The sequence below is a fragment of the Bacillus sp. EAC genome (genome assembly GCF_002156875.1).
Taxonomy (GTDB): Bacteria; Bacillota; Bacilli; order Bacillales; family Bacillaceae_G; genus Gottfriedia.
On sequence record NZ_NCSY01000007.1, the window covers coordinates 1 to 115343 of the forward strand.

General features: G+C 32.1%; 111 protein-coding genes, 1 pseudogene and 1 riboswitch (1 of these 113 running past the window's edge). Of the genes and pseudogenes, 97 read left to right on the forward strand and 15 right to left on the reverse strand.

Translation table 11 applies throughout. The features are described from left to right. The first annotated feature begins 257 nt into the window (after window positions 1-257). From B7R65_RS13055 to B7R65_RS13085, 5 genes are all read left to right on the forward strand, one after another. Window positions 258-995, forward strand: coding sequence for a CatA-like O-acetyltransferase (locus B7R65_RS13055; protein ID WP_088043238.1), 738 nt, complete (start codon window positions 258-260; stop codon window positions 993-995). Window positions 996-1311: 316 nt separating this feature from the next. Next, on the forward strand, window positions 1312-1572 hold the full coding sequence (locus B7R65_RS13060) for a hypothetical protein (protein ID WP_088043239.1): 261 nt from the start codon (window positions 1312-1314) through the stop codon (window positions 1570-1572). A gap of 159 nt (window positions 1573-1731) precedes the next feature. Beyond that, on the forward strand, window positions 1732-2115 hold the full coding sequence (locus tag B7R65_RS13065) for a hypothetical protein (protein ID WP_088043240.1): 384 nt from the start codon (window positions 1732-1734) through the stop codon (window positions 2113-2115). A 669-nt stretch (window positions 2116-2784) separates the two neighbouring features. Further along, window positions 2785-3237 (forward strand): hypothetical protein, encoded by a 453-nt coding sequence (locus B7R65_RS13075; protein WP_088043242.1) that lies wholly within the window; start codon window positions 2785-2787, stop codon window positions 3235-3237. 254 nt (window positions 3238-3491) lie between these two features. Beyond that, window positions 3492-4652, forward strand: a complete 1161-nt coding sequence (locus B7R65_RS13085; protein ID WP_088043244.1) for a GerAB/ArcD/ProY family transporter — start codon at window positions 3492-3494, stop codon at window positions 4650-4652. Window positions 4653-4860: 208 nt separating this feature from the next. Here the strand turns inward: B7R65_RS13085 and B7R65_RS21340 are convergent, their stop codons facing one another. After that, complete coding sequence (locus B7R65_RS21340; RefSeq protein ID WP_179194869.1) at window positions 4861-4998, reverse strand: hypothetical protein; 138 nt, start codon at window positions 4996-4998, stop codon at window positions 4861-4863. 890 nt (window positions 4999-5888) lie between these two features. Between B7R65_RS21340 and B7R65_RS21785 the strand changes: the two genes are divergently transcribed. From B7R65_RS21785 to B7R65_RS13110, 4 genes are all read left to right on the forward strand, one after another. Beyond that, window positions 5889-6095: an Imm32 family immunity protein gene (locus tag B7R65_RS21785; protein ID WP_483861140.1), complete on the forward strand. Its 207-nt coding sequence runs from the start codon at window positions 5889-5891 to the stop codon at window positions 6093-6095. A gap of 636 nt (window positions 6096-6731) precedes the next feature. Further along, window positions 6732-7337 carry a hypothetical protein gene (locus B7R65_RS13100; protein ID WP_088043246.1) on the forward strand — a complete coding sequence of 202 codons (606 nt, stop codon included), beginning with the start codon at window positions 6732-6734 and terminating at the stop codon, window positions 7335-7337. Between the two features lie 177 nt (window positions 7338-7514). Further along, on the forward strand, window positions 7515-7877 hold the full coding sequence (locus B7R65_RS13105) for a DUF2750 domain-containing protein (RefSeq protein ID WP_088043247.1): 363 nt from the start codon (window positions 7515-7517) through the stop codon (window positions 7875-7877). Window positions 7878-7970: 93 nt separating this feature from the next. Beyond that, window positions 7971-8432, forward strand: a complete 462-nt coding sequence (locus B7R65_RS13110; protein WP_088043248.1) for a hypothetical protein — start codon at window positions 7971-7973, stop codon at window positions 8430-8432. Between the two features lie 254 nt (window positions 8433-8686). Here the strand turns inward: B7R65_RS13110 and B7R65_RS13115 are convergent, their stop codons facing one another. Continuing rightward, window positions 8687-9709, reverse strand: coding sequence for a LysM peptidoglycan-binding domain-containing protein (locus B7R65_RS13115; RefSeq protein ID WP_256941305.1), 1023 nt, complete (start codon window positions 9707-9709; stop codon window positions 8687-8689). Between the two features lie 441 nt (window positions 9710-10150). On the opposite strand from B7R65_RS13115, the gene B7R65_RS21345 reads away from it, so the two are divergent. The 21 genes and pseudogenes from B7R65_RS21345 (at window position 10151) to B7R65_RS13220 (ending at window position 30650) form a co-directional block, all read left to right on the forward strand. Next, window positions 10151-10309: a hypothetical protein gene (locus B7R65_RS21345; protein ID WP_179194870.1), complete on the forward strand. Its 159-nt coding sequence runs from the start codon at window positions 10151-10153 to the stop codon at window positions 10307-10309. Between the two features lie 137 nt (window positions 10310-10446). Beyond that, window positions 10447-11016, forward strand: coding sequence for a hypothetical protein (locus B7R65_RS13120; protein WP_088043250.1), 570 nt, complete (start codon window positions 10447-10449; stop codon window positions 11014-11016). A gap of 149 nt (window positions 11017-11165) precedes the next feature. Next, window positions 11166-11534 carry an NUDIX hydrolase gene (locus B7R65_RS13125; RefSeq protein ID WP_088043251.1) on the forward strand — a complete coding sequence of 123 codons (369 nt, stop codon included), beginning with the start codon at window positions 11166-11168 and terminating at the stop codon, window positions 11532-11534. A gap of 173 nt (window positions 11535-11707) precedes the next feature. Continuing rightward, window positions 11708-12118, forward strand: a complete 411-nt coding sequence (locus B7R65_RS13130) for a hypothetical protein (RefSeq protein ID WP_088043252.1) — start codon at window positions 11708-11710, stop codon at window positions 12116-12118. 212 nt (window positions 12119-12330) lie between these two features. After that, window positions 12331-12999, forward strand: coding sequence for a DNA alkylation repair protein (locus tag B7R65_RS13135; RefSeq protein WP_088043253.1), 669 nt, complete (start codon window positions 12331-12333; stop codon window positions 12997-12999). Between the two features lie 1548 nt (window positions 13000-14547). Then, window positions 14548-18081, forward strand: a complete 3534-nt coding sequence (locus B7R65_RS21920; protein WP_088043435.1) for a S8 family serine peptidase — start codon at window positions 14548-14550, stop codon at window positions 18079-18081. Window positions 18082-18389: 308 nt separating this feature from the next. After that, a pseudogene (locus B7R65_RS13145) lies at window positions 18390-18751 on the forward strand (YciI family protein). A 648-nt stretch (window positions 18752-19399) separates the two neighbouring features. Next, the gene (locus B7R65_RS13150; protein WP_088043254.1) at window positions 19400-19672 is read left to right on the forward strand and encodes a hypothetical protein; all 273 of its coding nucleotides are present in this window, start codon (window positions 19400-19402) and stop codon (window positions 19670-19672) included. Window positions 19673-19831: 159 nt separating this feature from the next. After that, complete coding sequence (locus B7R65_RS13155) at window positions 19832-20089, forward strand: hypothetical protein (RefSeq protein ID WP_088043255.1); 258 nt, start codon at window positions 19832-19834, stop codon at window positions 20087-20089. 271 nt (window positions 20090-20360) lie between these two features. Next, window positions 20361-20756, forward strand: coding sequence for a hypothetical protein (locus B7R65_RS13160; protein ID WP_088043256.1), 396 nt, complete (start codon window positions 20361-20363; stop codon window positions 20754-20756). Window positions 20757-20972: 216 nt separating this feature from the next. Continuing rightward, window positions 20973-21398, forward strand: coding sequence for a hypothetical protein (locus tag B7R65_RS13165; protein WP_088043257.1), 426 nt, complete (start codon window positions 20973-20975; stop codon window positions 21396-21398). A gap of 143 nt (window positions 21399-21541) precedes the next feature. Continuing rightward, on the forward strand, window positions 21542-22228 hold the full coding sequence (locus B7R65_RS13170) for a hypothetical protein (RefSeq protein WP_088043258.1): 687 nt from the start codon (window positions 21542-21544) through the stop codon (window positions 22226-22228). A gap of 326 nt (window positions 22229-22554) precedes the next feature. Beyond that, the gene (locus tag B7R65_RS13175) at window positions 22555-23832 is read left to right on the forward strand and encodes an MFS transporter (RefSeq protein WP_088043259.1); all 1278 of its coding nucleotides are present in this window, start codon (window positions 22555-22557) and stop codon (window positions 23830-23832) included. 426 nt (window positions 23833-24258) lie between these two features. After that, window positions 24259-24510: a hypothetical protein gene (locus B7R65_RS13180; RefSeq protein WP_088043260.1), complete on the forward strand. Its 252-nt coding sequence runs from the start codon at window positions 24259-24261 to the stop codon at window positions 24508-24510. Between the two features lie 72 nt (window positions 24511-24582). Continuing rightward, window positions 24583-25296: a Dph6-related ATP pyrophosphatase gene (locus B7R65_RS13185; protein WP_218780430.1), complete on the forward strand. Its 714-nt coding sequence runs from the start codon at window positions 24583-24585 to the stop codon at window positions 25294-25296. Window positions 25297-25443: 147 nt separating this feature from the next. Further along, complete coding sequence (locus B7R65_RS13190; RefSeq protein ID WP_088043261.1) at window positions 25444-25713, forward strand: hypothetical protein; 270 nt, start codon at window positions 25444-25446, stop codon at window positions 25711-25713. Between the two features lie 73 nt (window positions 25714-25786). After that, window positions 25787-26350, forward strand: coding sequence for a hypothetical protein (locus B7R65_RS13195; RefSeq protein WP_218780431.1), 564 nt, complete (start codon window positions 25787-25789; stop codon window positions 26348-26350). A 743-nt stretch (window positions 26351-27093) separates the two neighbouring features. Beyond that, window positions 27094-27558: a hypothetical protein gene (locus B7R65_RS13205; protein ID WP_088043264.1), complete on the forward strand. Its 465-nt coding sequence runs from the start codon at window positions 27094-27096 to the stop codon at window positions 27556-27558. 905 nt (window positions 27559-28463) lie between these two features. After that, window positions 28464-29366, forward strand: a complete 903-nt coding sequence (locus B7R65_RS13210; protein ID WP_088043265.1) for a DMT family transporter — start codon at window positions 28464-28466, stop codon at window positions 29364-29366. Between the two features lie 189 nt (window positions 29367-29555). Next, complete coding sequence (locus tag B7R65_RS13215) at window positions 29556-30095, forward strand: hypothetical protein (protein ID WP_088043266.1); 540 nt, start codon at window positions 29556-29558, stop codon at window positions 30093-30095. A 153-nt stretch (window positions 30096-30248) separates the two neighbouring features. Beyond that, complete coding sequence (locus B7R65_RS13220; RefSeq protein WP_088043267.1) at window positions 30249-30650, forward strand: DUF4275 family protein; 402 nt, start codon at window positions 30249-30251, stop codon at window positions 30648-30650. 1097 nt (window positions 30651-31747) lie between these two features. On the opposite strand, the gene B7R65_RS13230 is transcribed toward B7R65_RS13220, so the two are convergent. Further along, window positions 31748-34072: an Ig-like domain-containing protein gene (locus B7R65_RS13230; RefSeq protein ID WP_088043268.1), complete on the reverse strand. Its 2325-nt coding sequence runs from the start codon at window positions 34070-34072 to the stop codon at window positions 31748-31750. Window positions 34073-34869: 797 nt separating this feature from the next. On the opposite strand from B7R65_RS13230, the gene B7R65_RS13235 reads away from it, so the two are divergent. The 3 genes from B7R65_RS13235 (at window position 34870) to B7R65_RS13245 (ending at window position 41430) form a co-directional block, all read left to right on the forward strand. Next, window positions 34870-39054, forward strand: coding sequence for a S8 family serine peptidase (locus B7R65_RS13235; RefSeq protein ID WP_088043269.1), 4185 nt, complete (start codon window positions 34870-34872; stop codon window positions 39052-39054). Window positions 39055-39261: 207 nt separating this feature from the next. Next, entirely contained in the window at window positions 39262-40536 is a 1275-nt protein-coding gene (locus B7R65_RS13240; RefSeq protein ID WP_088043270.1) for a S41 family peptidase, read from the forward strand. A 174-nt stretch (window positions 40537-40710) separates the two neighbouring features. Further along, the gene (locus B7R65_RS13245; RefSeq protein WP_088043271.1) at window positions 40711-41430 is read left to right on the forward strand and encodes an SDR family NAD(P)-dependent oxidoreductase; all 720 of its coding nucleotides are present in this window, start codon (window positions 40711-40713) and stop codon (window positions 41428-41430) included. Window positions 41431-41584: 154 nt separating this feature from the next. On the opposite strand, the gene B7R65_RS13250 is transcribed toward B7R65_RS13245, so the two are convergent. Then, a complete protein-coding gene (locus tag B7R65_RS13250) occupies window positions 41585-42049 on the reverse strand; it encodes a VOC family protein (RefSeq protein ID WP_088043272.1) in 465 nt (154 codons plus the stop codon). 383 nt (window positions 42050-42432) lie between these two features. Here B7R65_RS13250 and B7R65_RS13255 point away from each other — a divergent pair, with 383 nt between their 5' ends. From B7R65_RS13255 to B7R65_RS13280, 6 genes are all read left to right on the forward strand, one after another. Continuing rightward, on the forward strand, window positions 42433-43701 hold the full coding sequence (locus tag B7R65_RS13255; protein WP_088043273.1) for a phytoene desaturase family protein: 1269 nt from the start codon (window positions 42433-42435) through the stop codon (window positions 43699-43701). Window positions 43702-43967: 266 nt separating this feature from the next. Further along, entirely contained in the window at window positions 43968-44225 is a 258-nt protein-coding gene (locus tag B7R65_RS13260) for a hypothetical protein (RefSeq protein WP_088043274.1), read from the forward strand. Window positions 44226-44439: 214 nt separating this feature from the next. After that, window positions 44440-45003, forward strand: coding sequence for a GNAT family N-acetyltransferase (locus B7R65_RS13265; RefSeq protein WP_088043275.1), 564 nt, complete (start codon window positions 44440-44442; stop codon window positions 45001-45003). 487 nt (window positions 45004-45490) lie between these two features. Then, the gene (locus tag B7R65_RS13270) at window positions 45491-45946 is read left to right on the forward strand and encodes a VanZ family protein (RefSeq protein ID WP_256941317.1); all 456 of its coding nucleotides are present in this window, start codon (window positions 45491-45493) and stop codon (window positions 45944-45946) included. Between the two features lie 164 nt (window positions 45947-46110). Next, window positions 46111-46599 (forward strand): hypothetical protein, encoded by a 489-nt coding sequence (locus tag B7R65_RS13275; protein WP_088043277.1) that lies wholly within the window; start codon window positions 46111-46113, stop codon window positions 46597-46599. Between the two features lie 742 nt (window positions 46600-47341). Further along, window positions 47342-47533 carry a hypothetical protein gene (locus B7R65_RS13280; protein WP_088043278.1) on the forward strand — a complete coding sequence of 64 codons (192 nt, stop codon included), beginning with the start codon at window positions 47342-47344 and terminating at the stop codon, window positions 47531-47533. Between the two features lie 339 nt (window positions 47534-47872). Here B7R65_RS13280 and B7R65_RS13285 read toward each other — a convergent pair whose 3' ends face one another. Together B7R65_RS13285 and B7R65_RS13290 are read right to left on the reverse strand one after the other, a co-directional pair. Next, window positions 47873-48304: a hypothetical protein gene (locus B7R65_RS13285; RefSeq protein WP_088043279.1), complete on the reverse strand. Its 432-nt coding sequence runs from the start codon at window positions 48302-48304 to the stop codon at window positions 47873-47875. After that, entirely contained in the window at window positions 48301-48507 is a 207-nt protein-coding gene (locus tag B7R65_RS13290; protein WP_088043280.1) for a helix-turn-helix transcriptional regulator, read from the reverse strand. The genes B7R65_RS13285 and B7R65_RS13290 overlap by 4 nt, the downstream gene beginning before the upstream one ends. Before the next feature lie 281 nt (window positions 48508-48788). On the opposite strand from B7R65_RS13290, the gene B7R65_RS13295 reads away from it, so the two are divergent. Together B7R65_RS13295 and B7R65_RS13305 are read left to right on the forward strand one after the other, a co-directional pair. Next, the gene (locus B7R65_RS13295) at window positions 48789-49139 is read left to right on the forward strand and encodes a hypothetical protein (RefSeq protein ID WP_088043281.1); all 351 of its coding nucleotides are present in this window, start codon (window positions 48789-48791) and stop codon (window positions 49137-49139) included. Between the two features lie 1319 nt (window positions 49140-50458). Further along, window positions 50459-51403 carry a nucleoside hydrolase gene (locus tag B7R65_RS13305; RefSeq protein ID WP_088043282.1) on the forward strand — a complete coding sequence of 315 codons (945 nt, stop codon included), beginning with the start codon at window positions 50459-50461 and terminating at the stop codon, window positions 51401-51403. A 407-nt stretch (window positions 51404-51810) separates the two neighbouring features. On the opposite strand, the gene B7R65_RS13310 is transcribed toward B7R65_RS13305, so the two are convergent. Next, window positions 51811-52416, reverse strand: coding sequence for a hypothetical protein (locus tag B7R65_RS13310; protein WP_088043283.1), 606 nt, complete (start codon window positions 52414-52416; stop codon window positions 51811-51813). Between the two features lie 548 nt (window positions 52417-52964). On the opposite strand from B7R65_RS13310, the gene B7R65_RS13315 reads away from it, so the two are divergent. The 3 genes from B7R65_RS13315 (at window position 52965) to B7R65_RS13325 (ending at window position 55339) form a co-directional block, all read left to right on the forward strand. Further along, complete coding sequence (locus B7R65_RS13315; protein WP_088043284.1) at window positions 52965-53885, forward strand: VanZ family protein; 921 nt, start codon at window positions 52965-52967, stop codon at window positions 53883-53885. Window positions 53886-54483: 598 nt separating this feature from the next. Next, window positions 54484-54798, forward strand: a complete 315-nt coding sequence (locus B7R65_RS13320; RefSeq protein ID WP_088043285.1) for a hypothetical protein — start codon at window positions 54484-54486, stop codon at window positions 54796-54798. A 148-nt stretch (window positions 54799-54946) separates the two neighbouring features. Continuing rightward, complete coding sequence (locus tag B7R65_RS13325) at window positions 54947-55339, forward strand: hypothetical protein (RefSeq protein ID WP_088043286.1); 393 nt, start codon at window positions 54947-54949, stop codon at window positions 55337-55339. Window positions 55340-55461: 122 nt separating this feature from the next. Here B7R65_RS13325 and B7R65_RS13330 read toward each other — a convergent pair whose 3' ends face one another. Then, window positions 55462-57096 (reverse strand): P-loop domain-containing protein, encoded by a 1635-nt coding sequence (locus B7R65_RS13330; protein ID WP_088043287.1) that lies wholly within the window; start codon window positions 57094-57096, stop codon window positions 55462-55464. Between the two features lie 853 nt (window positions 57097-57949). On the opposite strand from B7R65_RS13330, the gene B7R65_RS13340 reads away from it, so the two are divergent. Then, window positions 57950-58354 (forward strand): hypothetical protein, encoded by a 405-nt coding sequence (locus B7R65_RS13340; RefSeq protein ID WP_088043289.1) that lies wholly within the window; start codon window positions 57950-57952, stop codon window positions 58352-58354. Window positions 58355-58623: 269 nt separating this feature from the next. Here the strand turns inward: B7R65_RS13340 and B7R65_RS13345 are convergent, their stop codons facing one another. Next, window positions 58624-59391 (reverse strand): TSUP family transporter, encoded by a 768-nt coding sequence (locus tag B7R65_RS13345; RefSeq protein WP_088043290.1) that lies wholly within the window; start codon window positions 59389-59391, stop codon window positions 58624-58626. Window positions 59392-59826: 435 nt separating this feature from the next. Here B7R65_RS13345 and B7R65_RS13350 point away from each other — a divergent pair, with 435 nt between their 5' ends. The 27 genes from B7R65_RS13350 to B7R65_RS13475 all read left to right on the forward strand — a co-directional run bounded on the left by B7R65_RS13350 (window position 59827) and on the right by B7R65_RS13475 (window position 81933). Further along, window positions 59827-60192 (forward strand): hypothetical protein, encoded by a 366-nt coding sequence (locus tag B7R65_RS13350; protein ID WP_088043291.1) that lies wholly within the window; start codon window positions 59827-59829, stop codon window positions 60190-60192. A gap of 396 nt (window positions 60193-60588) precedes the next feature. After that, window positions 60589-60879, forward strand: a complete 291-nt coding sequence (locus tag B7R65_RS13355) for an SAV0927 family protein (RefSeq protein WP_088043292.1) — start codon at window positions 60589-60591, stop codon at window positions 60877-60879. A gap of 369 nt (window positions 60880-61248) precedes the next feature. Continuing rightward, window positions 61249-61431 (forward strand): hypothetical protein, encoded by a 183-nt coding sequence (locus tag B7R65_RS21525; protein WP_088043293.1) that lies wholly within the window; start codon window positions 61249-61251, stop codon window positions 61429-61431. 163 nt (window positions 61432-61594) lie between these two features. Continuing rightward, entirely contained in the window at window positions 61595-62155 is a 561-nt protein-coding gene (locus B7R65_RS13365) for a GNAT family N-acetyltransferase (protein WP_088043294.1), read from the forward strand. 208 nt (window positions 62156-62363) lie between these two features. Continuing rightward, window positions 62364-63830, forward strand: coding sequence for a spore germination protein (locus tag B7R65_RS13370; RefSeq protein WP_218780432.1), 1467 nt, complete (start codon window positions 62364-62366; stop codon window positions 63828-63830). 351 nt (window positions 63831-64181) lie between these two features. Then, a complete protein-coding gene (locus B7R65_RS13375; protein WP_088043296.1) occupies window positions 64182-64898 on the forward strand; it encodes a class I SAM-dependent methyltransferase in 717 nt (238 codons plus the stop codon). 266 nt (window positions 64899-65164) lie between these two features. Beyond that, entirely contained in the window at window positions 65165-65620 is a 456-nt protein-coding gene (locus B7R65_RS13380; RefSeq protein ID WP_088043297.1) for a helix-turn-helix domain-containing protein, read from the forward strand. A gap of 402 nt (window positions 65621-66022) precedes the next feature. Further along, entirely contained in the window at window positions 66023-66160 is a 138-nt protein-coding gene (locus tag B7R65_RS21350) for a hypothetical protein (RefSeq protein WP_179194872.1), read from the forward strand. 199 nt (window positions 66161-66359) lie between these two features. Beyond that, window positions 66360-66584 carry a hypothetical protein gene (locus tag B7R65_RS21800; RefSeq protein ID WP_088043298.1) on the forward strand — a complete coding sequence of 75 codons (225 nt, stop codon included), beginning with the start codon at window positions 66360-66362 and terminating at the stop codon, window positions 66582-66584. Between the two features lie 184 nt (window positions 66585-66768). Next, entirely contained in the window at window positions 66769-67239 is a 471-nt protein-coding gene (locus B7R65_RS13390) for a DinB family protein (protein WP_179194873.1), read from the forward strand. Window positions 67240-67630: 391 nt separating this feature from the next. Beyond that, window positions 67631-68260 carry a DUF1062 domain-containing protein gene (locus tag B7R65_RS13395; protein WP_218780433.1) on the forward strand — a complete coding sequence of 210 codons (630 nt, stop codon included), beginning with the start codon at window positions 67631-67633 and terminating at the stop codon, window positions 68258-68260. 276 nt (window positions 68261-68536) lie between these two features. Beyond that, window positions 68537-68914 carry a hypothetical protein gene (locus tag B7R65_RS13400; RefSeq protein ID WP_088043301.1) on the forward strand — a complete coding sequence of 126 codons (378 nt, stop codon included), beginning with the start codon at window positions 68537-68539 and terminating at the stop codon, window positions 68912-68914. Window positions 68915-69144: 230 nt separating this feature from the next. Continuing rightward, complete coding sequence (locus B7R65_RS13405) at window positions 69145-69744, forward strand: GNAT family N-acetyltransferase (protein ID WP_088043302.1); 600 nt, start codon at window positions 69145-69147, stop codon at window positions 69742-69744. A 295-nt stretch (window positions 69745-70039) separates the two neighbouring features. After that, window positions 70040-70174, forward strand: a complete 135-nt coding sequence (locus tag B7R65_RS22005) for a hypothetical protein (RefSeq protein ID WP_373419582.1) — start codon at window positions 70040-70042, stop codon at window positions 70172-70174. Window positions 70175-70239: 65 nt separating this feature from the next. Continuing rightward, window positions 70240-70704 (forward strand): DUF805 domain-containing protein, encoded by a 465-nt coding sequence (locus B7R65_RS13415; protein WP_088043303.1) that lies wholly within the window; start codon window positions 70240-70242, stop codon window positions 70702-70704. 219 nt (window positions 70705-70923) lie between these two features. Continuing rightward, complete coding sequence (locus B7R65_RS13420; protein WP_088043304.1) at window positions 70924-71193, forward strand: DUF4190 domain-containing protein; 270 nt, start codon at window positions 70924-70926, stop codon at window positions 71191-71193. 264 nt (window positions 71194-71457) lie between these two features. Further along, window positions 71458-71643 carry a DUF6199 family natural product biosynthesis protein gene (locus B7R65_RS13425; protein ID WP_088043305.1) on the forward strand — a complete coding sequence of 62 codons (186 nt, stop codon included), beginning with the start codon at window positions 71458-71460 and terminating at the stop codon, window positions 71641-71643. A gap of 507 nt (window positions 71644-72150) precedes the next feature. Next, window positions 72151-72435 carry a hypothetical protein gene (locus tag B7R65_RS13430; RefSeq protein WP_088043306.1) on the forward strand — a complete coding sequence of 95 codons (285 nt, stop codon included), beginning with the start codon at window positions 72151-72153 and terminating at the stop codon, window positions 72433-72435. A gap of 239 nt (window positions 72436-72674) precedes the next feature. Next, window positions 72675-72998, forward strand: coding sequence for a hypothetical protein (locus tag B7R65_RS13435; RefSeq protein ID WP_088043307.1), 324 nt, complete (start codon window positions 72675-72677; stop codon window positions 72996-72998). Window positions 72999-73191: 193 nt separating this feature from the next. Continuing rightward, window positions 73192-73446 (forward strand): hypothetical protein, encoded by a 255-nt coding sequence (locus B7R65_RS13440; protein WP_088043308.1) that lies wholly within the window; start codon window positions 73192-73194, stop codon window positions 73444-73446. A gap of 148 nt (window positions 73447-73594) precedes the next feature. Beyond that, window positions 73595-74281 (forward strand): LysR family transcriptional regulator, encoded by a 687-nt coding sequence (locus B7R65_RS13445; protein ID WP_373419586.1) that lies wholly within the window; start codon window positions 73595-73597, stop codon window positions 74279-74281. A gap of 260 nt (window positions 74282-74541) precedes the next feature. Then, window positions 74542-75453, forward strand: coding sequence for a LysR family transcriptional regulator (locus B7R65_RS13450; protein WP_179194876.1), 912 nt, complete (start codon window positions 74542-74544; stop codon window positions 75451-75453). A 242-nt stretch (window positions 75454-75695) separates the two neighbouring features. Then, a complete protein-coding gene (locus tag B7R65_RS13455) occupies window positions 75696-76709 on the forward strand; it encodes a TauD/TfdA family dioxygenase (protein WP_088043310.1) in 1014 nt (337 codons plus the stop codon). A gap of 118 nt (window positions 76710-76827) precedes the next feature. Then, a complete protein-coding gene (locus B7R65_RS13460; RefSeq protein ID WP_088043311.1) occupies window positions 76828-78156 on the forward strand; it encodes an MFS transporter in 1329 nt (442 codons plus the stop codon). 132 nt (window positions 78157-78288) lie between these two features. Then, window positions 78289-79209 (forward strand): alpha/beta hydrolase, encoded by a 921-nt coding sequence (locus B7R65_RS13465; RefSeq protein ID WP_218780434.1) that lies wholly within the window; start codon window positions 78289-78291, stop codon window positions 79207-79209. A gap of 252 nt (window positions 79210-79461) precedes the next feature. Next, entirely contained in the window at window positions 79462-80976 is a 1515-nt protein-coding gene (locus B7R65_RS13470; protein WP_088043312.1) for a long-chain-fatty-acid--CoA ligase, read from the forward strand. Window positions 80977-81399: 423 nt separating this feature from the next. Next, window positions 81400-81933, forward strand: a complete 534-nt coding sequence (locus B7R65_RS13475) for an imm11 family protein (RefSeq protein WP_088043313.1) — start codon at window positions 81400-81402, stop codon at window positions 81931-81933. A 293-nt stretch (window positions 81934-82226) separates the two neighbouring features. Here B7R65_RS13475 and B7R65_RS13480 read toward each other — a convergent pair whose 3' ends face one another. Then, the gene (locus tag B7R65_RS13480) at window positions 82227-83693 is read right to left on the reverse strand and encodes a spore germination protein (RefSeq protein ID WP_088043314.1); all 1467 of its coding nucleotides are present in this window, start codon (window positions 83691-83693) and stop codon (window positions 82227-82229) included. 544 nt (window positions 83694-84237) lie between these two features. Here B7R65_RS13480 and B7R65_RS13485 point away from each other — a divergent pair. The 5 genes from B7R65_RS13485 (at window position 84238) to B7R65_RS13505 (ending at window position 87330) form a co-directional block, all read left to right on the forward strand. Then, a complete protein-coding gene (locus B7R65_RS13485) occupies window positions 84238-84420 on the forward strand; it encodes a hypothetical protein (protein WP_088043315.1) in 183 nt (60 codons plus the stop codon). Continuing rightward, window positions 84410-84916 carry an AAA family ATPase gene (locus tag B7R65_RS13490; RefSeq protein WP_088043316.1) on the forward strand — a complete coding sequence of 169 codons (507 nt, stop codon included), beginning with the start codon at window positions 84410-84412 and terminating at the stop codon, window positions 84914-84916. Before B7R65_RS13485 ends, B7R65_RS13490 begins: the two co-directional genes overlap by 11 nt. Before the next feature lie 252 nt (window positions 84917-85168). Beyond that, window positions 85169-86002, forward strand: coding sequence for a DUF4037 domain-containing protein (locus B7R65_RS13495; RefSeq protein ID WP_088043317.1), 834 nt, complete (start codon window positions 85169-85171; stop codon window positions 86000-86002). A gap of 134 nt (window positions 86003-86136) precedes the next feature. Next, window positions 86137-86793 carry a Type 1 glutamine amidotransferase-like domain-containing protein gene (locus B7R65_RS13500; protein WP_088043318.1) on the forward strand — a complete coding sequence of 219 codons (657 nt, stop codon included), beginning with the start codon at window positions 86137-86139 and terminating at the stop codon, window positions 86791-86793. Between the two features lie 207 nt (window positions 86794-87000). Further along, window positions 87001-87330, forward strand: a complete 330-nt coding sequence (locus B7R65_RS13505) for a hypothetical protein (RefSeq protein WP_088043319.1) — start codon at window positions 87001-87003, stop codon at window positions 87328-87330. On the opposite strand, the gene B7R65_RS13510 is transcribed toward B7R65_RS13505, so the two are convergent. Beyond that, window positions 87323-88165 carry a hypothetical protein gene (locus B7R65_RS13510; RefSeq protein ID WP_088043320.1) on the reverse strand — a complete coding sequence of 281 codons (843 nt, stop codon included), beginning with the start codon at window positions 88163-88165 and terminating at the stop codon, window positions 87323-87325. The two genes, B7R65_RS13505 and B7R65_RS13510, sit on opposite strands and share 8 nt — an antisense overlap. A 455-nt stretch (window positions 88166-88620) precedes the next feature. Here B7R65_RS13510 and B7R65_RS13515 point away from each other — a divergent pair, with 455 nt between their 5' ends. Then, a complete protein-coding gene (locus tag B7R65_RS13515; RefSeq protein ID WP_088043321.1) occupies window positions 88621-88857 on the forward strand; it encodes a hypothetical protein in 237 nt (78 codons plus the stop codon). Window positions 88858-89230: 373 nt separating this feature from the next. On the opposite strand, the gene B7R65_RS13520 is transcribed toward B7R65_RS13515, so the two are convergent. Beyond that, entirely contained in the window at window positions 89231-89707 is a 477-nt protein-coding gene (locus tag B7R65_RS13520; protein WP_088043322.1) for a GyrI-like domain-containing protein, read from the reverse strand. Window positions 89708-89979: 272 nt separating this feature from the next. Beyond that, window positions 89980-90459: a hypothetical protein gene (locus tag B7R65_RS13525; protein ID WP_088043323.1), complete on the reverse strand. Its 480-nt coding sequence runs from the start codon at window positions 90457-90459 to the stop codon at window positions 89980-89982. 215 nt (window positions 90460-90674) lie between these two features. Between B7R65_RS13525 and B7R65_RS13530 the strand changes: the two genes are divergently transcribed. From B7R65_RS13530 to B7R65_RS13560, 9 genes are all read left to right on the forward strand, one after another. Continuing rightward, a complete protein-coding gene (locus tag B7R65_RS13530; protein WP_256941306.1) occupies window positions 90675-91643 on the forward strand; it encodes a helix-turn-helix transcriptional regulator in 969 nt (322 codons plus the stop codon). Between the two features lie 174 nt (window positions 91644-91817). Beyond that, window positions 91818-92066, forward strand: coding sequence for a barstar family protein (locus B7R65_RS13535; protein WP_088043325.1), 249 nt, complete (start codon window positions 91818-91820; stop codon window positions 92064-92066). A gap of 159 nt (window positions 92067-92225) precedes the next feature. After that, window positions 92226-92426, forward strand: a complete 201-nt coding sequence (locus B7R65_RS13540; RefSeq protein WP_218780435.1) for a hypothetical protein — start codon at window positions 92226-92228, stop codon at window positions 92424-92426. An 896-nt stretch (window positions 92427-93322) separates the two neighbouring features. Further along, window positions 93323-102061, forward strand: coding sequence for a S8 family serine peptidase (locus tag B7R65_RS21925; RefSeq protein ID WP_088043327.1), 8739 nt, complete (start codon window positions 93323-93325; stop codon window positions 102059-102061). Window positions 102062-102313: 252 nt separating this feature from the next. Then, window positions 102314-102514, forward strand: coding sequence for a hypothetical protein (locus B7R65_RS21115; protein WP_142288253.1), 201 nt, complete (start codon window positions 102314-102316; stop codon window positions 102512-102514). A 284-nt stretch (window positions 102515-102798) separates the two neighbouring features. Then, complete coding sequence (locus tag B7R65_RS13550; RefSeq protein ID WP_088043328.1) at window positions 102799-103317, forward strand: hypothetical protein; 519 nt, start codon at window positions 102799-102801, stop codon at window positions 103315-103317. 221 nt (window positions 103318-103538) lie between these two features. Next, a complete protein-coding gene (locus B7R65_RS13555) occupies window positions 103539-103739 on the forward strand; it encodes a DUF6019 family protein (protein ID WP_088043329.1) in 201 nt (66 codons plus the stop codon). 533 nt (window positions 103740-104272) lie between these two features. Beyond that, complete coding sequence (locus B7R65_RS21820) at window positions 104273-104449, forward strand: hypothetical protein (protein WP_256941307.1); 177 nt, start codon at window positions 104273-104275, stop codon at window positions 104447-104449. 21 nt (window positions 104450-104470) lie between these two features. After that, complete coding sequence (locus B7R65_RS13560; RefSeq protein ID WP_256941320.1) at window positions 104471-105073, forward strand: VanZ family protein; 603 nt, start codon at window positions 104471-104473, stop codon at window positions 105071-105073. Window positions 105074-106029: 956 nt separating this feature from the next. Here the strand turns inward: B7R65_RS13560 and B7R65_RS13565 are convergent. Further along, window positions 106030-106494, reverse strand: a complete 465-nt coding sequence (locus tag B7R65_RS13565; protein ID WP_088043330.1) for a hypothetical protein — start codon at window positions 106492-106494, stop codon at window positions 106030-106032. A gap of 739 nt (window positions 106495-107233) precedes the next feature. Here B7R65_RS13565 and B7R65_RS13570 point away from each other — a divergent pair. Next, on the forward strand, window positions 107234-107758 hold the full coding sequence (locus B7R65_RS13570; RefSeq protein ID WP_088043331.1) for a hypothetical protein: 525 nt from the start codon (window positions 107234-107236) through the stop codon (window positions 107756-107758). 180 nt (window positions 107759-107938) lie between these two features. Here the strand turns inward: B7R65_RS13570 and B7R65_RS13575 are convergent, their stop codons facing one another. Next, complete coding sequence (locus B7R65_RS13575) at window positions 107939-108397, reverse strand: VOC family protein (RefSeq protein ID WP_088043332.1); 459 nt, start codon at window positions 108395-108397, stop codon at window positions 107939-107941. A gap of 170 nt (window positions 108398-108567) precedes the next feature. Here B7R65_RS13575 and B7R65_RS13580 point away from each other — a divergent pair, with 170 nt between their 5' ends. The 9 genes from B7R65_RS13580 to B7R65_RS13620 form a co-directional block, all read left to right on the forward strand. Beyond that, window positions 108568-109494 (forward strand): helix-turn-helix transcriptional regulator, encoded by a 927-nt coding sequence (locus B7R65_RS13580; RefSeq protein WP_088043333.1) that lies wholly within the window; start codon window positions 108568-108570, stop codon window positions 109492-109494. 271 nt (window positions 109495-109765) lie between these two features. Continuing rightward, the gene (locus B7R65_RS13585; RefSeq protein ID WP_088043334.1) at window positions 109766-110203 is read left to right on the forward strand and encodes a hypothetical protein; all 438 of its coding nucleotides are present in this window, start codon (window positions 109766-109768) and stop codon (window positions 110201-110203) included. 199 nt (window positions 110204-110402) lie between these two features. Further along, window positions 110403-110636, forward strand: a complete 234-nt coding sequence (locus B7R65_RS13590; protein WP_088043335.1) for a hypothetical protein — start codon at window positions 110403-110405, stop codon at window positions 110634-110636. Between the two features lie 169 nt (window positions 110637-110805). Next, window positions 110806-111366: a GNAT family N-acetyltransferase gene (locus B7R65_RS13595; RefSeq protein ID WP_088043336.1), complete on the forward strand. Its 561-nt coding sequence runs from the start codon at window positions 110806-110808 to the stop codon at window positions 111364-111366. 179 nt (window positions 111367-111545) lie between these two features. Continuing rightward, the gene (locus tag B7R65_RS13600) at window positions 111546-112094 is read left to right on the forward strand and encodes a hypothetical protein (protein ID WP_088043337.1); all 549 of its coding nucleotides are present in this window, start codon (window positions 111546-111548) and stop codon (window positions 112092-112094) included. A gap of 329 nt (window positions 112095-112423) precedes the next feature. Further along, window positions 112424-112879 carry a nucleoside deaminase gene (locus tag B7R65_RS13605; protein WP_088043338.1) on the forward strand — a complete coding sequence of 152 codons (456 nt, stop codon included), beginning with the start codon at window positions 112424-112426 and terminating at the stop codon, window positions 112877-112879. 297 nt (window positions 112880-113176) lie between these two features. Beyond that, complete coding sequence (locus tag B7R65_RS13610) at window positions 113177-113671, forward strand: hypothetical protein (protein WP_088043339.1); 495 nt, start codon at window positions 113177-113179, stop codon at window positions 113669-113671. A 132-nt stretch (window positions 113672-113803) separates the two neighbouring features. Then, complete coding sequence (locus B7R65_RS13615; RefSeq protein WP_088043438.1) at window positions 113804-114463, forward strand: response regulator transcription factor; 660 nt, start codon at window positions 113804-113806, stop codon at window positions 114461-114463. A gap of 140 nt (window positions 114464-114603) precedes the next feature. Next, window positions 114604-114703, forward strand: a riboswitch (purine riboswitch). Window positions 114704-114796: 93 nt separating this feature from the next. Continuing rightward, on the forward strand, window positions 114797-115343 hold the beginning of the coding sequence (locus B7R65_RS13620) for an amidohydrolase family protein (RefSeq protein WP_179194884.1). The gene runs 731 nt beyond the window's last position; only the first 547 of its 1278 coding nucleotides appear in the window; its start codon is at window positions 114797-114799; its stop codon lies beyond the right edge, outside the window.

Below are 115343 nucleotides of genomic sequence, written 5' to 3' on the forward strand. Positions count from 1 at the left end.
ATGCTGTATTAGAGGAACACCTATTTTGAAAGTTATGAATACATTGCCAAAAAAAATTGAAAAAACAATTTCTGGACGATACGGTACATATTTTGACGTTAATAAGAATTTTACCTCAAAGTTTAAGAACTTTATAAATTTTATTTTTAAGGAAAAAAATCAAAGGAGATAATAAGTTTTTTTCTCTTCTTATGCAACTAACTGGCGCGTTAGTTCAATAACGTGAGTTGCTACGGCAGCTCATTTTTATTGTGCTTATGTCAGTATTGTCGAAAAAGAAAAGGGAAACGGTTATAAAAATAGAAATTATTTTTATAACAAATTCATTAGATAAAATAATATTTTTACAAGTTAGGAGTGAAGTAATGTCTGAATATCGTGTTGTAGAATTAGAAAAGTGGGAGAGAAAAGAATATTATAATTATTACTTTTCAATAAATGTTACTCATGAACTGACAACGAAAATAGATGTAACTAATGCCGTTGAATATTGCCAAAATAATAATTACAGCTTCTATGCCTATATGATTTTTAATATTACGAAATCTATTAACTCTATCAAAAATTACCGTTATGATCTTATTGAAAATGAATTAGTATGTTGGGATTATCTAGTTCCGGCATTTACTATTTTTGATAAAGAAAAAGAAAAATTTCAATGTATTTGGTTAGATAAATTTGAAAGTATGGCCGAATTTCAATCTGCTTTTAAAGAAGAAGTTGAAAAATACGTTGGTTCCGATAAAATGTTTCCTAAAGTTAATCAACCCTTAAACACCTTTGATATATCATCTATTCCTTGGGTGAGTTTTGATAATTTTTCTTTAAATATCGCTAATTCTTCTTGTTATTTAAAGCCAATATTGACTATTGGAAAGTATTCTGAACAAAACGGGAGATTATCTATACCTATTTCTATTAAATCTCACCACGCTACAGTAGATGGATTCCATGTAGCAAAATTTTTTGAAAAGCTAACAAAGAATATTGATTAAGTATTGGTTATTGATTTAAATGTTGTTTTTTGTATTTTGATTTTCTAAACTTCGCATTAATTTTTAAATTTTAACATTCCTTATGCAACTAACTGGCGCTTTAGTAGAATAGTATGAGTAGCCAATGGCTACTCATTTTTAATTGATTAAAAAGGATTATTCACCTTCAACATTTAATATCTATTTAGAAATACTAAGTTTTAATAATGTAGTAGGAAATTTAAATAGAATAACTGTCTAAACACAGGATTATTTAATTGATCCATTTTTATTTTTTAAGGAGAAGAGTTAATAAAGAAGAGGGGATTTTGTTGTCATGAGGCTAGATTGGTTTATTACGTTTATTTTAATTAGTGCTTATACAAGCTTGCTCTCCGAGATTGTAGCAGATTTTTTCCATTATTCACATATACTTATGTATGGACTATCCGGTATGGTAAGCGGTGGTTTAATTTTTTTAATCATAAAAAATATACCTAGAATATCCGGTAAGATTATAAATTTGAAAATAGCCATAGTAATACTAATGATCAACGGTGGATTATTTGGAGTTATTGGAAAATACTTCGAACTATAAAATATTCTTATGTAACTAACGAGCGTGTTAGTTAAATAAAAAAGCTGCTTAGATGCAGCTTTTTTATTGGTATTTAAATACTATAATTGTCTGATCATATTAGAATTGAAACAATTAAGATATCTATTCGCAATAATATAGTCAGTCAGAACTTGGGGAGTGTTCATCACGATAAAACTAATTTGTAGAACTTGTAAAATAGAGGTTTCTGAAGAGGTAGAGGAATTAAAGAATACTAAATTACTATATAGTAACGGTGACCAAGAGTATATACGTAAAGGTTTTTACATACTTGACTTTACTCCCATTGGTGGTGTTGTATCGGAACTTAACTTAAAAGACTTCTTTATTATTAATATCGAAGATTCAATTAATTCAAAACCTCACATAAATCCCGATAGATTAATTGGATGTTGTGGTTTGAGTGGGGTTTATGGACATAATATTGTATGCATAAATAATCATGAAATTGGTATTAAAGAAGAAGACTGTTCGGGACCACATTATGTAGCGTTAGATCCTGAATTAGTAAAACGTATATAAAATTGTAAGAATAATTTTATATACTTACTTATTGAACTAACTGGCGCGTTAGTTGAAGAACACTTGCTGCTAATGCAGCTTTTTTTATGAAGTAAATGGCACGATGATTAATAAGGAAAGGACATTTCCAATAATATATTGAATAGTTAATATATGACTAGTTAAAGTATAGTAATTATTCAAAGGAGAAAAAATTCAATGAAACAAAATAATACGGAGAAACAATCAAACCAAATTCCAATGCTGTATATGTTTTTTATTATGATCTTGACCGTACGTTTTTTTGAATCATTCCAAGAGGGAATATTGGAAAAGTTATGGTTTGTTGTCCTTATGTTACTCTTAATTTACTTAGCAATTATTTCTCGGAAGACAAAGTTGATAATAACTTTAAATATAATTTCTATTGTATGTTTATTTATTATGGGAGTTGTTTTGTTCGGTTGATGATTACACATGGAGAAACAGTAAATGTAAAGTATTATGATACTAATTCAACTAACGAGAGCGTTAGTTGAACTACAAAAAGAGGATGATCATAATTGATCATCCTCTTTTTTGCTAAATGGCAGGTTTGTTGTAGAAGGAAATAGAATTTTTAAAATGACACAATCTTTTAAACTGGAATGTTATTCTACTACTTATAGTTAGATTTGTACAAATAAGAGGATGGAAAAAGAGGTGGCTGATATAAAGAAATATATTGTTGTAATTCTATTTTGCTTTTTGCTGACAGGGTGCAAAAAATATGATAATAAACGTGAACCGATATCAGTAGAGAAAATAGACTGGCAATACTTTACAATCGAAGGGGAGGGTGATCCTGCTAGCTTTCAACGCATAGTAATAACTTCTGAAGGAAATTCTTTTAGAATAGACAGAGGTTATTTTAATGAGTTTTGTAAATTGATGATGGATAACCCAAACAAAATTAATACAAAATTTGAACAAAATACCCTTAAAATATATTTCCGATTTAATGAAGATAACCCCTTGCTAACAAGGTTGTACTATAAAGTCAATAAGAAATATAATGGCAAAGAATCTATTTTTTATGTAGATAATTCATTGTTACCAGAACTTGAAAAAATAAAAGTAAGACATGTACAGACGGACAAATAAAATTTATGGAGATATTACAAAAATTCAATATTCCTTATCTTGATAAAAATGACTCAATTTACATTTATGGATACGTTAAAAATACCGAAAACCAAACCTATAAATAAGGAGATGAGGATTTGTGTTATTAAACTAACGAGCGTCTTAGTTGAAAATCCTATGGAATGTTTTAACAGCCCTTTTATTGTGCTAACTGGTATTTTAACAAAATACAAAAAAATATTCATAAAATTGGGGATTTTGGTGAAAATATAGTGGATTCAATTAACCCACTAAAAGAAGGTATTGAAATGAATAGGAAATTAAGAATTAGTGGTTTTCAATTTTTTTGTACGATTGTTTTGTTTCAGATTAGTATGACAGGTCTTTTACCTTATGCTATTAATGTCAAGCAAGATGCATGGATTAGTGCGTTAATAGGTCTTTTTTTAGGATGTTTATTATTTTTAGTTTATATTAAACTATTTGAAATTTATCCGGCTATCCATTTTACAAATTATGTTCAACAAATTTTGGGTAAGTTCGCAGGTAAACTTGTAATTATCGCATATATTATCTATTTTATTTACATGGCAGCACGAATTTTAAGAGAATTTGAACAATTATTGGTTATAACACTGTTCGAATCATCCTCACTTATTTCATTAGGGATATTAATGATGTTTTTAATTATGTATGGACTTTTTAAGGGGTTCGAAACTATCGCTCGTACAACTGAAGTCATATTTTTTTTTATAATCCTTATTATTTCAATAATAGTAGCCTTTGAATTTATAGCTAAGATTCACCATATAAATAATTTGAGACCTGTTTTAGAAAATGGATGGAGACCTGTTATTACTGCATCTATTCCTATAGGAATAACATTTCCATTTGGTGAGATGGTTACTTTTTTAATGATAATGCCACATTTAAATAAACAACAAAATGCACTCAAGATAGGAATTCCAGCATTAGTATTCTCAGGACTTATCTTAACGTTTTTTACAATAATAAATATATCAATATTAGGTATTTCCGTATTAGAAAGAACCAATTATCCTCTTTTGGTAGGAGTTAGTTATATTAATATCGCTAATTTTGTTCAACGATTAGATTCTTTTATTGTAATATTTATGATTTGTGGAGGTTTTATAAAAATTACTATCTTTTTCTATTGTGCTGTTTCAGGAACTGCTGAAATATTTAATATAAGAAAAACAAATGATCTAATTTATCCAATAGGTGTAATAATTCTAATATGTTCAATTTTAGTTGCACGAAATCAAATCGAAAGTATTAAAGAAAGGATTGAAATTATTCCTTATATTTTACATATACCACTTCAAATAATAATTCCTATTTGTTTATTAATAATTGCTCTAATACAAAGGAAATTTAAAGAGAAATTACCGTTACCTTTGTTCAATAAGTAATAAAAAAAATCTTCTCTTGAAGATCTTTTTTTATTGCCGATAAGCGTATTTATGAAATCTAAATTCACATACGATTTCATGTGAAAATATGCTAGTTCTTGTTCAACTAACGAGCGCGTCAGTTGAAGTAGAAAACGGAAGGTTTCTCATTAATGAAGGATCTTATTTGTTCCAATTTTTATATATATTTAGTAAAGAACTTTTTTATCTAAGGACTCATAGATGATTTTTTCTTTTTATCCTTTTCTCTTGATTCGCGCAATTGTTTAACTGCTTCCTCAGACAAAATTCCTTTGTCTGAGTATCTTTCAAGTTCTTCGTCATTGAACCATTTATTTTTCTCCATGCTATACCTCGCTTATTGTTAATGTTTTATAGTATCCCCAAAATCATATAAGTATTTCTAGATAAAAAGTCAATTATTGAATGAAATATTCTCAACTAACGAGAGAGTTAGTTGAAGATCAATGAGTCACTGTTGTGGCTCATTTTTTTATTTAAGTAACGGGCAGTTTAATTCAATAAGGATCAGTGGTGAAATAATTGTAAAAACTTACTAATTATTATTAATAAGAATATTGTTATTATTAAATCGAATACCATTAACATCTATGGAGGAACAAATTGAATTATTTAAGAAATTTCAAACAATGGCTTATTAAAGATTACGATAAAAGAGACACCTCTTCTTAAATTTCATAACAATTATAATTCTATTTATCTTTTTTGCCATTAAATATCAGTAGGGGAAGCCTCTTTCGACGATTAGTAGTTTATTTGGTAGTTTCTATTTTATTGCAGATATCATTTGTTTTTTTCTATTTGTAATATTAATTAGAGTGATTGAAGAGGGAATCCGAAAAATAATTGGAAACGGGAAAGAAATCGGATTAGTATATTCCTTTCTTTATATGGGCGTATTAATTACTACGATTATCATTGTTAACCAATATTATTTATAAGGAGCTTATTGAACTAATGAGCGCGTTAGTTGAATATCTTGAGTTGCTCCGGTGACTCTTTTTTTGTTTCACTAAAAGGCAGGATAGTTGAATTGAATATGGTAAAATTATACATAAAATGTAGAGTGAGGTGTTTACTATGTCTGTTTATAATATTAATTTGGAAAACAATTCTGATTAAGAAGAAGTATTTGAAATCGAAGGAGATAATATTGCTCAAGTAACCGTTCTTGATAATAGTGGGAATGATATTACACAAAATTGTAGAGTACAAATTACCCTAAGTAAAAATGCATTGATTGGTTTATGTACTGAGCTAATCCGTTTAGCACATGATTATAAAGATGGTAAACATTTTCATATTGACCCAATAAGTAAAGAATATGTAGTCCAATCAATGGGAGCTATGCTTCATCCTGAGAGTTGTGAACTTATTGTGTGTTGTGGAGATTATGATACATTTAATGATTATACAAAATAAGATGTTTAGTTATGTAACTAACGAGCGCGTTAGTTGAACAGCGAGGGGCTATTTCGGTAGTCCTTTTTTAATTGTGCTTAATGGTATGGAATAAATTGACTAAGAAGGATTCATTAGTAAACACATAGAATAAGTATTTGTATTAGTTGGTAAATTTTTACAAATAAATAATATCTATAGAGAGGTAAATTAATGGGATTTTTCTTTTATTCAAATATGATAAAGAATATAATTGTCACTTTTTTTCAAAATAGTATATGGGTGGTAGGATTTTTTTATATATTGATTAAGACATTTGAAAATGAAACTCTTAAGTACTTTTCGAAATACTTTATTGGTGTTATTTTAGCGTTATTATTCCTTTACTCAGTAACGGTAAGCATATAATTACACTTCTTTATTCATCTAATGCATGGGTTAGTGGAAGATCATGAGTCACAAAGTGGCTCATTTTTTATTGAAGTAAGTAGTTTAATTGAATTAGGATAATTTGTAATTCTCTGATTGCTAGATACTGAACAATTGTAATTGTTGCATTTGATGGATTGATTCAGTATGGAAAAAACGAATAAGTACCTAGATGAAGAAAAGTCTAAAAGGAAAGTAGTATTTTCCTATTCTATGGAGGATTATATAATGAAAAATATAAGAATTATATGGTTATTTGTTACGGTTATCTTAGTATGGTTTGTACTATATTTTTATCAAAATCAAAAATTTTCGGTGAATATTTATTCTAGTAACTTAAGCAAAGAAATAAAACAGAATATCAATTATTCTCATGGTCCTAGAAATCCATTAGTGAAAGAGGTACAAGTATTAAAAGTAGTTACATTAGACGATAGCAATATTGCTTTAGCATTTAGTAAATATGATGGACTTTACGGTAGAACTCGTCTGGTCAAAGGACCAAATGGAAAGTACCAAATAAAAGGTTCTTTATGGAGAGGTAGAATAGATCTTGCTGAAGTGGAAACATTTAAAACAAATAAAGGAAGATATCAAGTGATTATGGGTAATAATGAAAATGGCGATATTGATACAATAGAATTAAGAGCTTATACTTTTAATAGTAGCAATAGAGAATATTCGAATTACACTACGACACTAGGAGTTCCAAAGCAAGATGCCTATTTCATCTATAAAAAAATACCAACTGATAATCATCTTAAAAACTTTATGGGTGATATCGAATTTGTTTGTAAAAATAAACAAGGAAAAGTCATTTTTCCAGTGCAATAACTCATTACTATTAACTAAAAAATATCAAATCTAATAGAATTAACGCATGTGTTAGTTGAAGTTCAAGAGCAGCCGAGACTGCTTTTTTATTTAAGTATTAGGCAAATTAGTTGAAGAAGGTAAGGAATAATTAATGGAGATTTAATAACTTAACTTATATTGAAATTAGGTGATTAAATGAGCCATTCAGCAGCTCAATGGAATGCATTTATTAAAGAAATCATCGGAAATAGAATAGTATTTACAATTAAAGACGAAGGTGGAATTCCAACTTCAACGAATATTGATGGAGAGACATCAATGCCATTTTGGTCATTAAAATCAAGGGCTGAAAAGATTATTGAAAATATTCCTTCCTATAGTAGATTTCAAGTATATGAAATTAGTTTAAATGATATTATTAATAAATGGCTTAAAGGACTTGAGAATGATGGTCTTTTTGTAGGGGTTAATTGGAGTGGTATTAAGGCTAAAGGTTACGATATAAATCCAGCAGAAGTGTTGGATAGAATTCAATATGAACATAATTTATTTGATTGATCTTATTCAACTAACGCATGCTTTAGTTCAACATCAATTAGAAAGCAATGAACTTTTAATATAAATTCAATATGGAATTGTGGAGGAGATATTTTGAAATATCGATTTCAATCAAATAAAACTCTTGATGAACTTAGAAGTACCATTTCAGCAAATATATATAAAGACAGAACATCAGCAGTTGATTCGATATGGGATAAAAATTTCGAGGAAAAAGGGAAGATATTTTACGGGGATGTAAAAAATAATAAATTCTCATTTAAACGTCTATCAATGAATGGTCGTTTATATTCTCTAAGTTTTAATGGAGAAATAATACAAAATGGAACTCGAACCGAAATCATTGGTAGATTTAATTATGATTTTATCTTGAACGGTTTAGTTTATTTTATTTTTCTTTTTGTTTCTGTATTTTTAGGGATTATAAATGGATGGATACAGAAGAATTCTTATGCATTTTTTTTATTTGAAATAAGTGCATTTATTTTGTATATAATACCAAGTGAGTTTAGTAGAAGAAGAGAGAAACATAAATTTATTTATTACTTAATTTAACTCTTATGTAACTAACTGGCGCGTTAGTTCAATAAAAATGCTAAATAATTTTTGTAATAAATGAGTTCATTTATAGTACAAAAAAGGATAGAAATAGCAGATATTATTTCTGCTTTCCTATCCTTGTTTTTACGCATTAAATATGTGACATTAAATAAAAAAACACTAAACTATAAATATTTTTAATCGATTGCTTGACTTTTAATAAATTTTTTTCTCAATAGTGGTCCTAAATTGGTACCGGATTTTTTCAATTATTGATTCAAATGAGTTAATGTCGCACCATATGGAGAGACATCGAAAAATTCGCCGTAACCAAGCACGTTTCCTTTACCATTAGCAATTACCGACTTTCGAGACGTCCACGTTTCTCTCCATTGCGAAGGAACATCAACTGAACGACGTTTCACAATAATTTTCATTTTTACTGTTTCAATTTGGGCTGGTGTTAAGTTAGCTGTTTTAATTTTTTTAAAGTCAGACAGAATGAGATTTTTTGTTTTTTCAGAAATATACCCGCTCTGCACAAAAATATCAAATAGCAAAGCATATCCTCTTTTTGTCCATAGTCCAAACGTTTTATAATACTTTTCTGCTTGGTCATAATAATAATCAGCAGCTTGGATTTGTCTAGCAACGCCTTCTTTGCTTGATCCAATATTAAATAAATACATATTCCAAGGCTCGATCACTTGATACTTATTGGATGGATTTGAAATTGAATTCCCCCAAGCAATTTGTTCAGCTTTGGTTTTGTGCATTACTACATCAACAAAAGTATTGTATGAGGTGAAATCATCACCAAATGCAGATTGAACTACTTGTTTGTGTTTCGTTAACAAATCTATTAAGATTGGTTGAAGTGTGTCACTTCCAAAATTTTCTTGAAGTGCACCAAACGACAAACCAGCCCCATCAAAATTCCCACTTGTCATCCCAAAAGCATCTTCAGTTGTTGAGGAAGTTTCATACCAGGCTGTAACTGATAATGCTATTTTCTTTACTGATTGGCTTGCTGGTAATTTCACTGGTTTGATTGTCGACTTCTTAGTTGGAACCACTAATTTTTGACCAATGTTAATATTGTTCGATTTTAATTTATTTTGTTTTTTCAATTCAGAAACTGATACCTTAAATTTTTTCGAAATAAAATAAAGTGTATCACCTTTTTTCACTTTGTAGACAACCGATGCAGCCTCGATTGGTTTCTCAATTGAGCCGAGTAAAAAAACCAGGGAAAAGCTAATAAGTAAGAGCAATACCCGTTTATTCTTCAATTCTATCATCCTCCTGTTCTAGTTGTTTTATTCTAGTTCAAAGAGTCAGAACTACGATACGATGCTTACATATTCATCATATTGGAAACGTATTCAAAAAACTAGTTGTAAAAATTTCATGTGGACAAATTTGAGTTTGTTTGATGGAGTACTAGTACTAGGATAGGAGAACTTATAATGCTGGTAAGCAAATGAAAAATGAATTGCTTTGGTATATGTAAAATAAAGTCTTTCTAATGAAACTAACGAGAGCTTAAGTTGAATAACGATGGACTGCCTCGGCAGTCCATTTTTATCGTGCTAACTGGCATTTTAGGTTTAGTTTAATAAGTATTGTATAGACTTAAAGAATTAAATTTCTGTTAGAATAGGTTTATCCTAATTTTGATATAAAGTTTACTGGAATCTTTTATCAGATTTAAATTAGCATTGGAGGATTAAATGAACAGTTTTATACCATCATTTATTGCATTAGTTATTATTGGATTAGCTATTTTTAGTTTCATTACATTAATCAAAAACATTAGTAAAAAACGATTTACTAAAATTAAAGAGTTAGAACAAAGAATTAGTGATTTAGAAAAAAATAAATTCAACTAACGCAAGCGTTAGTTAAACAATAAGTAGGAGCTGAATGTTAAGCTCCTACTTTATTATTCTGAGAATTAGTCGAATAAAATTGTAAGCATAAAAAAATTACTGAGTTGTAGTTTATATCATTATATAGGAGTGTAATCATGAGTGAATTTAGTGAGAGCTACCATCTTTTTTCTAATGATCAGAAAGATGGTATTGAACTGTTAAAGCGTTCTTTCGTTCGTGGATTTGTATATCCAGAAAAAAATAATTGGGTTACGATTATTCCAAGTGGAAGGAAATTTCATGTAATTAGAAGATTTATAAAAAATAATAAAGGTGTATTGATACATTTGATAAATGCGGAGGACCATGGTTGGTCTTTATCTATATACGATGGTATAAAAAGGACCTTTCATTTTGAATGCAGTTGGGAAGAAGACATAGAAATTAACCAAGATGAATACCACCGGGAGCGATTAGTTGAATTAATAAATTCCAATCCCCATAAAGTAAAGCCCATAACACCTTTAGATATAACACAGATATTTTATGTTTCAGACTTTGAAGAACTAATTGAGAAAAATCCAGTAACTCAAGTAGCAAATTTACTGCGATTAGAACATTTCGAATGGATTTCCTACGATTACGTTCAAAAAGATTATAAAGAAGACCCACAAGAAATCAAAAACAAAGGTATTCTCATAGTTAATAATTGGATACCTTTTTAATAAACTTTGTATTACTTATTGAACTAACGAGCGCGTTAGTTGTACAACGATAGACTACTTATGTAGTCAATTTTTTAATGCACTAAATGGGAGAATAGTCTCCTAACAATGAGAATTATGTTAGTATTTAACTAAATGGAGGTGCCAAAATGATATCACAAGCACTTATTATACATAAGAGACATATATTAATGGTCAAACAATTTGTTCAAAGAGGAGATATTGTTTGGAACTATCCAGGTGGAGGAATCGAAAAAAATGAAACCCCTGAAGAAGCTTGTATAAGAGAAGTTAAAGAAGAAACAGGATATGATGTAGAAATAAAATCATTACTTTTTAATAAACAAAACAAGTTTACATACATTGCAGAGATAATAGGTGGAGAATTATATCTAGATATGAATAATGAAGACAATAGTGATATCCTTGATGTTGCTTGGATTTCGATCGATGAAAAAGACAAGTTTGATCCATATACAGCGCCACTATTAAAATTGTTTCTTGAAGAGATAAAATAGCTTCTATTTTAGTTTTAACAGAAAGTCAAAAATACCCAGTATCCCACTAACGAGCGCGTTAGTTTAATCTTGTAAAGGCATGTTAATCATTCCTTTTGAAGTTAACTTTGAACGATATTATTGAAAAGGGGAACCTGTTATAAAAAAAAGCATTAATTATTCAATTAGCAATAATGGTTTCACTAGGTTGTGCATTTTGGTTTTTAAAAATAATTGGTTTTTTTGAACCTGTTAATGATATTCGAGAACCAATTTCTGTTAGCAATATAGAGTGGGGATATTTAAGTACTGAGGAAGAACGTATGGATTCGATAACTGTTTATTCACAAGGTCATACATTCGGACTTTCTTCGTTTCAAACAGCTCAATTTTGTAAGTTAATGCAAGAAAATAAAAATAATATTTATAAGAAACAAAACAATTTTTCAATAAAAGTTCAATTTAGATTCAGAGAAGTATATGTAATAAACTCGTTATATAAAATTGATAAGTATAACGGAAAAGAATCTACTTTTTATGTAGATAAATCATTAATTCCAGAATTGAAACAAATATATTATTCTAATTTTGATGACAATCATTAACATCTTTGAAATCCCATTTTATTGATCAATTTATAATTCAAAAAAGTCCTCTTTCTCTAGTCAGATTTGAGGACTTTTGAATTCTAATAATCTGGTGGCACATTGATACATCATATGCAACTAACGAGCGCGTTAGTTGTACAAGACTAACGCAAACATATCCCGTCAAGGACATATTATGAAACAGTGCTTTAATAAAGGAGTTGTATAAAATGAATGAAAATAAAGGTACAGAACTAAAACGATCTTCAAAAGCAGAAAACATTCTACCTCAGATCAATAGTAAAACTAAGCTAGGCGACTTACGAAAAATTGCGAAGGACATTAAAAAAAATCACGAACTAGCTATGGAACTTTGGTCAACCGAAGAGTTTTTGCCCAGACTATTAGCAATCTTAATTATGGACAAAAAACTTCTTTCACAAGATGTGCTAAATAAGCTTGATAAGGATATGCAGACTCACACTTTTGATGAGCGAAATAACTTAATGGATTGGTTAATGGCTAATCAGCTCACCAAAGACAATAAGAAAATTGCATTGATGGAGTCATGGGGAAATAGTCCTTCTGCTCTTCAAAGGCGATCTTTCTGGTATTATCAAGGGCGATTGAGATGGACTGGACAAACACCGCCTGATAACACCGCAGACTTGCTATCTGCATTGGAAGCTAATATTACTCAGGAAGAACCGGAAGTTCAATGGGCTATGAATTTCACCGCAGGTTGGATAGGCGTTTATGATGAAAAGAATCGTGCACGTTGTATTAAACTTGGTGAGAAAACGGGTCTTTACAAAGATGAAATAGTAGCAAAAGGATGTACTCCCAGCTATTTGCCGGAGTTCATTACGATTGAAGTTAACAAACGACATAATAATTAGTTACCTCTGAAAAATTCATTAGGGTTTAATGCAAAAAATAAAGGAATTCAAAGCCTCAATATGAAAATTGTAATAGGCTTGAACCGAAAAATAAAGAAAACAACGCGTTTTGGCAGCTAGCTAGTTAGTGAAATATGCAAGGAAGATGTAAAAGATTAACCCACTATCTCTTTTTGCTCTGTAGGGCGCTTATCTTTTAGAAGAACAACTTTCCAGCTGCGCAGTACAACGATTATATGTAATTAAGAGAAGCTACTTATGTAACTAACGAGAGCGTTTGTAACATAAGAAAAAAGGAACTTCGTTTCATACGAAGTTCCTTTTTTCTTTTTCCAATCGGTCGCTCAGCTAGGGAATCGATTGAAGTATTTATGCACTAAAATCTTGTGGTTTTACTTAAAGGAAGATTAGAAATTACGATTCATTATTGGATATAAATTGTCAAAGCGTTCAGAAAGCAAATAATTGTGTCCCTCATTTTATCTTCGAATAAAATCACCTACATAAATAAAGTAGAATAGCGTCCTATTTCTTTGAAAGAGCTTTATAGCTATGCCTCGATGGAAAACTTAATTAAATTAGTTAAATGGGAATGAAGAGATCAGTATTGAATTTTGAAAATGGCGTATTAAAGGGTATATCATCAGGATTCTATCATTATGAAATTCTATTACTATTTTAGGAGGAAAGTGGGGGATGAGCAATTTATCTATTTTTTATTAAGTAGCTAACTATTAAAGTTACTATACCATTATACAAATTAATTTTTTTTGTCAACAAAAAAACTTAAAAACACAGACTTATATTGATTTTCCTCCTATAATCTACCCTCATTCTTCTTTATTGATAACTGAAATGAATCATTATGATAACGAGAATGTCATTTACTAAAAAAAAATATCACCATATAATAACCTTAACATTTTGAATAGTCTAAAATTTTACGTTTTTATTAATGGTTTAATTCCACTATTCTAAAATGCAATTTATGTTAGAGGTGATGCATAAGAAAACATTAGATTATCTAAAAAATAGAAACAAACAGTAGAAAATACTAAGTTAATGATTCGTTCTGTTGATATTATCAGCCAGTATTTACAGGTTGATCAATATAAAATATGGAGGTTAACAAATGAGAACAAAGATAAAAAACGAATTACTTCATTAGCACACGTTCTAACCTTATTCATTTCTTCTATTTAGTAGTTTGGTTTTTGCCTCAATTGAAAAGTCACTAAATGCAACAAAGAACCCACCCAAGTGAATCACCAGTCCCGCTCTCCCATTCTCAAAAGTCACTACAATTTTAAGGTTGAAACACAGGATAAGGATATTTCCAAAGCTGATGTTACAGCAGAAGGAAAATGGACTTCACTAGAAGAGAAAGTTATAGCAGTTGCTAGTAAGTGTTAACTGCAGTGAAAGCAGGGTCTATACATGTACAATTCAATCTTGGAACTGCTGTTTTAAACGTTGAAGAAATATTACTAAAGATGCACTTGTTTTAAGTCAAATATCAAGATGAGCTAAGTAGGAGGAAAGTGTATGATGAGGAAGAAAAAAGGTTTTTCTTACAAAGTAATTACTACTACAACTTTAGCAGCATTGTTGTTAACGTCAACGGGATTTGCAGAAGAAACAGAAAGTAACACGGTTCCAGCTCCAAGTATTGAGGACATTGTAAAACAAGGTCAAAAAATTTTCTTAGATAAAGAGAAGCATTTAAATGAAGATCAAGTAGATGAACTAGGTTATAAGGATTTAAGTGAAAATGGTAATGTAAAAGCTTATAACCCAAATGAACAAGTTCGGGTAATAGTTGAAGTAGAACAACCAGAATCGATTGATATTTCTCCTAAAGAAAAAAAGAAGCAACAAAAGCAAAAGCAAGATGACATAATAGCAAAAATTTCAAAGCAAAGATCAGCTTCCAAGGTAAAAAATCGTTTCTTTGAAGGCTTTAATGGGTTTAGTGTTGAAACAGAATTTCGTAAGGTTAAAGAAATACAAAATACACCTGGGGTTGCAAATGTACATATTGCAAGAACTTTTGAGCCATCAATGGGTGCAAGCAAAGAATTGGTACAAGCTCAAAATGTATGGCAGCAATATGGTTATAAAGGTGAAGGGTTACTAGTTGGGGTTATAGATTCCGGAATTGATTATACTCATAAAGATATGACACTTACTGAAAAAGGTAAAAAAAAGGAAAAATGGACAGAATCCAATATCCCAAATAAGTTCGCTGAAACTGAAGTAAATGAGAAATGGTACAGTGACAAAGTACCTACAGGTTATGATTGGGCGGATGATGATACTGATGTAATACCTCATGGTCAATTTGGAAGCCCACACGGTACACATGTAGCAGGTACTGTAGGAGCAAATGGTGACGAATCAAATGATGGCGTACAAGGAATTGCGCCGGGAGTGCAACTTTTAGCTGAAAAAGTATTTTCTGATAATGGCGAAGGTGCTTATGAGGATGACATTATCGCTGGTATTGAGCACGCAGTAACTATGGGAGCAGATGTTATTAACATGAGTTTAGGAACTGATGCTGGATTTGTTGGTGAGGACAACGATCCGATTCAGAAGGCAATACACGTAGCAACAGAACATGGCACACTTGTTGTAGTTGCTGGTGGGAACTCTGCTTATAGCACTAAAAATGATCTAATACAATCTTCTTTACAACCTTATGCCGAAAATCCAGATATTGGTACAGTGAGTGAACCAGGTGTAAGTCCATATGCAATTTCTGTTGCTTCATATGAAAATTCGAAAGTACATGTGAGCACACTTGTAGAAGAAAATGGACTTCAGCTTCCATATCAAGATCAAAGTCAGTTTAACTTTAAGCTTTCTAAAGTATTATCTCCATTTGAAAGTTACGAGATGATTTATGTAGGTGAAGGTAGAACTGAAGATTTTAATAATAAAGATGTCACAGGTAAAATTGTTATTGCTAAACCAAATCAAATATATGGATCATACAGTTATATTCAATACGAAGCAAGTAGGAAAGGTGCTAAAGCTGTTATTTTAGTACCGTCGAATACAGATGTTGACTATCCAATTACTGACTTTAGTCCATATTTTACTCCTGCGGCAACAACAGGCAAAGCAATCGGTAATTCGTTAATTTCTAAGTTAACAAGCGGATATATCGTTAAAATGAAATTATCAAAAGGAATTTATATTGATAATCCAAGTAAAGATACAATGTCATATTTCTCATCTTATGGAACACCACATACATTAGACTTTAAACCTGAATTATCAGCACCAGGAGGTAATATTTATTCAACTGTTCCAGGAAATGAGTATGAGATTATGAGTGGAACATCAATGGCGACTCCACATGTAGCAGGTGGATCTGCACTTTTATTACAATCCTTATATGAAAAAGGTTTAGATCATTCAAAGAAAACAGCTTTAAAAGCTAAAATTGCTTTAATGAACACGTCTAAAATTGTACAAGATCCACGGACAAATTCTGAAGTTCCTTACTCACCACGAATTCAAGGGTCTGGTTTGATGCAAATACAAAATGCAATTAAAACACCTGTACTCGTAACAAGAGAAAAAACTCCTCTAGAACAAGCAGGATCAGTTGCATTAAAAGAGATTAATAGTAATAATGTCCAATTTAAATTGAATTTAGATGCACTTCAAAACAATAAAGATAAAGATAAAGAAGAATTTGAATACAGAGTTTATGTAGATGTCCTAACAGACGGCAAAGAAACAAAAGAATTTGACTTAGACAATGATGGTGCATTGGATTCAAAAGAGTATTTAACATTAAAAAATAAGCGAATACAAGGTGCTATAGCTTCAGTGAACGGAGAAAAAGTAACTAACTCACGTGGGAATATAATAAAAATTAAGACAGGGCAAAGTAAGAATCTCGATATTCAAATTGAATTACCATCTAATTTAAAGAAAGGAATTTTTGTTGAGGGATATGTACGACTAGTTCCAACAGGTCAAAACGCAGATTTAGCTGTTCCAATTTCTGTACCATATATGGGCTTCTATGGAAAATGGGATCAACCATATAATATTGACCCTGCGGCATGGGATAAAGATGCTTTCTTGGGTTTCACAGCTCTTTGGAATGATGAACCTGGTTCAGAAGGCAACTTCCCACTAGGTTATGATCCGAAAACTGGAACATTTAAAAAAAGTAGAATGGTTATCTCTCCGAATGCACTCTTTAAAAATGTATTCTCAACTTTTACGGCACTAAGAAACTTACAAAAGACAGAAATGTATGTTGAGAATGAAAATGGTAAAAGGATTCAATATCTTGGTGACTTTAGTGAATATACTGGAAAGCCTTGGAAATTCCGTAAAAATATTATGTCTTATCAAAACTATATGAATGGTGGTTATTTGTGGGATGTAAAAGACCAAAATGGCCAAGTAGTCAAAGATGGAAATTATAAGTATGTAATAAAAACAACACTAGATTATAAGGATGCTAAACCTCAAGTAGTAAAACTACCTATCCAAGTAGATTCTGTTGCTCCAGTTGTTTCGGATATTAAAGTACAACCGAAAGAAGGACAATATGAAATCTCTTTCAAAGCAGTAGACAACGAAAATGGTAGTGGATTTAAAGGTGCAATTATTTGGTATAACGGTCAATATATGCCATTACAGATTGGACAGACCTCAGTCCTTGTGAAAGAAGAACCAAAGAGCCTAGTCGTATTGGGCATTGATTATGCTTTAAATCATGGATATTCAGTGTGGGGAGACCCTTCATATATTAATGAGGGAATGCTAGTTAGCTGGTTTAGTGTATGGCCAAATGAAAATATTTCTGCAAGTACACCTGCGGGAATTAATGCATTTGCTAGTAACAATGTAAATTGGACAATCAATATAAAAGATATAAATGGAAAAGTAATTGATTCTATTGTAGTTGAAAATGAAACTGAAATTCATTTGAACTGGACGCCTGAGTTAGATGTTCCAAATGGTACGTATTTTGTTTCAGCAGACGTTGAAAATAAACAAGGCTTTAAAGTAACTACAACCCCACAAACTGTTAATGTATTACAAAAATAGAATGAAAAAATGCCACTCTCATATTCTATGAGCTGGCATTTTTTTTAGTGATAATATTCTCTTATAAAATTCAATTCTTACTTATTCTATTATCACATAGATTAATAGATCGAATTAATTCAATTAGGCCATTACAGAAACCAGAAAATATGAAAATGGAAGCATTCCTCATTCTAATATTGAAGCTATAAAAGAATGATGAGCCAAGGTATAATGATGATAGCTGCAACAGTAAGAATGGTATCAATGTATAAGGGTTAAAGGAAGGATAAACATTAGAAATCCATAACACAGAGGAGGAGTTACTAATGAAATTTATGATGGTTGTGAAGGCTTCAAAGGATTCTGAAGCAGGGACAATGCCAAGGGAGCAGATGGATCTGATGTTTGCAGCGATGAAGAAATATAATGAAGAACTGAAGAAAGCTGGAGTTCTGGTGTCAGTCGGTGGACTCCATCCAAGCTCCAACGGTATTCGTATTACTTTCCCTGTTCCTGGAGAACCGCCGACCATTACAGAGGAACTTTCGCTGAAGTCAATGAGTTGATTGCAGGTTACTGGTTCATAGATGTGAAATCTCGCGAGGAAGCAATCGAGTGGGCGATGCGCGCACCAGATCCACATGGTCTTGGGGAAGGACAGATTGAGCTTCGCCAAGTATTCGAATAGACCGATAGGCTAATCATTGGATTAACAATGACTTAAAAGAAGTGATTCTAATCATTCATAAAGCTAGGAATTAAAGATTTAAATCAATAAGAATCACGGATGGGGATAAATACTATGATAATATTTGTATAAAATATTGTTGTTTGTGAAGTATTCTACTTCAACTAACGAGCGCGTTAGTTGCATAAAAAACATTTGCAAAGATAAAATTCTGTTAAACTAAGAATTAGAAATACAGCACATCAACTGGTACGACTACAGAAAGGCAGAATTAAAAATTATGTCACGACGATTATTAAGAAATATCATTCTATTTATTCTTATTGTGGGTCTGGGTGGTTGGATGTTCACCCACGATTATAAGATCGGAATCTTTGCCCCACTAGTTTTTACATTAATAAAGTTAATTTGGGATTTTATTGAAGATAGAGTTAAAAAAGAAAAGAAAATATACAACTAAGAGCGCGTGAGTTGAACAGCGAGAGCAGCCTATGGCTGTTCTTTTTTAATTCAAGTAATTGGCATGATGGTTGAATAGGGAAGGTGAAAAAATCTAACAAATGTTTAACAAAATATCACTCTTATCGGTAATTCAATTCGAAAAATCGAATTAAATGAATTAAATATATAACTTTGGGTGGTAATAAAATGACGAAGAAGAAAGATCAAGTTCTTTATTTTATATTAGGAGCATTTTTATTTGGAATTATGCTTTATATGTTCCATAGTTTTATCTGGTCATTCTTCTTTTTATTATTTATAAGTTATTTAATAACCTTAAAGCTTGCAGATGACAGTAGAAGTTTTAGAAGACAAATGTTAAGTGCTTCAATAGGGATTTTCTTCTTTGGATTAATTTCTGTGTTGATAATATTAATTGCAAAAGGTTTTATTATGTATGTAATTGACTTATATAACTAACTGGCGCATTAGTTGAAGATCAAGAACTGTTATTACAGTTCTTTTTTTATTGAAGTAAATGGCAGTTTTGTTCAATATGATATGGTAATTTTTTCAAACAAAAAGCAAGGGATTAGTATGATAAAATTCAACTATTAAAACTATTTAGGGAGAAAAATTGTGATTTTTGAAAACTTATTTTTTGTATTTTTTATGTTAGCATCATTTCATTTTTATAAAAAGTACATATTAATTGGGCATGGAATGAACTATTTTATTGGAGCAAATTCATTTATTGCAGGTTTTGGAATTATAAAAGACAATATTCCCGATGAAAAGAAATGGTTTTTTCATATCGTAACAATAATAATAGGTCTATCGATTTTAGCTTTAGTTGAATTTTTAAGGAAAAAACATAAGAATAAAATCATTAGTTAAGTTTTTTCCACTATTTCTGAAACAACAATCTTACTAAAAGTGTCATAATCAGTATTCCAATTTTGATGGACGTGAAGCAGAAGAAAATATAGAACTAATGTAAGCTTAAGTAACTAACGCATGCGCTAGTTGAAGTTCATCAAAGCTGCTTTTGCAATTTTTAAGTACGTTCAGGTAGTTTGGTAGGATACGGAATTTCGTAATTGATTCAATTGATATAGGAAGTGAAAAAATGTTCATGTATTATTTTATGCTCATACTAGGAGTTTTCATGGTAATAGGGGCATTATTTTTCTTAATAGCTATGTACTTTGATAAAGAGTATCCATTATCAATTTTAGGTAAAAGCCTTGGAAGCTTTTTAGTAGGTGTTTTACTTTTATGGATCACACTACCAAGCCTAAAATATGTTGTGCTTAAGGATTATGATGTTGTCAGTGGAAAATGTGTTATTGAAATAGATTCATCAGGTCGTTCTTCCGATGCGGACATTGAAATGCTCGATACAGATGAAATCTTTACCTTCAGTGATATTCCTGCCCTTGATGCTTATGGAAAGTCAATCCCTTATTATTGTAAGGTGACTGTTACAAAAGATCATATGTTTGAAATTAGTTATAAAATTTATAATCCCAAAACACGAAAGTTAATTTTAACTGGTAAATAGTTTATTTTTCACAAGTTACAAATGAGTTACTTATGTCTTTTACACTAACTAACGAGCGCGTTAGTTGAGCAACAAGAAGGGCTGCTTATGCGGTCTATTTTTTATTGCGCTAATTGGCATTTTATTGTAATAAGTTATTACAATAAATACCACTTTCCAGTATTTTCAAATATAGTTAAAATTATATGTAAATAACATCTAGTGAGGATATGAAACATGGGAATTTTGAATAAAAAAAGTAAGTTGCTAGTATTAATCGGGATTGGAATTATTATATTTAGTTTATTTTTACCCTGGACCTCAATGGGATCAGAAGTGCGAAACTTTTGGGGTTTTGATAGATTTGGCGTGGTTAGTTTAAGTGTTGCAGTCATATCATGGTTTTATGCAAAAAAAGAAAGTTATTTATTTGTATTAGGTTTAACTATTATCGTTTCTACCTTTTCTTTAATTAATTTCGTAAATATGGCAGATACGATGTACATATCAGCACCTGACATTAACTATAGTAAACATGTTGTTAATGGATGTTTTTATTTTCATATTTTCGGATGTTTATTCACATTAATAACATGTATTGTATTAAGTGTTATTAATTTTATAAAAAAGAAAGAAATACAATCTTCAACTGACGCACGTTAGTTGGATTAAATTTAGAGATAGATTATTACAGTAGCTTCTGTTTTAATAACTTTGAAGAAGTAAATCAAAATAAAAATTGAATGATAAAATGTATGATATAAAAATATAAAAATTAATAACTTACTTTCTACTGGAGCATGAAAATGAAAAAAATATTATTTTTTAGTTTGACTTTAATCTTAATACTGTTTGGATGTGAAAAACGTATGAATCAATCATTAGATACTTCTAAATTAAAAAAGTTTGAGCAACCAAATCTTACAAAAGAACAAAGAAAGATGATACCGATCACCTATAAAGCCTCTTCGCTAGAAGAAGGTTTAAATGCTCTTCCTTTTAAATTAAAGATTCCTAAAAATTTGCCTTTTAAAGTTGTACCTAGTGAATCATTACAAATTGATGATTATAATCATAATGGTAGGAAATTAGGCGTACGTTATAGTCTTTCTCAAATTGACAATTCAAAACAATTTGTAATTAATGTTTCAATTTATAATTACAAGCATGAACTTGAATCTGATTTTGAGACTGGTGAAGTTGTAGACCTTGATTCTGAAGTTGATGAGTCTGATGAACTTGTAGAACTTGATACTGATGAACCTGAAGAAATTGTTCAATTAAAAGGTGGGGTTAGTGGTAATTATACTGGTTATTCAACTTTAGGAGTATCATATGAACTTGGTAAATCTCAAGAGGTTGGGGAACTAATAGAAAATACACTTATCTTTGCAAAAGGTGGTATTTATTATGAACTTACCTTTGTTGCAAATTTTGGTAATTCTAAAATAATTAAGCAATACGTCAATAATATTGCAAACCAGATGTTGTAATATTGCAAAATGAAGTGCTTTCTTGGTCTTGAAACTATCTTGTTGAACTAACGAGTGCTTTAGTTAATCATTAAAAGCAGCCATTGGCTGCTTTTTTATTATTATATTTGGCAGTTTAGTTGAAGAAGGAATTGTGGATGTAAACCTTGAATAGTTAGCTTATATACGGATTGCTTAAACAAATAATAGCGTTATTATCTCACTTCTCTTATTCACTAGTAATAAAAAGTGTAATGCTGAAGTAAAATTTTATTACCGTTCAGATTTTTAGTAGATTTTTATGTAAAATAATAATAGATATTCTAGTTTACTAGGAGGAAAAACTCATGAAGAGTTTTACAAAACAAGAGAATAGTTGGATGTTTTATGATTGGGCCAATTCAGCTTATTCTATTATTATTACAACAGCTGTTTTCCCACTGTTTTATAAGTCTGCAGCTACAAAAGCTGGGATGAGTGCTTCAGATTCTACTGCTTACTTAGGTTATACGATTGCCATTTCAACATTCATATTAGCGATGTTAGGACCAATTCTTGGGACGATTGCTGATTATAAGGGATTTAAAAAGAAATTCTTCTCTTTCTTTTTAATACTTGGAGTATCCTTTACAGCACTTCTTGCCTTTATACCAAGTGATAAATGGTTAATATTATTAATTTGTTATACGATTGCAGCTATAGGATCTGCTGGAGCTAATGTTTTCTATGATGCCTTTTTAGTTGATGTCACATCTGAAAAGCGAATGAACAGAATTTCCGCCAGAGGCTTTGGATTAGGCTACATAGGAAGTACCATTCCATTTCTGATTAGCATTGCTGTCATCATTTTAGCTCAAACAGAAATTCTTCCGATTAATACTACAACTGCAAGTCAAATTGCCTTTCTGATTACCGCTGTTTGGTGGGGGCTATTTTCAATCCCTATTTTACGAAATGTTCATCAAAATTACTTTATTGAACCTGAACAAAATCCTATTATGAATAGCTTTAAACGGATCGTAAAAACCTTCAAAAATATTCAACATTATCGAGCGTTGTTTTTATTTTTACTTGCATATTTCTTCTATATTGATGGTGTTGGAACTATAATTACAATGTCTACAGCCTATGGCTCTGACCTTGGAATTAGCTCGACAAACTTATTGATTATCTTATTTGTCACACAAGTTGTAGCTGCCCCCTTTTCAATCCTTTTCGGGAGATTATCAGAAAAGTTTTCCGGTAAAAAAATGCTTTATGTTGGAATCACCGTCTATATTATCATATGTATATATGCATTCTTCTTAAAAACAACTTTAGACTTTTGGATTTTAGCGATGCTTGTAGCAACCTCCCAAGGTGGCATTCAATCGTTAAGCCGTTCATTTTATGCGAAGCTTGTACCAAAAGAAAAATCAAATGAGTTTTTTGGTTTTTACAATATCTTTGGTAAATTTGCATCGATTATGGGACCTTTATTAGTCGGCCTAACTGCACAAATGACAGGACATTCTAATATGGGCGTTTTTAGTTTAATTATTTTATTTGTAATTGGTATGATTATTTTAACTCGTGTTTCTGAACCAAAGGATGATGCATCTGTAGAAACAAGTAAAACCTTTTAATACAAAAAAGTCTCCCTTATAAGCGTTTTACTTATAACGGAGACTTTTTTATGCTTGCTTAATAGTTGGTTCAACAATCATTTTCGTTTCAAAGTCAGATATTTTATTGGAGAAAAATGGATATTGAATAATTGCCACTTTATACAATTAGATCTATGATTTAAGAAGGTAACTAGATTCTAATGTTGAATACTTTGTTATTCAGCAAGGAGGGAATTGTTTGAGGTTGCAAAAAATATTGTTTGTCTCAGATTTAGCCTTTTAAATAATTAATTGTTCATATGTAACTAACGGATGCTTTAGTTGAAGTTTAAGAGTAGCCAATGGCTGCTTTTTTTATGAATAAATTAGTTGGATAGATGAACAAGGAATTAATATATAAATCTAGAAATAAATCATTATATGGTATAGGGATGAGGGAAAGAAATGAATGGTTCAATTGGGGTAAGTTACTCTACTAGTTTATATGAAATTATTGGAACGCTATTAGCAGGAATAATTTTAGGAGTGATATTATTAATCTATGGCAATAAAAAGGGAGTAAGAAAGGTAGGGTTCTTAGGACTTGGTGCATGTGTAGCAAGCAGTTTTATCCTCGGACTGTATGTGCAAATTCCAGTTTTTATAATCTTTTTATTTTTAATTAAAGTCTCTTCTAGAAAACAAATAATTACGTAAGTTTTTGATATAGATTTTTATCCTTATTGTACTAACGAGCGCGTTAGTTGAACAAGGAGAGTAATTGAGTAAATGAATTTGAAGAAGGGAGTGATTACCATCATTAAGAAAAAAGTAGCCTTATCTTTTAGCGGTAAGGATTCAACGTTGGCATTGCATGATCTTTTACATAATAATGAATTTGAAGTAGTTTTACTCATTGCTTCAGTAACGGAAGGTTTGAAACGTACTAGCATTCATGGTGTTAGGGTAGAATTGTTGGATGCCCAGGCAAAATCTATTGGACTTCCACTTCGAAAAATATGGATTCCAGAAAGTTGTTCTAATCAAAAATATCAAGAAATAATGACTGAGGTAAATATAGAGTTAAAAGAGCAAGGGATTGAGGATATTGCCTTTGGAGACTTATTTCTTGAAGATGTGCGTAAGTACCGTGAGGATATGCTAAAACCGTTAGAAATAAATCCTATTTTTCCACTTTGGGGAGAAAATACGACAAACGTTCTTAAACGTTTTTTATCTCTAGGCTATAAAACCATTATTACGTGTGTGGATTTAACAAAATTATCAGAAGGATTTTCCGGTAAAGAAATAAATGAACAATTTATTGACGAACTTCCTTTTGGGGTTGATCCTTGCGGTGAAAATGGGGAGTACCATTCATTTGTTTTTGATGGTCCCATTTTTAATAAGCCAATTCAGTTTCATGTAGGAGAAAAGAAGCTGACAGCTGATGCATATTCAGGAGAAACTAGATTTTGTTTTACAGACTTGGTACCGCTTTAATAATGCTAATTTTATATAATTTATTCAACTAGCGAGCGCATTAGTTGAATATCATGAGCTGCTAAAATGTAGCTTTTTTTCATTTATTGTTACTGATTATAGAGTGATATAAAATTGTATTATTAGATTTCTAGGAGAGCTTTAAATATGAATATATATGTTCTAATAATATGCACATTGATTTTACTATTATTGAGTGGAAATGCTTTTTACGTTACTTTTAAGAAATATGAAGATGATGACGATTATTCTGGGGGGACATCTACAGGAGAGTTTTATGAATTATTATTCGGAATTTTAGAATTTATCTCTGAAAAATTATTTCCAAAAAGATATCATTTCATCATTTTTAAGGTTTTTTCATTTGTATTTGGACTATTTATGTTAGGACTAGCCATATTAATATGGGTACTTTAAATTAAACGCTTATGCAACTAACGTTCAGCGTTAATTGAACAACAAACAGAGGATGATCATTATTCAATCACATATGAAAATTAAACAATTAATGTATTACATGTTACCGATATTTTTAACGATGATTTTATCAATATGTGTAGGAATCCCACAAACACTTGCTTTCTCGATGGGTTGGTTTTTCATGTCAATTTTTACATTTGGCATTCCGATTTTGATTCTTGCTTCGCCATATTTGTTGTACTTCTTCTGTATTGGTAAAATATTCGAGAAATCAAATAAATTATGGATTTGGGCGATGGTCGGAACAACGGTAGTGTTTATCGTCTTTTTGGTTATCTCGGCATATTCATATAAGCCAATTGAAAACAAAATGTATTTTACGAATGATACAATTACAAAACTATCAAACGAGTCGCTTACTCTTTATGAAGAAAGAACTCATATGAAGGGGAAAGTGGGAAAAATAAGTAAAACAAGTGCATTGGAAGGTTGGAACGACGTCGAAGTGAGTGGGTTGGTTGAAGGAAGAGAACTTAAAGTTATTGTGAAATCAACTGTAAAAGAAAAGGGATTAACAATCATTTATCATTATCAGTATAAAAATGGAAAATGGGTCATGGTTAAACAATCCTAAAATAGCCTTAGTTTATAGAAAACTAACTCTTATTGAACTAACGAGCGCGTTAGTTCAATAAGAATAAATGAGCTGATTGATTAATCAGCTCATTTATCACTATTTGGCAGAATAGTTCAATAAGGAAAGTTTAAAAATGTTACAATTAGAAGTAATTAACTACTATGATATGCAGGATGGATTAAATTAGAATGATAAAATTGACAGGTTCTCATATTTTTCGATTTTTATTTTTTTGTGTAATTATATTTTTTATTGTTAATAATTTACTTCTAAAATTATTTTTAATGCTATTTATCATCGTAATACCACTTATTCAATTTAAATATGATAATAAGACCAATCTGAATAAGAAATTATTATGGATAATAGCAAACTTAGATCCTGTAATAATGACTTTAATATTTTTAATCTATCTGGTACAAGAAAAATTCTCAATTAATTATTTTGGATTCATTATTACTGGCTTATTAATTTATTTTACAGGGAAAACAAAGAAGAAAAATTGAATGAAATATGATAAAAAATTAAAGACTTTATTGAACTAACGAGCGCGATAGTTCAACAACGATAGACTGCTTAGACAGTCTTTTTTATTGCTCTAACTTACAGTCTATGAAGTACTAATTGTTTATAAAGAGTATGTGAAAAATTAGTCTACATAATAAACTTATCATAAAGAACCTGTTGTAAGGATCCATGTTATAATGTAGATATTTTACGACAACATGAAGGAGTAACGTATGTACATTTGGAATATAAAAGGTCTTGTTCAAGCTATAAAAGAGGGAAGCCTGTCTAGTAAGTCACAAAAACACCATAAAGCAGTAGGTATTTCTTTATTCACTTTAGCACTATTAGCATCTCCGATATTAATGCTAACTGAATCTTTCAATTACTTAGATATTATTGATATGATTAGTTACTTAGTTATAAATATAGTTGGAATCTATATATCATACATAATTAATAACCGTGGAGATGGGAAAGAATTTGGGTTTCGTTACTTTAGTTTATATCTCCCAACCACACTCCGATTTTTTGTCCTTTTTTTGATTATTACTGTAGTAGGGTATTTAGTTCTCCCGTTTTTTGATCCTGCAATTTCATTAGATGAGACAAACTGGTTCGATCTAGTTTCTTCTGTAGTAACAGAAATTTATTTTAATATTTTAATGGTGAAATATATTAAAAACATAAATGAGTAGTTTTTGTATATTAATTGAACTAATGAGCGCGTTAGTTGTATAACGTGATCGCCTTTTTAGTCGGTTTTTTAATTTACTAATAACAGAATAGGAACATGAAAAGATAATAACTGCTGAATTTAAGTTTAGATAAATTCATGATATGGAAAAACTTAATTTATAAGATTTTAGAAGAGTCAGGTTTTAGTGAACCAGCTGCCCTAAAACAATTAAAAGAGATAGAATCAGAGCTAACTGAGAAGAGATTTGTGTTAAAAACATAAAATAAAGAAAATGACTAGAGGTTTAATAGTAAAATGAAGAGCACAACTAAGAAGTTATTTAAAATAATATTTATTTTCATGATTTTTTATATGTTAATAAGCTCATATTTAATAAATAAAATGTCTTGGCAATATTTTGAGGAGTTTTAAAAAAATGAAAAACATCTAGATTATGATAATACTGGTCATCATCTAGGTTGGTATGGACCTAATGGGCCATTAAAGTATAAATCAAGTGGTATAAGTGATGGTGGAATTTTCATAAAATACGATGTGACTTTTCTTGATGAAAAAGGAAATAAAATTGAATATTCAGCATTTGAAATGTTCGGTATATTCATTGATTTATCAAAAAACTAATAAAATATAAATATACCTATTTAACCTTATACAACTATCGAGCGCGTTAGTTCAACAACATGAGTTTTTTAGGTGACTCTTATTTGTGCAGTAGCAGTTTAATTAAATACATAATACTTGTAACTAATTTCAATCATGACTTATTGAAGGCAATATCATTTAAGTGCAACAATTTACATATTATGGGAATTAAGGATCGAGGAATACGAGTAGAATTTACTTGTTAATTACGTTTTTCTCCCTAAAAAGGGGTTAGAATAGACATGATTTGGAGTGATTGCAATGAATAAAGCAACAAAAGGCTGGATTAATGGTTTCCTAGGAGTACTTATCTTCAGTGGTTCTCTACCTGCGACGCGGTTGGCTGTGGCTGAATTCGATCCGTTGTTCCTAACAGTCTGCCGCGCCGCGATAGCTGGTGTATTGGCAGGAGCTCTTCTTCTAATCTTCCAGCAGAAACGACCTGTCAAAAGCGACATTGTTCCATTATTGGTAGTGGCGTTCGGCGTCGTTATTGGTTTTCCTCTACTGACAGCCTTGGCCCTTCAGTATGTCACGTCCGCACATGCTATTATCTTCATTGGGCTACTGCCACTCTCGACGGCAATTTTTGGCGTACTTCGGGGTGGTGAACGGCACCGACCAGCCTTTTGGATCTTTTCAGTTATAGGCAGTTTCTTGGTGACAGGATTTGCACTAATTCATGGTGGGGAATCATCACCAATCGGTGACGCTTTCATGCTGGCTTCCATCATCGTATGTGGTCTCGGTTATGCAGAAGGTGCTCGACTTTCACGTCGTCTAGGGAACTGGCAGGTGATTTCTTGGGCTCTCGTTCTATCTCTTCCCCTTATGATTCCACTCTCGTTCTATTTAAATCCGGGCTCGTGGAAGGACATCGGCCATCCTGCTCTCTTCAGTCTTGCTTATGTATCCTTATTCAGCATGCTCATTGGCTTTGTGTTCTGGTATCGAGGTCTTGCGCAAGGAGGCATAGCGGCGGTTGGACAGTTACAACTTCTCCAACCTTTCTTTGGACTATTGCTTGCCTCACTGATTCTACACGAGAAAGTTGGTTGGTTACTTGTGGCAGTTAATACCATCGTTGTACTATGCGTGGTAGCAGCTCGCAGATTTGCAAAGGAAAATGTAGTCCCAATTAAAAACGAGATTGAACAAAATTAAAAAACTATTCAATCTCGTTTATCTTTACCCAAATCCGGTCTTATATAACTTACTGGCGCGTTAGTTATATAATACTTTTGGAGCTGATTAATTAATCAGTTCCATTTTTATTCCATTTTAGTTATAAAGGTATTTAGAAACATAAATAGAAATATATTTTATAGGTAATTTGATTGGAGTTGTCTATTTATGAGATATCTTAAATTATTTTTATGTATGATCTTACTACTTACTGGGTGTTCATATAAAACTTTGAATGAAGCTATCCAAAAAAAGTGGAAAGTACCAGTGAAAATTCAATACATCGAGAACAAAAAACAAACAGTTATTTTTACAGATGGAACAACAGACGTACAATATGTTTTTAGTACATTTGAAAAAAAACATGATAGATACATATATTCTACAGATCAAGAAGAAGGTTACACTTTTGACTCTGATGATGGTGTTCCATTCTTAATTAGGACAATTAATAGAGAAAAAGTAGGAAATATAATATGGGGCGCATTAAAAACGAATAAAAAGGTAGTAAGAGTTAATGTAGTATATACCAATAAAAATAATGGTGATGATCAAATTGAAGTACAGATACCAGTAAAAAATAATGTTTTTATTGGGTACCCTACTCGTTCCTTTTTTGACTCTGAAACTTCTTTATATCAAGAGTGGGATCTTTCCGCAATAGCATATGATGAAGATGGTAAAGTAGTCGCAAATATTAATTATTAATCCTTATTGAACTAACGAGCGCGTTAGTTGTATAACAAAAAGGAGCTGATGGAATTATCTGCTCCTTTTTAACTATTAGTCAGTTTAGTTGCATATGAAAAGGATTTCTTAAATAATAAATGTAAACAGAACTCTAATAACGAAGGTGAATAAATGGATTTAGTAACTAAACTTAAAAACAAAAAAATGTTAATAACTGAGATCCCGAAATGGGGTAATTATTTACGTTATAATTGGGAGTTGAATTTTGCAAATAACCTTAGTATTTCTGAGAAAAATAACATTTACTTAGATGCCTACTTATGGCATATATTTAGTTGGGAAAAAGTGAATTGTATTAAAGGGGATCAGGCAAATAATGAGTTTGATAAAATAAAGAAAAAAAGTTGCTATATTTTCTATCAGCACCATAATTATGCAATGATTATTGAGAATGCGAATAAAATTAAAGTAGCAGACTTTATAGATGAAGAGGATGTTTATGTAGTAGATAGTGATTTTAATTGGACATATGTAAAAACACATGGAGAAGATTTTGGTCCTTACTTTAAATAGAAAGTATATATTCTTTAAAAGTTGAATTTATACAACTATCGAATGCATTGGTTCAATAAGATAAAAGGAGTTTTTATGGGAATTCACGATAATCAAATTAGTGGCTACGAGGTGGAATTATCAAACAATAAAATAATTTTTCACACTGTATCGGAATCAAATAGTCAAATTGATGTTTTATAGACAGATGTACTTGCTCATTACTTTGAAACTCAACTACAAGGAAGTATATTATTTAGTATAGATGAGTCGGATATATCCAAATTTTGTGCTGAAAATGAACAGTTATTAGAAAAACAAAAATGCTACGTTTGGCCAATTATGTATGACGATGTAATTGAGTTACAGAACATCTTAATAAAGAATAGATATAAATATTATGAGATTATAGCCTCTTATGGTCTCAGTGGGTGGATATTAGCCAAAAATTACGAAATTACTGAATTAGAAGACTAGTAAAATTAACAGTCGTGTAATTCGAATATATTGAAGTTCATTATAGGAATTTTTTATAACTAACGAGTGCGTTAGTTGAAGATCATGAGTCACAGCTGTGGCTCCTTTTTATTTAAGGATAAAGTTTAGTTGAATAGGGATTTGTGAGTTTCTAGATAAAAATATAATATAACTAGAAGTACACATATGATAAAAATTTATATAGAATAGGTGATTATTTGTACAAATATAGCATTACGAAGTAAAATCCTTCTTTTAGAAATGATAAAGGTGCTTATTTGAAAGAGGATTGGACCGCAATTAGTGATATAGGAAAATATTTCGATGGACAACAATTGACAAATGATAGTTATAAAAATATAGAAGATAATTATATAAAGGATATAATAGAAAGCTTCTCTTTAGAGTTTTTTAAGAATAATATGAAAAAATATCCTAAACTTTATAGACTTTAGTAGTTAAATATATAGGAGTTTTAGCTAATATTTTGGTGCGGTATATAATGACGGGGAATATGACTGAATTTTTCAGAAGAAAAGACTTATCTCATTAATGATTAAAGATAAGTCTTTTCATTTCTTTCAATTTCTTTTGAGTTTATTTAATTATTTACTAGGTTAAAATTCTGTTCGTCTTTTTTTTTAGCTGACTTTTATAATTTTATAACTCTCATTACCTGCTGCATCAACAGCCCATATTCTAAGAGTTGAACCTTTTTTTAATTTTCGGATCTTAATTTTAAATGAACCATTACTTAAGGCTTTACCTTCAGCAATTATTCCTTGATATTCCATCCAGTCCACACGGATTTTCGCATATTTTTCTACCTTGCCTGTAACGTAAGTAGAATTACTTGATACTTTATCAATTTTTTGAATAACTGGTGCAAGTTTATCAGATACTTTTCTTGAAAAAGAAGTACTAGCATCTTTTGTATTAACTACGATTTTGACAATTTTTCCAGGAGATAAACTAGATATAGCGAACTTAAATTCTCCACTCATATTAACTTTTGTTTGTTTTACATATTTATTGTTAATATATAACTTTGCAGAAGCATATGGAACAGAAGAACCAGAAATAAGTGTAGAACGGTTGCTAATTGAATTCACTGTCAATGGAAGAACTACTTTCCCGCTCACCTGTTTACCAATATTACCTGCTAAGTCTTTTGCTTGTATGGAATAATTTGTATTTACTTTTTGTTTTGGAAACTTAATGGTAAACTTACCAGTTGAATCTGCTTTACCTACATAAATTATATCTTTTATATTTAAAGTTAATTTTGCATTTGGTTCAGTTAGACCAGTTACAGAGGTTGAAGCCGAATTAATATCGTTCAACTTTGTAGTTGGTAGAGTTCGGTCAATTACGAATTTAAATTGACTTGTCTGAGATGAACCGCTTGATGATAAAGCTCTTGTTTGTGTAGATGATTGAGATGAATTAATTGTTGCAGTGTATACACCTTCACTAGTTACTTGTGCTTTTCCATTAACACTTATGCTTGTACTTTCTGATTTTAAACTTACATTTAAACTACTTGGCACAACTACATCAACATTTGATTTAAAATAAGCCGTTGACACATCTGCACTATTATCTAATGTATTTTCATCATTTACACTAACCCAACGATAATCTTTATATGTGTAGTTTTCATTTTTACTATTCACACTATAAGTTACTAAATATACACCTTTTGTTTGCGTATCTACATTCCCATTGTACGTAATATCATTCGTTAAATCGCCTTCATAATTTGATATCGCTTGTACATTATACATAGGTTCAAATGTTGAACCAGTTAAAATACTATTAAATTCTCCATCAGTGCCTGTAAAAATTGATTGTATATTGATTTCAGGGACATTTACAAGATCCTTTGGCATGATCCAATTGGTATTATTTGCATTATCAGTAATGTAAATCTGTTTTAATAAATATTTGCCAGGCAGTTGTTCAACTGGAACTTGTACTGTAAATGTGTATTTTCCATCTTTTTTTGTCCATACATCTGGGGTATACAAAGTATGTGGTGACAATTTGTTTCCAAATGCAACGCTTATATCTTTTATCTCCGTTTCTTTATCTTCTGCTTCAACTGTTACTTCAAAAGTATCTCCTGGTTGAACAGACGATTTCGAAATTTCTATCGAATGAAATTTTGGCACGGTGAAATCATTTAATCCACCTGTTATTGTAATCTTTTTATTTTGAAGAAAGGCATAATCTTTATTAAAAAAACGATAAGAAGTATATCTAGTGCCTAAACTTACTTCCTCAACATACCATTCTCCATTTTTTAAATCATCTGGTACAGTTAAAATGGCTTCCCAAGTGGATTCGTTTAGTTTTTTTGTTAGAAGAGTAGTATATCGATTGCCAGTTTCTTTATGAACAAAAGCCACAGTACCTTGTACAATTATATTACTCGGATCATATACATCTAAATTTATTTTTGCATCTTCATTAACAGATACTTTGGGTGTAAGAATTGTTAGTCCTCTTAATTCGGGCTTTACTGGTATTGCAGCTCCATCCTTTACATTAAACGACAAAGCTTTTAATATAGCATCGTCTTCTATATGATAATTCGAATAATTACCTGCATTATCCCTAAAAGTGACAGATTCTATATTCCATTCTCCCTGTAAAAATTCAGAATCTATTTTTCTTTCATATTGAAATTTATTATTTCCTATATAAAAATTAACTCCATTATTCTTTTCACCTGAACTATGTTTCAATTCAATCATGCTACTATGGCCAGTTGTATTAAGCCCTGATTCTAAATCAGGTGCCAATTCAAAAGTAATTTTTAAAACATCGCCAACTTTTAGCTCTTTCGAATTAATAGATACATTGATCAATTTTGGTGGAGTAATATCACTAGCTGCATAGCCAATTAAATTTACTGGCAAAACTAGTAGTAAAACAAGAATCATTGAAATAAGCTTTTTCATCTGCTCAAACTCCTTCTGTTTATATTCTTTGATGATGTACAACTGTATTATTATATAAGATTATTTATTTTCAGTAAATTAGTAAATTTTAATATAAATCTTATTTATACCTTTTACTCTTAAAACATTGTCTAAGATAAGAAACAAGAGAGATTTATTTTATTCATCATGAAAATACGAATTTAAAGAATATATGTTTTATATAGAATGTAGAGAATCATTTGATGAAAAAGCTATTGAATCATATTGAACTAACGAGCGCTTTAGTTGAACAACAAATAGAGGGTGATTATTCGATCACCCTCTAAGAATTTAAAGTTAACACTTAAATATGAAATTGGATTAATCATTATTTCTTCACCTGTTTGATAGGGCAAATGTATCATTCTGAAAATTTTTTAAACGTGAATTTTTATCATTATCTTTATTAATTTAATAGATTTTCCATTTTTTCCCCAAATTCAAGGCTATTTTTCATTTCAAAATACAACAAAACATATAAAAAAAAGATTAAAAGAACCCCAAAAAAACTAATTTTTCTACATTGAATTTGTATAAATGACTATTTATTTCATAAAAAATATAAATATTTAAGTCTTTTGTATTAACGATTATTTCTTAAATTTCCCCAATTTACTCAACACCCATTTTCTTCAATAATAGTATTAACATAGGTAGTTTGTAATTGAATCATGCGAAATTTAATGAGAGCTGAAAACAGTTCGGCACAATTAAATCTAAGTATCGTTATTCATGAACACTTACATATGTAATAAAAAGAGGCATGGAGGGTAAAAATGGTGAAAAAGTCGTACAATCGTAAAATTGTGAAAAGTTTATCTGTAGTTGCACTATCATCTAGTTTTATTTTAGGTTCTCTTGGACATTTTGAACTTACAAAAGCTGCAAGTTATACAAAGGTTGAAGATATTTTAGCAAACTTAACTCCACAACAAAGATCTGCACTTAAGCAATTATCATCCAATGAAGAGACAGGACTTCAAATTTCATCTGATATTGATCAAACTTCAACTAAACAAACATCAGTAATCGTACAGTTTGCAAATCAACCTACAAAAGTTGCTCAAATTGAAGCGAGCCTTCAAGGGAAAAATCTAAGTGAAACTGAAGCAACGAAATTGATTAATCAAGATCATGAAACGTTTAATCAAGATGTTGGACAAGTACTAGTGGATGAGAATAGTAAAAAAGTAGGTTACAAGGTTAATCGCTCATATAAAAATGCGTTTAACGGTGTTTCTATGAGCTTACCTGCTAATCAAATAAAAAATCTATTAAAATCAAAAGCAGTTAAAACTGTTTGGAGCAATGAAACATTTTCAATTGAACCGCCTACTGCAGAAGATAATAATGCATTAAAGGCTGATGAGGAAAAGGTTGGAAACTATACGCCTTATGATGGCTTAGATCGTTTACATACTGAAGGTTTCACTGGTAAAGGAATTAAAGTGGGAATTTTAGATACGGGGATTGATTATCACCACCCAGATTTAAAGGACGCATTTAAAGGTGGATATGATTTCGTTGACAATGATAATGATCCAATGGAAACAACTTATGCTGATTGGAAGAAATCTGGAAAACCAGAAATAAGCAACTCCTCACCTTACTATACAGAACATGGTACACATGTTGCTGGTATTATTGGTGGTCGTGCTAAAGCAGATAATGAGTATAAAATGTTAGGTGCGGCACCTGAGGCCGATATATACTCTTACCGTGTACTTGGACCATATGGTAGTGGAACAACTGATGCCATTATTGCTGGATTGGATCGAGCAGTGAGTGACGGTATGGACGTGATTAATATGTCTTTAGGTAACTCGTTAAATGATCCATTATACGCGACTTCAGTTGCTGTAAATAATGCTGTTTTAAGCGGTGTTATGACTGTTGTTGCAGCTGGTAATAGTGGAGATAAAAATTATACATTAGGTTCACCTGCTGCATCTGCATTAGCTTTAACAGTTGGTGCATCAACAATTTCACTTGATATATATCAATACGAAGGTTTACAAAATGGTGTTAATTACACAGTAAGACAATTAGCAAGAAATTATTCAGATGATCTAACTCAACTAAAGGGAAAAACATTCCAACTAGTTGATGTTGGACTAGCTAGAACAGCAGCTGATTTTAATGGAAAAGATTTAAGTGGAAAAATTGCTTTCATCAAACGTGGTACAAATGCATTAATAGAAAAAATCAAAAATGCAAAAACAAGAGGAGCTGTCGGAGTACTTATGTATAACGATGAAGCAAACCAAGCGGAGGGGGCAATTCAGTCTTTCTTAGGTGAATCAGTTGATGCAGTACCTACATTTTCAGTTTCAAATAGTGAAGGTCAAGCAATCTTAGCATCTATTCAAGCAGGAAATGCAAGCTTCACATTTGGTGATAATTCGAAAATTAAAACAGCTAGTGATGAATTAGCAGGATTCAGTTCAAGAGGGCCTTCTCGTGTGAATTATGATATTAAACCAGAAGTAACTGCACCAGGTGTTGCAATTATGTCAACTGTTCCGTTTTATGTTAACAATAAAACGGTAGATGGAACTCATCCTGAAGATTACAAATATGCGTATGAGCGTTTATCTGGAACGTCAATGGCTACACCTTATGTAGCTGGTGTATCTGCATTATTATTACAGTCGAACAAAGATTTACAACCAGCAGATATCAAATCAATTTTAATGAATACAGCAGATCCGTTATCAAAAAATTATAGCGTGTTTGAAATCGGAAGCGGACGAGTTGATGCGTATGAAGCAATTCATTCAAATGTTGAATTACAGGTAAATGATCAAACACCGACAGTTAATGAAAAAGGTAAACTAAAAACGATTAAAGAATTAACTGGTGGCATTAGCTTCGGCTCATACGGATTCAATGATCAAAATATTACTGATGACCGTACGGTTACATTGAAAAATCGAAGTGAAAAAGCAAAAACATTTAATGTGAATGTTAATTTCCAAACAGGATTAAGGGGTTCATTAGATGCTGCGAAAAATAATGTAACGCTATCTGGACAAACTTCAGTTAAAGTAAATGGAATTAGCTCTAAAAACATTAAATTTAATTTAAATATTCCAAAGACAGCGGAAAAAGGAACATATGAAGGATATATCGTCTTTACGAATGCTGCAGATCCATCAGAAACTTACCAAATTCCATTTGGTGGTCGAGTAGTAAATGAAGGTATTGATACACTTTCGATCCTAAATCCAATGTTTTCTGGAGATACAGCTTGGCCAGAACAATCAGCTCCAGGCATGTCATTTAGTTTTTCAGAAAAATCGCATATGAGAACTATTGACGTTGTAGTTCAAGATGCAACAACTGGTGAAGATGTTGGATACCTTGGAACTTTCGATGGATTTGGAGTAAATGAAAACACAGTTTACGGGATTTCATATGCCTTTACAGGGGCTTATTTCCCATTCACTGGTGATCCAAAAAATCCTATCGCTAATTCAATTGTTATGGCAAAAACAGGTCACTATAAATTAAGACTGATTGGAACAAATGATCAAGGGAAAACATTCTCGAAATCAGCAGATTTTTTCTATGAAAAAGGGGCACCAAAAATGACTTCAACGTTTGATTCATTAGATCAAAAGGTTATTGAATATAAAGATAGTCAATTTGATTCAAATGGACAATTTTTATATGACTTTAATATTAATTTAAATGATCCTGAGACAAATGAATCTAATAAATTTGGAATTCCAGTTGATCAATCAAGTAATAAAATTGTTTCCCAGTACGATAGTCCATACTTTGCACAACCAATAAATACAGATAAAAACGGAAATTACAATGATCAAATCTTAGTTAAAAAGAGAACAACTCCATTAAAGGTTCAATTTTATGGAATGGATGCTGCTAGAAACTTTACTTCAGATGCTACGGCAATGTTAAGGGTCGCTTTTGTTGCTGACAATTATCCATACTATTACTTAAAAGCAAATAAACAAACTGCTTCAACTGGAGATACGATCAATTATTCACTTCGTTCGAATAATATTAAAAACTTAAAAACAGCGAAGATTACAATTCCAGTATTAATGGTAGATAACAAAGCCTTAGCTACAATTAAAAATGTAGTTGTTAGTGATGCAGTTAAGCAATATGGTGATGCAAATGTAAGTGTTACTAACACTAATGATGGAATTACTTCAGCATATACAATTACGTTTAACTATTTAGGAAACAAAACGTTACCTGAAGATCTGCAACTAGTTAACTTCGATTTAGTATCAGTTAACGAATATTGGAGGAACTTCCCTGTAAACTGGTATTCTATGGAATTTACAGGAACAACAATCGATCAATCAGATGCTATCACAAATAACGTTTATACTTATATGGAATCTATGAATTTAAAACAAACTTACTCAAGATTAGAGGGTAATTTGAAATTAGAAGGCACAATTGATCCAACTACTAACCAACCGAATTGGGCTTTAAACCAACAAAATATTGGAGCAAAAGTAACTGTTACTTCTTATGATGGAAATGTTTCAGATGCTTACTTTACCAACAAAAATGGCAGTTATTCTGCAGTAGGACTAAAGCCTGATACAAAGCCTTATACTATAAAAGTTGATGTACCAGGCCACTTCACAATGTATAAGGAATTAGTGTTGTCAGATGAAGTTCAAGGAGAGCAACTTGGAAGAAGACTAGGTTTTAACTTAACCCAAGCGGCAGCTGGAGATACGAATAAAGATAATGTCATTGATATTTTAGATGCATTAAATATCCAAACTTATTGGGGAACAAATAAATCAGGTTCTGATTTGAACTTCGATGGAGTTGTAAATAAAAAGGATATGGACTATGTAGTTAAAAACTACGGTTTACAAAATAGTACTGTTCCAAATCCACCTAAGGCTAAGACGGCGTATAAAGGTGTAACGCTAGATGTTGTTTTAACTCAACTAGGTCTAAAATAAAATATAAATAAAAGAAGCCATTCAATTGGCTTATTGAACTAACGAGCGCGTTAGTTCCGCAACGATGGACTACTTCGGTGGTCTTTTTTTTTGCACTAACTGACAGTAAAGTTCAATAAGAAAAGGGAAATTTTGGGTATAACTAGAATTCCTCTAATAGAAACTTTTTTAGGTTAACAAACGAAAAGAACTACTGAGGTGAGTTAGATGGAATCTATTTTCAAAGAAATTGTACATGTTATGCATCACGATTATTCTGGTTATGAAGACAAAAAAGGTTGGGATAACCCTAATTACTTTCTTCAGAAAATAAAAGAATTAATGGTGAGTAAAAAACTTACCAAAGAACTATTTACTGAGATTGTTAAAGATTATTTATTGGATTTCGAAGATCAGCATATCTACTTTGAACAATATAATTCTACAAATAAAGAACTGAAAGATCGTGGATTTCGAGTACGTCGGTTTGAGAATAAATTATATGTGACTGAAGTTGGTGGCGAAAGTAGAATAAAACGTGGTATGTTCTTCAATTCATTAGGAGGTTATTCGATTCCTGAATTGGCTGAATTCCATAAACGATTGATATGTGAATCATCTGTAGAACGTGAAAATTGGTCCCCAATTCTTTCTTTATACAGCTATGGTGAATTAGTAGACTTAAATGGTAATCTTAGTTTGTTTTCAATGAACTTTTATGAAAAATCTCCCTATACTCCTACTTATACTATTAGGTCATTAAAAGAGAATGTACTACTAATTACAATTACAGATTTTATGGATTCTCAAGCAATTTTAAACATGATAAAAGAAAATCATCAATTACTTGAAATAACTGAACATTGGATTATCGATGTTCGTACTAATTATGGTGGTAGTGATTCAAGTTTTTTTCCGTTGCTTCCACATATCCTGCCAGAAGAAGGAATTGATCTAGCCGATTCAGATGAAAAGATGTATTTCAATTGTACGAATACAAACACTGAGCTCCAATTAGCCGAACTTAATAAATATATAGAAAACACTAACGAAAAACAATCATTATTATTTCTAAATGTCTTTAAGAAAGAATGGGAAAAAAATAAGGGGAAAGGATTTGTAGAATTCAACTTTGATGAGCTCTTCCCAACAAGCATTATCAAAGGGAAAAGGATTCCAAATAATATATTTATATTAACTGATTGTATGTGTGGAAGCTCAGGAGACTCTTTCGTAGAAATTTGCAAGAAGTCTAGAAAAGTAACCGTTATAGGCAGACCTACTAAGGGTTTAAACGATTATACGAACTTGATTAGTATGAAATGGAATAACGAATTTGAGTTAATGTATCCTACTTCACGTCTATCGCGAATTGACAAAGGGCAAGGGATGTCAGGAATAGGTATTAAACCACATATTTATATTCCATGGAGTCCTAATCATTTAGAAGAAGATATAGATTTAAATGCTGCAACTTCAATTATAGCTTCATCGAGCGTGTAAAATATATGATATTTATATTAATCCTTATTCAACTAACGAGAGTGTTAGTTGAAAAGTTTGGACTACTTCGGTAGTCCCTTTTTATTGTACTTATGGCAGTAGAGTTTTATTAGGAAAGGTAAAAAGGACTATTTTAATTTAAAGAGAATATCTAAATATAAGGAAGTGACTAAAATGAAAAATTTTATTATCTTTGGAGCAAGCAAAGGATTGGGTCAGGCATTTGCCAAAGGGTTGCCAGATAAAGGTGATAGTGTATGGATTGTTTCCAGAAGTTGTCCTGAAAGTTTGATTTTTAAAGATGGGGTTAATAGATATTGGATAGAAGCTGACTTATCGAAATCTGATACGAGCAATCGGATTTCGAAAGCATTAGATGGCGTTAGATTAGACGTATTAATATATAATGTTGGCATTTGGGAAAGCAAAGGATTTCGAGAAGGATATGATTTTGAGAATGATGATCCAGAAGAAATTGCAAAAATAATTCAAGTAAACGTAACATCAGTAATTACCTGCATACAAAAGTTATTATTGAATCTTAAAAAATCTGATAACGCAAAGATTATTTTAATTGGATCTACGGCAGGACTAGAAAATAATCAATTAACCCAAATTTCCTTTGTAGCTTCTAAATTTGGGTTACGTGGTATTGGAAATTCTTTAAGAGAACATGTGAAAAAATATGGAATCAGTGTAACCTGCATTAATCCTGGCGAAATTGCAACACAAATTGCATATGAAGAAGGAATTGAGAAAGTTTTATCAACTTACAAAGGTACACAAATTCCCCTTCAGGATATCGTTTCATTAGTTAAATGCATTATTAACCTTTCCAAAGCTTCTTGTGTAAAAGAAGTAAATATTCCAGCAATGTTCGATACAGATGCATAATTTCTTCGTATTCAATAATATTTCATGTACAACTAATACGAGCGTTAGTTGAATTGAGATTAACAGCAAAACTCGGTTCTGAAGAACCGAGTTTTGTTTGTCACCAAATTATATTAATTATTTTGCTGGTAACACGGTGCGTTAAAAACCAAATTTATTCTTCACTTTCCAACTTTTCCCACTCACTTAAATACATGACTTCTTGTACCACATTTTTTTTCTTTTCAGGAAGCAAACAAAGAAACTCTAATGAATTGCCGTCAGGATCGTAAAAATAAAGATTAGCAGTAGGTGTCCATGTTTGTACCATGGGCTCGGTTGGTTCAAGACCAAAAGCTGATCTTGGACTTATACCTTTATTGAGTAGCCATTCTCTTGCATTAATTATATCTTCATAGTTAATCTTGAAAGCAAAGTGACTCTTATGAAATTCTTCCTCAGAAACCTCCCAAACGCCCAGCATTTGTTCTTTCTTATTCTTTTTATCAAACCAAAAAAATGCTACACGGCGCTCCTCGATATAATGTGCTAGCTCTAATCCCAGTTTTTTATAAAATTCTATTGCTACTTCTAAATTTTTTGTTTGAACATGTGTTTCATATAGAGTTCCTGGAAACATTAATAAGTTCCTCCTCAATTTTGAGAAAATTCTTATTATTCATCTCCATTGTAACATATAACAAATTGAGGTGATATTGAATAAATGCCTGAGCATATAATACATAAAAGTAAGAAGACTATCGACTTCACTCGATAATTTTTATAATACGTTCCATGACTTTAAAGAATAACTGGTCAATTTAACTAGAGGATTTCTGATGAGAAAAACTGAATACATAAGCGATTGGAAAGTTAGTTAGAGCAGCATCAATATCATTCCCAAAAGTAAAACAATAGACCATACGGTAGTTTGAAAAGACCATTAACAAAGTATTAGCTCAAAAAACACTTGGAGGAATATATGTTAATGGGTTTACATTAAGGTACATGGAGATGGTGTAAATGACATTAGATAAGAAAAAGTATGATGCATCCGTAATTGGTGGAGGATTGTCAGGTATAACTGCGGCTATTTATCTAGCGAAGGCAGGCAAATCCGTCATTGTTTTTGAAAAAGCAAAAAAACTGGGCGGCATGGCTCAAACAACCAATAAAGATGGTGCCCTATTCAACTTTGGTCCGCATGCTATGTATGAAGGTGGCGGAGCACTCCAAATCCTTAACGAACTCAACTGCATTCCAAAAGGAGGGTATGCTCCCAAAGGTAGATTAATTGGGATTTGGCAAGGGGGCGTGGTCCAAATTCCAACAGATTTGTCTCAAGAAGAAAATATAGAGTGGAATAAACTTATGAGTGGTTTAGGGCAAGTCGATACAGGTTCGATTCAATCGATAAACTTGATGCAATGGGCAAAAAAACATATATTTTATGATCGTGTTCGACTATTTTTTCTAGCAATGTGCAGGCAATGGTCGTATTGTGACAATCCTAGTGTTTTAAGTGCTGGTTTTGTAATCAAGCAAGGACAGCTAGCTGGACAGGGTGTCAAATATATTGATGGAGGCTGGCAAACCGTTGTGGATAATCTGTATGGACTAGCCATGGAAGTTGGTGTAACATTTGCCACTGGATGTAAAGTAAATAAAATTCTGCATAGCTCTGGTACTGTTCGTGGCTTAACGCTATCAGATGGCAATACAGTCTTAACGTCTTCAATTATCATTACTGCAGGTCCAGATGAAGCTTGCCGGCTTGTTGATGGAGCAGATCAAATGTCGCTAGGAAGGTGGAAGAATGAATCTCGTCCCCTATATGCAGCATGTCTAGATGTAGCATTAAATCGTTTGCCAAATTCAGAAAAAGCTTTCGCCCTTGGTTTGGATCAACCATTATATTTTTCGATTCAGTCGCTATCGGCTAAATTAAGTGAAAATGGAGCGCATGTAATTCATGTCATGAAGTATAACCATAATTGGAGTCAGACAGATCCAAAAGAAGACAAGAAGCAATTGACTAATCTACTTGATCTTCTACAGCCTGGATGGGATAAGGAAATTGTCTCTATACGTTTCTTACCTAAAATAATGGTTGCCCATGATTCACGTACGATTCACCACGATGGAGCTGGTTCGGCTCCAGGTGTATTCGTTCCAGAAGTAAATGGGCTTTATGTTGCTGGTGATTGGGTCGGCATAGAAGGGCGACTTGCCGACGCGGCTATGATCAGCGCAAAACTAGCTGCACAGGAGGTTATTAACAATTTAAATTAACTACATGATATCTGTAGGTTCTCAATGAGCATTCAGATGATATCATGAAGTTAAGAAAATGTTTTCATTACATTGGGAATGATTTTTTTTATGTTAAGTCGATTTGTATAGCGACATCTTGTCTAACTAACGCATACGTTAGTTGAAGTAAAAGAGCAGCCATTGGCTGCTTTTTTACTTATGTATTTGGCAGATTAGTTGAGCAAGGAATTCAAGAAAAAATATAGAAGATAATAGTAATTAAATTAATTTAGAGGTGAAATCTAGTGAACTTTTTGATTGCAATCATTGGAACAATTATCTTCCTTTATCTTAAGAAGCCTGCCTTATCGATGATAGCTGGATCATTGGCGGTTCTCCCATTGACACTTTTCGTCTTTTTTTGGATACTTCATAGTATGGGAGTAAAGGGTGCAATCTTTTCTTTCATTTCAACTTATTCACTTACGAGTATCCCATATTTAATTTGGATCCTATTTATCTATTCATGTTGGCTCCTATTAAAAAAAATTGCAATTGGTTAAACAAAAGGAAAGTATAATTATCTTTTTACGTTACTCCTTATTGAAATAACGAGCGCTTGAGTTGAACAATTAGATAGCTGCTTCGGTAGCCATTTTTTTGTACCAACTGGCAGTTTAGTTTTCAATATGGGAAAAGGGATTTCTAATTGATTAATTGAATATATATTTAAGTTTCATTGGGCCATAATTTAAGGTTTTCGAGAGGAGAAATTATATGAATCCTATTTTATTAGATGTTCCTTTACAAATAGAAACAGACAGACTAATTCTTCGAGCACCACTTCAAGCTGGTGAAGGGAAAGTAGTAAACCAAGCTATTAAGGATTCAATTAGTGAGTTAAAGCAATGGTTGCTATTATTCCAATCAATTCCTACTGTTGAAGAAACAGAAATTATCGTGAGAAATGCCCATATAGATTTTTTGAAAAGAGAAAGCTTTCGTTATCTTATCTATCATAAGGGCACTAACGATTTTATTGGAACTGCTAGCCTTCACGGAATTAATTGGAAGATTTCTAAATGTGAAATTGGATACTGGATTAACACACAATTCAGTGGCAATGGATATATGACAGAAGCAGTAAGTGAGTTAACAAACCTTGGGTTTCAACTACTCAAATTTAGAAGAATTGAAATACGATGTGAATCTATTAACACTAAAAGTCGTATGATCCCTGAGAAACTAGGTTTTGAGCTAGAAGGGATATTACGTAATGAAGATCTATCAGCTGATGGTAAAAAACTAACTGACACCTGTATTTATGCAAAGATAAATTAACCTATAATTTAAATTTACTTGTACAACAAACGCATGCGTTTGTTGTACAACATGAGTTGCTTCGGCAGCTTTTTTTTGTTCAAATAAAAGGTAGATTAATGGAATAAGAAAATATAAAATAATTGGATATTTATGGTAAAGTATAATTAGAAACTAATTTACTTTGTGGGAGATTATGTCAAATATATTATTTCCGTTATTAATATTAGCTTTACTTTTAGGCTTGATATTCGTAATAGTTAAGTTAATTAAAAAGTAAAATAAGAGTTATCAACTGCATTTACTTATACAACTAACGCATGTGTTAGTTTAGCAAAAAAATCAGTCTTTTGTACTTTTGATTTAAAGGAGATTCTCTAAAATGGAAAAGGCGATATTTTTCAATGGATGGATATTGTATGGATCTATAATTATAGTATTATTGATATTATTTGTTTTAAGGGTAAAGTTCAAAAAAGATATGGTGTATCTATTCTTTTTCTCTATTATGTCTATCTATTTATGTTATGTTTTAAATTATACTCAATTTCCAATCTATGTATCTAAAACCTACAGGAATTTGATTGGACTACATTTATCGAGACATCTGAATCTAGTTCCTCTTATAAACCTTACGAAGGAGGATTTTGGGACTTCTTTACTTAATGTTTTGATGACAATACCATTTGGTTTTGGACTTCCTTTTATGACAAAAAGTACATTAAAAAAAATAGCCATAGCAGGATTATTTTTAGGGATCGTACTTGAGTCTTTGCAAGGGATTATCGCACTACTTAATGGTTTCACTCTGAGAATTGTTGATATTAATGATCTCATATTTAATTTTACAGGAACGTTAATTGGATATAGTATATTTAAATTATTTTCTTATCTATTTAAGTTATCAATAAAAAAAGCTAATATAGAATTAAACTCACTATTAAAACATATACATGATGCTTGAGAATTGATTGAATTTGATAAACGCCTAGAATGTTTTTACTAACATTCTAAGGCGTTTTTATTTAAATGAATGCGATTATAGGCTAGTTCTTATACAACTAACGAGCGCATTAGTTCAACAACAAATAGAGGATGATCGTATTCAATCATCCTCTATTTTGCTATATGGCAGGATTAGTTCAAGCAAATTGTATAATCATAAAAAGGGGTGATTTTGATTTGGGAAACTTTCCAAATGTTCGAGAAATATTACTCGATGATGTAGTAGATGAAAAAGAGTTTATTAGCATTTTCAATAGCATTTACAAACATGATTGTTTTATTTATACGATAATTCCTGAATCCGAACATGAACTTTTAGAAAAACTATCAAGTAACTTTATTGAATTTAATAAATTATCACTACCTGGAGTTTTTCCTAGAGAAAAAGGGCATTTAGGATATGTAAAAGATAGTCAAAAGAAATTTATTTTCCAATTTTATCTACGCTCTATTTCAATAGATTATCTTGTTTTTTCAGAGACTGATACATCAGAACTTTTAAGTAAAATAAACAATAAGAACGATGACATCTTCAAAATATTTGAAGTTAATAAAATTCCTCATGTAACTATAGGTCCTGATAGTCAATGGCTCAATGTTGTTGAGTATTAAATTCAAATCTTATTGAACTAACGAGCGCATTAGTTGAACAAGGAATCTGAAATATTTTAAAGAATATTAATATAGTTAAAAGATTCAATAAGGGAGAATTGCCATATCAATGGAAAATGAGACGGGTATAACAAAAAGTATGATGGTGTACACTTTTTAGTATTTTTGATTATTTCAATTTTCTGCGATTATTTGAAGTTTGGTAATATTATTTTCCCGATTTTGTTTCTGCTATATTTTATTTTTTCTTTTTATTTCTTAGAAAAATGGACAAAAGGGAAAATTATAAAATACTCTTCGGTTTTTATATTACTTTTTGTTATTGGTAAAGAATCAAGATAATCTTTTAGGTTAATAATTAAAAATCTTATGCAATGAGAGTGTTAGTTGTATATTACAAAAGGCTGTTTTTCAGCCTTTTTATTATGCTAACGGGCTGGATTGTTAAGGATTTCAGTTTTAAATAGGATTATATTATGTTCATGTCGAATAATTTAAAATAGGTAATATTTGGAATTTATTTTAAACGGAGGATTATATTCCATGTTTCTAGGAGACTATATTTTTGCGATAGCAACATACTTAATACCCTTAATTTTTATATCACTTATTGTTTTATATTTCCGAAATGCTAAAAAGGATAGAGAACAAGTTAAGAGAATAGAAGAAGAACTAAAAAAGTTAAATAGTAAGTAATCACCCTATATATTATTAAATGAATGTCTAATATGGAGGTATTACATTGGAAAATGGAACAGGGATAGGATGGTCAAGTGTACTCTTTGAAGTCGTGGGTTTTTGGCTAATAGTATTATTAGTAATCTATTTTCTTCTTAAAGGGCTCCTAAAGGGTAATGTACAAAAGCGAAATGAGAAAATAATAGAACTTGAAAACCGAATAGAACGACTTGAAAAGCATTTAGATAAAGAATAAACATTGGATTTTAATTATTGTTGCTTATGTAACAAACGAGCGCGTTAGTTATATAAATTGAGGAATATTTATGACTCTTTTTTATTAGAGCATACAAGTATTAGTTAAACAAAAATAATAAAAATCTAAGTAAATTTAACAAATTAACCAATTTAAAGGAATATCAAACTTTTTAATTGTATTAGACATATTTGTCCGCGGAGGAAAAGTGAGTGTGAGAAAAACCCTCGGTACCAATTTTTCAGGTCGAAATTGTCCGCCATATACGCTGCCCTTCAAAAAAATGGCTTGAAAAAGGAGCAACCTTGCGATTACTCCTAAAACATTATATGAATTATGTCACATTTCTTTATAGTACTTTAAACGGTAATAACTGTTATATCCCAAGAAAAACATATATGCAAAAACTAATGGTAATAACACTATTAAATCTATATCCATCAAGGCAAATGCTAAAATTAAGGCTCCAAACACAATAACCATCATGTCATATGCTTTCGCTTTTGCTTGATTAGCGATTGCAAAATTACGCTCATCTTTTTTGTCAATCTCTAGCTTCTTTGCCGCGATGGGATTATTCTTCATAGCGAAACGGACCAGTATTTCTCCCATACCGTGACCAAAAATACTACAGCCTAGCCCAAAACAGATATAAGGTAACAAGCGCAGCAAACCTTGTGGATCTTCATTAGTTTTGATGAAGTATAGACCACCTGCTAGTAGAACTAAGGCTACTACGGTAAGATAATAAATCGAATTAGTTTTTTTCATATACTTTCATCCTCCTCATAAATAAAGATTTCTTCGATACTCATACCGAAAAAACGAGCAATCTTGAACGCTAAAAGGATAGATGGGTTATAACGTCCGTTTTCCAGTGAACCTATAGTTTGTCTTGACACTTCAAGAGCCGTCGCTAACTCTTCTTGCTTAATTCCGCATTGCTTGCGGATTTCTTCTAAACGGTTGAGCAACCGTGTTCACCCCTTTTAATATGGAAAGTTAACTTTACATAAATTGAGTTTAACATGCAATTGGAAATGATGTAAAGTACACTTTCCATTTGGGAAATCATCTAAATTCCAAAGGGGATGAAAATGTCATTGGTCTAGGTTCTATTCGGTAATGTATTAAGATATAACTTTATTGAACTATCGAGCGCGTAAGTTGAAGAATTGTTTGCATAATATTATCTTTTGAATTATAAAGTGCTAAAATAACTTAAGTAAGATAACAACTGATTTGAGGAGTAAAAATGAATAAATTACAAAGCGCAGTAATTTTGTCTAAAGTAGATAATTTAGTTTTAACTGAAAAATCTTATGGGATTCACTTGAGTTTTAAGGGAGAAAATCAATTTGATATTGGAACAATGTTTACTGGAGGAGAAAGAAAAAATAAAATTTCAATTGGAACCATTAATGGCTCACAAGCTCAAGAATTTATGAGAGAAAGATATAATTTAAGTGATAGTGATAGTGGAACTTATAAAGTAACCTGGTTTAATTTAAATGAAGACAATGAACTTATGGAATTTGTTGAATTGCTAAAAGTTATTCAAGTATTTAAGAAGATGGGTTTAAGAAAACTTGGAGAGCGACATTAAGTCTCTTTTTTTGTTTGTTTTGTATAGAAATAAATTACAATTTAGTGGATGGTATACAGGAAAAGGGAAAGTAATACTACCAAAAAAAGTTACTAATTTACATGTATCTTGCTCTGTAATATTATTAGTAATGCCACTAATTAAAAGTTTCTTATTCAACTAACGAGCGCTTTAGTTGAATAATAGAAATCTGATTTCATAGGTGGAGAATTGATTGGAAAAGCTTTCTAATGCTTCATGGATAAGATGGTATGAAGATGGAATGTCGTTTGCAACAATACGATAATCACATGAATGGGCATATAGTGTAATATATAATGAGATAGGAAATTTATATGATGGTTACAAAACCAAAGATGAAGAAATTGCATCTTCATTAGTTTTTGAATTAGTCAGAATAAACACACTTACTGGGACGAAGTATATATAATTTCAGATTATGAAAAGGTTAAATTCCTGTAACTCTCCAATTATTATTTGTATACATAATAAATTCATATATTCTTAATCGGTAAAAGGGCTGCAATACCAATTTTTTTTATGTTTATTTTAGAAAAACGACTCATAAGAGTCGTTTTTAAAATTAATTTTTATTATAAAAAAGGTCTGGTTTTCCACAATTTGGGCACTCATATTCATAATGATCTTGAATTACCTTACTACTATTTGAATATTCGTCATTAGTGGAAATGTTTGAATTACAGTTTGGACAATTAATGCTCGTTTTGGGGGATTTGTTTTTTGAATACTCCATATTCATACATCCTTTCTTTGCATTTCTGATAAATCCTTTATATTTTACCCATTAAATTATATTTTCTATTAAATTAATACACTTGATTCAAAAATGATATTCTTCTCTAATGGGAATGTCCTTTTTTATTTATTCTTAAAGCTGATGAATCGGATTAATTATGCTAATAAAATTAGAAATTGCATATTTATTTATTTATTTTATATTGCATGTAATAGTTGAATAACTGCTCCTAGTTATCTTTAAATGAAAAATAAAATAACGTTTGCTATAAGTTGGTGGTTAATCAATCTATTTTTAATTTCTTATTGAACTAACGAGCGCGTTAGTTGAACAAAAAGTGCTGCCATAATTTTTTAATACACTATTGGCAGGATAATTCATTAAGCATTGTGTTAGAATTAGACCGAAAAGAGAGTAATAATAAATGATATTTTATTGCTGGTTATTTTCGTTGTGATAACGATTTTTATACTTTTCAAATAGATAACAACATACCAATATATCAAAGGAATAAATAATAAAAGAAATGTTCCGAAGTTTTGATATAAGGGGAGCTAAGCTAATGGGGAAGAAAGTGTTGTTCTTCGGTGATGTAGGAATTGATGATGCGATCGCTTTGGTTTATGCAAGATTAACAGAAGATATTGATGTAATTGGTATTGTGGCGGATTATGGGAATGTATCTAAAAAAGAAACGACTAGGAATGTTCGGTTTTTACTTAAAAGGTCAGGAAAAGAGTATATTAAAGTCTATGGAGGTGCTGAGAATCCAATGACGGGAGAGTTCCCAACCTTTTACCTTGATATACATGGTCCGTTCGGTTTAGGTCCAATAGACCCAGGTTTAAAGTTTGAGAACTTAGAAAACTTTTGTGAAGTTATCAATTTGATTGAGCAGTATAAGCATGAGCTAATTATTGTGAATACTGGGAGGTTAACCTCGCTAGCCACTCTGTTTATCTTATACGAAGATCTGATGAAAAGTGTGAATTCTTACTATATCATGGGTGGGGCCTTTCTATATCCTGGAAATGTTACACCAATTGCAGAAGCGAACTTTCATGGAGATCCGATAGCAGCTAATATCGTTATGAAGTATGTAAAAGGTGCATATATTTTTCCATTAAATGTAACGCAAAATGCAATAGTTACTCCTTCAATGGTCAATTATATTCATTCTAAAGGGAAAACCGATCTTGTAAAACCACTATTAGATTACTATTATTTCAACTTTTATCAAAAGAAGGTACCTGGCATACAGGGGAGTCCAGTTCATGATGCGGTAACTCTAATGGGAGTCATTCGTAGCGACTTATTTACATTCTATCAATCTGCTGTTGTAATTGATTCAACCGATGTGGCTAGAGGTCAAAGTATTGCTGATTTTCGAGTAACAGATACTCCCGAGAAATTTGATGGGAGACCACAACAACATATCGCAGTAGGCATAGATTATGAAGGGTTTTATAAGGATTTTATGTCAATTATGACTGGGGAGAAATTCTAGATTAAAATTTAATAGAGAATATTATCGAATTATAAGATTCGAACTTTAGCGGTAGCGCGTTAGTTGAACAACGAAAGGCTGCTACGGCAGTTTATTTTTTATTGTGCCAACTGGCAGATTAGTTTATAAGGAATTGCGCTAATTTATATCTTTGTGATTTAAATTATAGTTGAACTTCAACTTCAATTTAAAATTGAATAAAATTTAAAGATATTTTATTTTTTTAGAAAAGGTGGTACCCCTTGGTTAAAGAAGTCCTCTCTATGGATCAAATGATTAATATAATTCAAATTGAATTAACAAAAACTAATTCACCATTTCTTAAGCGGACACTCGATTGATCCGTGAGAAGGGGTTTAACAATGCTAAAACATCTTAGATTAAACCCGTTATCTCATCGCTTTTTTTTATATTTGTTTCAATTGTTTGAGTATGGTTATCCAGATTCTCAGACCTGTCAACCATAGTGTCAAAGCAGAGCCGAAACCGATAAAAGTAGACGTTGCAATTAGAGTTACATTGCTAACAGTGACATTCGTTGGTAATAAGAAAGTAATAACGCCTAAAATACAGAGCACTCCACCTGTACCATAATAAAAATTTTCTCGAAACAATTTAGCTAAAGGAAAAAAATGAATACCGACAATAATAGCCATAATCGGGAAAAAGACTTCAAAATGATTGATTATGTTACAAATCAGACTTGCAATAAAGATCGCAAGACCTTCTAGACCGAAGATCAAACCAAATTTTCGATTTGTTTTTTTCCAATGTTCACTCACTTCCGGTATAAAAGCATTGTTCATGTTACGAGCTTTACCAAAAAGCGATATGGCTCCGATGAGTAAGATTAATGTCACAACAACCGAAAGAACAAGTAACCATTGAGCTCCAAGTCCATGTGAACCAATAATACCAATGGAAGCCCAAAGCGCTCCAAAAAAAGTCATGAACAACACGCCATTTGCAGCTCCAAAGACAGCAGCTTTCGGCAATTTTACTAAATCAGTCATAATTAATCAGGCCCCTAAAATCCAAATTTTTTATCTACTCATATATAATCACCCATTCTCCTATTTAGTCTAGCTTTTTTTAACAAATGCTATGATAAGTGCGTCTGCAAGAGTGATAGCTGGACCTGGCTTAGCAGGATATTGAATCTCCTTATACAACTAACGCATGCTTTAGTTCAATAAGATCCCAAGTCGCTAATGCGGCTTTTTTTCAACTATTTGGCAGGATACTTTAAATAAGTAGTATAAAGTGAGTGGGTATTTTTGGTAAAATAATGTTGACAAATAAGTGTACTGTGTATATAGTACACTTATTGTGTATGTACTAAGTAGTACATACAGAGCTAACTGGCAGGATAGTTCAATAAGCATAGTGTGTTTGGACTGTGCAGTATAATGAGAAAGCATTATTAAACGAGTGGGAGAAATCATTTTGAAAAAAACAAAACAATGGAGTAAAGAAAATAATGATTATATAGGATTTGTTCATCGATGTTAGTAAAATAATATAATAATGGATAAATATATGATTAATAAAAGGAGACATTATGGAAATAAAATTAAGGAAACCCATCTTAGTAGGAACTATTTTTTATACAATTTTAATTATATATTTTCTATTCTTTGCTTTTAATAGATTAGATTATAGGTTAGATTATAGTGAATATGGATACACATTTATGCTAGTTCCAGAATCAGTCCCACTTTCATTCCCTAGACTAGCTTTTTCATGGTTATACGATTTAGGAAATATTGCTGCTTTTATCCCTTTTGGAATACTTATTCCTCTTTTGTATCGTGTGAGTTTTAGGAAATTCATCTCTATGTTTGTCTTGTCAATCCTCTTTCTGGAAACTATACAGCCTTTAACCTATCTGGGGAGTTTTGATGTAGATGATGTGATTTCCAATACATTAGGAGCTACGATAGGATTTTTCGCATATAGGGTTGGATTTTCTTCAAAAATGTCTTATAAAAAGCTAATTGCTTCGGCCCTATCTATTGGTGTTCTTCTAGTTGGAGTAATCGTGATCTCGGAAACTATCAATTATGTTGTAGCGAAAAGAGAAGGCCCGATTCAAGCATTACACGATATCAAAGAAATGAATGGAACCATGCCTATGACTGAAAATCTTCCAAGTTTCACCGTAGCAGGCAAGAAAATAGAACCCAAAATGAACGTGTATAACAGTGAAGGTGATAAAAGCAAATCATACACTTACATCTTGGGGAACAAGAAAGATGTGACGTTCTATTCTTATTATGGCATTCCAGACAAGGGTAATTTCAAGGGAGAAGTTACTATACTGGTAGATGGAAACGTAAAAGCTCAGTACAATAATAAAGGGACAGAATATTTGTGTCTACCATCTTTTGAAAAGAAGGTAAACGAAATTACGATTATCGTTTCCGGGAACGCCAAACTATGGGACGTTGGATTCAGTGAAAAGAAGCGTTGGTGGGAGTAAAGAAAGAATAAACAAGCAACCTATGAAACTATGATAATCGCTAAAAGGCTGTTGAGAAAGTCTCGTGAGCCCTCCTATAATTACTAAATTTACTATCGGCTCTTCAATTAGAAGTGGAACTACTTTCTCCATTTGTAAATCGTTCATCATTGTGAAGTAATTCACTTTAACTAACGAGAGCGTTTGTTTAAAAGAAATAAAAAAATGGAGGTAGTATTTTGGGAGCAGGAACGGGATAAGTTGGTCAACTACGCTATTTGAAGTCATAGGCTTTTGGTTAATATTATTATTAGTAATCTTTTTTTTATTAAAGGTATTCTAAAAGGTAATGCACAATAGCGAAATGATAAATTAATAGATCTTGAAAAGAGAATTGAACTGCTTGTGAAGCAGATTGATAAATAATGAAAAAAATTTTGAAAATATTCCTTAAGCAACTAACGAGAGCGTTAGTTTGAACAAAGATAGACTGCTTCAGCGGTCTTTTTATTTGCAGTAAATGGTAGAATCGTTGAGTAAGTATATTAATAAAAATTCCAGTATTTAACATTTATATTACTTGTTACATGTTATTATAGATAAAAAAGGGGTGGATGTTATGAAAAAAAACATTTTAATATTTATGTTAATATTATCGCTTCTTTCTGTAGTGGGTTGTAATAAAAATAATGACAATAATGTTGAAGGAATTGCATACGCAAGTTTAGAGAGAAGCGAACAGACTGCGCTAAGTGATAAACATGGAGTGGTTAAAAAAGTTGAGTTTATACCTGATAATGCCACTATCTTAGATAAAAACTATAAGAAAGAAAAGTTATATTCAGTTTCTTTTAAATATGATACTGGAGATAAAATAGTTATCTTTATAGATACTAAAAATAACAAAAAAGTCGGAATGTTAATGAGCCAATAAAGTTTAATGCAACTAACGAGAGCGTTAGTATAAGTATGTAAGCTGCTTAATGCAGCTTTTTTTATTGAAGTAAACGGTATATTAATTCAAGGAAAAAGATACTATGTTATAATCTTGAAGATAAATTTAGTTGAATGAGGTTAACATAATGAAAAAAATATTAATTTTGATATTATTAGGGATTATTGGAATAGGATGTTTTTTCCTATTTTCAGGTAACGAAGGGTTTAACATTAAGATTAAAAATCAAACGAACAAAAAACTCTCAGGCCTAATTCTTACTACCCCAAAAGGAGATATTAAAATACCTACACTATTAGAAGGTGAAGTATATAAAATAAATGTAATGCCAAATGGTAAGCGTTCTATAACACTACAATATAAAGATGAAAATGGTAAAACAGAATCAATTGGAGTTATAGGCCAATTAAATAAGGAGTATCATGGAAAGGCTGAAGTAATTTTTGATTCTATCGATGAGAGTGGCTCGATAGATGTAAATAGTTCATACGAGATTAGTAATTATAAATTATTCAACTAACGAGCGCATAAGTTTAACAAAAATAGCAGCCATAGGCTGCTATTTTATTTAATTTATATTTACTACTTTCACTGATTAACTAAACTATTTGATTATCAAGATAATTAATATTTATGTCTTAATTAGTGATGTTCAGATGGCTCAGGTTGAATGAAATTCAAATGTTTCATTCGATTTATGACAGATAATACTTCATTAATTCTAGGTAATTCAAGCCATCTTTCGAAACCAGGAAAAAAGGAAGAAAATACAATATCCACTCCATCTTTCTCCATTTCTTCGAGAGCTTTTTGGATTTGTTCATGAAGAAAGATGGTGCGATCCTGATTTCTTATTGCTATTTTTCGAATTAAAAAGGCAATAGCTGCAAGCTGGGCTTGTGATGTAATATTATAAAGCCCTCGGATATCAACTTGTTCATCACCAATCATCATGTATCCCATGGTTGAAACTATTAGCTTTTCTGTACCACTGCCCTGGGGGTAGCTTGTAAAGTGTTCGGTAGTTATTTTTCTTTCAATCTCCCATTTTGTATGTGGGATACGCTCGCGTGGTTTTTCGTGTTCACCTAAACTTTTTGCTTCCTTGGTGACGATTTTTGGCACAAAATTGTCCATCAGGATGATTTGATCGGCTACAGATAAAAATTCACTACTACCTCCGATAACAAGTATGGAGGATACGCCAATAGCCTCATAAAGCTCTCTGACACGTTCCGTAAAAGGTGTAATGGGTTCACGTTTGATTAATGACCGCATTTTCATGTCTTGAATCATAAAATTGGTTGCACTTCTGTCTTCATCAATAAGGAGCAGCTTACACCCGTAGTTGATTGCCTCCATAATATTCGCGGCTTGAGATGTGGAACCTGAGGCGTAGTCAGTTGAAAACTGTTCAGCCGAACTATTGGGTATCCATTTTATGAAAGGCGTAATATTGATATTTTTGATGGAACGGCCCTCCTCAGCTGATATTTCCATTGCACTTTGAACTGTAATCACAAATTCTCGTCCGTCACCTATAATGTGATTGTAAATCCCCGAATTTAGTGCATCCAGCAATGTACTTTTACCCGAATAACCACCGCCTGTGATGACCGTTACCCCCTGTTTTATTCCCATACCTCGCAAACCACAAATTTCAACTTCAACATCTTCCGGGGATTTAAAAGGCAAGGCACTCTCTAGTGGTCCACTTTTGTCTTTATTTCTTGGCAATATGCTGCCATTTCCAATAAAAGCACAATAACCACTGGATTTTAGCCATTCGCGAATCATATTTTGTTTTTTTTCTAAATCATATGAAGCATTTAATTTGATTAAGTCAAACTTGGTAATAAACTTCTCCACTTCTATTGGAAGCATTTTGCAGAGCATTCGCATAGCTTTAATATTATCCTTGTATGGAAGTTGAACTGTAATCATTATGCATAAATACAATTTTCCCGATATTTCTTCGACAAAGGATGCATTTCGTTGCAACAAAACATTGGTTGGACGGAAACAATAAAAAGCACCATTTTCTTTATCAGAACGTGAACGGTTATATATCAATTCATTTAATGCCTCTGTATGATCAACCCATTCTCTTAATGCAAAATCTGAGAGAACTACTTGATTGATATTTTCATATAAACCGAGACGCTCAAAGGGTATTTTTATGGTGATACATGGTTTATCGAGTGTTAGTTTATGTGTCCTTTCAATATTATAGGCAACCTCATTATTCCAATAGGTTGGGTCGTCTTCATAAATCATACTGTATGTTGATTGTGCGGATTGTAATGAGCGAAAATATTGAGCTAGTCTTTTAATAAAATATCATCCTTTCATATTTGGAAAGCTGTGAATAAGAAAAACTAATTCCGAAGTTAAAAAAATATCCCAAGAAGGGGGACCGTTATCCTTTGGAACAATGTAACGACTAATCGGATATGTCCCTAATCTCCTGTTATAATCCTGCTCAAACATAAGCCAGTACTGTTTGAAATTTTTCGTCGAAAATGAATTCCATCCTAAATAATTCAATTTCAATAAATCTCCCCCTAATTGAGTTCAGATGAGTTTGAAAGAAAAAGATTAAATCCTAATCAATTTTAAAATAAAACCAATAATGTTCCTTTGACTATTTCTTGACTAAAAAAAATGACAGCCACTCTGTAAGTGGCTGTCATAGAATAGTTCGGCAAGGAAGCTTTAACGTTCCTTCTGCCTAAATATAAAAAGCCCTGAGAGTGAAACCTACCCTCAGAGCCAAATGTATTCGTAAAAAAATATCTAAATAACAATATGAGGATAAGACATATATTTTTGTGTTTTCATTGTTATCCTCACCTCATTACGATTTATTTTTAAAGTAACATTATCCTAACATTAATTTAATTATTTGACAACAGGTGAATCGTATGTTGTTTATTTAGCAAAAATATTGGATTTTTAGAGATTTGAAATTGTACTGTTCATTCTCAGTTTTTTTTATATATCGCACCACGAAGAATTACTTAGAAATGGTAGTTTACACTAGTTTTGGAGGTGATTTGGAAAAGAATATAATTACTTTTTATTAAGCTAACGAGTGCAATAGTTTAACAACACGAATTGAGGTGAAGAGATGAAGTTTGAATATGAACTCACCGGCTTAGGATGGGCTGAAGGTATTATTGAAATTAATAATCAAAAACATTACTTTGGTATAAGTTATTTAACAGATGGTTTAGGCGATTTTCTTAACGCACTTTTACAATTAAATAAGTATTGCTTACCTTATGATGAGCAGAAGACGATTACAAGTTTAGAATGGGAATCTGAACCGGCAGGCACAAATATCGTTTTTAAATTAAAAGATGATAATTTACATATTAAGATAATAGGATTTGAAAATCTTAGTTTGAAATTAAATCCTGAAGTGAAAATCGAAACTACATGTTCTTATAATGGATTCTTAAAAGCCGTAATAAAAGAAATAGACAAATTAATAAAAAAATATGTTATTGTTGGTTATCGCGAGACATGGTAAGAACATGGCTTTCCATTAAGCGCTTTTTTAAATTAAAAACATTACATTCTTAACTTGAATAAGTATCCAATACAATTGATTGACTATTTAGGTGATGAATTAGAAAAAACTGATTTGCAAAATGATATTCAACTATTAATGGTAGAAATATAATATTGTTATACAACTAACGAGCGCGTTAGTTGTATAACATGAGGTACCTATCCTATTCATATGGATAAGTACCAATTTCAAAAGTGAAGAGCTTTTTGCTTAAAAAAATCCTTAAATTAGTGAAGATAATCAAAAGTGTTTTTAGCTAATAATAAGCAAGTTACTAAAATGAAAAGTATACGAACGTAGCCACTTCCCTGCTTAATAGCAAATTTCGATCCACAAATGGCACCAGCTATTTGTGCTAACCCCATACATAAACCATAGACGTAATGGATTTGCCCCAAATACATAAACATTAACAATGCAGCTATATTACTCCCAAAGTTTAAAAACTTCGCATTTCCTGCTGCCTTTAAAAAATCAAAGCCAGTCATTAAAAAGGCAAATATTAAGAAGGAACCTGTTCCAGGACCTAGGAAACCATCATAGAAACCAATAGAAAAAATACATATTATAAAAATAATAATGCGGCTGATTGATAATTTTTTATTGGTAGAAATAGATCCCCAATCTTTCTTGAAAATTGTATAAATCGCGACAGCTGCAAGCGTAACAAGCATCAGTGGCTTTAACACATTTGGATTCATCAAATGGACAGTCCATGCACCTATCATCGAACCAATAAAGGTAAGTGGGAATAACTTATATACTGATTTTAAATCGAGCTTGCCAGAACGATAGAACATTATGGTACTCGTTAACGATCCAATAGAACCAGCTAATTTATTTGTTGCAACAGCTGCTGCTGGTGGAAGACCTGTAAATAACAATACTGGTAATGTAATCAGCCCACCGCCTCCGACGACAGAATCAATAAATGCTGCTAAAAAACCAAAAATAATTAATGTAATGAATAACGATGGATCTAAATCAAATATCATCTAATCTACCTTTCTTTTAGTTACTATTTAGATAGTAGTTAAAATACGTTTCGTTGTAAATAAAATTATTAAATGCACTACAAAGATACAGCCAATTTCTAATTAAGATCACACTGAATTAATTTGCTGAGTAGTACTAACTTTTGTGGGGGAAGAAATATAAATTACATTGCTGATTCATTAGGAATGTAGAAATCAGAAATAGAAAGATATCAAATACATCCTGATATCCATAATCCTATTATTTATAAGGCAAATAAAAATAAGGGAAACTTTGATACTCTTGATCTATTGTTGAACAAAATATTAGTACATACAGCTTTAAAAGATGATGCCCCTTTTTTACTATGCAACTAACGCATGCGTTAGTTGCATATGTAACGCTCTCTTTGAATAATAATTACAAAAAAGTAATAGAAAGAAAGGGAGAATTTATTGAATAGTAAAAATTTAATTATTGCCTCAGTAATTTTATCTTTAGGAATAATTATCGGCTGTTTACTCCTATCTCTTAAGTTTAGCTCAAGTATTAAAGTACCAAATAATAAAATAGTTGTAGAAAATAAAGTATTGATGGATATTAATGAGGCATCAAAATTTCTCGGACTATCTGTTGTTGAGATAAAAGAAATTATTAATGCTGAACAAGAATCCATCGACAAGTATGGTGGTTTTAATGGAATAAGTTTACCCTATATAGTCATAAATAGAAGTTACTTTTTTGAAAGAGCTTCACTTATGATTTGGGTAAAAGATAGTTTCGATAATCATAGAAATTATAATGATGGAAAAATGAATTAATTAATGGGAATAATTTAACAAACGCATGCGTTAGTTAAATTTCACGAGCTGCCACGACGGTTCTTTTTGTTGGACTAACAGGTAAATTAGTTGAACAAGAAAGGGATATAATTGGTTAATATTCAATTATTTACTTACTGCAAAGATACTTAATCAAAGATATAAAATTGCTTCTGAGGTAGGAGAAATTTGGAAAAATGAAAGGGAATTATTTGCTAAAAATATTGGGACATTTAAAATATTAAGAAAAATAAAGGGAAAATGGCAATTCTTATTTAATTTAATATGTAGGTAGACTTTTTAGAATTTCTTTTGTTTTATGATCAGAAATCAGTAAAACTATTAAATTGTAGGTTGCTCAAAGTAGTAAAGGTAGACAAAAAAGGAGTGGTAAGGATGAAGTTACATATTTTATCAGAAGAGAAAGAAAGTCAAAACATTCATTATTACTGCATCGCTACTGATAGTCATCGCTACGACTTTGCGATTATCTTTTCAGGGAATTTTTTAGGGAAAGCCATGGTTATTTCTATTCAAAGCGAACGCATGGTGTTAATTTGCAGGGATGATTTAAAAAATCCAGAACATTGGGTACAAAAGCTTGGAATTATGCCAGAGGATATCCCAGATCTTGAACAATTTTTTTATGGCATCCTGGAACAACAGATATTTACCGACCAATATTAATTCGTTTGAGTCTCCAATGTTTAAGGAGGCTCTTTTTTTTGAACATTAAATAGTTATAGATTAAGCAATCTCAAATGTCATTAAGAACTGGATGAGCGTATAATACGAACGTATGCGTTAGTTCAACAACAATCGCTGCTTCGGCAGTCTTTTTTTAATTGCAATAACTGGCAGGCTAGTTGAATAAGTTCAGGTGTGCATTTTAATAAGGACGATTAACAAATTAAAAGTAGTTTTATACGAGTAGGCTATTCCCCCAAGTTACAATTAATAATTATTAAAGTAGAATTAAATAGAAAATTAAATCAATTCTAAAAATAATTCGAATAAATCTAAATAATATAGGGGGAGTTTGAAATTAATCAAAAGTTGTTTTATTCAATAGTGTTAATTGTAATTTTACTAGTTTTAAGTGGGTGTAGTATTCGGAAAAGCAGAGTAGAACAATCTGTAAAAGATTTTCTAAAATCACAATTCAATTTAAATAATGGATATAAAGTTCTTGCTGCTAAGGAAAAAGTTTTAAGTGAAAATAACAAATATGCTTTTTAAATATAATTTTTAGGTAGCGGTTTGACAGTTTCGTTCATATCAGTTGAATATGGAATTTATTCAATACTGGATATTCTTACCGATAAAAAGTTATATAGAGTTCTAGGGAAAAAGGTTTATTTATTTTACAAGTAAAGATAGTAATTTTAGGAGAAGAGAGAATATGAATCCATTATTATTAGAAGTACGAACTAAACTAGTTACTGAAAGATTGAATTTACGAATACCAATGGCTGGTGATGGTGAAAAAGTAAATGCAGCAATTAGAGTCTCAATTAATGAGTTTAAAATTTGGTTACCTTTTGCACAAAGTATTCCTGAAATTACAGAGACAGAAATCAACATGAGAAGTGCTCACAATAAGTTTTTAAATCGTGAGAGTTTGCGATTTCTGATATTTCATAAAGAAACCGATGAGTTTATTGGAAATTGTACTTTACAGAACATTGACTGGGATGTTCCAAAATTTGAAATAGGTTACTGGATTGATACTCGATTTAGTGGAAAAGGTTATATGAAAGAAGCAATCGAAGAGTTAACGAATTTTGCCATAAATGATTTAAAAGGAAGAAGAGTAGTCATACGATGTGAATCAAGTAATGTTAAAAGTCGGGCGATACCTGAGAAATTAGGGTATGAATTAGAAGGTATATTACGAAATGAACATTTTTCTGCGGATGGCAAAAAACTTACTGATATTTGTGTCTATGCAAAAATTCAATAGCTATTCATCAAAACCTTAATAAACTAACGAGCGCGTTAGTTGAACAACGAAAAAAATAATATTCTTTAACTAATTCTTTTTTAGAGGTTGATTAAGTCCAGATAACTTAGAATTATATAATAGCTTACAAAAATAACCATGAATACAAATAAGGAACCATTGTTTTATAAGTATTATTGTACCTATATTGGAAATATTAATCATTATGATGAATCGAGATATAGATAATTTAACGATTAGCTTACATAACAATATAAAGATAATAAGTGAGAAATTAAATAATCCTTCTGATTTAATTATTCGGCATATAAAAATAGGAGGTAATGACAAGCACGATGCCGCACTTGTTTTTCTACATGGAATTACGAATACAGAATTCATTCAAAATTGTATTATCAAGCCTCTTTTAGAAATAACTGAAACTGTAAATGAGGATTTTATAGAAGACTTAGCTTACCATACTATCCAATCGAGTATCGTTGAAATAATTCTCTCATTTGATACATGCATCCAAGGATTATTAAAAGGAAAAACTCTACTATTACTCAATGGGCATAACAGTGCTATTCTGGCGGATACCAAGGATTGGAAGCATCGAGCTGTTGAACAAACAAATGCAAATCGATCTGTATTTGGCCCAAACCAAGGTTTCAATGAACAGCTAGAAGTGAATATAAATTTATTAAGAAAAATTGTACAATCCTCTGATCTATGTATTGAAGAAATAAAAATAGGAACTTATACTAAAACCTCAATTGTTATTATTTACTTAAAAGGAAGAGTGGATCAAAAGGTTTTAGTAGAGACAAGAAATCGTATTACTTCTATAGAAGTAGATTACATTATAGAGTCAAGAGTAGTTGAAGATGTAATTGAAGGAAAAAAAACGATTTTTCCCTTACTAACCAATACGGAAAGACCCGACCTCGTTGCCTCGAGTTTATATGAAGGTCGAGTAGCGATTATGACAGAGGGGACCCCACAATCAATTATTGTACCCACGTTATTTATTCAATGTTTTCAATCAGCTGACGAATATTATATGAAACTTGGAAGATTTACCAATCGCCTAAGTACATTTATTGCGTTTATTTTAACAATCTTATTACCTGGTTTTTATCTTGCAATCGAAGAATTTCACAAGGATTGGGTTTCTCCCAAATTTTCAAAACAGCTATTTTCTAATTCAGATACACTTCCATCAGCAATAATGGAGGTCTTGTTATTATTACTAGTTTTGGAAATGATAGTTATTGCATCTGTCCGTGTACCTAAAGATATAGTTATTACATTATCTCTCGTTGGGGCTGTCGTTTTTGGAGAAGCTGCTACTCAAGCGAAATTAATACATCCCATTAGTCTTGTAATTGTCGCAATCACATTTATTTCAAATTATGTGATTACCTCTAGAGGGCTTGCTAATCCAGTGTATACTTTGAGGACAATATTTATTATATTAGGTTATTTCGTTGGAATTAGTAGTATGGTAATTGGACTTATATTATTGACAATATATATAGCTAGTTTAAAATCAGTGGGGGTTCCATATTTAGCACCAATAATTCCTTTTCATCCAAAGGAATTCAAAGATACTTTTTATAGAGGAAATAGCAAAAAATTAATCAATAGTTTGCATGCTTATCCACACGAAGATGAAAAAAACAATAAAAATTAAACGTGAGTAAAACATCCCTGTATCTAATTAAGATTACAGGGATGTTTTATTAGTCTTTGTTAAAATTTATCTTTATTGATTTTCAATAAATGAAAAACCACAAAAATTATAATTTTTACTTACTGTTATTCAACTAACGAGCGCGTTAGTTGAATATCATGAAGGTCTGTTTCGACAGATCTTTTTATTGTGCTTACTGGCAGTATAGATGAACAAGAAGTTGTTTTGACTCAATACCTAAAGAGGAATTCTGACATGAATACTTGAAAAATATAATAGGAATGAACACTAAAGGGCAGAAGAAGATGTTAGTTTATTTTTTTAAAAAGATACTTTGAGGAGAGAAAAACAATGGAAGAGTCTATATACGATCAAATGAATAAATGGGATAAAGATGATGATTTTTTTGTGGAACTAATAAAAAAATTAAATCCCAAGTCAATTGTAGACTTAGGTTGTGGTACTGGTAGACTGACTATTTTCTTGGCAAATAAAGGTTATAGAGTAGTGGGGATTGACCCTGATATTAAGTCTATAGAAACTGCTAAACAAAAGGACGAATTTCAATTGGTTAAGTGGAAAATTGGTACCTCAGAAGACATTTGCTTCTCAACTTTTGATGTAGTTACAATGACATCCAATGTAGTACAAATATTTATAAATGATATTGACTGGAATAAAACATTGATAAATATTTATAATTCATTAAATATTGGTGGTTATTTAATATTTGATACAAGAAATCCCTTACAACGCCCTTGGGAAAGCTGGACGAAAGAACAAACACAAAAAGTTATTATCGACCCATTAACGGGAGAACATATTACGGTTTGGCATCAATATATAGAGGTTATTCATCCTCTGGTGAAATATCGTACAATTTTTGAAGATAGAAACTTACAGAGTAAAATTGAAGAAGATGTGTTAATTTTCAGATCAAAAGAAAAGGTAATTGAAGATTTAAAAAATGTTGGTTTTGATGAAATAAAGGTATATGGAGATTGGGTGTTTGAAGATGCTCAAGAAAATGTAAAATCATATATTTTTGTAGCTCATAAGACACCTTAGTTAAGGATGTTAACAACGAGGGGATTCATCCACGAAGAGAAATTGCTCTTATTGTTATAGTTCTTTTTAAACTAATGAGCGCGTTAGTTGAAGATCATTGCAGCCAAGGGCTGCTATTTTTATTTAAGTTTTAGGCAGTTTAGTTATAATAAATAAAGGGTTATACCTGTCACTCAAAGGTTGCACACTAGTGCAACTATAACTAGCTTTACTATAAATAATTAGTTTCATAATATTATTAAGTATGGAAAGGCGATGAACTTATTATGATTTTTAGCGAACGATTAAAAAAAGAAAGAGAAAAAAGAAATTTGTCACAAAATGAACTTGCAGAAAAGCTTCATGTGAGTCGCCAATCTGTTTCTAAATGGGAGACGGGAAAAAACTATCCGAGTATTGAGATAATCATTGATTTAAGTGATTTGTTCGGTATCACGATAGATGAATTATTAAGGAGTGACGCGGAATTGAAAGAGAAAGTAATTCAAGATGGTAAACAGCTGGCTTATCCAAAATGGAAATTGATCTTTGATACTATATTTTTACTAGGAGCATTTTTGTTAGTGGTAAAACTAATAATATTTGGTCTTAACAAATTTGTTGGTGCAGATATAACGATTTTAGAAAGTTTACCAAATGGTTTGCATAATTTTTTACCGTTAGTATTGATGGTAGTTGGTGGTGTTGGTTCAGATACATTAGGAAAAAAATATATAGATTAAGTGGAAAATTTAGGGGTGATGTTACTGCCGTTATTAATACAAGTGGTGTAGTTGTAGACTTTGATGAAGGATTTTATGGAATTGAACCATGGGAAATTATGCTTGAATAAGATTATAAGGATCAACTCACTGTTGTAAATAAACCTTTTAGAAATTGAGCGATATAGGGAAGAAATTATTATTTTATAATGATTTCAATTTTCATCAATTAAATTTATATTCTTATTCAACTAACGAGAGCGTTAGTTGAAGATAATTGAGTTGCTTCGGCATCTCTTTTTTTATTCAAGTAATAGGCAGAATAGTTTAATAAGAAAAGGGATATTTAAATAATTAGTTGAATAATAAATTAATAGAAACCTCTGCGGAAGAAAAAAGAGCGAAATAAGGTGGTAAATTAATATGGATGAAAAATCATATAGAATTGTTAAAACAGTTTGTTTATTAGTAAGCGTTGGTGCTTTATTTTATATAGGAGCACAATTAAGTGATATTAAACAATATCTTTCAGATATAGCAAGTTTAATTGTAAACCAGTAAAAAAAGACAAGTACATAATAAAGTATCTTGTACAACTAACGCATGCGTTAGTTTAAGATCCACAGTAACTTTTGTGGCTCTTTTTTTGGAGTGAATGCTAGTTTAGTTGCATACGGATTGATATACAAACACATGAAATTTTATGGTAGAATTTTTATATAGTATTAAATGAAAATTAATTTATTAAAGAGGTAGTTTAATGTTAAAAAAATTAGCGAGTGCTGTTCGTATAATTGGATTGATTTTAGCAGCATTTGCATTAATAACAGGTCGATTTGTAGTAATGCCTTATGTATTATTTTTATTAGGAGTAATGTTTTTAATTATGGGTTTGCAAGAAAAACAAAAGTCTCTTTATTATCCACAGTTCATTATATCTGGGTTCATTATATTCATTTCTATTTATACTTTTTTATTCAACTAACGAGCGCGTTAGTTGAACATTATGAGGAGTCGCTAACGCGGCTTTTTTTATTGAAGTATAACAGAAAGGATAATAGAATAAATAATCCTCTAAAAATAATGCACATAAAACTTCTACTGATTTGCTCTAAAAAACTTAGGTTTGAATAAAATTAAGTAGAAATTAATTAGAGGAGGTAATATTATTGAATATTATCGATTTGTTACTTTATGAATTAGAAAATACATATAGTAAGGATGATTGGTATTCACCATTAAAATTAGTAATAAGTGATTTAACTTATGAACAGGCATTATGGAAACCGGAAATCGGTTCAATTAACTCGATATGGGAAATTACTGCTCACTTGTTATACTATAAAGAACGATTATTGTTGAGATTAAGAAGAGAAAATGCTGAGTATACTTCAAATAATCAAGAAACATTTGACATTCTAGGGAATACCCAACAAGATTGGGATTTTCTAGTAAAAAGGATGGAAGAAGTAAACCAATATATATATGATCATATTCAAAAAATGAGTATTATAGATTTAGAAAATGATACATCTAAACATCCCTTATGGAAACATATAAATGGAGTAATCCGTCATGATGCTCACCATATTGGTCAAATTATAATGAACAGAAAATTACAGGGTATATGGTCAAAATAGAATAAGAAATAAGAGCATCATAATAGAATAATTAACCTTGATGGACTATTTCGGTAGTCTATTTTTATTGCACTAACTGACGCTTAAGGTTAATAAAGAACAAAAGTAATAAACAAATTGAAAATGAATAATTTATAGTAATATGTGTACCGTCTCCTTTATAGGGTAAATTCTGAAGTAACGAATTGTGCATTTGAGGATAATTTTGGAAGTATAAAGTTATTCCTAAACAAAAGTGAGGTATAGTCCAATGAATTCTTCATTAGTTAATATGTAAATTTATCAAAGGGGTGAGACCAATGATAAGATAACACTTTCACGCAAAAAAATTCGGAATAGTTCAAAAACATTTTTCGAGGTGAAAGTGATGTGTTTTAAACAAAAATACTCTATGAATGAAAAAAATATAATTACTTGGTCTATAAAGCCGAAGAGCACACCAGTGGTTCTAAGGAACTGTAATAAATGCGGAAAAAAAAAGGAATTTTATTGTAGTGAACTTTTTAGAATGAATTCGAATAAACAAAAAATAGATGTATGGTTAATTTATAAATGTAATCAATGTGATTCTACATGGAACGTAACTATCTTTTCTCGCATTAACCCTGTAGGTATAGATAAAAGCTTATTTGACAAAATGTCAAGCAATGATAAAGAAACTGCTTGGAAATATGCCTTCGATACGGAAACACTTAAGAGTAATCAAGCGGAAGCAATTTTTAACATTGATTATATCGCAGAAGGCGAAAACATTGATTTTTATAAAAACCTGTCGGAAGAAATATTTATTAACATTGAGTCACAATATAGCTTTAATTTTCGCCTAGACAAGTTACTTAAAGAGAAATTAAATGTTTCAAGAAAAGTACTTTGGGAGATGATAGAAAAAGGTTTTATATACACAATTCCCGAAGTTAATATAAGAAAGCATAAAATAAAAGATAAACAAATCAAAATTACTATTACTTACGATGCACTTAAAATGATTAACTCAATTTTCGCATTTGAAAATCATCAATAAACATCCCTTTCTTTGATTGTGGGGGGCATTGATCATTGTCTTTAAGTTTATCTTGAAATTGAGTATTCCGCTAAAGGGAGCTTTAATGAATTAACTAAAGCCTAATTTCTCACTATAATACGGAGAAATTAGGCTTTTTTATAGTTAGATTTTCCTAAACGTTGTAAATCCACATTTTCCTAACGCTACCCTAGAAGTAATTAAGGAGGGGAAACCTTTGCTTTATCATAAATTATCTAAAAAAGAAAAATATATTAGAGTAAAAAATTTTGGCCAATGTATATAATTGCCTTGGCATCAAATCCTATTGAACAAATTAAATCGGAACTACCTGGTTGTATTACTGATGATTTTTTAATTATCGTTGAGTCATACTATAAAGATTTTCTAACTGTTAATTCCATTAATCTAGCTAAAAAACAGTTATTTCTATTGAGTGAAATAGATAAAAATTCCGATAATATGAGCACCGATCCTTTATTTATTTCTTGTGAAGAGGAAATTGAAGAAAGTGATTTGAAAAAAATTTTAGAATCAGATGAATGGAATACAATTAGAAGAATTTCGCGTGAATTTCTTGACTCAATGAATTGGGATTTGAAAGAATTATCACAGTTCAAGCAAACTGGTGAAAATGTTTGTCGTAAAGAATAGTAATGAATGTAAATCTTGTTCAACTAACGAGAGCGTTAGTTGGATAACTTGAGCCACTTATGTGGCTCTTTTTTTTATAAAAGTAGATTACAGTATAGAACAAAAAGAATGTGCTATTTTCATGCTACCAAAGAATGGAAATTCCCCCAATTTACTGAATATAAAAAAATAGGTACACTAAGAACATAGAATTCTTTAAGAATTAAATTGTAAAAGGTGAAGGTGATTGTGTGATTAATTATAAAGGGGCACCAATAATTGAAACAAAAAGACTTATTTTAAGGGAAATGGAAATGAATGATGCAAATAGAATGTTTGACTTCATATTCTCAGACCATCGCGTAATGGATAATTTAATCAAAGGACCACATAAAACGATTTCCGAAACAATCAATCGACTGACTGAAATTACTAAACAATATGAAAGTGAAAAGTTTTGTTATTGGGGAATTGTCCTAAAGGAAAGTAGTGAATTAATCGGAACGATTGACCTTTATAATATCAATGAAGATACCGAAAATTGTGAGGTCGGTTACGACTTAGGCTTTAATTGGTGGAATCAGGGCTATGGAACAGAAGCTTTACAAGCAGTTGTTGATTTTGCATTTCGCTTTATGAATATTCATAAGATATCGGCAACACATGGTATCGATAACCCTGCTTCGGGTAAAATTCTGTCAAAAGTAGGAATGGAGCGAGAAGGCATTATTAGACATATGGTTCGAAAAGATAATCAATACAAGGATTGTGGAATTTATGGTATTCTCCAACAAGACTACCTACAAAAGAATTTATCTAATCAAATATCAATATTAAACGATATAGAATGAACATTGGACTTTAGTCGGGACTAACTTTTGGTTATTTTAGTTTATTGTGAATTATTAATTCCTTATTAAACTAACGAGCGCATTAGTTGAAGATCATTAAAGGCTGCTTAGCAGCCTTTTTATTATGCTAATTGGCAGTATAGCTAAATGATAGATGTTATAATATACACATTATTCCTAGTAGAGATGATGTGAAATAATGGAGTAAGTAATTAAAGAAATATTCTCCCCTTGTAAGCAAAATAAAGTTCAAATTATTAAACGGAAGGATAATATTTTTACCATAGAAGTCTATATGTGGCAGGTAGATTGCGGATATGAATATTGGAGTCCTATTAAACAAGGAGTATCTTTAATTGATACTGAAGAAAGTGCTATAACAATAGCAATTGAACAGTTTAGAAATAACTCTGGTGAATTTATCAGTTAATAATCAATTAACGTATGCGTTAGTTAATACTATTCGGTTTTAAAAACAACAGGAGAGAAAGCAGCATGAATTGGTATATAAAAGTGTTAAAGAATTCTTATGATTTTTCAGGAAGAGCAAGACGTAAAGAGTATTGGATGTTTACTCTGACCAATACTCTTTTCAATTTTTTAGTAACTGGAGTATTGGTTTCGACAAACGCATCTTTTGTAGTAAATATTGTGGCAATAATTTATTATGTTTTAATGTTTATTCCAATTTTGTCTGTAAGTATACGAAGACTCCATGATATAGGTAAAAATGGATGGTGGTTGTTGATTAGTGTATTGCCATTTATATGGTTCTTACCATTATTTTTACTACCAGTTGCTCAAGTTTTCGGAATTAATATGCAGTATCAGCTGGTCGGGTTAGTTGGTATTTTTGTCTCTTTACTAACAATAATCTGTTTCATTGTAATGATTACGTTCTTTTGTATTGATAGTCAAAATGGTGGAAACCAGTACGGAGCTAATCCAAAAGGAGAATAATCTAATACTACCAACTTTCTTTTTACACCAAAAATAGAAAGTTTTAAACAAAGAAAATATAGAGTGTTATTGAACTAACGAGCGCTTTAGTTCAATATCAAGAGTTGCCACAGGTAACTCTTTTTCTTATATAAGCAACTACCAGGATAGATTAAGAGTAAGATAGAATATATATATAAATAATTTGAAAAGTAGAATTTAATTTATGGAGGCAATAAAGTGGGGGCGACAAATAGAAAATCTATTTCATCATTAACATTAGGCGTTTTATCAATAATCATTCCTTATATTGGGTTTATCCTTGGGATTCTTGGAATTTCTTTATCAAAGAGAAGCATTGTTGAAATTGAAATCTCAAATGAAAAAGGTAAAGGATTAGCTATTTCAGGTAGAATTTGTAGTATTGTAGGATTATGTATCCAGGTTTTTTTAATTTTACTTTTAATTTTAGGGTTAGTGACATATTACACGTTAATAAACAGTCATTAAATTTAAATTATTACAATTTCTTAAGTAACTAACGAGAGCGTTAGTGCAATAAGAAAAAAGGTCCTTCTAAAAATAAGGTTTTTTTTGTGTAAATTAATACAATTTGTAAAGAACTTTTTTATCAATCTACACGGTGGGGATATATCCATAGAGGATAAAGAAACATTCCATAGAATAATTTAAATATATAAAATTGTAAAACTTTGGAAATATTATAAAGTTTTAGATTGTTATTATACTATTTATGAATGGAGAAATATGGTCATGGTCTTATTTGCATTTATTTTTATTATTTTAGGAATTATCGGTACATTTTTCCCGAAAGTTTCATGGTATATAAGTGAAGGTTGGAAGTTCAAAGGTGCAGAACCTAGTACTGCAGCCCTTATAATTGCAAGGTTAGGTGGAGTTATTTCTATAATAATGGGTTTCTACCTTCTAACCTCTTAATATAAGTTTTAATCGGTTGATTTAATTAAAAACAATTGGGTTGAAAAAGTGCCTAAGAAAATAGAAAAGCCATTTCCTGCTGAATTTAATTTTTATGATAAAAATAACAATATACTTTCTAAACGAAATTACTAATGCATGTGTTAGTTGAGCATGATCATGAGTCGCTAACGCGGGTTTTTTATTAGGTCCATAAAAAAATACTGCTTTTAGAACTGTATGGCAATTTAAATCCATATAAAGGAATAATATATTTCTATGTAGAATCGATTAATAAAAGTAGTTAACTAGCTAATAAGATTTTGCTAAGATAAAAAAACTATGGAGTGTATTGTGAAAATGGAACTTATCTCTTATTTTCTACACTATTTTTATCCTTTTTTATTAATTGGTCCTGTTTATCTATTTATTCGTATACGGTATTCATTTTCATTTAAGAGATTAAAACGAATACGCATTTCTACAAATTTGTTCTTGAGTATCGGTGCTTCCATTTACTTTTGAGTCATGGCTTTTAATTCAGGGCCTGGTGCATTGGCAACTATGTGGATTTTCTTCCCGCCATATTCAATAACAATGTATTTAATTGGTGCATGTATTGTGATTGTGATGGACCTTGTATTTTTCTTAATTCAAAAAATAAGAAGAGTACCGTTAGTTACTTATGACAATATTCCACAATTTAAAGGGCTATTAAGTTTATTAGGTGTTTCCATTGCCATAGGATGCCTATTTCCAGTATCTGTTTTTGTAATTCTATTATTAATAAGTTCATTAATCCCTGGGAGCTAAATTAATTAAGAACAAAAAAAGCGTAAGTCTTTGAATCTTGTCTCATCCTTGCGCAAAAGGTTATGTTTCCTAATTGATCTAACGAGAGGATTAGTTGAAGATCACGAGCTACTAATATGTAGCTTTTTTTATTGAAGTAACTGGTGGCAGAACAGTACAAGTTACTTATGGGTGTTAAGGTGAAAGAGAAAGTTCTTTTTTAAAGAGAGTTATATTGAGAGATAAGGTAGGATAAGAGAATGGAAGATATTTTTACTAAATTGTTAGAAAAAGATAAAGTGATCGGTGAAAAAGATGGTTTTCATTGGAAAAGTCACGGTAGGTCAGCAAGAATTTATTTTGTTGAAAATAGTACGATCGTGTCAATCGAGGCTGAAATGTCAGGTGTTCCGAATCTCGATGTTTTAATCTACGGTGAGACAAAATATATTAATCAAAGATACTATTCTAAAGATAATCAATGGAGAGAAATCCCTAATGATGAAAGTTTAAGAATTCAATCTTTATTAGTTGAATGGTTAAATGGTAGAGGGCTCCGTCATGATATAATAGTGGGTATATAGAAGATATCAGTGCACCGAATGATTTCAAAATAACTAGTACCGAGAATTACAGGAATTGTACCATTATCTTAATGGATTTATTAAATGAATACATACAAATTATTCAACTAACGAGAGCATTAGTTAAGAAGAAATTGGAGCTAGCCAAATTAAGAAAAGGTTACGTATAATAAGGATAGAAGGTGAGACCAATATGGAGAAATTATGCGGTAAATGTTCAAAAGAAGCTGGGATGACAAAAGAAGAGCGTTCTGAACTTGCTAAATCACGAATACCTAATAAAGTTTATACTTGTACTAACTGTAAAGTAGAGCATTCGTTAGAAATAATGAAAATCAAAAGGGGAATACAGGTAGAAGCGATTAAAACGGCAAGTGAAAAGTCGAAAAAAGCGCCAAAGAAGAAAAAGGAAAACGAAAAAGAACAGTTACAGATGGAATTTTTCTAGGTAAAAGAACTGTTCAAATTCTTATTTAACTAACGCATGCGTTAGTTAAACAATGATGGACTACTTTTGTAGTCCTTTTTAAATGTGATAATTAGGAGTTTTACAATAAGAAGGTATGTAATAAATAGTACATATTTTAATAGTTTTTATTACTGCTGCAGAAAAAAGAAATTTTTCAAGAGCTGCCGACGAGTTACTTATGACTCAACCATCAGTGAGCCAACAGATTCAATTACTCGAAAAGTTAGGTGCAAAACTACTTATAAGAACAAATAAATATGTTCAACTAACTAAGGCTGGAGAAATTGTCTATCTACACGCTAAAGAAATTACGGGATTATATAAGCGAATGTTTACATTAGTGGATGACTTAATGGGCAAGCCAAATGGACTTTTAAAAATTGGCGCGAGTTATACATTTGGAGAATATGTACTTCAACATGTCTTAGCAAATCTAAAGAATAAATATCCTGATGTTATTCCATCAGTACAAATTGGAAACACAATTGACATAGCCCAAGCGGTGTTAAATCAACAAATTGATGTTGGAATTGTGGAAGGGGAAGTTTTTCATCATAACTTATATTTAAAAACTGTTTCTACGGACGAGAAGTATCTTGCTGCTGGATCAAATGGTAAATTAGCAACATTTAAAAAAATTACAAATGAACAATTTGAACAAGCAACTTGGATCGTACGTGAAAGTGGATCAGGAACAAGAGAAGTTACAGAAAAATTATTTCAAATTTTGAAAATTCGTCCTACAAATTTAATGGAGTTCGGCAGAACTCAGCATATAAAAGAAGAAGTTGAAGCAGGGCTAGAAATAACTTAACTATCAGAACTTACTGTAAAAAAAGAAAGGCTACTTGATACTATTCTATTTCTTAATGTTGAAGGAACTCCGATAAAAAGAAATTTTTCAGTTATTACAGGATCAGTTCGCTTCAAACAAAATCAATGAAAGTATTTATTGATCTAATAGAAGTCTACTTATTAAAATTATAAAAACACTAATTCAATTTATTTTGATACAATTAATCTATAAGTTAGTAAAATAATAGTAGTTGTAAATAAATGGGAAGAGGGGAATATATGAATCCAGTACATTTAGAATATATAGTAGAAGTAGCAAAAACTGGTTCAATTTCAATCGCATCTCAAAATCTAAATGTAACTCAATCTGGTATTAGTCAAGCTATTACAAATATTGAGAGTGAATTAGGTTTTAAGATTTTTGACCGTCATCGCGGACAAGGTCCAGTGCCCACTCATGAAGGAAAGCAAATTATTAAACTTGCATTTGAAGTGTTATCAAAACTTCAAGAATTAAAGGATAAATCAAGAAGGAATACTTTTTTAGGAAAAGGAAAGCTAAAAGTAGCCTCAATTGGTGGTTTTATGGAATTAATGTTAAAACCTGTATCTATCTTTAAAGAAATCTTTCCTAATATTGAATTAGCTATATCACAAGAAGATACAAAGGATATACTTGATCTTATTCAACAAAATATGATTGATATTGGTCTTATTGCAATAGAAAGTAGACTTATAAATACCATTGAAAATCTAGAGTTTGATGTATTAGTAGAAGGTAAGTTGAAATTATTCGTAAGTAAGAATTCTCCTTTGGCATATTATGAAACAATCACGCCTGAAGATGTATTTAATCAGCACCTTGTTCTATATGATTCATTAATTTTAAGGGAATTCATTGGCAAATATTTCAACCAATTTAAAGACATCCATTTATTATTCACTGCAAATGATTCACACTTCATAGCAGAAGCAGTCAATCAAAATATCGCAATCACTTTTTCACCAGATTTTGCTTTTAAAAACAATCCAAATTTATTAAATGGCAATATTGTTTCAATTGATTTAAAAGATTTTGGGCCTGTTGATGTATCTTTGGGTTGGACAAAATCTCACAAAAAACATACTAATAGTTGTGAAAAAGATTTCATGAAATTAGTAAAATCTGAGATTGATCAGATTTATAAATAATTAGGGAATAGGATGAAATAGCTTTTTAGTAGACAAAATTCTAGTTTTAAGGGTTTTGTCTTTTTTTATTTAAGGTATTAATAAAACTTAATTGTTTATCATTTTTTTTAATTTTATTTATTTCTTGATCTATCATATTATTAAGTTAATTACTTAAGATTCAAAAAATTCAATATTTTGTTTCGGACAATCTTTAAGTAATAAAAAGTGATAATGAATCATATTGAGAGGGGAATTTACTAATGAAATCAATCCGTACTGAAAAGATTAACCACCCTAGTGCTTGGAAAGGCAGTGTAATCAAAAATGATGATTCATGGATTTATCGTTTGACGTTGGAGGATATTCAAGAGATTGAGGATGCCTTAGGAAACGTTCGAATGAAAGGGCTTTCATTAACTGACACAAATTGTGAATTTACAATTGAAGATTTCCCTTTACCGAATTTTTCAGCAACAATCGAAAAATTTGCTAATGAGATAGAAGGTGGAAGAGGATTTTTGCTTATTAAAGGCCTTCCGGTTGATAAATATTCAGAAGAAGAGTCTAGCGTTATCTTTTATGGTTTAGGTCTACATATGGGAACACCTATTACACAAAATTCTGAAGGGCATTTATTAGGACATGTAAAAAGCCAAGGTTTAAATATTGATAATGCAAATGTTAGAGGATACCAAACAAATTCTCATTTACCATTTCATACAGACTTAAGTGATGTAGTAGGATTACTTTGTTTAAATAAAGCAAAATCGGGCGGACATAGTACAATTGTAAGTTCAATGGCTGTCTACAATGAAATGCTAGAAAAATACCCAGAATATTTAGGCGTTTTATGTAATGATTTTTACTTTGATAAACGTGGTGAGGAAAACCCTGGTGAGTCTCCTGTTCGTACATCACCGATTTTTAGTAGTCATGAAGGATTTGTTAGCTCTTTATATGTTCGTGGTTATATTGAAAGCGCGCAATTAAAAACAAACAAGCTTTTATCAAAAATTGAAATTGAGGCACTGGATATATTAGATTCACTTTTAGTGCGAGAAGATATGAGACTAGATATGGATCTTGAGCCAGGTGATATTCAATTAATTAACAACTTTACTATTCTTCATTCACGTACAGAATATGTAGATTATACAGAACCAAAGCTTTGGAGACATTTATTGAGATTATGGTTAAATTTACCGAATGCTAGACCAATTTCTCCTTCAATTGAGTTTATAAGAGAAGGGTTTAAACCAAGAATAAATGCATAAAAAGGCTTTTTAAAAAGACATAGGAACGTTTTGAAAACGTTCCTGTTCTTTTGGAATGAAAGTATTATATTTGTCTGTAAGTAAAATAATCTTCTTAACTCAAAGGAGTTGATCAGTCATGAGCAAAAAAAAAAATTATGAACTACTAAACCAGACCAATATGAAAACATCTAGATATGCTTGGATTATGATGTTATTTCTATTCTTTTTAGCATTTATAAATAATTTAGATAAAGCTGTAATAGGGATCGCATCAGTACCAATTATGAAAGAGTTACACCTAAATCCAACTGAGTGGGGGCTTGTAGGAAGCTCTTTTTATTGGCTATATGCAATATCAGCGATTGTAGTTGGTGGTATGGCGGATACTCACAGCTCTAAAAAGTTAATAATCTGGCTAAGTATTATTTGGGCTTCAGTACAATTTTTAACATTAGTCATTATTGGACTACCTTCTTTGATTTTTACAAGAATTGTATTAGGAGCGGGGGAAGGTCCTGCAAGTGCTGTTGCTGCCGCGGTTATTGGAAAATGGTTACCAAAAGAGAAATATGCAATTGGTTTTGCATTCATCTTTTTAGGAACGCTTCTTGGACCTGCAATTGGATCTCCGATTTTATTGTCATTAATGAAAACTCATGGTTGGAGAAGTGCATTTTTGGCAACGGGAATACTAGGTTTTGTACTTCTTGTAATTTGGGTCATATTTGCTAAAGAAAGTCCAAAAGAATTAGGACTCGCATCTCCTTCTCAATCTGAAACACAATCAAAAAATACGCCATCTATTGGTTGGCGTCAATTTTTCAAAATTATAGCTACTAAGAATTTTATCCTTATTATATTAACTGGAATGGCATCATATTGGTTAATAGCTTTAAATTTAATTTGGTTTCCTAACTTTTATGAAAATGTAAAACATTTCGAGGGTAGTAGATTAAAATTAGCTGTTTCATTACCATTTCTTATCACAGCTGTTTTACAATTTATCATTGCTTCCCTTTCAGATCGGTCATATCGCAAAACGAAAAACATACGAAAATCACGTATCGCTTATGTTAGTATTTTAATGTTTTTATCAGCAATTGGTTTATTTTTAGCAACAATTGTTAAATCAAGCTTATTAGCAATGATCTTATTATCTATTTCTCCGGGTTTATGTACAGTTTCTCTTGTACTATTACCAGTTATTTTATTTGAGACTGTTTCTGATAAAAATATCGGAAAAGCGCAGGGGGTTTTTACTTCGTTGTCGACTATAGCTAGTATTATCGCACCATTGGTTTTTGGGGCTATAATCCAAAAATCATCATCCCAAGTAGTTGGATTTAATCATGGGTTTCAAATAACCGCCTTGTTGATACTTATCATTGGGATCCTGTTTTGGTTTGGTGTAAGACCTGAATCAAATAAAATTGTTTCCAATCAGTCTAGTAATAAAACTTTTTAAAAATTTAGTAAAAATATAAAAAAAATAGTGATATTGAAGTTTATGGAATGAGTTTCATATGGCTAGGAAAGATTTTAAGTTACTAATTAGAGGATAATATCTAAGTTTAAAAATAAGAGAGGAGTAATAAATTTGAATACTGTAAATGCACCATATAAATTTAAAGCCATTTATTACAAGTTTCTTAGTAGGGGATTGCAATGCGCAGGAACGCTTTACTTACCCATTGGTGTAAACAATCCTGCGGTCATAATAATGGCTCATGGGTTTGCAGGAATTCGTAAATTCCGTTTAGATGCCTTTGCAGAAAGGTTTGCAGAAGCCGGTGTGGCTGCCTTCTTCTTTGATTATCGGAATTTTGGAGATAGCGAAGGAGAACCTCGTCATTGGGTAGATCCAAAGCGCCACCAAGAGGATTATTACGAGGCACTTAAGTATGTTAAAACGTTGCCTGAGGTAGATGCTAATCGTGTAATCTTGTGGGGGAGCTCACTTTCTGGTGGACATGTTCTAACAATTGCAGGAAAACAACCTTCAATTGCTGCAGTAATTGCACAAGTTCCACATGTGAGTGGGATTCCTACCATGTTAGCTATGAAACCTATCAATCTTCTAACAGCAATAGGAGCGGCTTTGCGTGACATTCTAGGCAACTCATTGTTTAAAAGTCATTATTACAGTCCTGTAATCGGGAAGCCTGGGACATTTGCTGCTATGAACTCTGAAGGAAGCTGGGAAGGTTATATGCAATTTGTAACTCCGGACGCTCAATGGGAAAATAAAGTATTGGCTAGGACATTTCTTAAAATTCCGATGTATAGCCCTTCTCACAGTGTTCATAGGATCCAAGTGCCTTCATTAGTAATTGCAGGCAGCAAGGACACTGTAACACCAGCAGCTACTACCAAACGCGCTGCGACTAAAATCAAAGATGTTGAGTTTCACATGCTAGATTGCACACATTTTGAGCCCTATACCGGTGATTGTTTCGAAGTGAATATTTCAATTCAATTAGAATTTCTTAATAAACATGGTTTTTGTCCACAAAGTTAGTGTTAATTTAATGGTGATCATGAATGATTGAACAAAGCTTTAATACTTAATTAATTTAACCCTTCCTATTTATATGGAAGGAACTAATTTAAAAACAGTATTATAACGAGCATATTTTAAGAAACTTTTTAAATGCTTTAATGCTTCTTTTTAATTGAGGAGAAGTTGTGTTTTTTGTTCATTCAGAGTTTCCTTTGACTTTAAAAAAAACTGAATCTAATCATTTATTCTTAGATCAATAGGAGAGGAATTATGAGTTTCAATTTAAGTGGAATTTTAAAAAATAGTGCAGAAAAGTATCCTGATCGTTTTGTTTATACATTTTTAGATTGTAGTGTAACTTATCAAGAATTAGAAGCAATGGTTGATAAAGTTGCCTCAGGATTATATGAGAATGGTATTGGAAAAGGGGATCGAGTAGCATTAGTACTTGGAAATTGTCCTGAATTTGTGATTGCATATTATGGAATTCTACGCACAGGTGCATCAGTCGTGCCGATTAATCCGATTTTTACTTCTCGTGAAATTACTTACATTTTATCGAATAGTAAAGCTAAGGCAGTTATTGCAAACAGTGGATTAAGTCAATTATTGTCATCGTTAGTAAATAAGCTAGAAAATTTACAAATGACTTTCTACACTGATTCATTTAATGCTTATAATAGCTGGGATCAGTTAATTCAAAGTTCTAATAATGAGTTTGTTGCACCTCCTATCGGTGAGAATGATCTTGCTGTTGTTTTATATACTTCAGGAACAACAGGAAATCCAAAAGGTGCAATGCTTTCTCATCGAAATATGACTTCGAATGCTGAATCATTTGGAGAATTTTTTGGATTTACTAAAGATGATCGAATTATTGCCACGTTACCAATGTTCCATGTATTTTGTATGACAGTATGTATCAATACACCGATTAAAAATGGAGCTCACATTTTAATAATGCCTAAATTTGATCCTACAGAAGTAGTTAAAACCATTGTAAGAGAAAAAGCTACCTTGTTTGCAGGTGTTCCTACAATGTATAGTTTTATGATGCAACTACCTAATGCTACAGCGGAAGATTTTTCATCTATTAGGGCATGTTTCTCAGGTGGTGCCTCAATACCAGTTGAACTACTTAATCGATTCCAAGAAAAATATAAAGTTGATATTTTAGAAGGATATGGTTTATCTGAAACTGCACCTGTAACTGTATTTAGTCCTTTAAATGGTATTAGAAAACCTGGTTCAATAGGCGTAAATATACCAAATGTCACTAATAAAGTTGTAGATCCAAATGGTATAGAAGTACCGATTGGTGAAATTGGAGAATTAGTTGTTAAAGGACCGAATGTTATGCTTGGCTATTTAGAAATGCCGGAAGCAACATTTACTTCAATAAAAGATGGTTGGTTTTATACAGGGGACTTAGCAAAGATGGATGAAGATGGCTATTTTTATATAATTGACCGTATAAAAGATTTAATCATTGTAGGTGGCTATAATGTTTATCCAAGAGAAGTAGAAGAGGTATTATACCAACATCATGCAGTTGTAGAAGCAGCTGTAGTTGGAATTCCTGATAGTAATTTTGGAGAAAGTGTGAAGGCGTTTGTCGTATGTATCGATCCAAATGTTTCTGTAGAAGAGATTTTGTTATTTGCGCAAGAAAGATTAGCAAAGTACAAGCAGCCAAGAGAAATTGAAATATTAACTGAACTTCCAAAGAACAGTACTGGTAAAATTTTAAGAAGATCTTTACGTTCAACAGTTGAAAGTAAATGAAAATTTTCCAAGAGATATTTTCTGAATTTTCTATCTATAATAGCGTATCTTACATTGTCTGATAATTTAATTGCTAATTTATTAAATTTTTTCACTAATTCAGTAAAGAACTTTTTTTATCCAACAACATTAGTTGTAGAGTGATTAAAAAGTTCTTAATTGTTTATAAAATTTCTTAACTAGAAAAAATGTCCTTTAAGGCATGTAATATTCTAGTAACAATTTAGTTGACCGCAATGCATAAATACAAAAGGATTAGTGGTTTTAATTTGCCAAAAAAGTATATTTCTTATTAAACGATATTGCAGATTAGTTGAACAATGAACTTAATGTATTGCGAACGAATATAGGATTTTAATAAAAAAAAGATTAAATAAGAAAAAATGAGGTTTTTAAGGAAATCTAATTATTGAAGGTGATTTTGTGATTTGGATTTGGTCCATTCCTGATAAATACACAAATAAAAGTATAGGTGAATACATTAATGGTTCTGGAACGGACAGATTTGTTTTTAGAGAAGGTAAAGTAATTAAGGTTAAAGTCATTTCTCCAAAAATCGTATTTAGATGTTCTGAAGAAAATTTATCAGACATACTGCCTAATAGTGGTCAATTAATAGTCGTGTCAAATAGAGTTTTAGAAATATTACGGGAAGTTTGTAGTCAAGATATTCAAGTTTTCGATGCAAATGTTTTTATAGGAGAAAAAAGAATCTCGAATTATTACTTAATTAATATTGTAAATACTGTTCAAATAGTAAACAAAGAGGCCTCAGAATATACAGCTATTAAGGGGAGAAACCCAATACTTTATTTTAAGAAAATAGTCTATAATACAGATGATTTAGGGCAATTTAATTTAGTTAGGAATGCTGATTGTCCAACTCATATTTTTGTGTCTGATTATTTAAAGAAAAGATTTGAAAAGGAAAAAATAAAGGGAGTGCAATTTAACTAACGCATGAGTTAGTTAAACAAGATTACGAGTCGCTATTGCGGCTTTTTTTATTAAAGTAAATGGCAGTATAGTGTAATAGGTACATGTATTTAAGGGAAGAGAAATTAAGTTGAAATTGATCATGAAGATAAAGTAAAAGTTAAATTTATCGATGGTTGGTTACTTTTTACTTTTATCATCAAAACAAAATACTAAATTTCGAGTAGAAAAACTGTAGATCTATAAACGTTTAAAAAGATCTTCTAAAATAGAAGATCCTTTATTATAAGCAATATTAAATAGGCTACTAAGTATTACTCTTTATCGTCATGTGGATATTTGTGTTCACTGTTTATCAGTTTCTTTAAATTTCCACGATATAATACATCTTTGAACTCTTGCGGTCGAAACGGAATAATTGGTGCTAAGTACGGAACACCCACTGATCGTAACCGAGCCATATAAATAATCAACATGATGAGTCCAACGCCGATCGCTGTTAAACCTAAAAAATTCCCGATAAACAAAAATGAATAACGTAAAAAAAAAGCTGCACTTATCATACCTCCTGTTTGAAAAAGTAAGCTTGTAAGATAAGCAACCCCTACAATAATAAGGCTAAGGGAATGGACTAGTTTGGCATCTACTGCAGTTGTGCTAATTACCAAAGTTCCTACCAAAGAAGCAACAATAATTAAATCGGATTGAACCCGAAAGGCGGCTAAACTCAATATGTATAAAATGATTAGTAGTAGCATGATTTCTAATAAGAAAGGAAGTATTGTATCTGATGCAGAAAAATATTTCTTTGCAAATTTAGCTGGAAACCAATCACTATGAAATTTAGCTAATGCAACATATATTCCAGGCAAGAAAATTGTTACTAAGTAAGAAAAGAATATTATCAATCGATTAGAAAGCCTTCCAATTTTCGAATAGTATTCAGTGGGTTGCGCCATATACTGAACGAATAATGAAGGTACAATTGAAGCGTTTGGTGTACCATTCACTAAAACGGCAATTCGTCCTTCGTATAAAGCAGCAGACACAATGTCTGGCATCTCTGTTTTGAAAACTAGTGGAAAGATGCTTTTCTTTCGTCCTTCCAAAGCATCTTCGACCAATCTGGCTATCAAAGCGTATTCTACATCGAGTGTATCTATACGGGTTCGTACTTCTTCTAAAGCTTGTTGATCCACTTTATGTTTTAAGTAAATAATTGAAAGGTCCGTTTTCGCAAAGCGCCCGATTTGTTTCGTTTCCACAACTAAGTTCGGTGATTGAATAAAACTTCGAATTAGATTTAAGTTGACTTTTAATTGCTCAGTCAATCCAATCATTGGACCATCAGGTGATCTTTGCCTGTTACTTTGTTCAACTGAACGTTGTTGCCACTGGGTCGTTTCTGCAATAATTCCACTGTTATATCCATCGACTAAGATTAGTGTTCGCCCTCGAACAATCCCATCGAGTGCATCATCGAATGAGGAGACTATTTCAACAGAAGAGGCTCGAATATAATCAGAGGCTAATTGGTCGATAAACGGTTCCGTATCGTTTTTTTGAATGCCCCGAAATAAAAACAATGGAGAAATGATAAAATCGCGAATCACATCTGCGTTAACGAGATCATCAAGATAGCAGAGTGCTACCTTATACTTGCTTTCTCCTATTCGAATCGTCCGCACAACTAATTCCGTTGTATTGCTCAATTGTTCCTTAATTGTTTCAATGTTATTATGAAGACTTTTTGAAAAATTAGCCGGATCATAGTGGTTCACTCTCTTTCACCTCTAGTCATTCAATCATACTAATTACCAGTAATTAGTATGTACTAAGGTGATATTAGCATTCAGATATATTGAAGTGGTAAGAGATTATACTTATGGGGGGGCAGAAAAAAGTAAATCATTACTACAAAATACAATTAAGAATTGAATAGGATCTCTTCTTCAACTAACTAGCTCGTTAGTTGCTTAGCAAGTAGATTATAGAAGGTGTGAAAATGACATTATGGTTGTATGTCCGTGTTCATATACGCTTAACGACAATTGATAACGAAGTACATGAGGTATCGCTAATTATAAGAGTTGTCAATGGTAGCTTTTTTTGGTTGTACTAATTGGCAGGATGATTAAACAAGGAAATTAATGATTCTGTAGGGAATATTATTTATTAAAATAATTAAATAAGGGTATGAAGGCATAGAAATGTATCTAATTTTATTAATTGGAAAAGAAGTAATGTTTCTTCACTTTATGTAAATATATGTGTTGTTCGTTCGAAATTAATATAGCAAAATTTTTTAAAAAGGGAGGTACAAAGATGAAATGTAATCAGTGTCCAAATAAAATGATCAAGGATTGTAACATTAGTGTTGAATTTGAAACGTACCCATTTTGCCACGAATTTTTTGAACCAACAGATGTTACATTACAAAGAAAAACTTTGATAGGTATACCTTACGATGCGAATCTATTTGACTGGGGGTCTAGCCATGGGCATTAGGAATTATCTGATTGAAGGCGTTTCCTGCACCGGCAAAACAACGGTCTGCAATGAATTGCAGCGGCGCGGCTATCATGCCATTCATGGTGACCGTGAATTGGCTTATCAAGGCGATCCGGAAACTGGTACACCAACGGATGGCGGCACGCACGAAAATCACATTTGGCATGTAGATAAAGTAAAAGCTTTGGTCGCAAACAAGGATAGGACGGTAACCTTTTTCTGCGGTGGTTCTAGAAACTTTGCGAAATTTATAGATTTATTTGACGGTGTGATTGTCCTCGAGGTCGACCTCGACACATTGAACCGGCGGCTTGACGAGCGACCGGATAATGAGTGGGGCGGAAAGAAATGGGAACGCGAGCTCATTCTGCGATTGCACCAAACGAAAGAAGACATTCCGAAAAACGGAATTATAATCGACGCCACCGCACCAATCGAGCACGTCGTTGACGAGATCGTCCGTCAAAGCGAAGAAAATAAACGCCAACGTTAGTAATTTACAATCGCTCACGGACAGGCCAATACACCAGTGCACCTGGTTGGTGGGGAAGTTATAAAAAAAGGATTAAATATATAATTGATTGTACAACGATCGGCTGCTTCGGCGGTCCTTTTTATTGCACTAAAAGGGCAACTTATTTGAACAAGGGATTCACTAAATTGTGCCGAATAATATTAATTAGGTTAAATAACAAGAAGTGCTGATCTAACAAGCCTTTTTGAATAGTTAATAAGGGAGAAGAATGTGAATTTAAAAAATTTGGCATCAGTAATTTCAATTATTTATAAGAAAAATCCAAAAGTTGAAGCTGTTTTACTTGCTGGATCAGTTTCACGAAATTGGGAAGATGAATTTTCTGATATAGAACTATTAATTTTTTGGAAAGAAGAACCAACTGACGAAGATAGGAAAATACCTATTCAAATACTCAACGGAAGAATTATTGATTTTCATGATTTTGAAGATGAAGAATGGGCAGAGACTTATATTACTAATAATGTAAAACTTGAGATTAGCAGTTTTTTAACAAAAACGATTGAAAGAGCAATCGAAGAAGTTACATTAAACTTTGAGACAAGCTTTGATTTGCAATGTCTTATCGCATCTGTCCATTTTGGTGTACCGCTTTATGGGGAGCTTATGATTGCTACACTTAAAGAGAAAGTTAGTGAGTATCCGAAGTCATTAAGTGAGGCAATGATCTTAGAGCATATTGATTTTGGTAATCGATGGAATAATAGAGAAGCGTTGCTTAGTCGTAAAGACTGGTTGATGTTTTATAAAGTAGTAGACTCAGTTCAAACTAATATAATGGCCTTGTTATTTGGACTAAACCGACAATATGTCATTCACCCTGGGTTCAAATGGCAAAAAAATTCATTAGAGACTATGGAGAATATACCTGAAAATGCATTAGAACGACTTGAGCTTATTTTTACTGGTGATCCAGAAGCTGGATTAAAAGAATTAGAATTAATAATTCAAGATATTTATCTATTAATCCAAGCTGAATATCCCAATCTTGATTTATCACCATATATTAACAAGTCCGAGTTTTTACGTCCTAAACGTGTTTAAAACTACATATTTCATCAAGAGCTTTTAATTAAAAGATTTTTTATACTAATTAATCTAATTCAACTTCAAGAGTTGCCACTCTCTGGAAATATGAAAAACATTTTCAATACCACACAACGACAAGGAGTTGAGTTATGAATTTTCTTCTCACATCTGCAGGCATCAAGAACAAGAGCATACATGACGCGTTAGTTGGCATGTTGGGCAAACCGATTGAGGAGGCAAGCGCCCTCTGCATTCCCACCGGGATATACGCCATACCTGGTGGTGCTAGCCACGCATGGCAATTCTTCAGCGGACAAGCAACCACACCGATGTGTGAGCTAGGTTGGAAGTCCATGGGGGTACTGGAACTCACCGCGCTAACAAGCATCGATAAAGAGCTTTGGGTCCCTATGGTCAAGGAGACTGACGTTCTATTAGTGAATGGCGGTGACCCCTTGTATCTATGTTACTGGATGCGGCAGTCCGGGCTGGCAGACCTATTGCCGTCAATGGGAGCAGTCTATGTGGGTCTGAGCGCCGGGAGCATGGTGATGGCACCTAACATTGGAGAATTCTTCGTTGATTGGACTCCACCCAAAGGTGGTGATGATACGCTAAGCCTGGTCGATTTTGCAATGTTTCCACACCTGGATCACGAGATGCTGCCAGAAAACACCATGGCTGCCGCAGAGAAATGGGCAGCCGGGATGCAGGTTCCGGCGTATGCGATTGACGATCAAACCGCCATCAAAGTGGTCGATGGAGTTGTCGAAGTTGTATCTGAAGGGCATTGGAAACTGTTTTAATATTACATTGTTATATTCCTTGTTCAACTACGCATGCATTAGTGAAACATCAAAAGCAGCCATTGGCTGCTTTTTTATTTATATATTTGGAAGCATAGTTGCATAAGATAATCCATTTTCATTAAAAAAAGAGGTTTTTAAAAGTATGTTAAGAACTTATAATCTAATAATTATTGCAAAATATATTCAAAAGGTGAACCTTATATTTTGAGACTATATCAAAATTTTGATTATACATTAAATAAGCATGACAAAACGGAAATTATTTTTGAGTATATAGAAAAAGTATTAATCAAACACAGAAAACAAGATAAAAATAATTACTTCTTTTTCTCAGATTTTTCACTCAAAGGACATGTATCTTCAGTTCTAAGGATAGTTAAAAAATTTCCAGAACTAGCAAAGTTTGAAATTGAATTAGAAGAAGAATATGTAGATGGAATTCTTAAGTATAAAGCACTTACAAATCTACCATCGAACTATAGTTATTATGACCATCGTGTAAATCTCCACTCCTGTAATTTGACAACTAGTTAATGCTTGAAAGTAAAGGATCGATATTCACTTTCCATGGAGAAAGAGGTGACGTTCTCACCAAAGTAAAAGAAAGTTTGGTTCTAATCAGACCTATATCTCTTATGAAGAGATTCACCTTTACTGGAATTTCAGTTGCAATGGAGTATGGCTCTGTTTCCTTTGTTTGAAGTAAAGCCCACTGTATTGCTTCTATTTTTTCTATTTTCTTTAGCTCTTTTTTAATATTTTTTTGATTACTTATGGCAATATTTTTAGCTAAGCCTTTATCTCCGTTTTTAATGGTAACGAATAATACATTTAACAGTTGGGAAGGTGAAAGGTTATTCATATATTCATCAATCCTCCCAGCAGCTTTAAGGATCATCACATGATGATTTATATCTGATTTTCCTGTCCGATGTGTAGTACTTCCCAAAAAATGAATGCAAAAGTGACCACGGAAACCGTTTTGAAGAGAACCTGCACCATGTGGCATTCCGTGCATGGACGCAGGGATTAGGCTGTCTTGAGCTAAAATTAATACAGCCCTTCTTCGCCAACTCCAGTTCCCATCGTATATTTCCTTCATTATCTTTGTATCTTCTCTTGTTAATGGCTGAACATCTGCATGCCTACTACCAGCTCTTCGTTGTACATCAAAGCTCTTGCCACTTTCCACATCGACTACAGTGAACTTCGAGTATTTTGGAAGTAATTTGTTGACAGCTTCCCAATTCTGAATTTCTATTTGAAAGCTAATTGGTGAGGGAACTGGTTCGACTGGTGTAGCGTAAGTATTTTCTGTATCGCAAAATAATGAAAGGGATAAGAATATAATAAAAAAAGTTTTTTTCACAGATATATGTCAGCTCCGTTAGTTTAGTAATTGAATACAACTATTTTGTGTTATTTTTTCTAATAAATAGCTATTAAATAATTGGAAATATAAGGTATCCACTAAGCATAATAATTGTCCATAGTATTATATGAATGGCCATCAAGACTAAATATGTAAAAACCATTTAATTAGTAAATTTTTAATGGGCACACGGTTTAAACATTTTTAATCATAACGTTAACAATTCAATTATACATAAAAATGCCTGTATCTTTATTAGGTTACAGTGTTACTTTATTTGATTGGTTGTTCATAATGTTCAATAGTGAGAGGAGTGAATAAAATGGTTAATATTAACCTTCATTGGGGTAAGAATTTTGGACATTTGGCAGGAGTCACAGATGTGACTTTTTTTTCTAACGTAGTTAAAGCATTATCAGCAAGTTATTAGAACTCTAGAAAGGAATGTTAAAATGAAAGCATTTGATGTCTTTTACGCTGCTCCAGGTAAAAGTGGTTTACGCGAAATAGTTTTAGCCGAAGATGATCAGCAGTTATCAAAAGCTTTAAGTGAAAAAGTTCCTGATTACAAATTAGATGGTGAACGTACAGGAAGTTCAAGAATCATTAGTTCAAAAGAAATACCTTTGTCTAGTGTGAAACTAATAGATTTATCAATTACTGAGTTTCTAAAAATTAAAAATTTATAATTAACAATACGGTATTTAATAAGGCGGGGCAACCCGCTTTTTTTTATGGAGAGGATATTTTGTAGCAAAGTAGTATATAGATATCAGGAAATTAGAGATATCGAGTGCTTTAGTTGAACAACTTGATCGGCTGTATAGTCGATTTTTTCTCGCACTAAATGGCAGAATAGGTTAAGAAAAAAACTTCACAAATTAGTTTGTTTTACTATTTATTAGAAGGAATTTACAATTAAACCGCAGTTATGATCGAAAAGCTTCTGTTTGGTTAATGCTTACCTTTCAGATAGACAATATCGAATAAACTAAAAAGAGCCCCGAAAAATCGAGGCTTTGAGAACAACAAAAGAAATTCATTTTTACATAACTTTTTTTATTATTTTTTAACCACAGGTACCCAAAATTCGCCGTAGAAAGTGCCGTCACCGTTATCTTTACGATAAGTTGCATTTGGACCACCAACGTAAGCATAGTCAGTAATTTTGGACAATACTTCGCCAAAAGCACGATAAGTTAGCTGATCAAACAATGTTTCCTTATCACCATTACCTGCGACCACGATGTACTCGCTCTCTGGAAACTCGATGATACGAGTTACATCAGTCACTGATTTGCCAGCTTCTACCGCAAAATAATTCCACGGTTTGCCTTGATAAACTTCATTGACTGACCATTCACGATCGTTTGTTGCTGCGTCTTTGAGTTTATCAAAACGCCCGTCAGCCCTAAGTCCGCCCCAAAACTCAGCTTTTTCTTTTTGCATAGCTTTCATGTCTTGGAAATTCGACTGGATTGAAAAACCATAAGCGGTCAATGTGAATGATTTTTTATGTTCAAGTGTGTAATTTGCCATGTGAGTACTCCTTTTTTCAGGTTTATTTTCTGAGAGGTCGAGCTCCGGTACAAGATACAATGAATCCCAAATTGGTCAAGTAAGAAGCCACCTTTACCACGAAAAGCTTACAGTGAATTATACCAAAAAATTCTCAGAATCAGAGACCTTTTGTCCAAAGGGTGTCCAGTTCATGATGAATTTAGTGAGTTTTTCAAGAGTTTTGCCTCTTAAATTAGGTCTGTCAATTTTGACAGACCTTGTTATTAAAATTTTGACAAATTTAACAGAGTTTAGCCTTCAACTTTTTTTATACGAAGCCACATTTCGCCGTAGTATTCACCGTTTTCAGTTGCTTTTACGAATGTTGAGTTACCAGGGCCAACGTATTTGTAGTCTGTGATTTCTTGCAACATGCCGCTGAAAACCTTGCCTGTGATTTCATCAGCAAGGCGATCTTTGTTAGTGCCTGTGCCAGGCACGACCAGGTAGTCGCCAGCAAGAAAATCGAGGACGACCGCGCCTTCCACGTCGAACTCACCCATCACGCCAAAGCCGCGCCAAGCCTTGTGGTCGATGACGTAGTTGATTTGATATTCTTGCCCGTCAGCTATTGCGAGAAGCTCAGCTAACTTGCCATTTTCAGTGATTTCAGCTTTTTTCGCTGCAGTTTTTGCTGCATTACCTGCCCAGTCATTGTAGTCTTCAAGTGAAACACCGAAAGCGGTCATTTTGTAGTTTTCTGAGTTAGTTTTGATTGAGTATTTAGACATTTTGTTCTCTCCTTTGTGGATTTATTTATTACAAGATTGATTCTATTTGCCAAATGTATCAAAAAATGATACCTTTTTTCGAAGATCAAATAAATAAAATTTTATTAGCTTTTCTCCTGAAAATCTAAAATTTAAATCATTATAAGCTTAATGTAAATATAGTTTTACTGTCATTACTGATATTTATTTTGCTACATTTTTGATACAATAAAAATATGAAGAAAATAGAACGAGTGAACCTGATTATGCGCTACATAAATAATCGCGCACATTTTACGATTGCCGAGATCCAGCGAGAGTTCAAGATATCCCGCGCGACGGCGATCCGCGACATTAACGAGATTCAGGCGATGGGATTTCCTCTGACGTCCGAGCTTGGTAGGGGGGGAGGCTACTTTGTCATGCAAAATCAGTATCTGCCCGCCACCCGCTTCACGCCGGAAGAGTTGAAGGCGATGTTTATCAGCTTTATTGCCTCTAAAAATTCTCAGCTTCCTTATCTGCAAAATCGACGCTCAATCACTGAAAAACTCATCGGCATCGCTTCGCAAACCCAACAAGACGAGCTGATCGAGCTGAATAATATCTTGCTTTTTGAAAATACAAATCCTGCCAATCCGAATCTTTTGGAGCTCGATGATGCAGCGCCAGCTGAGTTGAACAAACTAATTTCTCTTGCTGTACGGGAAAAGCATTTGCGAGTGACTTATGAGCTGACTCCTGGCTGGCCGCAATTGATGGACGTTTTTTTGCTACATATTTTTAACTCGAACGCTCAGTGGCTGGTCGAGGTTTATGATTTTGATTCAGAGGAGTTTCGTTATTTGCCTGTTGAAATGCTGCGGGATTCAGCAATTTCTGATCGGGAGATGAAGTGGTCTGAGCAAGATATTTTAAACAAAAAACTGCTTTATGCACGTGAGTCCAATCTTGTTGTGAAGCTTGATACGACTGGGATTCAGCGCTTTAAGCGTATGCACCCGCCTGGGATTATTTTGTCATTTACTGGGATGTTTCAGTCGAGTGGGATTTTCAATGTTCAGCTGGATATAACCGATGTTGAAGAGCTAGAGTATTATGCGGATTGGCTTTTGTTTTTGGGAAAAGGGGTCGAGTTTGAGAGGATTCCTGATGAGCTGCGCGTGATTTTGGAAGAGCGCTTAGCTAAATTAAGTTTTCCTTGAGTTTTATCTGAGCTTTTTAAAGATTTTCTGGCTATACTTTCAAAAAGAAAGGTTCAAAACCAATAAATTTTTACAAATAGCGGATGATCATTATTCGATCATCCGCTATTTTGCTATGTAGCTTTACAGTTGATGAAGGTATAACTTGATTCATTAACGAATCTATTATGAAAAATGATAAAAGCTAAACCAAAATTATTACTTAAAGAAAAACTAAGTTTTCCTAATTTTTATGGTGAGAATTGGGATGCATTTTGGGATGCAATTACTGGTTTAGTGAACTTACTTACGCGATTAGAATTCATTGGTTGGTCAGAACTAGAGAGAAGATTACCTAATGATTTAGTAATATTGAAAGAGTATTTGATTGAACAGCATAATCAAGAATTTCCTTACCGTAAATGTGAAATCTTCTTCCACTAACGTCAGCGTTAGTTGAACAGCAATGGATTACTTCGGTAGTCTTTTTTGTTAGGCTAACTGGTAAGAAGGTTGAACAAGGAAAAAACGAATCTCTAACGAATATTATTAATTAAAATAATTGAATGAGGGCAAAGAAGTATGTATGTATTTTTATTAATAGTGTTATTTACAATCTTAGGATATTTACTATTATGGTTACCACCAGCAATTGGAGGAGCTATTGCTTTTGGGATATTGATAGGGTTGTTAAGTAGAGGTTTATATTATTTATATAATATTAATAAGAGAATTACCAAAGCATTACCTACCCAAAAAGAATTGGAGCTTGAAGATTTCATGAAAGAAATAAAGAAATATTAAAGTCAACTTATGTAACTAACGAGAACATTAGTTGAACAAAAAACGGAGGATGATCATCAAACGGTCATCCTCTATTTCAGTTTTCGGTTGAACAAGAAATCAACAACTATAAAGCAACTTGTGTGATTAGTGTTCTTTAAATATTTATAAAAATGGTGATTTTTCGCTAATGCAGAAAGTCTTTCTTTGATGCTTTTAAAGAACCAGACATTGATTTTTCTCAGGATCATACTTCTTGGATTGTTCGAATTAGAGAATGAAAATGGAAACGAGTATAGTGCAATGCAAACTTTATTTGTAACTGAAGAAGTATTGGAAAAACTAAAGAGTTTTATTAAAGTTAAATATTGAACATAATTTGGCTACATGGGTAGTCTTATTTTTGTTGTACTAACTTAGTAAATGAATCTTATTTGATATTCCCAGAATATGTCAAAAAAGTAGAATATAGTAAACAATTTTTATAGGACGATATCAAAATACACAATATGTTTCGGATATTCCCCCAAATTTTATTTTTGTAAAAATACATGTAAACAAAGGAAAAAAGTAAAATACCGTAAGCTTTTTATTTGGCTATACCAATATTCATAATACATTTTGTGTTAAATTCCTCTAATTTCTACAAAATTCACTCTTATTTTTTGTTCTGGATTCCTCGGATTCCTACAATCCCTTTAATTTCTACAAAATTTTCAATGTGAAATTCCCCCAATTTACTTTCCATTTATTGCCCAAGTATAATTTAATAGATTTTTATGAATATTCTTAAAAATAATATTTTCTTTTAAGATATTCATTAAAATTAACTGTTTTTATTAATTTAGAGAGGAGTAAATTTGGGGTATAAAGTACTTGCTATATCTAGACAAATGATGAAAGGATTTGAATACTGAATGAGGCATCGTAAACTAAACACGATGATCACGTCAATGTCGCTTTCAACTTTTATGATTTTAAGCAATACGGTTCCAGCGTTTGCCGTGACAGGCGAAACAGCGGGCACTATTCGTTCTAACGAAATAAGTAATCAAAGCAAATTTGACCTGAATCAGGCGCAACAATTACAAAACCTATATTTACAAAAGCTTCGGTTTGACCCGAAACTGCTAGATTCGTCAAACCAACTAGATTTAATTGTTGAATTTGAAGTTGATCCGATCCAAATCCAAATGATGAATCATCAAAAAAGTGGAACATCCGCGAGCGTTAGCACATTCTCAGATGATCAACAAGGTTCACCAGTTGTCACACTTGAAAGCGCTAAGGAAGCAGTCAATCAAACTCACAGTAACTTTAAGAGTTTCGTAAACAGTGAGTCTAAAACTTTGAAAGATGCTGGTGAAAGTAACTCTATTAAAATAGGAAGAGAGTATTCTCAAGTATTTAACGGCCTAGCAGTTAAACTGCCTAGTAAAGCGATTAATGATCTATTGGCACTTCCGTATGTAAAGAGCGTTTTTCAAAACGTAAAGTACGCTCCAATTCCTGCTTCTCAGTCGAGCGATGTTCTTAAAAGTAGTACAGGTGACGGTAAAGTTTCCGAAAAAGAGACGAACCCTAATTTATTACCTATTATTCGTTCGAACCGCAGTAAAGGTAAATCAACTAGCGAGTCTTCTAAAGTCACTGCTAGTTCACGAAATTCAATTAACCCGCTTACTAATCCTGTTGCAGGTCCAGGTCCAGAAGGGCCACAATCTGGTGAAACAGCCGTACTTGATTGGTTGAAAATTCACGATCTTCAAAATGAAAATATTACAGGGAAGGGCGTAAAAGTTGGAGTTATTGACACTGGACTCGACTACAATCACCCAGACCTATCTGGTGAATATCAAGGTGGGAAAGACTTTGTAGATAATGACAATGACCCGATGGAAACTGTCTATTCTGATTGGTTGGCAGCTAAGAATGCAAATGACAATCTTCCTTCTGATCAGAAAGATCCGAACTTCCCAACTGATTATCGTAATTATATTACTTCCCACGGAACTCACGTTGCCGGTACAATTGCAGGTCAATCACGTAACAATTCTCCATTTGCTGTAAGAGGTGTTGCACCTGATGTACAGTTATATGCTTATCGTGTGTTAGGTCCACATGGTGGGGCTGATGAGGATGTGATCAGAGGAATCGAGCAATCTTACACGGATGGGTGTAAAGTGATTAACCTATCACTTGGCTCACCAGTTAACGATTCGTTATCTTCAAGTGCGATTGCGATTAACAACATTACTGACCTTGGTGTAACCGCTGTTATTGCTGCTGGAAACTCTGGTCCAGCCGTTGGTACATTGGGAACTCCTGGCGCTGCTGCGAAGGCAATTACCGTTGGTGCGATTACATATCCGAAAGAAGTGCCATTATTTGATATCCATTCCTATGACGAGAATAAACAAGACTCATTTTCCAATATTAATACTCGCCTGGTTGGAAGAGATTTTTCAGAATCAAATACCAAACTTAGCGGATCGACTCAGTATGATATGGTGGATGCTGGATCCGGTACTCCTGAATGGTACGATTACCTTCAAAGTAAAAACATCAGTGTAGAAAATAAAGTAATTGTTGTTAGGCGTGGTGCTGCACCTGTCAACCAACTTATGATGTATGCTGCCGAAAACCATGTGAAAGCCATGATTTTGTGGAATCCAACCGACAATCCTGTACTTATTTTTGATGAACAAGGTTTCTATCCATATTATAATGGCGCATCTAATGGTACTGTCTACACTTTGCAAATAAGCAAGAATGACGGAACCAATTTCTATAATGCGTTTAAAAGCGGCACGATTAAAACGATTTCTGTTACAAATGCGGGTAACTATAAGATGTCGGGAAATACGCTTGCGGACTTTAGCTCGACAGGTCCAGTGACAGGTTCACTTGCAATCAAGCCCGACGTTGTTGCCCCAGGTGTGGATGTATACTCAACAGCGCCATATGATATTTGGGAGCCAGACAACACAGACTATTCGAAAAGTTATCAATTGATGTCAGGTACATCGATGGCGTCCCCACATGTTGCTGGTATGGCAGCATTAATTTTGTCAGCTCATCCGAACTATAAGCCAGAGGATGTGAAAGCTGTAATGATGCAAACTGCAGACCCGATTGATTCTGGGCACAGTTTATTTCAAATCGGTTCTGGTAAATCGGATCCTTATCAAGCTGTGCATACAGACATGTTATTCAAGGTAAAGGATTATATTCAATCTCGTTCGTCAACCGATGAGTCATCTAGCTCGAATATTATCAGCGTTGCCAATACAACCTCATCATTTTCGTTTGGTTATATTGCGCGCCAAGAGGACGGCTCTGTTTTGAAAACGGGCGACTTGTATATCACTAATAATGGTTCTTCTGCAAAAACATTTGACTCATCGAGCGTTTTCTTTAAGGATACATTAGTGAAAGACGGACAAGATGGTGGGGCTGAAGGCGCAAATATTAGTTTAAGTGAAGCTGCGTCACCAGCAACGACATTAACGTCATTCACTGTTCCATCAGGAGGGACAGTTCACCTAATCGCAAAATTCACTACGCCTGCAACAGCAGCAAGTGGATTCTATGAGGCATATATAAACTTTGTGAATTCAGAACGACCTACTGAAACTTATCGTATCCCTCTTGCAATTAATATTCAAAGTAGAGGGATTGATTTCAGAGTTGAAAGAAAAGCAATTACCCTTAGTGGAGATAAAAACTTTAATCCCAATACGTTTGCATTGACTCCTGTAGCCTATGCAGGTGTTCGAGTAAAAAGTCCGATTGACCCTACCTACGGTCTAAAGCTTTATGTAATGGATTTAGAAGGAAAAAACTATATCGGATTTATCGGTGCAATGAACTCGTCTTATTTTAGTTTAGGGAATTTAGCGACAGTTTCATTTTTGATGAATGGGACGTACAACCCGTATAGTAGTCCTATTTCCAAGGATGATCCTAGTCTTTCGTCAAAACTTACTCAACAATCGTCAAGATCAGTAGTAGCTGAAGAAGGTGGATATGTCATACAAGCACGTGCATTAGACGCTTCTACAGGCAAACTTTATGAAATTAACAGCACAGTTTATGTTGATAATACTCCTCCGACAGTTCAAATGGATCCAGGAAGCGTACCGGGCATTTATGAGATAGACCCTAATGGTCCTTTGACCGACGGAGCGTTAAAATGGTTCTCAGGAAAAGCTTACGACTCAAACGTTGACTATATGAAGAATGTTGGGCACGAAACATTAGTTCCAGCACCGCCTGTCTATGACACCGATACGAAAGTGAGCCAATCATTAGGTAAAATTGACGGAATGTTAGGCGACTCAAACTCTGCACCTTTTGTTAATTACACCTTGGGCATGAATGAAGACGGAACATTTAAATTTGGGATCTCTAAAGACGACATTTTGAATACAGATGCTGATCCTGAAAAAGAAAACTATGGGACACAGTTCAGAATTTACCCTGAGGATTATTCATATGCAGGTAATATTGAAACACAGGGAAAATATTATTACTTTGTTAAAAAAGGCAACGAGTATGTAGTGAACAGATTTGCACGACTTGAGACGCCAGGATCGACAACGTTAAATGGAATCGACCCTGCTTTCCTTATTGATAAAACATTAATTTCCAAAGATGATCAGTTTAAATCAACGTTATCCATTAAATATCCTAAAAATCTTGTAGGTGCGAAGTTCAATATCGACAAACTTCCGTTTGCTGAGATATTGGATATTGACTTTAGTGCACAATACAAAACATTTTTGGCATCCAAAGGTATTACTCCTGATAAAAGGTGGATTCATCAAAGCGAGGACATCAATGGTGATTTTATTTTTAATTTTGAAATCCCTACAGATGTTCAAGCCCAAGGTATATTGAATTCAGCTGATACAATGAGCAGTGGTGTTGAACAGGAAATGCCTCTCCTTGATATTAAATACAATGTTACGAACGACGCTGGATTTGATACGATGTGGCTTGTAGGATCTACGCTTGTTCCTGAAATCAAAACTTACAGCGATGGGAAGACTGGTATGGATCGTGTCCCAATTTTCCAAGATAAATTTCTTCACATTAAAGGCGGGGCTTATATAAGCGGAGGTATTAAACCTGAAGGATTCCAAAACCATCCGACAGCGCAGAATGCATATGGTCGAGCAACACCGATAACGGCTAATGAATCTGGCGTTGAGATTAAATTTGAAGACCCGAATACAGGGGGGATAACTACTGTATTACCAATTGCAGAAAACCCTGCAGAAAGCTCTACAAGTATGAATACAGGCATCGTTGAAAATGGTTTATTTGTTTCAAATCTTCCTATGCAAGCTGGTGATAAGCCATACAACATTATAATGAAAATGCCAGGACATTTCACCTACAATGGCACATTAGCTGTGAGTACTAGAGGACAATATAACTATTCAGCAGGAGGTAACTACACTGTTCCTAGTGGCGTAATGCTTGCGGGTGATGTGAACGGTGATGATGTGATCGATATGAGAGATATCGAAGCAGAATGTGCTGCTTACAATGCCTATGTTTCAGCACCGTCAACTTACACAAGAGAAGCTGATTTCAACTTTGACGGCGGAATTGATTATACTGATTTTGAATACATTGTCAAAAACTTTGGTAAAGTCAATTCAACTGCTCCGAATGCAGCAGCTTTAGCAGGAACGACTGCATTAACGACGAGTGAAGCGATATCATTAACTGGATTTACTACCTTACCAAGCGGTTCGAATCTCGCTGAGTTTAACAAAGTCGTAAAACCAGTACCGTATATGAGAACGAGTGATAGCACTGGCTTCGTAAATTACGGGAAAGTTAATCCGTTTCAATTATTTTCTGTGAGTTACAAAACGCCTGATGCGTTTAATGCTTCAACAGTTACGCAAATCGATAATGCGGATTGGAGAACTGCATTAGACGGGGCTGGTGGACAAATATTGATTGATGGAATTGACCGTAAAGCAGCTACGAATGTGTATAATGGCGTTTCCGGAAATTCAATTGTTAATAAAGTTGTTTCTGGCAAAGGACAATATGAGTTTGATCCATCGTTGTTCACAAAAGCCGGAGTTCACACGATTGTATTTAAAGCACCAGGCTATATGGATCGCTCGTTGAAATTTAGAATGCTCGATGGAGCTGGAAACTTCTTTACACTCCTTGCACCGAATAATAACAATACAATTGGAAAAGCATTAACGTTTAGTCGTGCAGATACAACAGGATCTACATCTGCTCACTATCGCGATATTTGGAAGCCAAATATTAAGTCAATCACTGTAACTGATCCAAACAATAATGTTGTAGAAAATTATACAGGAAATGAACTTGTTGCGATTTTTAACCAAGTGACACCAGCAAACGAAACAACTTTTAACTTTACAATCCCCGCAGGAGTTTTCTCGACGAGCGGTGATTGGAAAATCGTGATCACAGCAGATAATTTTAGTTCTTATAATATTACACAAAGAATCAATGCGTTTGCCGCTCCGACGTTAACAGCCGAATCAAATCGATATTTTAATGATAGCAATTCAAATCCGATTTCGATTGGTGTTGGAACTACAAACGATACACTAGCGTGGAGAGATGCGATTACAGCCGTGCAAATTGGCAGTACTACAATTGCGAAAGCGGATTTTGCAACTAAAAATATCAATGTAGGTGATCCTGGAACGCCTATAATGATTGATAAATCGTTAATTACAGTGCCAGGGAACATTAATATCAATGTAATCGCAACAAATTACCAAACATCGACAGTTAATCAACCTTTCTATAAGAAAGGGGTAACTCTTACAAAACCAACAGGTACAATCTATGCTGGAAAAGATCTTGTGATGACATTTACCCCTGGATCTACAGCATCTGATTGGATCAATGCAGTGGAGGCTAGTGGCAATATTAAATTTGCTACTGACATCAAGACAAGAGTTGACATTGATGAATCAGCGGGAACATTAAAGATTCCATATGATTTGGTAAGAACGGATGGTGACAGTGCAATTTCGAGAGATGTGATTGTGACTGCTCCTGGTTATGCAGACACTTTTTTAAATGTAACAATAACACCACAACCTGCGCCTACACTTACACTATCTGCGCCTGCAGGAACACCACAATATGGCGACACCATTACTTACACGATAAACGGTGATGATAATCCATTGTGGAGAAGTTCAGTGTTACTTGCATCAACTTCTGATCAAACAATCGACAATGGCGATGTGACAATTCAATTTGCATCAGTCAAACCATTTGTCACAACATCTTTTATAAATGGCAAAGGGATAATTACAATTGACGGTTACGCAACACAGTCGAATACAACAGCAGGAAATAAGACCGTTATGTTCCAATCGCCTTTCTTTGCACCAATAACAATAGCTCAACCATTTACTCAACGAACAGCACCAACCCCTACTTTGAAACCAAGTGGTGTTGGTAAGCCGGTCATCTTGACATTACCAAACAATGTAGAAAACATGAGATGGGCAACAGCTTTAACATCAGCTTCAGGTGATATTAAGGTGGGAGGAGTATCGATTAAAGCGGCTACGACGCTCTCGTCAGATGCAAACAATATAATGCTTACACTACCAGGTACGGCGTTTCCAACGACAGGAAATAGTACTATTACGTTGAAAGCGTATTGCTATCCTGATACGACCGTAACTCAAGTCATTAAGAGCAACTCGCCAGTGTTTGCTTCAAAAATTGCCTATATCCAAGAATCGACACCAATTATGATTAGCTATGAACCGGATTCAGCATGGCTTGCAGCAGCACCAGTTGTATCGATGAATGACACTGTCGTTGATCCGAGTAAATATGAGCTTTCAGATTCGAAGTTGACATTAGTTGACCGAACATTATTTAAAGAGCTAGGTGATTATAAGTTTACAATTTCCGCGCCTGGTTATATCGATTCTACATTTGATGTATTCGTTAGCGACGAGTTAGCACATTTGATCGCGGCAACAACTGACATAAATGGGTCGATTAATCCAAGTGGCTGGGTTTCAGTGAATGACGGGACAGATCAAACCTTCACGATTACACCTAAGATCGGTTATGAAATTGATACGTTGAAAGTTGACGGTGTAAATGCAACTGCAACAAATAACACCTACACGATGACGAATATAACGACCAATCATACGATCGATGTAACGTTCAAGATTCAGAAATTTACCGTTATTTTCGACAAACAAGATGGAAGCGTGGTCGAAAGTGAGACAGCAGATTATAATACGACGATAACTACTCCTCCAGCACCAACTAGACCGGGTTATGCATTCCTAGGTTGGTATCAAGATCCAGCAGGTAAAACAGCATGGAATTTTGAGTTGGAAAAAGTAACTGAGGATACTACAATTTACGCAAAATGGGCAACTGGAATAGAAAACCATGGGATTTATAACACGGATGTCATCATTAGTTTTAATGAAGCAACCGCTAAATTAGATGGAAAAGATTTCACAAGCGGTACGGCAGTAACAAGCGAAGGGAAGCACACTTTAGTGGTAACTGACGTGATTGGAAACACAACTATTGTTCAGTTTACCATTGATAAAACTTCACCAATTGTTACTAGCGTAAGCAACAATGGACTATACAATCATGATGTAAACATTGCATTTAATGAAGGAACAGCAACATTAAATGGTGATGCCATTACAAATGGGACGGTTGTAAGTAAAGAAGGAATCTATTCATTAATCGTAACGGATCAAGTTGGAAACAAAACTATGATGACATTTACGATTGATAAAACAGCACCGAACGTAACAGGTGTAAGCAACAATGGTCTATACAATCATGATGTCATCATTACTATTAATGAAGGAACAGCAAAATTAAATGGTGATACTATTTCAAATGGAACGGCTGTAAGTAAAGAAGGAATCTATTCATTAATCGTAACGGATCAAGCTGGAAACATTTCAAAGGTAACATTTACGATAGATAAAATAGCACCGCACGTAACAGGTGTAAGTAACAATGGTCTATACAACCATAATGTAACCGTTATATTCAAAGAAGGAACTGCAACATTAAATGGTGAGGGTATTACAAGTGGAACAGTTGTAAGTAAGGAAGGAACAAACACATTAATCGTAAAGGACCAAGCCGGAAACATAACAACACTGACATTTACGATAGATAAAACAGCTCCAGTAGTAACAGGTGTATCTAAAAATGGCCTTTACAATAAAGGAGTGACAATTAAATTTAATGAAGGAACAGCTACACTAAACGGCAAATTATTTAGAAGTGGAATTTCAGTGTTCTTAAATGGAACCTATACCTTATTGGTAAAGGACCGTGCTGGAAACACAACAACAGTGAAATTTACGATTGATACAAAAAGTCCAAAAGCACCAATTGTGGATAAAGTATCATCAAAAACGACAAAAGTTTCGGGGAAAGCTGAGTCAGGCTCTACAATTGTATTTAAAGTAGGCACAAAAATTATTGGAACTGGAAAAGCTGATAAATTTGGCAAATTCTCTGTTTCCATTTTAAAACAAAGGGCTGGCACAATCATTTACGGAACTGCGAAGGACAAAGCTGGAAATGTAAGTATTGCTACCAAAGTTTCTGTAAAAAAATAAGATAAATCGATTTAAAGTCAAAAGGCGTCCGAATGATTCCATTCGGACGCCTTTTTGATATGTAAATATTATCCCAAATAATTGATAAATACTAAGATTGAAAAAAATTATTATTTTTCAATGAGAAAGTAACGCATCATCATCACTAAATTATTTAAATATAAAAGGCAAATTTTAATTGGGAGAAAAAATAGCGAACTAACGTTAGATTTTTCGCATTGGAATGAGTTTCAACTGTCATTTTTAGAAAAAATGGTAAAACAACATATAAAAGATCAGGTGTCATTATACGATAAATTGTTAAAAGAACTGGAATCTTTTCAAAAACCTTATCAGTCATGGATATGTATACATGAAGAAGATACTGGTTCTGATGCAGTATATATACATACACCAAATCCAATTGATGATTACTTTACACATTTCCCTGAGGGTTTAAAATCGAATTGTTAAATTCCTTATTCAATTAGAGAACTTATAGATCAAAATAAATATAATGTAGGTTTTTACAAATCTGAATTCGAGGAGACTTATTTAATTCAGTCAAAAAAACATGGATTATCATTAAATTCTTATTGAACTAAAGAGAGCGTTAGTTGAACAACATCGAGTTACAATAGCAGCTTCTTTTTCATTTTAAAGTAATAAGAATGTTAGTAGTAGAAGGTGAACTAATTATTAATATTGAATAAAGTATTTGAATATATTTAGTAGGAAAATATTCGAAGGGTGAGTGCATGAAGAAATTATATATATTTTTATTATGCCTAATATTAGTGAGTTGTTCAGAAAAAACAGTAAAACCTTCTTCTCAGAAGTTTATCAATCATGTACCTTTTCCAAAATCAACAACTTTACAATATAAAGAAAAAATAGATGAGGGTACTATTTACTTATATAAAGATAAAAGTGGTTTCCGTCATGCATTTTCTTCTAATGATTTTAAAATTTGGTTTAACAGTGGAAATGGGGTAGTTAATCCCAAAGATGGATTTGACTGGACTATGAATAATGTGCCAGATGTACCCATTGTTACATTTGGAGGGGTTATCACCAGAGATGACATAGTAAAAGTGATGGTTAAACAAAAAACCATGGAAAAAGAGGCTAAGATTATTAAAACGAAACAAGGAGTAAGAGTGTGGTTTACAACTTTTAAAATCTTAGAAGACGCTGACAAAGGTAAACCAGACCAACTTAAAATAGAGGCATATTCAAGAGACGGAAAGTTAATTTGGAAAGATGGAGTTTATTGAATTAATGAGAGCGTTAGTTAAACGGTATGAGTAGCATATTCTTAATGAACTGACGCATGCGATAATTCGATAACTAGTGTTTTAAAGGATCTCTGAGTGCGCCCAATTAAGGGCGATTTTTTTATTTATAAATTATTTATCATATATTTTGGTAATTTAATTCAAATTTAATTTATAAAATGAAGTTGAATCAAGTGTCTAATGAATTGGAGAGGATATCGATGTATTTAGACCAAAGTGAGATGTTTTTTATTAATATTATTTTTTTGTTCATTTTTTTATTTACTTTATATTTTGTAATAAAGAAGGCTGTAAAACACGGAATCAACTCTTCTATGCTATTTACAGATGAACAAAGAGATCAACAGCATGAATTAGCTGTGAAAAAAGCAAATGAAAAATGGAATAATAATAACTCCTGAAGATATAGAGCGAGTCTATACTTACGCATGCGTTCTTTGAAGATCATTGAGTTGCTTTCGGCAGCTCTTTTCTTATTCAAGTAACTGGCAGTATATAGTTTAAGAAGGTAAACTCTTTTGAATAGCGAATTATATTATAGAAATGAAATTTAGTAAGGAGAATATGTAAAATGTTTACTAAGGATGATTGGTTATTAAATAAAATTAAAAATACTGAAAGTAAATTAGAGTTAATAAAAGTAATTTTGATGGGTATTATTGCTATTTGCTTATTGAAAATAGCTTTTTAATATATTCTCTTATTAAACTAACACATGCATTTGTTACATAACACTTGGAAGCTGATCATTCAACTCCTTTTCAATTAAGTGGCAGTTTAGTTCCACAAAGAAAAAGTTGGTTTTGACAAATATTCAAGACAAAACTAATATGGAGTAACTTAACAGGAATTTTCATATACCTGTTTTTTTTGAATTGATATTTTAGTAGCATAAGATTTATTGTAAATGATTTGTCGAAATTCAGGAGAGATTATGGAAGCGAAACTACGGAAAATTATCATTGTTGGAACCATTTTATATACAATTCTAATTTTATATTTTATATTCTTTGCTTTTAATAGATTAGATCATGCAAGCGGTGATTATGAATATGTATTTATGCTTGTTCCAGAAGGAGTTCCGCTTCAATTTCCAAAACCAACTTTTTAGTGGTTATATAACTTTGGAAACATTGCTGCTTTTATCCCTTTTGGAGTTGTAATTCCTCTGTTGTATCGTTCCAGTTTTAGGAAGTTCATATCCTTGATTGTCTTAACGATTCTTGTTTTGGAATCGCTGCAGGCTATAACTTATCTTTGCAGCTTTGATGTAGATGATGTTACATCCAATACATTAGGTGCAACGATAGGTTTTATCTCCTATAGAGTTGGATTTTCTTCAAAATTTTCTTATAAAAAGCTTATTGCTTCGGCTCTATCTAATGGTGTTCTTCTAGTTGGGGTAATAGTGGTCTCGGAAACTATCAATTATGTTGTAGCGACAAGAGAAAGCCCGATTCAAGTATTACACTATGTGAAAGAAAAGAATGGAACCATACCTATGACTGAAAATCTTCCAAGTATCACCGTAGTAGGCAAGAAAATAGAACCAAAAATGAATGTATATAACAGTGATGGGGATAAAAGCAAATCATACACTTACTTCTTGGGGAACAAGAAAGATGTCATACTCTATTCTTATTATGGCATTCCAGACAATGGTGATTTTAAGGGAGAAGTTACTATACTGGCAGATGGAAAAGCTGCAGTACATTGGGCATCGTTGGTCATATGAAGAGAAGAGAAGGGAAAAAACCTGGTACTTATTTGGTACCAGGTTTTTTTCTTTCATATTGTAAGTCATGATCAAAAATTGTTAATTTATGTCTAATCAACTCTATTAATTTATGAATATATTGATAGTGTACAAGCTTAAAAAAGAGGTGAAGATACTTGTTAGACAAAAGAAAAAAGAAACACAGAAGAGCATGTAATTGTACTTGTCCTCCGAAAATTCCAAGTGAGAATTGTATAGAGATATGCCTCTCAGATCTTAAGAGATGTCTTTCAGCTTGTAGGGGGATTCAATCATGTGAACAATTATGTTTGAGACAATTTGACTCTTGTCGACTACGTTGTTAATTTAGTATATGGGCATCATTGTTCATAAAGTGAAAAAGACTTGGGGCCTTCCATCCCAGGTCTTTTTTTCTTTAACCTTCTTTTGTGAGCGTTCTTGTCCAATCTAGCACCTGCTCAGTCGATAAAGTTTAATTCAGGCTATATCTACTCTTACTCCATAATATCGTACTAGTATCTTAGACTTTGATGATTTTATCAAAGAATGGATAATAAAAATGAAACGTGATGGCATTAAGCCTACCATTTTTCAAAATGGCAAAAATATGACACTGGTTGATGTGGATGAACTATTAGTAGACTTAAAAGATGAACTTGAAAATTATTAAACTAACGAGCACATTAGTTAAAGATGCTGTAACAAGCTTTGTATGTAAACCTTGCTCTACTAGGTGCATATATCAATAAGTGGAAGTTCAACTATCCCAAGTGTTGTATTTAAACTACGCATAATCGTGTGCATGTTCTTTGTCACTCATTGTTCAACTACCTAAATGGAATGGTAATAAAATCCCCACTCTACAACTATATGGTTGAAGTGGGGATTTTTATTTGTACGGTCATAGAATAATTCTTTCATCTCGCAGAAAGTAGGGGATAGTTATTCAAGGTTTATTTTGCTAATTGATGTAACAGTTTTTCGTGTTCGCGAAAATGTTTATTAGCTTGATGAAGCGATTCTTCCGCTGCATTATTCATATTCGTTTCACCTGTTTCTTTTGCATAATACAAGAAACGATACACTTCGGATTTGTAAATAAAGGCTTCTTGGTATTCTTTTAATGCAAGATTCACTTCAGCACTCTTCGCTTTAAATTGTTCCGTCTTCCAAATTAATTCATCGTTTTCTTCGAGTATGGCGATTAATGTACGAAGAGCGAGTTTTTGTTCATTTTGGTTAACGACTTCGTTTTCGTAACGTGCTTCAAGTTCGATCTGTGTTTTCTTCCATCCATTTACCAGCTGGATATAGGAAGAAACTTCTCTTTTTTCATCAAATTGGTCAACTAACCGAAACAACACGTCGACGGCTAAAATGACCAGTAAGATCAGACTAAGCATTTTCCATTTATTCAACCGAATCCCTCCTGTTCAGAAAACAGATTTTAATGCAAAATGATAAAAAAGTGATTAATACATACTATTTTACTTTCGGTTAAAAATGAAAATATGTTAGAAAGACATGCTAAGAAGGCTGGCTTTTCTTGCGAAAAAAACAGTAAATATACGACTATGGGCATTTTCTTCTACTCTACTAAAATAAACATAAATAAAGATAAGGAAATGAGCACGAAAAGAAAAAGTATTTTGGTTCTTTTTTTTTGTTAATCCGACTATGAGTTGGAAATCCGATACTTTAGCAGGGGTTAGTACAAGTTATGACATTTTAATGGATTATTAAAAAAAAGACTATGTTGTGTCTAAAGATAATTATGATCGAATTAACATCTGAATTGTGGACAAGAAAGACAAGGGATTTAGAAATTCCTGATCAATTAATCAAGAATACTGCTTTTTTAGATAAGCTAGATAAAGAACCAAAAAGTAGGTCAATAAGAATCACCTATACCAAAAGATCTTTAATAGTTTTGAAAATAGAAGAATTAAAGAAATAAGAATTTAATGTTTTTTTCTCTATAAATTTGTATTTCTTATTCAACTAACGCAATTGATATTTGTGGATCACGAGTTGCTTATTGCAACTCTTTTTTTATTGTATTTAGGATTATGTAGTTAAAAAAGAAATGTTATAATTTATTTCAAATAAATATACTATTTAGGAGATAAAGTAGTTTTATAGTGAGGTTAAATATTAGTGGCGAAATTAAAGATCAATCATTTCAATAAAAAGGTGTTCTTACCTTTTTTTATTATATTTTCTATTGCGATTGGTATTTTTGGTTGGTATGAAATCTATCAACATTATTTTTCAGATCGTGGAATTGTTCAACAAAATTGGAATATCGATATAGAAAAGCCTCTTAAATCAAAAATAATCATAGATGAACTCGGAGGTTTGGGTTTAGATGGAGAACTCTATACACAGTACAAATATGAAAAAGAAACTATAAAAAAATTAGAAAAGAAACCATATTGGATTAAAGTTACAAACAATAATATCAAAAGTGTTAATCAAAAAGTCACTGACTTTACTGGCTTATTTATAGAATATGACATCCATGCTAAGGAAAATAAACGTATCCTTTTAAGACATCAAATCATACTAAACAACAGCTGTTATTACTACATTAAACAAAATAAAGAAATACAAGGTGAATATGCAATTTTTATACTGAATCCAATAAAGAATCAACTTTATTTACTTGAATATTACTTATAGCCCATTATAACTATTAATATCACATAGTAATTATTGATGTAAAATAAATTACCTTATTAAACTAACCCATGCGTTAGTTTAATCTTTCACCATTTTACTTTTACAGAGCCTATATAAAAAACCACCTATTTTTATAATTAGGTGGTAATTAAATTCATATTGTGTAAATTACTCAATTAGTTAATTCTCTTTTTGATGTCCTCTTTTTACTGCTTCTTCTGATAGTGCTGTGAAAATTTGAAAGGTAACACCGAATTTGTCAGTTACAATGGCGTAGGCTGGACTAAAATGAACTTGTTGCAATGGCATAACCACATGACCTTCTTCCTTCAGCAATTTGTAAAAGCTATGGGATTTCTCAATTTCATTAGTAGTAATACAGATATTAACATTGTTCCCGTTTCGATAAGTCATACTGGGAAACATGTCAGCAATCATGATATTTGTCTCACCGATTTTTATTATTGCATGTGATACTAAATCCTTTAAATTTTCTGGTAGGGGGGATTTAGGATCTTCTGGTGCATCTCCGAATGTTTGACTAAATAAAAGTTTTGCATCTAGAGCTTCCCTGTAAAAATCAATAGCTTCCTTTGCGTTTCCATTCATCATCAAAAATGAATTTAATTGTACTGTCATTGTAATACAACTCCTTTAGTTTTAAGTGTAGTATGCTTGTTTTATATCATTTGGATATTTTTACTGAGAGATATAAACGAGATCCTATTGTTTGATTCATCAATATTGATTACACTTACAAGTATAGTGACTAAAGGTGACATATCTAGGCACCATTAAGAGGTGTTTTTATGAAAAAATCGGAACGAATAAATCAAATACTGCGCTTCATTAATCAAAAACAGCATTTTACACTTCAGGATCTTATGCAGGAATTTCAGATTTCAAAAAGGACAGCACTAAGAGATATAGCTTCGTTAGAAGAAATTGGTGCACCAATCTATGCAGAATATGGTCGTTATGGAGGATATCGTTTACTTAATCAAATGCAGCTTCCACCTATTTCTTTTAATACTCAAGAGATCCTTGCGCTTTACTTTGCTATGGAGGCACTTCGAAGCTTTTCGAATTTACCATTTCAAGTCTCCTATCGTACCATACATGAAAAATTCTTAAATGAACTGTCTGAAAATCAAAAGCAAGATATTGAAAGAATGCAAAATCGCGTATCTTTTCAACATACTGTACAAATCAAAGAAAGCATACATTTAGAAATATTATTAATGGCAGCTGTTCAAAATATTGTTCTTGAAATAGAATATCAAAATAAATTTCGCACTATTCACCCAATTGCTATATATGTAATGAAGGGATATTGGTATTGTCAAGCATATGATATAGATAAAATGTCTTATCGTGTTTTTCGCTGTGATCGAATCTCATCAGCTGAAATAACAACCATTCAACCTTTGGAAGAGTTAAAGGAAATTACTAAACAAAATGCGCATTCACTTTGGAAGGCTTCAGAAAAAGCCGTTCAATTTAAATGGTTGATAAATCAAGCAGGAATAGAATTATTTAAAAATGAACATTATCCATCTATGGAATTAATCTACGAGTTGGAAAAAACATATATTATAGGTACCTATGAGCCAAACGAACTTGACTTTATCATTAAATATCTTGCTAGATTAGGAAAAACAGTAAAAATCATAGAGCCTATTATTTTAAAGGAAACCTTACGACAATATTATATGGACTTAATTGAAAATATATAATGAGTTGACTATCAAATATTTGATAGTCTTAGGGTATACAAATTTGAAAAAGACCAAGATTTAAGTGGGATTTTTTGATAATGCATATGAAACTAACGCATGTAAAAGTTGAACAAGACTTAGGGGCTGATCACATTTCAGCTCCTATTTTATTATTTGGCAGTTAAGTGTGAATAAGGGAGCATTTAATTTATATCTTAAAAAGTATTATTAACCTTTAACATTTAATAACTATGAATTAGGACTTATATTGTAAGGAGTGTTACTACTTATGGAAGTAGTTCAAAGAAAAAAGAGATTTAAAACAGGTGGAATATTAGTAATAGTTGTTATTGGTTTAATCATAGGTACAAACATAAATACCATTCGAAGTTCACTTAACAAATTTTTTATTCAACAGACGAAAGAAGAGACAACTCTTACTAAAACCTTAACCACAGATGATATTGGACAGATTAAAGGTAAGCAAGAGGCCCTTTTTTATAAATATATACAAGAAACGAAAAGAAAATGGCTATGTGAAGAAATTCACGACGGGGCATTCACGATTTATAAAACGGTTGTCTTTATGAGGGAGCATCCTGAATACGATTCCGTTAAAATTAAATTTAAGGTGACGAAGTACAAAGTAAATGGAAAAACAGTTGAGTTTATGAGTGAAAGTAAAATTACTAAGCTTCATTCAAAAAATGGTTGGAAAGATAAATAAATTGTTAAGTAAATTAAAATCCCTTATTGAACTAACGCATGCTTTAGTTCAATAAGAGTAAGGAGTCGATAACGATCGACTCCTTTTTAAGTTTTTAGAAAGTTAGTTAAAAGAGGTTAAATGGAAAAAAAAGGTAAAAATTATGATTTTATCGAATTTAAGAAGCTATGAGTAAGTCAAAATGTTAGGAGAAAGGGAGATGAATGCTATTTTAGCATTATTATTAATTTTAATATTAGTAGGCTTTTTTATTTTTATAGTTGTAAAAAATAGTGATAATTCAGGTGTTAAATTTATGCTACTCGGAATAAGTATAATTTTAGTTGGTGGTATTATGTCAGTTGATACTAATTCATATTTTAGGGGATATGAACATTTAATTGTAATTGTTGGTTTGATAATTTCAGTTGTTGGATTTGGAAAAAACAATTAACATATTGAACTATCTTATGCGTTAGTTGAAGAGCATGAAGGCTGAATTGGCGGTCGTTTTATTATACTATTCTACAGTTTAATGTAAAGGTAAAATTCTCGATAACATGTAACATAATATTTAAGCCACAGAAATGTGAAATTTAATAAATAGTATAGGAGAAGAACCAATGAATCCATTATTATTAGAAATCCCAACTAAAATCGATACTAAGAGATTGTACTTAAGAATTCCGATGGCTGGCGACGGTGAAACAGTTAATGCTTCAATAAGAGTTTCAATTAATGAATTAAAAATTTGGCTACCATTATATCAAAGTATGCCTGAAATTACTGAAACAGAAATCACTGTGCGACGTGCACATAATCAGTTTTTAAATCGTGAAAGTTTTCGTTTTCTTATTTTCAGTAAAGAAACAGATGAGTTTATTGGGACGTGCAGTTTACACAATATTAATTGGGATATTCCTAAATTTGAAATAGGATACTGGATTGATACTCGTTTTAGTGGTAAGGGATATATGACAGAAGCAATACAAAAATTAACCAATTTTGCAATTCAGGAATTGAATGGGAGAAGAATTGAAATACGATGTGAGTCAAGTAACACGAAAAGTCGTACTATTCCTGAAAAATTAGGTTTTGAGCTAGAAGGGATGTTACGAAATTATGATCTATCAGCTGATGGTAAAAAACTAACTGATACCTGCATATATGCAAAGATAAATTAGCCTATAATTAAAAATTACTTATTCAACTAACGCATGTTTTAGTTGAATAAGTAATTATTTTTATGTTGAGTACTTTTTTAAGAAGGTCTCTTTTTTTATTTGGAAAATACAGGGAAAATCGAAAGGGATAAGGAATAAAATAATGTTTGTAAAATGTTTTTTATTTTAGGGGGTATAGTTTGCGAAACAAAATAATAATTATTTTCATATTTTTGTGTATAGCTCTTACTTTTCTTATCAAGCAGATAAATAAAGATGATAATAATGAAATTATAAAGGTGATTATAACATCAAATCCATCGATAACTAAAATCGCTCATGTCGAGAATTTGGACAGTAATAGAGCAGTAGGATTTTACGAAAGTAATTTAGCTGGTAATGAGTATTTCTCCGATATTTTGTTAAAAAAAGGAATATTTGGTTGGAAGGAATTAGGGAGTACCGGAGGTCAAACGCCAAAAGAATACAAATTAGGTTGGACTTTTTCGAATTTGTCTCAACGTGATTTCTCTAAATACACAGATTTAATTTTCGGAAAAATATATGACACAAGTATAAGTGAGATCCATATTCTTACTCAAAATAAGATAGAGTATAAGGCTAAAATTATTGAATATGACAAAGCTGAAAAACTTTGGTTTTTAATTACTGATGGAGAAAATGTGTTAGGTTCAACAATTACAGCTCTTTCAAAAGATGGGAAAGTAATACAGCAGTTTAAAATGTAATGACTACTTTCTTGAACTAACGCATGCGTTAGTTAAAAAATATGAGTAGCCAATGGTTGCTCTTTTTTTATTGTTTAAAAAGGAATATACACCTTCAATATTTAAAATCTATTTATACATACTAAGTTTTTTAGTATGACTAATGATCAACGTTGGATTATTTGGAGTAATTGAAAAATACTTCGAACTATAAAATATTCTTATACAACTAACGCATGCGTTAGTTGTATTGGAAGATTGACAGATTAGTTGAAAAAGAAATGATATAATCAGACTAATACTAAGATTTTATTTAAAAGAAAAAATTGTTTAGATGGAGGACTTATGAAGTGTTAAAAAATGATGAATATTTTATGGGAAAAGCAATAGAAATGGCTTTACAAGCTAGAAAAGAAGGAAATGAACCATTTGGAGCTATTTTGGTAAAAGATGATGAAATAGTTATGATTGGAGAAAATAAAATAAATACTATCTGTGACCCTACTCATCATGCAGAAATTGGACTTATAAGTAAGTTTTGTTCAGAACATAATGTTTTTGATTTGAGTGATTATACTTTATATACTAGTTGTGAACCTTGTGTAATGTGCTCTGGAGCTATGGTATGGTCAAATTTAGGGAAAATGGTATTTAGTGTATCCCACGATCAATTAGCAGAAATAGCAGGTAGTAACATTATGATATCATGCAAGGAAGTATTTGAAAAAAGCCCTCACAAACCAAATGTGGTAGAAAGAATATTAAATGAAGAAGGTTTAAAAGTATTTAAGGGATACGAATTTTAAACCTTCTTAACCTGTAGTAAAACCACACCTTCCTTATGCAACTAACGCATGCGTTAGTTCAACATTGTTCGAATTCTTCGGTGTTTTTATATTGCACTAACCTATTATAATTAAGCTTCTTATTTAACTAACACAACCAAAAATAAAATAATTAATTTTTCTTTTTGAATAGACTATTTTTGTGTTTAATATAATAAATCATCCACAATCATTTAAAACTATCACTATTTGTACTTGGTATTAGAGCCTTAATTACAGTCAATACTTTGAATGACTATGATTAAGGGGGAAATAACGATGACATCGAATGATAGAGACCAATCTAATAAGCATAACTTTGAATATTATAAAGAAAAAAAGAATGCTTATTCTATGGAATTATCGAAAGAAAAAGGATTGCCAGAATTAATTGGTAGTGAGAAGCAAGTAGCATGGGCAACAACACTAAGGTTAGAATATATTAATTTATTAGATGAAGAGAGAAATGAACTTCCTTTGTTAAAAGCAACATATGCAGCAAATGGCATGATTTCGGCTAGGCACCAAAAAAGAATTAGTCAAAAAACGGCTTTTGCAGAAAATTTGATTCGAGTCTTGAGTGAGAAAATGATAGAAGAAAAAGAAGCAAAAGTATTTATCGAATTACGCAATAAAATGAAAAGCGGAATCGTTCGTGAGATCTTTTATAGTAATAATATCTTTCGGTGGATTTGGAATAATGCCATTTCAGAAGAAATAACAAAATTGGCTCTTTCCTTAGAATTATGTACAAAAGAAGATTTAACTAATTAAAAAAGAATCGGCACAACAGTAACGAGTTCTCTTGATGGGGATTTTTGTAATAAAAACATAATGGTTTATGCCTGCGTTAGTAATCATCTTCATCCTGTGAGGATAAGAAGAAAAAAATGGATCTATCAATGGATGATAAGCAAACGAATGAAGGGTTACAGTCTTGTAATAAATGGTTTTAATGTGGAATTAGTTGCTTCAGGAAAAGATGGCTTAGAAAAGGCTCTTAATGTTGAATACGATTTGATTATTGTAGATTTAATGCTACCTCATACAGATGGCTTTGAGATTTGTAGACAGGTTCGTGCTGTTAAGGAAATTCCGATATTAATTGTAACAGCGAAGAAAGAGGATATTGATAAAATTAGAGGACTTGGACTAGGGGCAGATGATTATATCACTAAGCCATTTAGCCCAAGTGAGCTTGTTGCAAGGACTAAAGCACATATATCGCGTTATGACCGATTGAGTGGAATTAAAGAAGTAGATAAAAAGGAAATACGTATAAGAGGATTAACTATTGAAGAAGCATCACACAGAGTTTTTGTAAATAGGAGAGAGGTTTATCTAACTGCCAAGGAGTTCGAGCTGCTAACATTTCTTGCTAAACATCCTAATCGGGTTTTTAGTAAAGAAGAGCTATTTGAGCTGATATGGGGTCTAGATTTAGCGGGTGATATCTCAACTGTAACTGTTCATATTAGAAAAATTCGTGGGAAAATTGAAATTGATCCTTCAAATCCACAATTTATTGAAACAGTTTGGGGAGCAGGGTATCGATTTTCTGTATAAATCCAGAAGGATTTTGAATTTGACATGTACATACGTTGATTCACCTTAAAATATGTTACTTCAATAGATATGACGAGCTAAATAAATCTGTTAAATTAAAGAAAATCTTGAACTTTGCTCATTATTCATTTATTATAATTCATATAAAATCATAAATCGATTGTATAACCTCATTGATAAGGTATGAGGGTCTCTACCAGGAACCGTAAAATCCTGATTACGAAAAAAAATGTTTTTTAACATTTTTCTTCGTAATCAGGATTTTTTTATTTTAATACTATTTAGGAGGAATTTGAATTGAAAATAATATATATTAACGCTACTTTTTTTACAATGGATAAGGAAAATCGGATCTTTGAAAACGGTATGATGATTGTACAAGATCAATCAATTATCTATATTGGTAAACATAATGAAGAACTACTCGTCGATGCAGATCAAGTAGTAGATCTTACTGGTAAATGGGTGATGCCAGGTCTAGTCAATACTCATTCTCATATATTAATGTCTCTATTACGTGGTATCGGAGATGATATGCAATTAAAACCTTGGCTTGAAACGAAAATATGGCCAATCGAAAAGCAATTTACAACAGAGATTGCGTCTATGAGCGCACAACTGGGCATTTTGGAAATGCTTAAGTCGGGAACAACTACATTCTCAGATATGTTTAATCCTAACGGTATTGATCCTAACGTTGTAATGGAATCCATTGCGGAAACAGGAATTCGTGGAGCATTTTCTTATTCAATTTTTAGCCTCGGAACAGAACAAGAACAGAAAATGAATCTAATAGGTGCCGAGCAGTTTTCGAAGGACTACAAAAAGTTTGCTGATGGACGACTGACAACTATGGTAGCACCTCATAGTCCTTATGCAT

Coding starts and splice junctions, on each gene's coding strand:
- B7R65_RS13190 (WP_088043261.1), top strand. CDS start 25,444: ATGAATATATATGTTCTAATAATATGCACATTGATTTTACTATTATTG.
- B7R65_RS13325 (WP_088043286.1), top strand. CDS start 54,947: ATGAAAAAAATATTAATTTTGATATTATTAGGGATTATTGGAATAGGA.
- B7R65_RS13205 (WP_088043264.1), top strand. CDS start 27,094: ATGTACATTTGGAATATAAAAGGTCTTGTTCAAGCTATAAAAGAGGGA.
- B7R65_RS13585 (WP_088043334.1), top strand. CDS start 109,766: ATGGAAGTAGTTCAAAGAAAAAAGAGATTTAAAACAGGTGGAATATTA.
- B7R65_RS13175 (WP_088043259.1), top strand. CDS start 22,555: ATGAAGAGTTTTACAAAACAAGAGAATAGTTGGATGTTTTATGATTGG.
- B7R65_RS13075 (WP_088043242.1), top strand. CDS start 2,785: ATGGAAAAAGAGGTGGCTGATATAAAGAAATATATTGTTGTAATTCTA.
- B7R65_RS13055 (WP_088043238.1), top strand. CDS start 258: ATGTCAGTATTGTCGAAAAAGAAAAGGGAAACGGTTATAAAAATAGAA.
- B7R65_RS21800 (WP_088043298.1), top strand. CDS start 66,360: ATGTTAAAAAAATTAGCGAGTGCTGTTCGTATAATTGGATTGATTTTA.
- B7R65_RS13230 (WP_088043268.1), bottom strand. CDS start 34,072: ATGAAAAAGCTTATTTCAATGATTCTTGTTTTACTACTAGTTTTGCCA.
- B7R65_RS13415 (WP_088043303.1), top strand. CDS start 70,240: ATGAATTGGTATATAAAAGTGTTAAAGAATTCTTATGATTTTTCAGGA.
- B7R65_RS13185 (WP_218780430.1), top strand. CDS start 24,583: ATGAATTTGAAGAAGGGAGTGATTACCATCATTAAGAAAAAAGTAGCC.
- B7R65_RS13195 (WP_218780431.1), top strand. CDS start 25,787: ATGAAAATTAAACAATTAATGTATTACATGTTACCGATATTTTTAACG.
- B7R65_RS13285 (WP_088043279.1), bottom strand. CDS start 48,304: ATGAAAAAAACTAATTCGATTTATTATCTTACCGTAGTAGCCTTAGTT.
- B7R65_RS13305 (WP_088043282.1), top strand. CDS start 50,459: ATGGGGAAGAAAGTGTTGTTCTTCGGTGATGTAGGAATTGATGATGCG.
- B7R65_RS13180 (WP_088043260.1), top strand. CDS start 24,259: ATGAATGGTTCAATTGGGGTAAGTTACTCTACTAGTTTATATGAAATT.
- B7R65_RS13275 (WP_088043277.1), top strand. CDS start 46,111: ATGGCAGGATTAGTTCAAGCAAATTGTATAATCATAAAAAGGGGTGAT.
- B7R65_RS13525 (WP_088043323.1), bottom strand. CDS start 90,459: ATGTCTAAATACTCAATCAAAACTAACTCAGAAAACTACAAAATGACC.
- B7R65_RS13380 (WP_088043297.1), top strand. CDS start 65,165: ATGATTTTTAGCGAACGATTAAAAAAAGAAAGAGAAAAAAGAAATTTG.
- B7R65_RS13135 (WP_088043253.1), top strand. CDS start 12,331: ATGAATGAAAATAAAGGTACAGAACTAAAACGATCTTCAAAAGCAGAA.
- B7R65_RS13520 (WP_088043322.1), bottom strand. CDS start 89,707: ATGGCAAATTACACACTTGAACATAAAAAATCATTCACATTGACCGCT.
- B7R65_RS13170 (WP_088043258.1), top strand. CDS start 21,542: ATGAAAAAAATATTATTTTTTAGTTTGACTTTAATCTTAATACTGTTT.
- B7R65_RS13220 (WP_088043267.1), top strand. CDS start 30,249: ATGGATTTAGTAACTAAACTTAAAAACAAAAAAATGTTAATAACTGAG.
- B7R65_RS13255 (WP_088043273.1), top strand. CDS start 42,433: ATGACATTAGATAAGAAAAAGTATGATGCATCCGTAATTGGTGGAGGA.
- B7R65_RS13130 (WP_088043252.1), top strand. CDS start 11,708: ATGGTTTCACTAGGTTGTGCATTTTGGTTTTTAAAAATAATTGGTTTT.
- B7R65_RS13400 (WP_088043301.1), top strand. CDS start 68,537: ATGTATATAATTGCCTTGGCATCAAATCCTATTGAACAAATTAAATCG.
- B7R65_RS13310 (WP_088043283.1), bottom strand. CDS start 52,416: ATGACTGATTTAGTAAAATTGCCGAAAGCTGCTGTCTTTGGAGCTGCA.
- B7R65_RS13315 (WP_088043284.1), top strand. CDS start 52,965: ATGGAAATAAAATTAAGGAAACCCATCTTAGTAGGAACTATTTTTTAT.
- B7R65_RS13395 (WP_218780433.1), top strand. CDS start 67,631: ATGAATGAAAAAAATATAATTACTTGGTCTATAAAGCCGAAGAGCACA.
- B7R65_RS13165 (WP_088043257.1), top strand. CDS start 20,973: ATGGGAATTTTGAATAAAAAAAGTAAGTTGCTAGTATTAATCGGGATT.
- B7R65_RS13515 (WP_088043321.1), top strand. CDS start 88,621: ATGAAAGCATTTGATGTCTTTTACGCTGCTCCAGGTAAAAGTGGTTTA.
- B7R65_RS13210 (WP_088043265.1), top strand. CDS start 28,464: ATGAATAAAGCAACAAAAGGCTGGATTAATGGTTTCCTAGGAGTACTT.
- B7R65_RS13425 (WP_088043305.1), top strand. CDS start 71,458: ATGGTCTTATTTGCATTTATTTTTATTATTTTAGGAATTATCGGTACA.
- B7R65_RS13160 (WP_088043256.1), top strand. CDS start 20,361: ATGGTAATAGGGGCATTATTTTTCTTAATAGCTATGTACTTTGATAAA.
- B7R65_RS13590 (WP_088043335.1), top strand. CDS start 110,403: ATGAATGCTATTTTAGCATTATTATTAATTTTAATATTAGTAGGCTTT.
- B7R65_RS13270 (WP_256941317.1), top strand. CDS start 45,491: ATGTCTATCTATTTATGTTATGTTTTAAATTATACTCAATTTCCAATC.
- B7R65_RS13485 (WP_088043315.1), top strand. CDS start 84,238: ATGAAATGTAATCAGTGTCCAAATAAAATGATCAAGGATTGTAACATT.
- B7R65_RS13535 (WP_088043325.1), top strand. CDS start 91,818: ATGATAAAAGCTAAACCAAAATTATTACTTAAAGAAAAACTAAGTTTT.
- B7R65_RS13430 (WP_088043306.1), top strand. CDS start 72,151: ATGGCTTTTAATTCAGGGCCTGGTGCATTGGCAACTATGTGGATTTTC.
- B7R65_RS13235 (WP_088043269.1), top strand. CDS start 34,870: ATGGTGAAAAAGTCGTACAATCGTAAAATTGTGAAAAGTTTATCTGTA.
- B7R65_RS21340 (WP_179194869.1), bottom strand. CDS start 4,998: ATGGAGAAAAATAAATGGTTCAATGACGAAGAACTTGAAAGATACTCA.
- B7R65_RS13100 (WP_088043246.1), top strand. CDS start 6,732: ATGAAAAATATAAGAATTATATGGTTATTTGTTACGGTTATCTTAGTA.
- B7R65_RS13435 (WP_088043307.1), top strand. CDS start 72,675: ATGGAAGATATTTTTACTAAATTGTTAGAAAAAGATAAAGTGATCGGT.
- B7R65_RS22005 (WP_373419582.1), top strand. CDS start 70,040: ATGTGGCAGGTAGATTGCGGATATGAATATTGGAGTCCTATTAAACAA.
- B7R65_RS13355 (WP_088043292.1), top strand. CDS start 60,589: ATGAAGTTACATATTTTATCAGAAGAGAAAGAAAGTCAAAACATTCAT.
- B7R65_RS13375 (WP_088043296.1), top strand. CDS start 64,182: ATGGAAGAGTCTATATACGATCAAATGAATAAATGGGATAAAGATGAT.
- B7R65_RS13365 (WP_088043294.1), top strand. CDS start 61,595: ATGAATCCATTATTATTAGAAGTACGAACTAAACTAGTTACTGAAAGA.
- B7R65_RS13440 (WP_088043308.1), top strand. CDS start 73,192: ATGGAGAAATTATGCGGTAAATGTTCAAAAGAAGCTGGGATGACAAAA.
- B7R65_RS13595 (WP_088043336.1), top strand. CDS start 110,806: ATGAATCCATTATTATTAGAAATCCCAACTAAAATCGATACTAAGAGA.
- B7R65_RS13450 (WP_179194876.1), top strand. CDS start 74,542: ATGAATCCAGTACATTTAGAATATATAGTAGAAGTAGCAAAAACTGGT.
- B7R65_RS13125 (WP_088043251.1), top strand. CDS start 11,166: ATGATATCACAAGCACTTATTATACATAAGAGACATATATTAATGGTC.
- B7R65_RS13060 (WP_088043239.1), top strand. CDS start 1,312: ATGAGGCTAGATTGGTTTATTACGTTTATTTTAATTAGTGCTTATACA.
- B7R65_RS21925 (WP_088043327.1), top strand. CDS start 93,323: ATGAGGCATCGTAAACTAAACACGATGATCACGTCAATGTCGCTTTCA.
- B7R65_RS13575 (WP_088043332.1), bottom strand. CDS start 108,397: ATGACAGTACAATTAAATTCATTTTTGATGATGAATGGAAACGCAAAG.
- B7R65_RS13240 (WP_088043270.1), top strand. CDS start 39,262: ATGGAATCTATTTTCAAAGAAATTGTACATGTTATGCATCACGATTAT.
- B7R65_RS13150 (WP_088043254.1), top strand. CDS start 19,400: ATGACGAAGAAGAAAGATCAAGTTCTTTATTTTATATTAGGAGCATTT.
- B7R65_RS21920 (WP_088043435.1), top strand. CDS start 14,548: ATGAGGAAGAAAAAAGGTTTTTCTTACAAAGTAATTACTACTACAACT.
- B7R65_RS13500 (WP_088043318.1), top strand. CDS start 86,137: ATGAATTTTCTTCTCACATCTGCAGGCATCAAGAACAAGAGCATACAT.
- B7R65_RS13340 (WP_088043289.1), top strand. CDS start 57,950: ATGAAGTTTGAATATGAACTCACCGGCTTAGGATGGGCTGAAGGTATT.
- B7R65_RS13215 (WP_088043266.1), top strand. CDS start 29,556: ATGAGATATCTTAAATTATTTTTATGTATGATCTTACTACTTACTGGG.
- B7R65_RS21345 (WP_179194870.1), top strand. CDS start 10,151: ATGAACAGTTTTATACCATCATTTATTGCATTAGTTATTATTGGATTA.
- B7R65_RS13120 (WP_088043250.1), top strand. CDS start 10,447: ATGAGTGAATTTAGTGAGAGCTACCATCTTTTTTCTAATGATCAGAAA.
- B7R65_RS13345 (WP_088043290.1), bottom strand. CDS start 59,391: ATGATATTTGATTTAGATCCATCGTTATTCATTACATTAATTATTTTT.
- B7R65_RS13615 (WP_088043438.1), top strand. CDS start 113,804: ATGATAAGCAAACGAATGAAGGGTTACAGTCTTGTAATAAATGGTTTT.
- B7R65_RS13530 (WP_256941306.1), top strand. CDS start 90,675: ATGAAGAAAATAGAACGAGTGAACCTGATTATGCGCTACATAAATAAT.
- B7R65_RS13245 (WP_088043271.1), top strand. CDS start 40,711: ATGAAAAATTTTATTATCTTTGGAGCAAGCAAAGGATTGGGTCAGGCA.
- B7R65_RS13330 (WP_088043287.1), bottom strand. CDS start 57,096: ATGATTTATGAAGACGACCCAACCTATTGGAATAATGAGGTTGCCTAT.
- B7R65_RS21820 (WP_256941307.1), top strand. CDS start 104,273: ATGGAAGCGAAACTACGGAAAATTATCATTGTTGGAACCATTTTATAT.
- B7R65_RS13320 (WP_088043285.1), top strand. CDS start 54,484: ATGAAAAAAAACATTTTAATATTTATGTTAATATTATCGCTTCTTTCT.
- B7R65_RS13460 (WP_088043311.1), top strand. CDS start 76,828: ATGAGCAAAAAAAAAAATTATGAACTACTAAACCAGACCAATATGAAA.
- B7R65_RS21350 (WP_179194872.1), top strand. CDS start 66,023: ATGGATGAAAAATCATATAGAATTGTTAAAACAGTTTGTTTATTAGTA.
- B7R65_RS13470 (WP_088043312.1), top strand. CDS start 79,462: ATGAGTTTCAATTTAAGTGGAATTTTAAAAAATAGTGCAGAAAAGTAT.
- B7R65_RS13610 (WP_088043339.1), top strand. CDS start 113,177: ATGACATCGAATGATAGAGACCAATCTAATAAGCATAACTTTGAATAT.
- B7R65_RS13550 (WP_088043328.1), top strand. CDS start 102,799: ATGAAGAAATTATATATATTTTTATTATGCCTAATATTAGTGAGTTGT.
- B7R65_RS13295 (WP_088043281.1), top strand. CDS start 48,789: ATGAATAAATTACAAAGCGCAGTAATTTTGTCTAAAGTAGATAATTTA.
- B7R65_RS13490 (WP_088043316.1), top strand. CDS start 84,410: ATGGGCATTAGGAATTATCTGATTGAAGGCGTTTCCTGCACCGGCAAA.
- B7R65_RS13455 (WP_088043310.1), top strand. CDS start 75,696: ATGAAATCAATCCGTACTGAAAAGATTAACCACCCTAGTGCTTGGAAA.
- B7R65_RS13370 (WP_218780432.1), top strand. CDS start 62,364: ATGAATCGAGATATAGATAATTTAACGATTAGCTTACATAACAATATA.
- B7R65_RS13555 (WP_088043329.1), top strand. CDS start 103,539: ATGTATTTAGACCAAAGTGAGATGTTTTTTATTAATATTATTTTTTTG.
- B7R65_RS13105 (WP_088043247.1), top strand. CDS start 7,515: ATGAGCCATTCAGCAGCTCAATGGAATGCATTTATTAAAGAAATCATC.
- B7R65_RS13250 (WP_088043272.1), bottom strand. CDS start 42,049: ATGTTTCCAGGAACTCTATATGAAACACATGTTCAAACAAAAAATTTA.
- B7R65_RS21115 (WP_142288253.1), top strand. CDS start 102,314: ATGGTAAAACAACATATAAAAGATCAGGTGTCATTATACGATAAATTG.
- B7R65_RS13580 (WP_088043333.1), top strand. CDS start 108,568: ATGAAAAAATCGGAACGAATAAATCAAATACTGCGCTTCATTAATCAA.
- B7R65_RS13265 (WP_088043275.1), top strand. CDS start 44,440: ATGAATCCTATTTTATTAGATGTTCCTTTACAAATAGAAACAGACAGA.